Source organism: Mycobacterium simulans, assembly GCF_900232995.1.
Lineage (GTDB): Bacteria > Actinomycetota > Actinomycetes > Mycobacteriales > Mycobacteriaceae > Mycobacterium > Mycobacterium simulans.
Window position 1 is genome coordinate 345,013 of the sequence record NZ_OCVX01000007.1, and the last position, 115,343, is coordinate 460,355.

The window sequence follows — 115,343 nt, forward strand, 5'->3', positions numbered from 1 at the left end:
GAGTGACCGATCACCGCGCCCGGCCGCACCCCGTAAGACTTCATCGTCGCCGCCAGCGCCACCTGCATGGCAAACACGGTCGGCTGCACCCGATCAATGCCCGTCACCACCTCCGGTGCCGACATCGTCTCAGTCACCGAGAATCCCGACTCCGCGGCGATCAACGGCTCCATCTCAGCGATCGTCGCAGCGAACACCGGTTCATTGGCCAGCAAATCGGCACCCATCGCCGCCCACTGCGAACCCTGACCGGAAAACACCCACACCGGGCCCCGATCATCCTGCCCGACCGCCGCCACAAACGGGACCTCACCACCGGCGACCCCACGCAACGCCCCGGACAGCTCTTCTGGGCTGCCGCCAATGACCGCCGTCCGCACCGTCCGGTGCGTGCGCCGCCGTGCCAGCGTGTAGGCCAAATCCGGGATTTCGATCGAGTCCGCGCGCTCGCTCACCCAGTCAGCCAGCCGCGCAGCGGTTTGCTGCAGCCCCTCGGCCGAGGTGGACGATAGCGCAAACAGGAGCGGACCGGTCGTTACGGATTGGGCCGCCTCGCGATGCTGCGCAGCGTCCTCGGGAGCTTGTTCAAGAACGGCGTGGGCGTTCGTCCCCGACATTCCGTACGACGACACCGCCGCCCGCCGGGGCGCGTCACGCCCATCACCTGGCCACGGTGTGTTGTCCTGTGGCACAAAGAGTTTGGTCTCAATCTCGGCGATTTTGTCGGGCAGCTTGGTGAAGTGAATGTTCTTGGGAACCTCACCATGCTGCAGCGCAAGGACCGCCTTCATCAGGGCGAGTGTGCCGGAGGCCGACTGGGTGTGTCCGAAATTGGTCTTCAGTGAGGCCAGCGCGCAGGCACGGTCGATGCCGTATACCTCGGCCACGCTGGCGTATTCGATGGGATCGCCGATAGGAGTCCCAGTGCCATGCGCCTCCACCATGCCGACGGTGGCCGGGTCCACGCCAGCCGCGGCCAACGCGGCCCGATAGGCCGCGACCTGTGCGGGCCCGGACGGTGTCGCGATGTTGACTGTTCGGCCATCTTGGTTAGATGCCGTGCCGCGTATGACAGCCAGAATCCGGTCACCATCCCGCTGCGCATCCGCCAACCGCTTGAGCAACAAAACGACGCAAGCCTCGCCGACGACGAACCCATCCGCCGCGACGTCGAAGGCATGACAATGTCCGGTCGGAGACCCCATACCGAGTGCCGATCCCGAGACGAACCTCCGCGGATCGAGAGTCAACGAGACGCCACCCGCTAGCGCAAGCTCGCATTCGCTCTCATGCAGGCTCCGGCAGGCTGAATGCACAGCGACCAGGCCGGACGAGCATGCGGTATCGACGGTCATTGCCGGACCACGCAGTCCCAAGGCGTAGGAAATCCGCCCGGAGGCGAAGCTGTAATTGTTGCCCGTGAATCCGTACGGTCCATCCAGCGCGTTGGCGTCGGCCGTTTGCAACGTGTAGTCGCCGCTTGTCATTCCCACGAAGACGGCGGTCTGCGAGTCGGCCAGCGTGGCTGGGCTGCTACCGGCGTGCTCTATGGCTTCCCAGGCGGTTTCCAGCAGCAAGCGGTGCTGCGGATCGAGCGCTGTCGCCTCCTGCTCGCTGATTCCGAAGAAATCGGAATCAAAGCCCGCAACGTCGTCAAGGAACGCGCCCCACTTGGATACCGACCGACCGGGCACGCCGGGCTCGGGGTCGTAGTACTCGTCCGCGTTCCAGCGGTCGGGCGGAACCTCGGTCACCAGATCGTCGCCACGCAGCAACGCCTCCCACAACAGGTCAGGTGAGTCGATGCCCCCCGGCAGCCGGCACGCCATGCCAATGACGGCAACTGGCGTAACGCGTGTCCTATCCACGGTCCTTCTCGTCTCCTTACCCGCGTTTCAAGCTCTTGTCGGTGGCCCATCGTCGAATCGCGGCCCAGGCTGAGACAACCGCAGCACCGGACGCACCCACCGACCCCCACACTTCACGCCAATCAAATAGTTCACTGGCGTGATCAGCAGCGTAGCCGGTTGTCCTCACGCGCGTGGAAAAATCGTGCGTACGTACAAAAAAACTTCCTGCCGTTGGCGTCAATTTCGGGGCGGTTTCCCGACATTATTGACTCGCCCGTCAATCGCAAAGTCCCAGCGTATGACGCACGCGGGGGGATGCGGAGGGTGGTTTCGACGGGTGCTGCTCGCCTTGCGGTCCGACGTCGCCTTCCGTGCCTTGCCGTCACGAAGTGGTGGTGGGCGACGGCTACTATCAGTCCGGCTTTGGTAGCCAGCCGGGCCCTGAACCACGCCAAGTACCACCGAAATTGCTCAGCTGTGGAATACGGATTGCCGAAGTGTGGAAAGCAGCCCGAACTCCGATGTTCAGGCTATGTCTTTCGGCGCTGGAAAATGGCGGAATCCAAGATGTTACGAGCGGATTTTACATCCCGTAATCAAGGTCTCTGCCGCTGAAGCTGTGCGGCATTGCGGCCAACTGCGGTCTCGTTGCGTTGGTCGATCAGGCCGTCGGCGACTTGGACGTATACCGATCTCATCTCTTCGAGGTACCGTGCCACCGATTCATGAGCGATCGGATTGTTCGGGAAGGACGCGGTGACGGTGGTCTCGTGCTGAAACTTGTTGACCCACATACATACCCGCGCTCCGATCCGGCCGTCGCTGAAGACCTTGGCGTTCATTCGCCTCAGATTCGTTGCGATGACAGCAGAAAGCGGAGGCACACCGGCATCGAGGAATGACAGCATCGGAAAGCCGCCTCGAGGTGTCTTGTTGAGCCAAGGCGCCAGTTCCAGTACGCGCTCGAAGGGCACGCCGGCTAGGTGGGTGCTCGCATCGAACGAGCTTTGAGCGCGACGGGCGGTCTCGGCGAAGGATGTGCCGACTTCGACGGTGAACGGTATGTGGCCGATGAACCAACCGGTCGTCATCAGTTCCGCCGTAGTACTGCGGGTGCTGGTAGGAGTAACCGCGTTGTAGGTGTCCGATCCCGTCAGTTCGTATTCGGTGAACGCAGCGGCCGCGAAAACGCCACCGCTGAACCGGGCACCCGCGCTTGTGCAGGCCGCTTCGAATCGTGCTGTTTGGGGCCCGTCCATCAGCTGCAGCGAGAGCAATTCACCCCTAGTGACCAGCGCTGGGTCACCCAGCGGCAAGGGGAAGCTGGGCAGGGAGCCCTCGTTGCTTTCGAAGAATTCGATCCACTGGCGTATCTCCGGTGATTCCAACGTCAACGCGGAGGTGTATGCACGCTCACGTAGGCAGTAATCGTCGTAGCTGCCGACGCTCGGTAGTGGGATCGGGCCGTCGCCGTCCATCAGGGCGTCGTACATCCCTTGGATCTCCCAGAACACGGCACAGATAAACGTCGCGTCGACGTGGAGGTGATCAACGCTGATGCAGAACGTGAAGTGGTCGTCACGCTGAATAATCGCGAACCTGAAGCAATCCCAATCCAGCGGACTCGGCGTGGTCAGTATGTAGTCTTGCCATTGCTTGGCCGTCATCTCCCCATGCTCAGCCGGAATCAATTCGATATCAGTGGGATCGCTGATCGTATGCCTGACGATGCGCCCAGCGTCGGTGAATTCAAACCAACTTCGGTAGGTGTCATGTCGTCTGAGGTGTGAATTGAGGACGTACGTCATCGCACGGGTATCGCATTGGCCGCGGAAATCCAAGGCGGCGACCACGAGTCGCGACATCTCGCAGCCACGCGCAGCTTGATCTCGATAGCCACGCAGGTGACGGGCTTGGATATAGCTTGGTGGCACATCACTTATCGGGGCTTGGCGTGCGGCCGCAAGTGAGGCCGGCGAGGCATGCCAACACCAAACCGAACCGGGGGCAGGAACCCAATTGTCGACGGTCTCTAGACCCAGATGGCCCAAGACAACCAACATCGCTCCTTCGGTTCAGCCCTGACCCCCAGGTTATTTCATGTCGGCTGTTGAGCCTTACATTGTCGCCGCGGCGTTTCGAGTTGGCGCGAGCGCTTCGCACAGATGATCCGCCAAGCCACGCACCGTGGTGATATCGGTCGATTGGATGCGTATGCCGGTTTCGGTTTCGATGCGGGTTCGCAGTTCCAGGTTGCCCAGCGAATCGAGGCCGTACTGGGACAGTGGACGGTCGGGATCGACCGTGCGGCGCAAGATCAGGCTCACTTGCTCGGAGATCAGGTGTCTGAAACGGGTTGGCCACTCGTCGAGTGCGAGCTCGCAGAGTTCGGCGCGGAACTTGCTGTTACTGGATCGCTTTGCGGCGGTGGACTGGAATGCTTCGGCGAAGCGGCTCCGTTGTGCCAGGGCAGTCAACCAAGGCGATCCCACGATCGGTGCGTAACCGCTGTAAACGCGAGTGTGGCGCAGCAGCGCTTCGAACGCGCGGGCACCCTCGTCGGGAGTGATCATCGCGGTATCGCCGCTTTCGGCCAGGCTTGCGCCACGGCCGATCTCGGCCCACGCGCCCCAAGCGATCGCGGTCGCGGGAAGGCCTTGGGCTCGCCGCCAGTGGGTGAAAGCGTCCAGCCAGCTGTTGGCCGCGGCATAGGCCCCCTGGCCGGGCGAACCCAACAGGGCTGCCGCCGAGGAGAACGAGCAGAACCAGTCGAGCGGCGCAGATGCGGTGGCCTGATGTAGATTCCACGCGCCATGAACCTTGGGTGCCCACACGTGCTCGATCAACTCGGCGGTGATGTTGGTCAGGGTGGCGTCCTCGACGACGGCAGCGCCATGCAGTACACCGCGCAACGGAAGCCCAGTCGCCGTCGCCGTGGCGACCAACCGCTGCGCAGTTTCCGCGAGCGCGATGTCGCCGCACTCCACCACGACGTCAGACCCGGTCGCTCGGATGAGTTCGATTGTCTCCATTGCCTTTTGGCTCGGTGTCGCGCGAGAGTTAAGCACGATACGCCCGGCGCCCGCGGCCGCCATCGCTTCGGTGAGGAACAACCCAAGGCCGCCTAGGCCGCCGGTGATGATGTAGGCGCCGTTGGGGCGGAAGACGCGAGCCTGCTCAGGAGGTATTACGACGCTGCTATTGCCGTCACGCGGTATGTCGAGGATGAGCTTGCCGGTATGTTCGGCCGCGCTCATCACCCGGATCGCCGTAGCTGCCTCGGCGAGCGGGTAGTGCGTGCTCTCGGGCATGGGCAGCACGCCGTCGGCGGTCAACCGGTACACCGTGCTCAACAGTTCCCGCACCTCGGTGGGGTGGGTGATCGACATCAACCACAGGTCAAGAGCGAAAAGCGTGAGGTTTCGGCGGAACGGGAACAGGCCCAGCCGGGTGTCGCCGTAGATGTCGCGCTTGCCAATCTCGATGAACCTTCCGCCGAAGGTGAGCAGGTCCACCCCGGCGCGTTGTGCCGCCCCGGTGAGCGAGTTGAGCACAATGTCAACGCCTTTGCCGTCGGTGTCGCGCCGGATCTGCTCGGCGAACTCGATGCTGCGCGAGTCATAGACGTGCTCAATCCCCATGTTGCGCAGTAGCTTCCGACGCTGCGGGCTGCCGGCGGTGGCGAAAATCTCGGCTCCCGCGGCTCGCGCGATCGCGATCGCCGCCCGGCCGACTCCGCCGGTTCCGGAGTGGATCAACACCTTGTCGCCGGCCTTGATCCGAGCCAGGTCGTGCAGGCCATACCAGGCGGTTGCCGCTGCGGTGGTCACCGCGGCGGCTTGGGCGTCGGTGAGGCCCGCCGGAATCTTCGCGGCCAGGTTCGCGTCGCAGATGACAAACGTTGCCCAGCATCCGTGAGCTGAGAGACCGCCAACGCGGTCGCCGACCTTCAGTGCCGTGACGTCGGGTCCGACCGCGGTCACCACACCGGCGAAATCGGTACCCAACCCAGGCTGTGGTCCAAAGCTGGTGCGGTACCTTCCGAATACGCCGAGAACATCGGCGAAATTGATGCTGGAGGCGGTGACTGCGACCTCGATCTGTCCGGGACCCGGCGAAACACGCTCGAATGCAACGAGTTCCATTGTTTCCAGATCCCCACGCGTGCGGATTTGCGTTCGCATCCCGTCGCGGTCATGGCTGACGAGGGTGGTGGGGCGTTCGTCGGGGCGCAGGGGAGCCGGGCACAGGCGGGCGGTGTACCACTGGTCGTCGCGCCAGGCGGTCTCGTCTTCGTCGGAGCAGGCCAGCAGTTGGCGTCCCACCTGCCCGGCGTTGGTCTGGTCGTCAATGTCGATGTGGGTGGGACGCAGCTGAGGATGCTCGGCGCCGATCACCCGCAGCAAACCACGCAATCCGGCTTGCTCGAGGTTGGCGCGGTCGTCCGGCAATACGGTCGCGGCATCTCTGGTGACGACATGCAGGCGCGGCGCGTTGCCCGGGATGTCCGAAAGCTCGTATGCGATACCCGCCAGACGCCGGATGTAATCACTGCGGAGGACGTTTCCGTTCTGGGGGCCGTTCTTGGGCCCCGCCAGGACGACCACACCGGTCGAGCCGTGGAAACCTGTCGGGTCGGCGTGCGGAGGCCAGCACATGCTTTCGCATTCCGCGCCGAGCAGCCGCAACGCGTCGGCCAATTCGGTCGCCAACCGATCGTCGGTGGCGGCGTCGATGTCGATCACCAGCCACCTGCCGGTTGCCTGCGCTGCGGTCTCGGGGAGTTCTCGGCGCTGCCATTCGATGGTCAAGAGCCGTTCGCCCAGCAGGCGATCTTGGTCGGCACTATCGGTGAGGCCCGTGCCCATCAGCAGCCCGCGCACCACGAGCAGCACGGTTCCGTGCTCGTCCATGACGTCGATGTCGGCCTCGACGTTCGTGGTGCAAGCGGTCACCGTGGTCAGGCAGTAGCGGGCGTTGCGCGTCGACGCGCAGGTGCGCAACTGGCGCACACCCAAAGGCAGCAACAGGCCGCCGCTACCCAATTCCTGAATCGCGGGATGGGCCGCAACCGACTGAAAACACGCATCCAGCAGGGCGGGGTGCACGTTGAATCCGGCTTGCTGGGTTCGCACCGAAGTCGGCAAGGCGATCTCGGCCAGTACCGCGTCGATCGTCCCTTCCGATATATAGGCCGCGGCCAGACCGGTGAAAGCGGGACCGAACTGGACACCGCGTGCGTCAAACCACTCACGCAGTTCGTCGCCGTCGATGCGATGCGGATGGGCCGTCAATAGAGTCTTGATATCCCTGATATCGCGCGTTGTGGGCTGGTCGTCATCGTCAGTGGCACACAGGATCGCGGTGGCCCGACGCACCCTGTCGCCCTGCTGGAGCGTCTCGACCTCGAATGTCGCAGCACCGGGCGTCTGCATCGACGCGACGACACCCACGGGGGTCTCCTCGTCCAGCAGCAGCATCTCCTCGAAACGAATGTCGCGGACTTCGGACTTCTCGCCAAGCACGGTGCGGGCCGCGGCCAACGCCATCTCGCAATAGGCGGCCCCCGGAAGTGCGGCCACATTATGTATCCGATGGTCACCCAGCCACGGAAGTGCGCCGGTGCCGAGCTCGGCCTTCCAGGCATGCCGCTCCGGCTCCTCCAATAGTTGTACGTGCGAGCCCAAAAGCGGGTGCACCACAACGATATTGGGAGTGTTGGCGCCTGCCTTGCGCCCGGCACCCTCTGGCTCCAACAGCAGGCGGCGGTTTGTCCACATCGGCAGCGGAGCGTCCACCAGGTGCCCGACGGAATGGCTCACCGAGAAATCCACTGCGGCGCCCACGCTGTACAGGTCGGCCACTAGCCCGCGCAGGCCGTACGGCAGCGGCTGCTGTCGTCGCATTCCGGCCAGGGCTGCCACCGGGATGTCGAGGCTCGCGGCGGTCTGCTCGACGGCGCGGGTCAGCAGCGGGTGCGGCGACAGTTCCCCGAATACCCGGTAGCCGTCCTCGAGCGCCGCACGCACCGCAGCGGCGAACCGCACCGCGTGACGCAAGTTGTCCACCCAATATCGGGCATCGCACACCGGCCGTTCGCGCGGGTCGAACAGGGTCGCCGAGTAGTACGGCAGCTCCGGTGTCAGCGGGGTGACCTCGGCTAGCACTTGGGACAGCTCATCGAGAATCGGTTCGACCTGCGGGGTGTGGGATGCCACGTCGACGGCGACCTCGCGGGCCATCACGTCGCGCGCTTCCCACGCCGCGACAGGGTCGCGAACGGTCGGGGGGGCCCCGCCGATCACGGTGGATTGCGGCGAGGCTACGACCGCGATGACGACGTCCTTGGAGCCGCGACTTGCCAACTCCTCGCGCACCTCTTGAGCGGGCAGCTCCACCGCCGCCATGGCGCCGATGCCCGCGATGTGGGTGCACAGACGGGAGCGGCGACAAATAACACGCACCCCGTCTTCCAGCGAAAGTGCGCCGGCCACAACGGCGGCCGCCACCTCACCGAGCGAATGGCCGATGACGGCGCCCGGCTGGACGCCGTGGGACTTCATGGTGGCGGCCAACGCCACCTGCATGGCGAACAAAGTTGGCTGCACCCAATCGATCCCGGTGACCGTCTGCGGTGCGGTCATTGCCTCGGTGACCGAGAAACCGGATTCCTGAGCGATCAGCGGCTCGGCGGCGGCCACGGACGCGGCAAACACCGGTTCGTTGGCCAGCAGGTCCGCGCCCATGGATGCCCACTGTGAACCCTGCCCGGAGAAGACCCACACCGGCCCGCGGTCGTCCTGGCCGACCGCGGGCCGGTACGCAGTGTCGCCGTCGGCGACCTCGCGCAAGCGCTCGACCAGCTCGGTGTGGCCGGCCGCAAGCCCCGCCGTGCGCCCGGGCCGGTGCCCCCGCCGACGTGCCAGTGTGTAGCTCAGATCCGACGGCCGCACAGGGTCGGTGTGGGTACGCTCGTCGATCCAGTCCGCCAGCCGACGGGAAGTCTGGCGCAGTGCCTCGGCCGAGCTGGCCGACAGCACAAACAGTTGCGGGGCGGCGGGCCCGGAAGGGGCCGCTCCGTTGTGCGGTCTTGTGGGTTCGGTGGCCTGCTCGAGAATGACGTGCACGTTGCTGCCAGACATGCCATACGACGACACGGCCGCTCGTCGTGGTTGGTGGCCGGCCGTCGGCCCTAGTATTGGCCGTACCTTTGGCCACGGCGTAATCTCCTGCGGCACAAAGAGTCCGGTGTCGATTCGGGCGAGTTCATCAGGCAGCCTGGTGTGGTGCACCATCGGCGGCACCAAACCATGCTGCAGCGACAAGATCGCTTTGATGATCCCCACGGCGCCGGCAGCGGCCTCGGTGTGCCCCAGATTGCTCTTCGCCGATCCGAGGGCACATGGACCGTTGTTGCCGTACACCTGCGCCAGGCTGGCGAATTCGATGGGGTCACCGACGGGGGTACCGGTGCCGTGCGCCTCAACCAAGCCGACGGTGTCGGCGTCCACACCGGCGGCCAGCAACGCCGCGCGATAAGCCTCGATCTGTGCATCCCGCGACGGTGTCGAAATGGTATCGGTGCGACCGTCCTGGTTGGTGGCGCTGCCGCGCAGCACCGCAAGGACCCGGTCACCGTCGCGCAGCGCATCGGGGAGCCGCTTGAGCATCAGGATGGCGCAGCCTTCGGAACGGACGAACCCGTCGGCGGCGGCGTCGAACGTGCGACAGCGCCCGGTGGGCGACAGCATCCCCTGCGCGGAGGCCGAGCTGAACACATGCGGTTCCAGCATGACCAGGCAGCCACCCGCTAAGGCAAGGTTGCTCTCGCGCTCGTGCAAACTGCGGCAAGCCACATGCACCGCAAGCAAACTCGATGAACACGCCGTGTCCACGGTCATCGCCGGACCGCGTAGCCCCATCGAGTACGACACCCGCCCGGACGCCATGCTGAAGGCGGTTCCGGTGAATGCATATGCGTCCGCCATGGCGCCCGCGTCGCCGGTAACAAACGCGTAGTCATCGTGGCACATGCCCACGAACACGCCGGTCAGCGAGCCGCTCAACGATTTCGGATCCAGGCCTGCGTGCTCAACCGCCTCCCATGAGGTCTGCATAAGCAAGCGGTGCTGGGGATCGATCGCGGTTGCTTCTCGCTCGCTGATGCCGAAGAAGTCGGGATCAAATCCGGCTACATCGTCGAGGAAGCCGCCCCAGCGCGACACCGACCGGCCGGGCGCACCCTGCTCGGGGTCGTAGTACTCGTCGGCGTCCCAGCGGTCGGTGGGAATCTCTGCGATCAAGTCATCGCCGGCCAGTAGTGCGTCCCACAGCCTGTCGGGGGAATCAATGCCCTTGGGAAGGCGGCATGCCATGCCGATGACAGCGACCGGGGTGACACGTGTGTGATCCACCGTCCTCCACCTCTATTTCACTAGGTTTGGAGGCCATCCTCCCTGTTCAGGACCGCCGGACCAGGGATCAACGCGCCGACGTTTTCTCCGTCGACGTCGCCAGACGCGACGTGGTAGGCGAACCGGAGCCACGCCGACGGCGAAACCGGTAGTGTTGCTGCACGTGGTCGGCTCTTCCATTCCTACTGTGCTGCGCGAGCGCGCCAGCCTGAACCCCAACGATGCGGCAATCACCTACATCGATTACGAGCAAGATTGGGACGGTGTTGCACAGACCCTGACGTGGTCACAGTTGTATCGGCGGATGCTCAACGTTGCCGAGCAGATCAGAGGTTGCGGGTCGACCGGTGATCGCGCGGTGATACTCGCACCGCAGGGTTTTGAATACATCATTGGATTTCTCGGCGCGTTGCAGGCCGGATTTACCGCAGTTCCACTGACGGTTCCCTACGGCGGTGCCCACGATGAGCGGACGATTTCGGTCCTGAGTGACACCTCGCCTGCGGTCCTGCTGACCACGTCGGCCGTCGTCGACAATGTCACTCCGCATGCGCAGCCGCAGCCGGGACGAAACGCACCATCGATCATTGAGCTGGATTTACTGGACCTGGATTCTCGGCCCCCGTCGGGCGCCTCTCGTGCCGTCAAGGACGCGCCGGAAATCCAGTATTTGCAATACACTTCGGGCTCCACTCGGGCACCGGCCGGGGTGGGAATCGCGAACAAAAATGTGTTCGCCAATTTCGCGCAGATGATCGCCGACTTCTTTGCGGCCGAGGGGGGTGTTGTCCCATCGGACATGACCGTGGTGTCTTGGTTGCCGCTGTACCACGACATGGGTCTGCTGTTGGGAGCCATCATGCCGATCCTGATCGGTTCACCCACCGTGCTAACGAGTCCCGTGGGTTTCCTGCAGCGGCCAGCGCGATGGATAGAACTGATGGCCGGCAACAGTTGCACGGTTTCCGGCGGGCCGAATTTCGCCTTTGAATTGGCGGTGCGCAAGACTTCGGACGAAGACATGGCCGGGCTTGATCTCGGGCACGTGCACAGCATCCTCGACGGCAGCGAGCGAGTACAGCCCGCAACCCTCAAGCGCTTCGCTGAACGCTTTGCGCCCTTCAACTTCAATGCCAAAGCGCTGCGGCCCGCATATGGCATGGCGGAAGCAACCGTGTACTTGGCGACCCGTACCGCGAGCGAACCACCCAAGATCGGTTACTTCGAATCCGAGAAACTGCCTGCCGGTCAAGCGATTTCGTGCCCAACCGGTAGCGGCACTCCGCTGGTCAGCTACGGCACCCCGGAGTCAGTGCTCGTGCGCATCGTCGATCCCGACACGAGTATCGAGTGTGCAGCTGGAACGGTCGGCGAGATCTGGGTCCACGGAGACAACATCGCGTCCGGCTATTGGCAGAAACCTGAAGAGACCAAGCGCACATTCGGCGCAAAGATTGCCACGCCTTCAGAGGGCACACCCGAAGGTCCCTGGCTGAGAACCGGAGATTCGGGCTTCTTCTCCGACGGAGAGATGTACATCATCGGTCGCATCAAGGATCTCTTGATTATCTACGGGCGCAACCATTCTCCCGATGACATTGAGGCGACGATCCAGGAAATCACGGCTGGTCGCTGCGCTGCGATAGGGGTTCCGGATGGTAGCGCTGAGAAGCTCGTTGCGATCGTCGAAGTTAAGAAGCGGGGCGAGTCCGACGAGGAGGCGAAGGACAGGCTTCGCCTGATCAAGCAAGATGTGAACGCGGCGATATATAAGTCGCACGGACTGAGCGTGGCCGATCTTGTTCTGGTATCGCCGGGGTCGATTCCGATCACCACGAGCGGCAAGATCAGGCGAGCACAGTGCGTCGAGCTGTACCGGCAACGCGAGTTCAGCCGCTTGGACGCTTAACGCTATGTCGGACGGCGCGGTGGCCCGGGCATTAGTGCTGCAGGCCCCGCGCAACCTGGTTATCCGGGAGTACGCGCTTCCCGACATCGGTGCGGACGACGCACTGGTGCGGGTCGAGGCCTGCGGGCTGTGCGGGACCGATCACGAGCAGTACACCGGCGAGCTTTCTGGCGGGTTTGCGTTCGTACCCGGCCACGAGACGGTCGGGACGATTGAGGTGATCGGACCGCAGGCGGCGGCGAGATGGGGTGTGTCTGCGGGCGATCGGGTAGCCGTCGAGGTTTTCCAGTCCTGTCGCCAATGCGCAAACTGTCTTTCCGGCGAGTATCGCCGCTGCGTACGTCACGGCCTGGCCGACATGTACGGCTTCATTCCGGTCGACCGTGCGCCGGGGCTGTGGGGCGGGTACGCCGAATACCAGTACCTGGCGCCAGATTCAATGGTGTTGCCGGTTGCCGGCGACCTCAGCCCCGAAGTGGCTACCCTGTTCAACCCGCTGGGCGCCGGAATACGTTGGGGTGTAACGGTTCCCGGCACCAAACCGGGAGACGTCGTGGCGGTGCTTGGCCCGGGTATCCGGGGGCTGTGTGCCGCCGCGGCGGCAAAGGAGGCGGGCGCCGGGTTCGTGTTGGTAACCGGGGTGGGCCCCCGTGACGGCGAGCGGTTGGCGCTGGCTTCCCAGTTCGGTGCCGACCTGGCCGTCGACGTTGCCGTTGCGGATCCGGTCGCCGCGCTGACACAGCACACCGGTGGGCTTGCTGACGTCGTGCTCGATGTCACCGCGAAGGCGCCGTCTGCGTTCGCGCAGGCGGTCGCGCTGGCCCGTCCTGCTGGGACGGTCGTTGTCGCCGGCACCCGAGGTTTCGGCAGCGGCGCGCCCGGATTCTCACCCGACGTGGTCGTGGTCAAGGAGCTGCGCGTGATGGGCGCCCTCGGCGTCGACGCCACCGCATACCGGGCCGCGCTTGATCTGTTGGTGCCCGGTCGTTCCCCCTTCGACAGTCTGCCCCGCCGCTGCGCGCGCCTCGAAGATGCTGAGGACCTGCTGGCTACCATGGCCGGAGAACGCGACGGCCTTCCCCCAGTACACGGAGTGCTTACACCATGACCTCACCCATGAAGTCAACCCGGGTACCTCTGTTGCCGGTCGACGAGGCCAAGGCCGCTGCCGATGAAGCCGGCGTGCCCGATTACATGGCCGAGCTCAGCATCTTCCAGGCATTGCTGAACCACCCGCGTCTGGCGCGGACCTTCAACGACCTGCTCGCCACCATGCTGTGGCACGGTGCCCTGCAGCCGCGGCTGCGCGAATTGGTGATCATGCGCATCGGCTGGCTCACCGCGTGCGACTACGAGTGGACCCAGCATTGGCGCGTCGCATCCGGGCTTGGCGTGTCAGCCGACGACCTGCTCGGCGTGCGGGATTGGCAGGACTACGACGGCTTCGGGGCGACCGAGCGCGCCGTGCTGGCAGCCACCGACGATGTTGTGCGCGACGGCGCGGTGAGTGCCGAGAGCTGGGCAGCTTGTGAGCGTGAATTGCAGGGCGATACAACGGTTCTCATCGAACTCGTGACGGCGATTGGCTCGTGGCGGATGGTCGCTTCGATCCTGCAAAGCCTGAAAGTCCCGTTGGAAGAAGGGGTGTCCAGCTGGCCGCCCGACGGCGTGTCGCCCAGCTGATCTCGCCGAGCGTGCAGCCAAAGCGAGATTTCGCGAGATCTTTCGCGCTGAGTGCACGTTGGGCGAAGGCGAAAAGCGTTGCGGTTCAGACGATCCGGTAGGTCTGCACGGCGTGGGCAACGACGTTGCCCTCGGGATCGGTCGCGGTGATCTCGGTGAAGATGAGTTCCTTGCGCCGCCGGGCAGTGCGGGCATGACACAGCAGGTCGCTGCGTTTCGCCGCGCCGGTGTACTGGATGCTCATCGCCACCGTCGAGGCGCGTACGCCCTTGTCGAAGTCGTGGTTCGACCATGCGGCTGCAGCACCGGCGGTGTCCATCACCGACGCGATCACCCCGCCATGAAAGTAGGTGCCGTCATTGGTGAGGTCTTCTCGGAACGGAAGCCGGATCGTCACGTCGTCGGGTTCGTATTGTTCGAACACGACACCGAGCCCGCCGATGAACGGCGTGCTCCGCATCAGGTCGCGCACCGCCTGGCGACGCTCGTGCTGCTGCTCGGTGGTCAATGGCTGGGCCATAGCGGGTAGGCTACCGTATTCGATTGACATATCAATCAATAGCTTTTAGCGTCGGCGAAATGCGAACAAGAGTCGCCGACATGCTCGGTGTGGAGTTCCCGATCTGCGCTTTCAGCCACTGCCGAGATGTCGTGGCTGCGGTGACCAACGCCGGCGGTTTCGGGGTGCTGGGTGCCGTCGCCCACAGTCCTAAGCGGCTGGACAGCGAGCTGACCTGGATCGAGGAGCAAACCGGCGGCAAGCCGTATGGAGTCGACCTGCTGTTGCCGCCCCGCTACGTTGGCGCCGAGCAAGGAGGGATCGACTCGGCGCAAGCCCGCACCCTGCTGCCGGAAGAGCATCGCGCCTTCGTCGAGGACCTGCTGGCCCGGTACGGGATCAATCAACCTGCCGAGCGGGAGCGCGCACCGTTATCCGGTGGCGGGCTGAACATCTCACCCAAGGGCTACGAGCCGCTGCTGGAAGTGGCCTTTGCCCACGACATCCGCTTGATCGCCAGCGCGCTAGGTCCGCCGCCGAGCGATCTTGTCCAGCGGGCTCACGACCACAACGTGCTGGTGGCCGCCCTGGCCGGCACCACGCATCACGCCCGGCGGCACGCTGCCGCTGGTGTGGACCTCATCGTCGCGCAGGGCACCGAAGCCGGGGGACACACCGGCGAGGTGGCGACCATGGTTCTGGTTCCCGAAGTAGTGGATGCGGTTTCGCCGACGCCCGTATTGGCCGCGGGCGGGATTGCCCGCGGCCGCCAGATCGCCGCGGCGCTAGCCCTGGGCGCCGAGGGCGTGTGGTGCGGTTCGGTGTGGTTAACGACCGAAGAAGCCGAGACGCCTCCGGTGGTTAAGGACAAATTCCTGGCGGCGAGCTCTTCGGACACGGTGCGGTCGCGATCGATGACGGGCAAGCCCGCGCGGATGCTGCGCACGGCCTGGACCGACGAGTGGGACCGGCCCGACACTCCCAACCCGCTTGGCATGCCGTTGCAGAACGCGCTGATCAACGAGCCACAGCTGCGTATCAACCAGGCGGCTGGCCAGCCGGGCGCCAAGGCTCGTGAGCTTGCGACCTACTTCGTCGGCCAGGTCGTCGGTTCGCTCAACCGGGTGCGGCCGACGCGTTCGGTGGTGCTCGAAATGGTCGAGGAGTTCATCGACACCATCGGACAGCTCGAGACCCTTGTCGATAGGTGATGCGAAATGAGCCGCACCAGCACCAGGCGGCGTCGCGCGATCAGCGACGAGGAGAAGTCCAAACGGCGCGAGGAGATCATGGCGGCGGCCAAAAAGGTGTTTGCCGGCAAGGGTTTTCACGCCACCACCATCGCCGACATCGCCAAGCAGGCGGGCCTGGCATACGGGTTGGTCTACTGGTACTTCGATTCCAAGGACGATTTGTTCCATGCGTTGATGGCCTCGGAGGAAGAGGCCTTGCGTACGCATCTCAGCGCGACGTTGTCGTCATTCACCGGCGAAGCAGCGGCGCCGCGGACCTCCTTTCACGCGCCCTTAAAAGCCGGCGTGCAGGCAACCTTCGAGTTCTTCGAAGCCGACAAGGCAACCGTCAAACTGCTGTTCCGTGACGCTTATGCGTTGGGCGATCGATTCGAAAAGCACCTCGGCGGGATTTACGAGCGATTCATCGATGACATCGAAACCTTCATCGTCGCCGCTCAGGAGCGTGGCGAGGTGGTGTCGGCGCCACCTCGAATGATCGCGTACACGGTGGCGGCACTGGTCGGCCAACTGGCACATCGGCGGCTTAGCACCGACGACGACGTCACCGCAGCTCAGGTCGCGGATTTCGTCGTTTCACTGGTTCTTGACGGGCTGCGCCCGCGCCCCGCTGGTAGCTGAGACCACGCGGCCATAAGGCCAGCTCAGCGGGTATAAACCTGGCCAATAGCTGTCAGCCCGCATCGTGGAAGCGTAAAGATTCGAACATGCGGCCCCGATGATGTTGACCGAGCCGGATGGGTCGTGCATCATCGTCGGGTAAGCACCTCGTTAGGTGAGGCGGCTACACGAACATAGGCCACTGACCCCGAACGTCGAAAGACGCCCCGGGTCAGGACAGCTCCTCCCGGCTTAAGGGTTGAGCCCAGGTGGCTTCCGGTTACCGGACACGTCGTGTGGTGCCAAAGCTCTGACGAGTGGGGTGCGGATTTCCGACAGTGGTCGGTTTTTCCTTCCCCCTTTGGTGCACCTGGATCGTGCGGTACCCGCACGCGTCGTGACCGTGAGGAGGTGAGGGACGAATGAGTTCCAGTGATAGTCCGGACCGATATCCGGGCTGTGTTTCGTCCCGATCCGGCCTCTGGCGCGACGTTGTCGACTGAGTCGTCAAACCCAGACATCACGCGCCTCTAGAGCGGAATCGCTACGGGACGGGACCAGGTCAGTTCAGGTCAGTGTCCACATGTTCCAAGTTTGATTTCCGTCCAGGAGGCGATCATGACCGCAGCTCTGTACGACGAAGTAGTAACCGTAGCGCCCGCGCCACAGCTGCACGTGGTGCGCGACGTCCCGACTCAGGCCCCCGCGCCCAAGAAGACGGCCCGGCAGATCGACACCCGGCCTTTCGGCGCCGGCGGCGACCCACTGGTCGACGGGGCCGCTCGCTTGCTGAGTGTTCCGCTGCGGCACGTGTACGCCGCGTTGTGGCGTGTCGGGCTTCTCGAGATCCAAGCCTGAGTCCGATGGCTAGTGAGCAATCTGGGCTCCAAGGGGCTACCCGGCCGCAGGCCTAGCCCGCGACCAGGTAACCCCTTGGAGCCGTCGACGCCGCCACGTGGATTTGTGGCGCTTAAGTAGAATCGGCCTATCGGCATCGATCCGGCTATCACCGGGGAGCCTTCGGAAGAACAGCCAGCCTGGCCTAGTAGAGCCGAACGGGTGGGCCCGTCACAGCCCCAAAGTTGAGCGGTCACGCACGAGCGTGGCAAGCGGGGTGGTACCGCGGCGGTTGTGCACCAGCGCATCGTCGTCCCCGGGCCTGACCTGGCACAGGGAGACGACGCACCTTGACCGAGAACGCTGACCCCAAGGCGTATCCGAAGCTGACCGGTGGTTCACCCGACTTTCCGGCGCTTGAGCTCGGGGTCCTCGATTACTGGACCCGCGACGACACCTTCCGCGCCAGCATCGCTCGCCGCGACGGCGCGCCGGAGTACGTGTTTTATGACGGCCCACCGTTCGCCAACGGTTTGCCGCACTACGGGCACCTGCTGACCGGCTATGTCAAGGACATCGTGCCGCGGTACCGCACCATGTGCGGCTACAAAGTCGAGCGCCGCTTCGGTTGGGACACCCACGGGCTGCCGGCCGAGCTCGAAGTCGAGCGCGAGCTGGGGATCACCGACAAATCCCAGATCGACGCCATGGGCATTGCCGCCTTCAACGATGCCTGCCGCGCATCCGTATTGCGCTATACCGACGAATGGCAGGCGTATGTAACTCGGCAAGCTCGCTGGGTCGACTTCGACAACGATTACAAGACGCTCGACATCAGCTACATGGAGTCGGTGCTGTGGGCGTTCAAGCAACTGTGGGACAAGGGCTTGGCATATGAGGGCTACCGGGTACTGCCGTACTGCTGGCGCGACGAAACCCCGCTGTCCAATCACGAATTGCGAATGGACGACGACATCTACCAAAGCCGCCAAGACCCCGCGATCACCGTCGGACTCAAGGTTGCCGGCGGCGAATTGGACGGTGCCTACCTGCTGGTGTGGACGACGACGCCGTGGACCCTGCCGTCAAACCTTGCGGTGGCTGTCCATCCGGACGTGACCTACGTGCAGGTCAGGGCCGGCGATCGGCGTTTCGTGCTGGCCGCGGCGCGGCTGGCCGCCTACGCACGCGAACTCGGTGAGGAGCCCGAGCTGCTGGGCACGTACCGGGGTGCCGACCTGCTGGGCACTCGGTACTTGCCGCCGTTTTCGTTTTTTATGGACTCGCCCAACGCTTTTCGGGTGCTTTCGGCCGACTTCGTTACCACCGAGGACGGTACCGGGATGGTGCACATGGCACCGGCTTACGGTGAGGACGATATGGCGACCACCGACCCGGTCGGCATTGTGCCGGTCACTCCGGTCGATTCCAAGGGCCGCTTTGACGCCACGGTTCCGGAATACCGGGGCCAGCACGTCTTTGACGCCAACCCGCAGATCATCCGCGATCTGAAGAACCAGAGCGGTCCGGCGGCCGCCAACGGCGCGGTGCTACTCCGCCACGAAACCTATGAGCACCCCTACCCGCACTGCTGGCGTTGCCGAAACCCATTGATCTACCGGGCGGTGTCGTCCTGGTTCGTCAGGGTGACAGACTTCCGGGATCGCATGGTGGAGCTGAACCAGCAGATCACGTGGTATCCCGAACACGTCAAGGACGGCCAGTTCGGCAAGTGGCTGCAGGGTGCTCGCGATTGGTCGATCTCGCGAAACCGCTACTGGGGCACGCCGATTCCGGTGTGGAAGTCGGACGACCCGGCGTATCCGCGGATCGACGTTTATGGCAGCCTCGATGAGCTGGAACGCGACTTCGGTGTACGGCCGACCAACCTGCACCGGCCCTACATCGACGAGCTGACCCGTCCCAACCCCGACGATCCCAGCGGCCGTAGCACGATGCGGCGTATTCCCGATGTGCTCGACGTGTGGTTCGACTCGGGTTCCATGCCGTATGCCCAGGTGCACTACCCATTCGAGAGCGAGGACTGGTTCCAGGGGCATTATCCCGGTGACTTCATCGTGGAGTACATCGGGCAGACCCGCGGCTGGTTCTACACGCTGCATGTGCTGGCCACCGCGCTGTTCGATCGTCCGGCATTCAAAACCTGCGTGGCTCACGGGATTGTGCTGGGCTCCGACGGCCAGAAGATGAGCAAGTCACTGCGCAACTATCCGGACGTGAACGAGGTGTTCGACCGTGATGGCTCCGATGCCATGCGGTGGTTCCTGATGGCCTCGCCGATCCTGCGCGGCGGCAATCTGATCGTCACCGAACAGGGCATCCGCGAGGGCGTCCGGCAAGTCTTGCTGCCGTTGTGGAACGCCTACAGCTTCCTGGCGTTGTACGCACCGAGAGTCGGTACCTGGCGTACGGACTCGTCGCATGTCCTGGACCGCTACATCCTGGCCAAGCTGGCCGGGCTGCGCGACGATCTGACCCATTCGATGGAGGTCTGCGATATCTCCGGGGCGTGCGAACAACTGCGCCAGTTCGCCGAGGCGTTGACGAATTGGTATGTGCGACGGTCACGTTCACGGTTCTGGGAGGAAGATGTCGATGCGATCGACACCCTGCATACCGTGTTGGAGGTGACCGCGAGGCTGGCTGCACCATTGCTTCCGCTGACCACTGAAATGATCTGGCGTGGTCTCACCGGACAGCGTTCGGTTCATCTGACAGACTGGCCGCAGACCGACGAGCTGCCCACTGATGCCGAGTTGGTGGCCGCAATGGACCAGGTCCGTGAGGTGTGCTCCGCCGCATCCTCGCTGCGCAAGGCCAAGAAGCTGCGGGTACGTCTGCCATTGCCGAAACTCACTGTGGCAGTGGAAGATCCGCAACGATTGAAGCCATTCACCGACCTGATCGGCGACGAACTCAACGTCAAGCAGGTCGAACTGACCGACGCGATCGACGCCTACGGTCGGTTCGAGCTCACCGTCAACGCCCGGGTGGCAGGGCCGCGTCTCGGTAAGGATGTGCAGGCGGCGATCAAGGCGGTCAAGGCCGGCGAAGGCATCGTTAACCCGGATGACACCTTGACGGCGGGTCCGGTGGTGCTGCAGCCCGATGAGTACAGCTCCCGGCTGGTAGCCGCCGACCCCGAGTTCACCGCGGCCCTACCGGGCGGCACCGGCCTCGTCGTCCTGGACGGCACGGTGACTCCAGAATTGGAGGCCGAAGGCTGGGCCAAGGACCGCATCCGCGAACTACAGGAGTTGCGCAAGTCGACCGGTCTGGATGTTTCCGACCGCGTCAGTGTGGTGATCTCGGTGCCCGCCGAACGCGAAGCCTGGGCGCGCACTCACCGCGATCTCATCGCCGGCGAAATCCTAGCCACCAGTTTCGAATTCGGGGAGCCGGCCGACGCTGTCGAGCTCGGCGACGGGGTTCGGGTGGCGATCGCTAAGGCTTGACCACGCGCCAGCGCTGCCTGCCTGCACCGACTTTGACGTGAGAAATAGCATCGGCAGTTGTGGAGTCCCGTTGGGTGCTGCACCTGGACATGGATGCGTTTTTCGCCTCTGTCGAACAACTCACCCGGCCCACCCTGCGTGGGCGGCCGGTCCTGGTCGGCGGGTTGGGTGGCCGCGGCGTGGTGGCCGGTGCCAGCTACGAAGCGCGGGTGTTCGGTGCCCGATCGGCCATGCCGATGCATCAGGCCCGCCGCCTGATCGGCGTGACGGCAGTGGTCCTGCCACCGCGCGGGGTTGTGTACGGGGTGGCCAGCCGCCGGGTCTTCGATACCGTGCGCGCCATGGTGCCCGTCGTCGAGCAGCTGTCCTACGACGAGGCATTCGGCGAACCTCCCCAACTTGCCGGAGCGTCGGCCGAGGACGTCGAGGTGTTCTGCGAAGGCTTGCGACGACGGGTGCGGGAGGAGACGGGCCTGGTCGCCTCGGTCGGCGCGGGCTCGGGTAAGCAGATCGCCAAGATCGCGTCGGGCCTTGCCAAGCCCGACGGCATTCGGATCGTGCGGCGCGCCGAAGAAGAATTGCTGCTCAGCGGGCTGCCGGTGCGACGGCTGTGGGGTATTGGTCCGGTCGCCGAAGAAAAGCTGCACCGACTGGGCATCGAGACGATCGGGCAGCTGGCCGCGCTGACCGACGCCGAGGCGGCCAACATCCTGGGCGCGACGGTCGGACCCGCGCTGCACCGGCTGGCCCGCGGCATCGACGATCGTCCCGTGGCGGAGGGTGGCAGAGCCAAGCAGATCAGCGCCGAGTCCACCTTCGCGGTCGATCTGACCAGCCTGGATCAGCTGCACGAAGCGATCGACCCGATAGCCGAGCACGCCCACCAGCGCCTGCTGCGCGACGGTCGCGGTGCGCGAACCGTCACCGTCAAGCTGAAGAAGTCCGACATGAGCACGCTGACCCGCTCCGCCACGCTGCCCTACGCCACGACCGAGGCCGGTGCGCTGATTGCGGTGGCCCGACGGCTGCTGCTCGATCCTCGCCAGATCGGGCCCATTCGCCTTCTCGGCGTTGGGTTTTCGGGTCTGAGCGACGTGCGCCAGGAGTCGTTGTTCCCGGACCTGGACACGTTGCCGGAGACGTCGGAGGAAGCCCATCAGGATTTCGACACTCTGCGAGCCGCGCTGCTAACCGGCTCGGACACCGCGGCGTGGCGGGTCGGCGACGACGTGGCGCATCGCGAATTCGGGCACGGCTGGGTGCAGGGGGCCGGCCACGGCGTGGTCACCATCCGGTTCGAGACTCGCGGTTCGGGCCCTGGCCCGGCCCGAACATTCCCCATCGACACCCTCGACATCACCAGCGCTAACCCGGTCGACAGCCTGGACTGGGCGGACTATGTCGGTGAACTGCGAGTTGAGGAGTCGAGCTCAGCCCCAGCGGTCGATGACCTCGGCGACCGGTAGCTGGGCCGCCAGCGCCGCCATCAGCAGGACCCGGGCTTGCGGCGGGGCTAGCCGTGGCACCATCACCGCGCCGGCTTCCACCAGGTCATGCCCGGGACCGTAACTCGCACCGACCCGCCCACCGGGGACTCGGGTGGACACCGCGACCGTGACCCCGTCGCGGCAATGCCGGCGCACGCCGTCGACCACCGCGGCCCCGGCATTGCCGGAGCCCAGTGCTTCCAGCACCACGGCTCGCGCGCCCGCTGCTATGCAGGCGTCTAGCGCAACCGCGTCACTTCCCAGGTATGCGGCGACAATGTCGACTCGCGGCGCCACGGCGGCGCTGACGTCGCCAAGGTACGGCCGGGTCTTGGTGCGCGTCAGTCGCACGCCAGCGTCGACGGTTCCCACCAGCTTGCCGACGAAGCCGCTCAGATCGTCGGTAGCGACCTTCCGCATGCCCAACGGCTGCACCCCCCGGCCCGCGAAAGAGACCAGCACACCGAGGTCGCGGGCGTCCGGGCTGGCCGCCACCGCCAGTGCGTCGCGCAGATTGGCCGGACCGTCGGCATCGGGTGCGTCGGCGCTGCGCATGGCGCCGGTCAGCACCACCGGGACATTGCCCGCATAGGTGAGGTCGAGCCACAGCGCGCTCTCTTCCATGGTGTCCGTGCCGTGCAGGACGACCACGCCTTCGGCGTCATCATCGATGGCAGCCCACATCGCTGCACGGATCCGATCCCAGTCGGCGGGTGTCAGCTGTGAGCTGTCGAGTGCCATCAAATCGATCACGTCGACATCGAAGCTCGATGTCAGTTGCGCACCGCTGTGGGTGGGCCGGCGCACCCCGTCGGCGCCGGTGCTCGTCGATATCGTTCCTCCGGTGGTGATGACGGTGAGCCGGCCCATGAGGGGATCATCTCGCATGTGTGGCACGCCTATCCGCGTGCGGGGACCATATTGCCTCTGGGGGATGATGGGGGAGTGCCTGACGAACCAACAGGATCGGCTGATCCACTGACCTCGGCGGAGGGGACCGGGGATGCCGGGGAACCCGAAGCGCCCGCGCCGCCCCGGCGGCTCCGTTTGCTGTTGTCGGTCGCGGCGGTCGTGCTGGTACTCGACATTGTGACGAAGGTGCTTGCCGTCAAACTGCTGCCCCCGGGACAGCCGGTGTCGATCATCGGCGACACGGTGACCTGGACTTTGGTGCGCAATTCGGGGGCCGCATTCTCGATGGCGACCGGCTACACCTGGGTGTTGACATTGATTGCGACGGGTGTGGTCGTGGGCATTTTCTGGATGGGGCGACGGCTGGTGTCGCCTTGGTGGGCGCTGGGCCTGGGGATGATCCTCGGCGGCGCGATGGGCAACCTGGTGGACCGCTTCTTCCGCGCGCCCGGGCCGCTGCGAGGTCATGTCGTGGATTTCTTGTCGGTCGGCTGGTGGCCGGTGTTCAACGTCGCCGATCCATCGGTGGTTGGCGGCGCGATCCTGCTGGTCGTTTTGTCGATTTTCGGCTTTGACTTCGACAGCGTGGGTCGGCGAAAAGCCGAAAGGGCCACTCTAGGCCGGCATAAGGCCGACCAGCGCTGATGACCCACCGCTCGATGCCCGTCCCGGAGGGATTGGCGGGCATGCGTGTTGACGCCGGGCTGGCCCGCATGCTGGGCCTATCCCGGACCGCGGCGGCGGCGCTCGCCGAGGGGGGCGGCGTCGAACTGGACGGGGTGCAGGCGGGAAAGTCCGATCGCCTGACACCGGGTGCCTGGCTGCAGGTGCGGTTACCCGAGGCGCCGCCACCGCTGGAGAACACGCCCGTCGACATCGAGGGCATGACGATCCTGTATTCCGACGACGACATCGTCGCGGTCGACAAACCGGCTGCAGTGGCGGCGCATGCGTCGGTGGGCTGGACCGGGCCCACGGTGCTCGGCGGTCTCGCCGCGGCCGGTTACCGGATCACCACATCTGGTGTGTACGAGCGGCAGGGCATCGTGCATCGCCTGGACGTCGGCACCTCCGGGGTGATGGTGGTGGCACTTTCCGAGCGCGCCTACACGGTGCTCAAGCGGGCCTTCAAGCAGCGCTCGGTCGACAAGCGTTATCACGCGCTGGTGCAAGGACATCCGGATCCATCCAGCGGCACCATCGACGCGCCGATTGGCCGGCACCCCGGCGGTGAATGGAAGTTCGCGGTCACCAAGAACGGTCGGCACAGTCTCACCCACTACGACACCCTGGAAGCCTTCGTCGCCGCCAGTCTGCTCGACGTGCATCTGGAAACCGGTCGCACCCACCAGATCCGGGTGCATTTCGCCGCGCTGCACCATCCATGCTGCGGCGACCTGGTGTACGGAGCCGACCCGAAGCTTGCGAAAAGGCTTGGGCTGGAACGGCAATGGCTGCACGCGCGGTCGCTGGCGTTCGCTCATCCGGCCGACGGCCGGCGGATGGAAATCGTCAGCCCGTACCCGCCCGATCTGCAACACGCGTTGGACGTGTTACGAGACGAGGGGTGACGCCTGTTCGGTGGCTGAATCGACCCCCGGTCTGGTTTGCGCACCGTCGCCGGTCCGGGGTCCCGGCCAGCACCTCCGCCTCGGTTGAACCCTCAGGATGTTTGGCAGACGAACTTGGCGCCTTGGGATACGCCACTGAAGTCAAGCCGCACCTCACCCTGGTGCTCCCAGTACTCAATGCCTTGGCGGCCGTAGCGGGCGCCACTGCCTGAGAGTTGGACGAACAAGATGTACTGCTCGCCTTTCCAGTTCACCACCGCCGCCTTCGGGTCGAACTGGTTGTAGAACTGCGCGGTTAATGGGCCGCGGTCGGCTGGGCACCGGTAGGTGATGACCGGGGGAGCCACGGTGGCGGGATCGGCGATGGCCAACTGGACCAGCCGGGTCTGGTATGCCTCCAGCACGCAGGTGGGCATGTCGACGTTCTGCGCGCACTGGTCACGGGTTGCTGCCCAGCTGTTTTGGCTTGCCGTCAGTGCGGCTTTGTCCGCTCCTGCGCGGTCGAGCGCCTGCTGGTAGATGGTCTGGAGTCGGTGGTCGAGCTCGACCAGTTTCGGGTCGGTGCACACCAACTCCTGGGCCGCATTTGCTGGTTTGGCGCAGTCGAGCGTCGACCCCGCCGCGGGTGCAGCTGCCGATGAAGCAGTCGTACCGGGAGGCGAACTGGGCGCCGGGGGCGTCGCTTTCGAGCTGCAGGCGCTCAGAATCAGGGTAGTCAGGACGGCTGCGATCAGTCTCATATGTGCTGACTACCGGCTGTTGGGTGGATGCGGGGCGCGACACGCCCACGCTCGCTCAAATTCGCCCGCGCTCAGACCTCAGCGCTGGTCGCTTAATCCCGAAGCGACGTCCGTGGCCAGCGGCGCGACGAGAGCTTCATGTTTGTGCCGGTGAAGAAGCTGGACGATTGATCGTCGCCGACCACACGAACTGATCGGCTCGCGCGTGCGCCAAGCGTGACAGTAATCCCATCGCGAATCCCATCGTGTCCGGGAATCATCGCCCCGGTGCACCTCCACTAGGGCGTGATCGATCTTGGATTACCTTACGTGACAAGACGATTGCTCGTTTACCATTCGCACTTCGACCGTCGGCGCCGCCCCTCTGCATCGGGTTGTTGGCGGATGCCCTAGGTTGGCCACATGACCTGTGTCACAACCCCCGCCATCAGGAGCAAGAATCGATGAATCTTGGTGACCTGACGAACCTCGTCGAAAAGCCGTTTGCTGCAGTGTCCAACATCATCAACACCCCCAATTCGGCTGGGCGATATCGACCGTTCTACTTCAGGAACCTGCTCGATGTGGTGCAGGGCCGTAAGCTTAGCGACGCCGTCGAGGGCAAGATCACCCTCATCACTGGGGGGTCGTCGGGCATCGGAGAAGCGGCGGCGAAGAAGATCGCCGAAGCGGGCGGCACAGTGGTGCTGGTCGCCCGAACCCTGGAAAACCTGGAGAAGGTCGCTGACGATATTCGCGACAATGGCGGGGCCGCCCACGTGTACTCGTGCGACCTGTCCGATATGGACGCCATCGCCGCGATGGCCGACAAGGTGCTTGCCGATCACGGCGGTGTCGACATCTTGATCAACAACGCGGGGCGGTCAATTCGGCGGTCGTTGGAGCTGTCCTACGAACGGATCCACGACTACCAGCGGACGATGCAGCTGAACTACCTCGGCGCGGTCCAGCTCATCCTCAAGTTCATCCCGGGAATGCGGGAACGCGGCTTTGGGCAGATCATCAATGTCTCCTCAGTCGGTGTGCAGACGCGCGCACCGCGTTTCGGTGCTTACATTGCCAGCAAGGCGGCGCTGGACAGCCTGTGCGACGCGCTGCAAGCCGAGACGATCAACGAGGACGTCCGATTCACTACCGTGCACATGGCGCTGGTCCGTACCCCGATGATCAGTCCGACGACGATGTATGAAAAGTTCCCCGCGCTGACGCCGGTGCAGGCGGCTGGAGTGATCACCGATGCGATCGTGCACCGGCCCCGGCGGGCCAGCTCGCCGTTCGGACAGTTGGCTGCGGTGGCCGACGCCGTCAACCCCGCGGTGATGGACCGGGTACGCAACCGCGCATTCGGAATGTTCAAAGATTCTGCCGCTGCTCAGGGCGGCCAATCCGCAACGGACACAACAGATCTCGACAAACGAAGCGAAACGTTTGTGCGGGCGACCCGAGGGATACATTGGTGACGTCATGAGTCTTCCGAAGCCAGGCAAAGAGACCACCGTCGTCATTACCGGCGCCTCCTCCGGCATCGGTGTCGAACTTGCTCGCGGCTTGTCGGGCCGCGGTTTCCCCCTGATGCTGGTCGCCCGGCGCCGGGAACGCCTCGACGAGCTGGCCGATCAGTTACGCGAGGAACACAACGTTGAGGTCGAGGTCTTGCCGCTGGATCTGGCCGACACTCAATCTCGGGCCCAGCTCGCCGATCGCTTGCGTAGCGATCCGATCGGAGGTCTGTGCAACAGCGCGGGCTTCGGGACTAGCGGGCGGTTCTACGAGTTGGCGCCCGAACGCGAACGTGAGCAAGTCACGCTCAATGCGCTGGCGTTGATGGAGCTGACGCGTGCGGCCCTGCCCGGGATGGTTGAGCGGGGCGCGGGCGCGGTGCTCAACATCGCATCGATCGCCGGTTTCCAGCCGATTCCTTACATGGCGGTGTATTCAGCCAGCAAGGCATTTGTGCTGACGTTTTCCGAGGCCGTTCACGAAGAGCTGCACGGAACAGGGGTCTCAGTCACCGCCCTGTGCCCGGGCCCGGTGCCCACCGAGTGGGCTGAGATCGCCAGTGCCGAGCGGTTCAGCATCCCGATTGCCCAAGTCTCCCCGCATGACGTCGCGGAAGCCGCGATCGCTGGGATGCTTGCGGGCAAACGCAGTGTGGTGCCCGGGGTGGTGCCCAAGGTCGTGAGCACCAGCGGCAGATACATACCGCGCAGTCTGCTATTGCCCGGGATTCGCATCGGCAACAAACTGCGTGGCGGCCCCGGTCGCTGACGGGGAGCGGCGGAGCCGGCTCGTATCAATCTCGTATCAATATCGACGCCACGGGTGGTCGGCCAGCATCGTGGTGACCATCTGAACGACCTCAGCATTCGCGCTGTCGTCGTGTTGGCGTAGTTGCTCGGTTGCCGTCGCAATCCGCTGTAGCAGTGCGCCGTAGGCGTTGGCAGCGGTGCTGGCGTAACTGTCGGCGGCGTCGATCTGCCACTGCACGGTGTAGTGCGAGGACAGGTTGTGCAATTCCTCGGCGAGATCGGCAGCCTGCACCTGCACCGTACGCACCAGGCTGCGCACGAGTTCGGTATCGATCGGACGCCGCGATTCGACATCGTCACCGGCGCCTTCAATGAGGCCCGCTTCGAGCACGTAATCAATCTGGCGCACCACAGAAACCGCATGCTCGATGCGCCCCGTATGGGCACTCACGCCCAGCGGTGGGACGGGAATGGTCAATAGTTGCGATGATGCGTCTGCTATCTCGGCTGCCGCTGCCGCACGGATCTGTTCGACCTGGGCTTCGGCGGCTTGGTGTGCGGCCGCAATCTCAGCATCGGCGCGCCCGCGGGCCGCGGCAACCTCGGCCGCGGCATCGGCACGGACCCGTTCGAGTTCGCCGCGTACCTGTTCCAGGGTTTGCTGCGCGGTCGCTCGTTCGGCGGCTCGTTCGGCGATCCGCTGTTCGGCGCGCGCCTCGGCGGCGCTAACTCGTTCACCAGCCGCGGCAACCTCGGCCGCAGAGTCAGCACGGACCCGTTCGAGATCGCCGCGCAGCTGTTCGAAGACTTGTCGCGCGGTCGCTCGTTCGGCCGTGCGTTCTTCCGTCCGCTGCCGGGCTCGCGCCTCGGCGGCTTTGAATTGTTCACCAACAGCGGCGACCTCGGCCGCAGCATCGGCACGGACCCGTTCGAGTTCGGTGCGCATTTGTTCGATGGCCTGCTGCGCGGCCGCCCGCTCGGCGGACCGTTCCGCGTCCTTGCGGGCGGCCTGCTCCTGTATCTGGCGAACGCGCTCACGCGCTGCCGTGGCGTCGCGCGCCGATTGTTCGGCTTCAGCCCGCGCCAGCGACGCAGCCGCTTCAGCGTCCTTCTTATCCTGCTGGGCCTGGCGTGCGTGGCCCTCGGCGATGACCCGCAAGTGGTCGGCCTCGACCACGCGCATCACTGCCGACGGGCGCTTCCGCGCCGGCCCCAAGCGGTTGCGGTGTTCGACGAGATCGCGTTCAGTCATCGCCACCACCGCGAGCAACTCCGCGGGTGGCGTGTTTCCGAAGCGCTCAGCGGCCGCGACGGCAACCTCTGCGGCACGTTTGGTGAGTGCGGCCCACGCCGCGGGGTCGAGGTCCTCGATGTGTTGCCGTGTGGTTGTCACCCGCGCCAACGCCTTCCGGTATCGGCGGAGCCGGCGTTGTGTGGTTCATTGGCCGCGGATGGCGCGGCAGAAGCGGGCGCCTCCTGCTGCGATCGGTCGTCCATCTTTGCGGCGTGCCAACCGGCCGCGGCAAGGTCGGCAAGCGAACCGGCTTGCTGTGCCAGGACCAACGAAAGCTGGTTGAGGTACACCGTCACGGACTTGGCCAGCGTTTCGTCGCCGAGCTGTTCGGCGTCGCGTAGCAGCCCTTGCAGCAGTTCCAAGGCCAGTTCCGGACCGAGTCCAAGGGTGGCATTCTCGCTGGCAGCGGGTTCCATCCCTGCGGTCTCCACCACCCACACCAGCCGCTGCCAGCATCGTTGCACTGCCGCGGCGCGTTGCTCGTCTTCGCGAATTTCCTGATGGTGGCGTTCTTGTTGTTCGAGCTGCATCTGGTGCCGCTTCGATGCCCGGCGCGCGGCGAACATCGCGACGAGGGCAAGCATTACGGCCGCGGCCAGGGCTGCGGCGCCGCCGAAACCTGCTGACGTTAAGAACTCGCGTGCGGGCGGTAAGGACGGCATGTTTCGGGGAAGTGGAAGTCCCTCCGCAACAAGACCTGGGTGTTGCACGCTCATGGCTCGGACCGTACCTGGGGAAGTGTTCGTTGAAAAAGCGGGGCTAGGCTGGGCGGATGGCTTCTGTCGACATGACCACCGATATGCCGATGGCCCCGGAGGAAATGTGGGACCACGTTTCGGATCTGTCGACACTGGGCGATTGGCTTGTGATCCACGAGGGGTGGCGAGGCGAGCTGCCTGACGAGTTGACCGAAGGCACTCAGATCGTGGGTGTGGCACGCTCCAAAGGCTTACGTAACAGAGTGACGTGGACGATCACGAAGTGGGACCCGCCGCACGAGGTCGCGATGTCGGGAGCCGGGAAAGGCGGAGCAAAGTATGGCGTCACCCTCACGGTAACGCCCAGCAAAGACGGGTCGACGCTCGGTCTGCGCGTCGAGCTGGGCGGGCGTGCGTTGTTCGGTCCGGTGGGTTCCGCGGCGGCGCGCGCCGTCAAGGGAGACGTAGAAAAGTCGCTGCGACGGTTCGTTGAGCTGTACGGGTAGCGGGCTCAAAGACACACTTTGCGACACGCCCGAAACACGTCAGTGCTCGGTCATAGACTGGCGTCCCTATGAACCAGTCCTCCTTCGTGCACCTGCACAACCACACCGAGTATTCGATGCTGGACGGTGCCGCGAAGATCACGCCCATGCTCGCCGAGGTGGAGCGGTTGGGGATGCCCGCGATCGGGATGACCGACCACGGAAACATGTTCGGCGCCAGCGAGTTTTACAACTCGGTGAGCAAGGCCGGGATCAAGCCGATTATCGGCGTCGAGGCGTACATCGCGCCCGGCTCTCGCTTTGACACCCGGCGCATTTCCTGGGGTGACCCCAGTCAGAAGGCCGACGACGTCTCGGGTAGCGGCTCCTACACCCACCTGACAATGATGGCCGAGAACGCTACCGGCCTGCGCAATCTGTTCAAGCTGTCCTCGCTGGCTTCCTTCGAGGGCCAGCTGAGTAAGTGGTCGCGCATGGATGCCGAGCTCATCGCCGAACACGCCGAGGGCATCATCATCACCACCGGCTGCCCCTCCGGGGAGGTGCAGACCCGCCTGCGCCTGGGGCAGGATCGTGAGGCGCTGGAGGCGGCCGCCAAGTGGCGCGAGATCGTCGGGCCCGACAACTACTTCCTGGAACTAATGGACCACGGGCTGACGATCGAACGCCGGGTTCGTGAGGGCCTGCTCGAGATCGGCAGAAAGCTCGATATTCCGCCTCTTGCCACCAATGACTGCCACTACGTGACCCGCGACGCCGCCCACAACCATGAGGCTTTGTTGTGCGTGCAGACCGGCAAGACGCTGTCGGATCCCAACCGGTTCAAGTTCGACGGCGACGGTTATTACCTGAAGTCGGCCGCCGAAATGCGCCAGCTCTGGGACGACGAGGTGCCCGGCGCGTGCGACTCGACGTTGCTGATCGCCGAACGCGTGCAGTCCTATGCAGATGTATGGACACCGCGCGACCGAATGCCCGTCTTTCCGGTGCCAGAGGGACACGACCAGGCGTCCTGGCTACGCCACGAGGTGGACGCCGGCCTGAACCGCCGATTTGCCGCGGGTCCGCCGGAAAACTACATCACGCGCGCGGCCTACGAGATCGACGTCATCTGCGCCAAGGGATTTCCGTCGTACTTCCTGATCGTTGCCGACCTGATCAGTTACGCGCGCTCGGTGGGCATTCGGGTCGGCCCCGGCCGCGGCTCGGCCGCGGGCTCGCTGGTCGCCTACGCCCTGGGCATCACCGACATCGACCCGATTCCGCATGGTCTGCTGTTCGAGCGGTTCCTCAACCCCGAGCGCACCTCGATGCCCGACATCGACATCGACTTCGACGACCGTCGCCGCGGCGAGATGGTGCGCTACGCCGCTGATAAGTGGGGTCAGGACCGCGTCGCCCAGGTCATTACCTTCGGCACCATTAAAACCAAAGCGGCGCTGAAGGATTCGGCGCGCATCCACTACGGCCAGCCCGGCTTCGCGATCGCCGACCGGATCACCAAGGCGCTGCCGCCGCCGATCATGGCCAAAGACATTCCGCTCGCCGGGATCACCGACCCCAGCCACGAGCGGTACAAGGAAGCCGCCGAGGTGCGCAGCCTCATCGAAACCGACCCGGATGTGCGCACCATCTACCAGACCGCGCGCGGCCTCGAAGGTCTGATCCGCAATGCGGGCGTGCACGCCTGCGCGGTGATCATGAGCAGTGAGCCGCTGACCGAGGCCATCCCACTGTGGAAGCGGCCGCAGGACGGCGCCATCATCACCGGCTGGGACTACCCATCGTGCGAGGCCATCGGCCTGCTGAAGATGGACTTCCTGGGGCTGCGCAACCTGACGATCATCGGCGACGCCATCGAAAACATCAAGGCCAACAAGGGAGTTGACCTCGACCTGGAATCGGTGCCGCTCGACGACAAGCCCACCTACGAGCTCTTGGGCCGCGGCGACACCCTCGGCGTGTTCCAGCTCGACGGCGGGCCGATGCGCGACCTGCTGCGTCGCATGCAACCGACCGGCTTCGAAGACGTCGTCGCCGTCATCGCGTTGTACCGGCCCGGCCCGATGGGCATGAACGCCCACAACGACTACGCCGACCGCAAGAACAACCGGCAGGCCATCAAACCGATTCACCCCGAACTCGAAGAACCACTGCGTGAAATCCTCGCCGAGACCTACGGCCTCATCGTCTATCAAGAGCAGATCATGCGCATCGCGCAGAAGGTCGCCAGCTACTCGCTTGCCCGAGCCGACATTCTGCGCAAGGCCATGGGCAAAAAGAAGCGCGAGGTTCTGGAGAAAGAGTTTGAGGGTTTCTCCGACGGGATGAAGGCGAACGGATTCTCGGCTGGCGCGATAAAGGCACTGTGGGACACCATCCTGCCGTTCGCCGACTACGCATTCAACAAGTCACACGCCGCCGGCTACGGCATGGTCTCCTACTGGACCGCCTACCTGAAGGCCAACTATCCCGCCGAATACATGGCCGGATTGTTGACCTCGGTGGGTGACGACAAGGACAAGGCCGCCGTCTATCTGGCCGACTGCCGCAAGCTCGGCATTACGGTGTTGCCGCCGGACGTCAACGAGTCCGGCCTGAACTTCGCGTCGGTGGGCGACGACATTCGCTACGGGTTGGGCGCAGTACGCAACGTCGGCGCCAACGTGGTCGGTTCGTTGATCAAGACTCGCAATGACAAGGGCAAGTTCACCGACTTCTCGGACTACCTGAACAAGATCGACATCTCGGCATGCAACAAGAAGGTCACCGAGTCGCTGATAAAGGCGGGCGCGTTCGATTCGCTGGGACATGCTCGCAAGGGCCTTTTCCTGGTGCACACCGACGCGGTGGACTCCGTGCTGGGCACCAAGAAGGCCGAGGCGATGGGGCAGTTCGATCTGTTTGGCGGCAGCGACGCCGGCGCCGACGCGGTATTCACCATCAAGGTGCCCGACGACGAGTGGGAAGATAAGCACAAGCTGGCCCTGGAGCGGGAGATGCTGGGCCTGTACGTGTCGGGGCATCCGCTCAACGGCGTGGCTCACCTGCTTTCCGCCCAGGTCGACACGGCGATCCCAGCGATCTTGGACGGCGATGTGCCCAACGAGGCCCAGGTCCGGGTGGGCGGCATTCTGGCCGCCGTGAACCGGCGTGTCAACAAGAACGGAATGCCCTGGGCGTCAGCACAATTGGAGGATCTCACCGGCGGCATTGAAGTGATGTTCTTCCCGCACACCTACTCCACCTACGGCGCCGACATCGCCGACGATGCGGTGGTGCTGCTCAACGCCAAGGTGGCGGTGCGCGACGACCGCGTCGCGTTGATCGCCAATGAACTTGTGGTGCCCGACTTTTCCAACGCGCAAGCGGATCGACCGCTGGCCGTCAGCCTGCCCACCCGACAATGCACGTTCGACAAGGTGAGTGCACTCAAGCAGGTGCTGGCGCGCCACCCCGGCACGTCCCAGGTGCATCTGCGCCTCATCAGCGGGGACCGGATCACCACCCTGGAACTGGATCAGTCGTTGCGGGTGACGCCGTCGCCGGCACTCATGGGGGACCTTAAGGAGCTGCTCGGTCCGGGGTGCTTGGGCGGCTAAAGCGGGCTCTTGACTTTGCTTTGTACGCTTAGCTAATGAGACACGTGTCGTCGCTGCTGGTCGTTCTGCTGTTCAGTGCCCTGATTCCCGCCGTGGCCCATGCCGACCCTGACCCGGACCCTCATATGCCGGACCCCAATACGAACTTTTGTCCCGGTGGCGGCAGCGGGAATGCTCCGCTGCTCGGCGCGGGACGTTGCGACGGGATCAAGTACCCGGACGGAAGTTACTGGCATACCGACGTCATGCAGATGGGCCCCTATCCGATGCCCTATTACATGCACGATGACATCACTACCGGTCTGCACTGCGTAATCGACGACGGATCGCCGGATCCGGCGCCCGCGCCACCCGGCGGGTGCGACGGCGCGGTGAAATAACCTAGCCGACAGCCGCAGCGCCGGTCGTCGCGAGGGTGCGTCATTGCACGGGATGTGCCGAGGGTGCGTCATTGCACGGGATGTGCGGCGTGCCGCTGTACAGACACGCGCGCTCGGTGGCCTGAACACCGACGTACTCGGCGTCGCGTCGCCGGCGATGCCAAGGGTGCGGGCTTCCGGCGCCCCATGACGCGGACGTACGCTCACCGATGTGATGCGGGCAGTGCTGATTCGGGGCTAAGGAGAACCGAAATGACCACAACCGGGCGTCCGACCACCATGTGCGAGGCATTCCAGCGCACCGCGGCGATCGATCCGGACGCCGTGGCGCTGCGGACGCCGGGCGCCACGCAGACGCTGACCTGGCGCGAGTACGCGGCGCAGGTGCGGCAGGTCGCCGCCGGCCTAGTGGGTCTTGGCGTACGGCGCGGCGACACCGTGTCGCTGATGATGGCAAACCGGATCGAGTTCTATCCGCTCGAGGTAGGTGCCCAACACGTTGGCGCAACCTCGTTTTCGGTGTACGCGACCCTGCCCGCCGAGCAGCTGACCTATCTGTTCGACAATGCCGGCACCAAGGTGGTGATGTGCGAAGAACAATACGTCGACCGCGTGCGCGCCAGCGGCGCCTCCATCGAACACATCATCTGCATTGACGGGACGCCAACGGGCACACTCTCGGTCGACGACCTGTACGCCGCCGGCAGCGCGGATTTCGACTTCGAGTCGACTTGGCGCGCCGTAGAGCCCGACGACATAGTCACTTTGATTTACACCTCCGGGACGACGGGAAACCCGAAGGGCGTGGAAATGACCCATACGAACATCCTGTTTGAGGGTCACGCCATCGACGAGGTGCTCGGAATCCAGTTCGGTGACCGGATTACGTCCTTCTTGCCGACGGCCCACATCGCCGACCGGATGACGGGCCTGTATCTGCAGGAAATGTTCGGCACCCAGGTCACGGCGGTGTCTGACGGACGCGCAATCGCGGCCGCGCTGCCCGACGTGCGGCCGACGGTGTGGGGAGCGGTGCCTCGGGTTTGGGAAAAGCTCAAGGCCGGAATCGAATTCACGGTCAGCCACGAGACCGACCAGATGAAGCGGCAGGCGATGCAGTGGGCGCTGTCGGTGGCGGCCAAGCGTGCCGACGCCCTGCTGGCCGGCGAATCGTTGTCGGATGACGTTGCCGCCGAATGGGCTAAGGCCGACGAGTTGGTGTTGTCCAAGCTGCGCGAGCGGCTCGGCTTCGGCGAGCTTCGGTGGGCCATCTCGGGAGCGGCGCCGATCCCCAGGGAGACCTTGGCGTTCTTCGCGGGCGTCGGTATCCCTATCGCCGAGATCTGGGGGATGTCCGAGCTCAGTTGCGTGGCCACCGCAAGCCATCCCCGCGACGCGCGTCTGGGCGCCGTCGGCAAACTGCTGCCCGGATTGGAAGGCAAGATCGCCGACGATGGCGAGTTTCTGGTGCGCGGTCCGCTGGTGATGAACGGTTACCGGCGGGAACCGGAGAAGACCGCCGAGGCGATCGACGCCGACGGCTGGCTGCATACCGGTGACATCTTCGACATCGACGCTGATGGTTACCTACGAGTGGTGGATCGCAAGAAGGAGTTGATCATCAATGCGGCCGGCAAGAACATGTCCCCGGCCAACATCGAGAACACCATCTTGGCCGCGTGCCCGATGGTCGGCGTCATGCTCGCAATTGGAGATGGGCGACCGTACAACACCGCACTCATGGTGTTCGACGCCGACTCGGTGGGCCCGTACGCGGTCAGACACGGATTGGAGGAATCGCCCGCGGCCCTGGCAACCGACCCCGAGGTGATCGCGCAGATTGCCGCCGGGGTGGCCGCGGGCAACGCGAAACTGTCTCGGGTGGAACAAATCAAGCGGTTCCGCGTACTACCCACCCTGTGGGAGCCCGGCGGTGACGAGATAACGCTGACGATGAAGCTCAAGCGCCGACCGATCGTCACCAAATATGCCGCGGAGATTGAAGAGCTCTACGCGTCCGAGCCGGGACCGCAGATCCACGAACCCGACGCCGCACGGGCGCAACGGGTGTGACGGGGGACCTGCGGTGACTGCGCGTGAGGTCGGCCGGATAGGAGTGCGAAAGTTATTGCAGCGCACCGGCATTATTGACGAGTCGACGACACCCTTGGCGACCGACCCTGACGAGGTGGCCGAGCTGTTGAACGCCCGATGGTTTGGCGACCGGCTGGATGCGCTGGCCGATGAGCTGGGCCGTGACCCGCACAGCGTGCGTTCGGAGGCCGCGGGATATCTGCGCGAGGTGGCAGCCTCTCTGGACGAGCGAGCGGTGCACGCGTGGCGTGGCTTCAGCCGGTGGCTGATGCGAGCCTATGACGTGCTGGTCGACGAGGACCAGATCGCGGAGCTGCGCAAGCTGGATCGCAAGGCGACGTTGGCCTTTGCCTTTTCGCATAGGTCCTACCTCGACGGCCTGTTGCTGCCGGAGGTGATCCAGGCCAACCGCCTCTCGGCGGCGCTGACGTTCGGCGGGGCCAACCTGAACTTCTTCCCGATGGGCGGCTTTGCCAAGCGCACCGGGACGATCTTCATCCGGCGGCAGACCAAGGACATTCCGGTCTACCGGTTCGTGCTCCGGGCCTACACCGCGCAGCTGGTACAGAACCACGTCAATCTCACCTGGTCGATCGAGGGGGGACGGACCCGAACCGGCAAGCTGCGGCCCCCGGTATTCGGCATCCTGCGCTATATCACCGACGCGGTCGACGAAATCGACGGTCCCGAAGTATATTTGGTGCCGACCTCCATCGTGTACGACCAGCTGCACGAGGTGGAGGCGATGACCACCGAGGCCTACGGTGCGGTGAAGCGACCCGAAGACCTTCGGTTTTTGATCCGGCTATCGCGCCAGCAAGGTGAACGGCTGGGCCGTGCCTATCTCGATTTCGGTGACCCGTTGCCGCTACGCAAGCGCCTTGAGGAAATGCGCGCCGACCCATCGGGCATCGGCACCGAAATCGAACGCATCGCGTTGGACGTGGAGCATCGGATCAACCGCGCCACGCCGGTCACGCCCACGGCGGTGGTGAGTCTGGCACTGCTGGGAGCGGACCGATCGTTGTCCATCAGCGAGGTGCTGGCCACGGTGCAACCGTTGGCGAGCTATATCGCCGCGCGGAACTGGAAAGTCGCCGGAGCCGCCGACCTAACGAATCGTTCGACGATCCGGTGGACGTTGCACCAGATGGTTGCGTCGGGGGTAGTAAGCGTCTACGACGCCGGGACCGAAGCGGTGTGGGGTGTCGGCGCCGATCGGCATTTGGTAGCGGCGTTTTACCGCAACACCGCCATCCACATCCTGGTCGATCGCGCCATTGCCGAGCTTGCGTTACTTGCGGCCACAGAGGCATCAGCGGACGGCAGCGTTGCCCCGGCGACCGTGCGCGACGAGGCGCTGCGTCTTCGCGAGTTGCTGAAATTTGAGTTCTTGTTCTCCGCACGTGCGCAGTTCGAGAAAGACCTCGCCGACGAAGTACGCCTGATCGGGCCGGTCGCGGACCCCACCAAGGCCGTCAGTGCGGCTGACGTAGGGCGGCTGTTGGAATCGGCGGATCTGCTGCTCGCGCATCTGGTGTTGCGTCCGTTCCTCGACGCCTATCACATCGTCGCCGACCGGCTGGCCGCCCTCGAGGACGAAGCGCTGGACGAGGATGTGTTCCTGGCTGAATGTCTAGAGGTGGGCAAGCAGTGGGAGCTGCAGCGCAGAATCGCCAACGCCGAATCGAGGTCGATGGAACTGTTCAAGACCGCGCTGCGGCTCGCCCGGCATCGCGAGCTGGTCTCGGATGTTCAGGGTGCTGATCATGGGCACATTGCCAAACGTCGACGAGAATTCGCGGACGAGATCGCGACGGCGATAAGGCGCGTCAACGCGATCGCGGAATTGGCCAGGAGGCGATGATCGGCACGGCGCACGCCGTCAGCGGCGAACGGTAGACGCGCAGTCATGGCGGGCATACGCTGAATGTGATCTCGGTCACTCGCTGAACACCGAGGAGGCGGGACGATGAATGTGGCCACGACGCATTTCCTGAAGCAAAAGGCGCCCTGCGGGCACATGGCAGATGGCGATCATCATGTCGAGGGTGACGATGACGGCCTCTCATACGACGACTTCAATTTCTCCTGCGGCTGCCGCGAGATCCGGCATGTGTACCACGACGGATCTACCCACATACGAACGATTCGACACGACGGCAAAATATTGCGGGACGAGCACTCCGGCGAACACGAGTCGTTCGAGGTGTAAGCCACGGCGATGACCGCGACACACAACATAGTGGTGATCGGTGGCGGTGGCGCGGGCCTGCGCGCCGCAATAGCGATAGCCGAAGCGAATCCGCGCCTGGACGTGGCGATTGTCTCCAAGGTGTACCCGATGCGCAGCCACACCGTCTCGGCAGAGGGCGGCGCGGCTGCCGTGGCAGGCGAGGACGACAGCCTGGACGAACACGCGCACGACACCATATCCGGTAGTGACTGGTTATGCGACCAGGATGCGGTCGAGGTGTTCGTCGCCGAGGCGCAGCGGGAGTTGTTCCAGCTCGAGCATTGGGGCTGTCCGTGGAGTCGTAGGCCGGACGGGCGCATTGCCGTTCGCGCATTCGGCGGGATGAAGAAGCAACGCACCTGGTTCGCCGCCGACAAGACCGGATTTCACCTCCTACACACGCTGTTTCAGCGTCTCCTGGCATACGGGGACATCGTGCGTTACGACGAGTGGTTCGCGACGACCTTGCTCGTCGACGAGGGCAGGGTTTGTGGTGTTGTCGCAATCGAGCTCGCGACCGGACGTATCGAGACAATCCTCGCCGACGCGGTAATCGTATGTACCGGTGGAGCTGGGCGGGTGTTTCCTTTCACCACCAACGCGAACATCAAGACCGGTGATGGAATGGCCCTCGCCTACCGGGCGGGCGCGCCGTTGAAGGACATGGAGTTCGTCCAGTATCACCCCACCGGACTGCCGTTCACCGGAATCTTGATCACGGAGGCCGCTCGAGCGGAAGGCGGCTGGCTGCTCAACAAAGACGGCTACCGCTACCTGCAGGATTACGACCTCGGCAAGCCCACACCCGAGCCGAAGCTGCGCAGCATGGAGCTCGGCCCCCGGGACCGGGTGTCTCAGGCGTTCGTCCACGAGCACGAAAAGGGTCGGACGGTCGACACCCCGTACGGGCCCATCGTCTACCTCGACCTCCGCCACCTCGGCGCCGACCTGATCGACGAAAAGTTGCCGTTCATCCGTGAGCTGTGCCGCGACTACCAGCACATCGACCCGGTTACCGAACTGATCCCCGTGCAACCCGTGGTGCACTACATGATGGGTGGCATTCACACGGATATCGACGGCGCCACAACACTTCCCGGGCTATATGCCGCGGGCGAGACAGCATGCGTCAGCATCAATGGTGCCAACCGGTTAGGGTCGAACTCGCTGCCGGAGTGCCTGGTGTTCGGCGCCCGAGCAGGTCGCGCCGCTGCGGAGTATGTGACTGAATTCGGAAAGAAGGCCCTTGGCGCCTCGCCCGCGGTGCAGGCTCAGGCACGCACGGAGGCGCTACGGCTGGAGCGTGAGCTCAGTCGCCATGCCGACGGGGACGACCGAATCGCCGACATTCGGGCGGAGATGCGGGCCACATTGGAAACCGCCGCCGGAATCTATCGAGATGGACCCACCCTCACCAAGGCGGTCGATCAGATCCGGGTGCTACAAGAACGATTCGCGAAGGTAGGCATCGACGATCACAGCCACACGTTCAATACCGAGCTGATGGCGCTGCTCGAGTTGTCGGGGATGCTTGACGTTGCACAGACGATCATCGAATCTGCCTTGCGCCGAGAGGAATCGCGCGGCGCACACCAGCGAACCGACTTCCCCGAGCGCGACGACGAACATTTCTTGGCGCACACATTGGTTCATCGAGAACCCGACGGAACCGCGCGAGTCGACTACCTTCCGGTCACGATCACGCGCTGGCCTCCGGGCGAACGGGTATATGGGAGGTAGCGATGGCCGAACGAATTGTCATGGAGGTCTCCAGGTATCGACCGGAGATCGAATCCGCGCCTGTTCTAGAGGTTTACGAAGTTCCCTTCGACCGCGAGTGGGCCGTCCTGGACGGTCTGAACTACATCAAGGATCACCTCGACGGAACGCTGACCTTCCGCTGGTCGTGCCGGATGGGGATCTGTGGCAGCTCGGGTATGACGATCAATGGTGACCCGAAATTGGCGTGCGCGACGTTCCTCGTTGATTACCTGCCAGGACCGGTACGAGTGGAGCCGATGCGAAACTTCCCGGTGATCCGCGATCTCGTCGTCGACATCGATGACTTCATGGCCAAGCTGCCGAGGGTCAAGCCCTGGATCATCCGGGATGATGAGCTGTCCCCCGAGGAGGGCGAATACCTGCAGACCACAGCGGAATTGGACGAATTCAAACAGTTCAGCATGTGCATCAACTGCATGTTGTGCTACTCGGCATGCCCGGTGTACGCGCTCGACCCGGACTTCCTCGGTCCGGCGGCGATCGCTTTGGGTCAGCGCTACAACCTGGATTCACGCGACAAAGGTGCCGCCGATCGCAGTGACGTCCTCGCCGCGGCGGATGGCGCTTGGGCGTGCACCCTGGTGGGCGAATGCTCGACGGCTTGTCCAAAGGGAGTCGATCCGGCAGGCGCGATACAGCGCTACAAGTTAACCGCAGCAAAGGATTCGGTGAAGAGACTGCTGCTACCCAAGGGCGCGCGATGACAAGCGTTTCTCGTGAGCCGGTTGGCGCGTACCGTCAGCCCGTCGCCAGATTCTGGTGGGTGAAGCGACGGTCTTACCTCTTGTTCATGCTTCGCGAGATCAGTTGCGTTTTCGTTGCGTGGTTTGTTGTGTATCTGTTGCTACTGGTGAATGCGGTTGGCGCCGGTCGGGATTCATACCTTCGCTTCCTGGACTGGAGCGCTAATCCACTTGTGGTTTCGCTGAACGTCGTCGCACTGATTTTCCTTCTGCTGCACGCTGTTACCTGGTTCGGTCTGGCGCCGCGTGCGATTGTTCTGCACATCCGGGGAAACCGCGTTCCCGCTCCCGCGATTCTCGCGGGCCATTACGCGGCATGGCTCGCCGTGTCGGCGGTCGTCGCTTGGCTGGTCATGTCGTGAGCACAGCTGCGCACCATCGCGGGCCCCATCGAAGGTCGGCAGAGCCCTTCCTGTGGCTGCTGTTCAGCTCCGGGGGCATGGCCGCCGCGCTCGTTGTGCCCGTCCTATTGTTTCTGTTCGGATTAGCGTTTCCGCTCGGGTGGCTCGGGGCGCCGGACCATACGCACCTGCTGGCGATAGTGCGGAATCCGCTGACGAAACTTGTTCTTCTCGGCGTTAGCACGTTGGCGCTGTTCCATGGGGCACACCGCTTCCGGTTCGTGCTCGAGCACGGGTTGCAATTAGGCCGGTTCGATCGTGTAATTGCGCCGTGTTGCTACGGCACAGCCGTGTTGGGATCTGCGGCGGCGGGTTGGGTACTGCTCACCGCATGAGGCGGTTAGTGGTGCCGTTGCGCCAGCGTCTTGAGCACCAGCCCGACGACGACGGCTACCCCGGCGCCGGTCAGCACCGACGGTGCAGTGCTGGTGGTCAGCACCGCGACCAGCAACGCCGTTACGAACCCCGCAATCACGGCGAACAGCTTGTGCCGCGGCCACGGAACACCCGCGATCAGCACGTCCGCGCTGTTCGGAGCGCCGAACATACGTAACCGTTCACGGGTGGTCATAGCTTGAGAGACTAATAGCCACTCTGATCTTTGGGTAATCGAAACATCGATTACGGCAGGGCTAATAGCCGCTGGTGGCGGTCGCGCTGGGCCTAGGGTTGATGGCATGCCTCTTTCAGGTGAATATGCACCCAGCCCGCTCGACTGGTCCCGTGAGCAAGCCGACAAGTACATGGAATCCGGCGGAACCGACGGCACGGATCTGCAGGGCAAGCCCGTCATTCTGCTCACCACCGTCGGAGCCAAGACCGGCAAACTCCGCAAGACGCCGCTGATGCGAATCGAGCACAACGGCGAGTACGCGATCGTCGCTTCGCTCGGCGGCGCTCCCAAGAACCCGGTGTGGTACTACAACGTGGTGAAGAACCCTCGGGTCGAGTTGCAGGACGGAACCGTCACCGGCGATTACCAGGCCCGCGAGGTGTTCGACGACGAGAAGGCCACGTGGTGGGCGCGGGCGGTCGAGGTCTGGCCGGACTACGCGGAATACCAGAAGAGGACCGACCGCCAGATTCCGGTGTTCGTGCTGACCCCGGTGAGCTGACCTGTCCGTTGGGTGACATGGCACCATTGATCGGTGTCCGCTGAACTGAGCCAGAGCCCCCAAGGCCCGATGACTCTACCGCTGTGCGCGGCGGACATTGACAGTGCCGCGAAGCGGATCGCCCCGGTTGTCACGCCCACCCCATTGCAGCTGAGCGATCGGTTGTCGGCGATCACCGGTGGCAACGTCTACCTCAAACGCGAAGATCTGCAGACGGTGCGCTCCTACAAGCTGCGTGGGGCCTACAACCTGCTGGTGCAGCTGTCGGATGAGGAGCTGGCGAACGGCGTGGTGTGCTCGTCCGCCGGAAATCACGCGCAGGGTTTCGCGTACGCGTGCCGATCACTGGGTGTGTACGGGCGTGTCTATGTGCCAGCCAAGACGCCCAAACAAAAGCGCGACCGGATTCGCTACCACGGCGGGGAGTTCATCGAACTGATCGTGGGCGGTTCCACCTATGATCTCGCTGCCGAGGCGGCACTCGCTGATGTGCACCGGACCGGCGCCACGTTGATACCGCCGTACGACGACCTGCGCACCATGGCTGGCCAGGGCACCATTGCCGTCGAAATCCTCGACGCGCTCGGCGGCGAGCCCGATCTGGTGGTGGTCCCCGTCGGTGGCGGCGGCTGTATCGCCGGCATCACCACATACTTGGCCGAGCGGACCAGCAACACTGCCGTGCTGGGTATCGAACCTGCTGGTGCTGCCGCGATGATGGCCGCGTTGGCCGCGGGCGAGCCGGTGACGCTGGACCATGTCGACCAGTTCGTCGACGGCGCAGCGGTGAACCGGGCGGGAACGCTGACGTATGCGGCCCTGGCCGCCGCCGGCGACATGGTGTCGATCACCGCTATTGACGAGGGTGCGGTGTGCACCGCGATGCTCGACCTCTACCAGAACGAGGGCATCATCGCCGAACCGGCGGGCGCGCTGTCGGTCGCCGGCCTGTTGGAAGCCGACGTCGAGCCGGGGTCCACGGTGGTTTGCCTGATCTCGGGTGGCAATAACGACGTGTCCCGCTACGGGGAGGTGCTCGAGCGCTCGCTGGTCCACCTGGGCCTTAAGCACTACTTCCTGGTGGACTTCCCCCAGGAGCCCGGAGCATTGCGCCGATTCCTCGACGAAGTGCTCGGTCCCAATGACGACATCACCTTGTTCGAATACGTCAAGCGCAACAACCGGGAGACCGGTGAGGCGCTGGTGGGCATCGAGCTGGGGTCGGCCGCGGATCTGGATGGCCTGTTGACCCGGATGCGGGCGACCGAGCTTCACATCGAGCCCCTCGAGCCCGGTTCCCCGGCCTATCGCTATCTGCTGTAGCCCAAAATGCTCACAAGCCGACGCTCGACGGCTAGGCAAGGTATGCCGGCAGCGGGGTAGCGGCGTCGAGATCGTTGGCGGGCTGCGGACTTCCGGGCGTCAGGCGCAGTGGTATCACGCCCGCCCAATGTGGCAATGCGCTGTCTTCCGGGTCGTCGACCGGGCCGCCGCTGCGCACCTTGGCAGACACCTCGACGAGGTCCAGCGCTAGCACCGCCGTTGCGGCGAGCTCACGCGCGTTCGGGGATCTGCAGTCGGCGGCGCGCCCGGATCGGATGTGGTCGAGCAGGGCGCCGAGCGCTCGTCGCTTCTCGGCGGGATCTTCGACCAAGCGCGCGGTGCCCAACACGACGACGGAGCGGTAGTTCAGCGAATGGTGCATCGCCGCCCTGGCCAGCACCAGCCCGTCGACGAGGGTGGCCGTCAGGCAGACCGACAGTCCCGAAAGCTTGGCGGCGAGCATGGGGCCGCCGCCGGTCGAGCCGTGGATATATAGGACTTCACCGAGGCGGGCGTGCGTTGTCGGCAGGACCACCGGCCTGCCGGCGTTGACGTAGCCGAGGTGACAAATCAGCGCCTCGTCGAGGATGCGATGCACCGTCTTGCGGTCATAGTGCGCGCGTTCACGGTAGCGGGTCGGCGTAGTCCGTGTCGTCGGGCGATATGCAGTATCCAATTTGGTTGCCTTGCATATTGTACTAGTACATAATTTTAACTGTGCCAGTACAATACAGGATCTCGGGAAATGGCGCGGAGTCGATAGCGGGCAGCATCGAGGAGGCCATCTCTGCGGGCCGGTTGGCGCCTGGCGACACCCTTCCGCCGATCCGCGAAGTCGCAGCGCAAGTCGGCGTGAATGTCAATACCGTTGCCGCCGCTTACCGCCTGCTCCGTGATCGCGGGGCCGTCGAAACTGCGGGACGGCGCGGGACTCGCGTGCGCGATCGGCCCGCGACCACGCCCCGATCCCTGCTCGGCCTTGGCGTCCCCGCCGGTGCGCGCGATCTGTCGACTGGTAACCCCAACCCTGCGCTGCTACCCATCGCCAGCGTGAGATTGCCTGCCGGTTCCCAAACGCCCGTGCTGTACGGCGAGTCGGCGATGTCGGCCGAGCTTGCCGAGTTCGCCCGCGCAACCCTGACCGCCGACGGCGTCGGGGCAGATCACCTCACGGTGACCAGCGGTGCACTCGATGGCATCGAGCGGGTGCTCACCGCATACCTGCGTCCGGGTGACCGGGTAGCCGTCGAGGATCCGGGCTGGGCAAATTTGTTAGATCTTCTTGCGGCACTGGGGCTTTCGGCCGAGCCGGTTCGGGTCGACGACGATGGGCCATTGATTCTGGAGATGGCCCGGGCGCTGCGCCGCGGTGTGCGGGCGGTTGTCGTCACCAGTCGTGCGCAGAACCCGACCGGGGCAGCGTTATCCGCGGATCGCGCCGGCGCACTGCGCAGCCTGTTGGCGGGCCGGTCCGGCGACCTGCTGGTCGTCGAGGACGACCACTGCGCCGGCATCGCCGGCACGCCACTGCACTCGTTGGCCGGGTCCACCCGCCGGTGGGCTTTCGTACGGTCGGCGTCGAAGGCCTACGGCCCTGACCTGCGGCTCGCCGTACTGGCTGGAGATCGCCGCACCATTGAGCGGGTGCACGGACGGCTGCGGCTTGGGCCGGGCTGGGTGAGTGGGCTGCTGCAGGACCTCGCTGTCGGCTTGTGGTCCGACGACGCGGCGACGCGCCTTGTCCTCGAGGCCGAGGAGCGCTATGCCAGCAACCGCTCGCAGTTATGTGCGGCGCTCGCCGATCGTGGCGTCGCCGCCCATGGTCGGTCCGGGCTCAACGTCTGGATCCCGGTTACCGACGAGGCGGTCGCCATTACTCGGCTGCTTAACGCCGGCTGGGCCGCGGCCCCGGGAACGCGGTTCCGGATCAGCACACCACCTGGAATGCGTATCACCATCGCCGATCTGGCTAGCGACGAGATCGATCCGCTCGCCGACGCCGTTGTTGAGGCCGTGCACGGCACCGGCCGCCGCAGCGTGTAAGTCAGCGGCGCGAGCAGACGCAAAATCGCCCAGAACTGCGGCGTGTTGCGCGATTTTGCGTCTGCTCGCGCACTATATGCAGCGCAGGATTGCGAACGAATGCGCGGGTAGCTCGGTAGCTTTGGCGCCGATGCACGGCGGCTCCCAGGCCAGCACCAGCGAACCGCTGACCGGCACACTGGTAGCCCGAGCGCCGAGATTGCAGGCAATCGCAAGTTGGTTGCGGCGCACCACTATCCAGTGTTGGTCTTCGTCGTAGTCGACAACGAGGTGATCTAGCCAGGGGTCTGCCAGGTCGGGCGCGCTGTGCCGCAGCGCAATCAGAGTGCGATAGAGCTGGAGCAACCGGGCGTGCTCGCCGGTGCCGGCCTCATCCCAGTCCAGCTTGGAGCGCGCAAAGGTCTGCGGGTCTTGTGGGTCGGGTATCTCGTCGGCGTCCCAGCCGTGTTCGGCGAATTCCGCTTTTCGTCCCTCGGCGGTAGCCAGGGCTAGCTCGGGTTCCGGATGCGAGCTAAAGAACTGAAACGGGGTCGATGCACCCCATTCCTCGCCCATGAAAAGCATTGCGGTGTAAGGCGAGCTGAGAACCAACGCGGCTTTGATAGCTAGCTGACCGGCGGTGAGGGTTTGCGACGGGCGGTCCCCGAGTGCGCGGTTGCCGACCTGGTCGTGGGTGCAGGCGTAGGCCAGTAGCCGGGTGGCCGGAATCTCTGAGGTGTCCAGGGGACGCCCATGGCGCCGGCGCCGGAACGACGAGTACGTGCCGGCGTGGAAAAAGCCGTGACGCAACGTGTGAGCCAGGGTCGCCAGTGACCCAAAGTCCGCGTAATAGCCCTGGCGCTCGCCGGAGACGGCGGTGTGGATGGCGTGATGGATATCGTCGTCCCATTGCGCCGTAACACCATAGCCGCCTGCGTCGCGTGGGGTGATCAGCCTCGGATCGTTGAGGTCACTTTCGGCGATTAGCGCCAATGGGCGTCCCAATCGCCTCGATAACCAATCGGTCTCGGTCGCGAGTTCTTCGAGGATATGCACGGCCGTGGTGTCCACCAGGGCGTGCACGGCGTCCAGCCGCAGACCGTCGGCGTGAAAGTCGCGCATCCAGCGCAGCGCGCACCCAATGATGTAATGCCGGACCTCGTCGGAGTCGGCGTCGGCGATATTGATGCCTTCCCCCCAGGGGTTGCGTCCCGACGAGAGGTAGGGCCCGAACCGGGGCAGGTAATTGCCCGACGGACCCAGATGATTGAATACCGCGTCGATCAGCACGCCCAAACCACGCGCGTGGCACGCATCGACGAACCGGACCAGGCCGTCGGGGCCGCCATAGGGCTCGTGCACGCTGTACCACAGCACGCCGTCGTACCCCCAGCCGTGGGTGCCCGAGAAGGAGTTGACCGGCATCAGTTCGACGAAGTCGATCCCGAGATCGACCAGGTGGTCCAGCTTTTCGATGGCAGAGTCGAATGTGCCGGCCGCAGTGAAGGTACCGATGTGCAGCTCGTAGATCACCGCGCCTTCGACGGACCGGCCCTCCCAGTGGTCGTCGGTCCAGCTGGCGCGGGAGGCGTCCCACAGCTGCGAACGTGCGTGCACTCCGTCGGGTTGGCGCGCCGATCGAGGATCCGGCAGGACGGTGGAATCGTCGTCGAGCAAATAGCCGTACCGGGCATCCGGCGCGGCGTCCACGGTCGTGTGCCACCAGCCGTCGTCCGTGCTGGTCATCACGCGCACGACGCCGTCGACGTCGAGGCGCACCAGCTCCGGTTTGGGTGCCCAGACCCGGAATTCAGCCACGATCGCGCTCCAGCAACACGACGGGCAGGTCGGCGAACAACTCGGCGGCCGACGTCGGACCGCTTGCCACGGCGCCGCTTAGCCGGTCGGTCCAGGAGCCGTCGGGTAGCGGCACGACCGTATTACCCCAGCCCGTTTCGGCCAGGCGCACCGTCCAACGAGTCACCGCGACCAGAACGTCGTCACCACGACGGAACGCTACGACATGATCACTGGCCTGACCGCTAGCGAGCACGGGACGGTACTGACCGTGCTGGAAGCAGTCCGGACGGGCGCGCCGCAGCCGAAGTGCCGCGGAGACGACCCGAATTTTCGGATGCCGCAACTCCTTCAGCGCGGCTCGGCGAGCGGCGTAGTCGACCTCGCGGCGGTTGTCCGGGTCGACGAGGCTGTCGTCCCAGAGTTCGGTGCCCTGGTAGACGTCGGGGGTCCCGGGCACGGGCAGCGCCAGGAGCTTCTGGCCCAGCGCATCACTAGCCGCATGTGAGTTGAGTTGTGCGACAAGTTCGGTCAGCGCGCCGGCCACCGGCCCGTCGAGCACGGTATCCAGCCAACCATGTACCGCGTCTTCGAAAGCTGCGTCCGGGACGTGCCACGAGGTGTGCCAGGCCGCCTCACGAATGGCTTTTTCGGCGTAGGCATGCAGGCGCTCACGAAGCTGGTCAGTGACCTCGCCGCTCACCGGCCAGACTCCGAAGATGTTCTGCCACAAGAACAGTCCGGTAGCAGGATCGGGGGAGGGCGCATGTACTTCCCAACGCGCGACGAACTCCGTCCACAGCGACGGCACCTGCGATAGCACGCCGATGCGGGCGCGTACGTCCTCACTGCGTTTGGTGTCGTGAGTGGACAGCGTCGTCATCGCTTGCGGCCACAACCGGGCGCGGGTAGCGGCGCGGTGATGAAACTCCGCGGCACCGACACCAAACCGGTGCGGTTCGCCACCCACCTCGTTGAGTGACACCAATCGGGGATCGCGATAGAACAAACAGTCCTCGACAGCCTTGGCGGTCACGGCGCCGCACAGTTGTTGCAGGCGCGCAACCGGCACACCGCCGTGAGCCAGCGCCGCAGCGATCACCTGCAGCCCTGGCCCCAATCCCGGTGCTGCCGCTTGGGTTTCAGCCAGCGCGGTGGGCAGGATCGCGGACAGGCCAGGGTAATCGGTGCGGTAGACCTCGATGTGGCTGAGCAGCGCGGCTACCGCGTCGGACAGCAACGGGTCATCCGCACCGGCCGCTGCCACGATGCACCGCCGCAGTCGGCGCAATTCACTGGCCAAAGTGTCGGTGGCCGCGTGGATCTTGAGGTCGGCCAACATGGCTGGCATAGCGCGATAGACCAGACCCGCGGATTCGACCAGCTCAGTCAGCGCCGCTTCCCCGCTGGGATCCACGAAGACTCCACCAACCGCACGCATTACCTCGTAACCAGTGGTGCCGGCCACCGGCAGCGTCGGCTCCAGCGCCTCATCGACGGCCAGGATCTTTTCGATCACGATCCAGGCGTTCGGCCCCACCAGTTCCCGCAGCCACGCCAAATACCCTGACGGGTCAGACAACCCATCGGGGTGGTCGATCCGCACCCCGTCCACGAGGTCCTTGGTGAACCAGCGGGCGATTTCGGCGTGGGCGGTGTCGAACACCACGCGATCTTCCTGGCGCAGTGCGGCCAGCGAGCTGATCGAGAAGAAACGGCGATAGCCGCACAGTCCACGCCGCCAGCCGACCAGCCGGTAGTGCTGGCGGTCATGAACCTCCGAGCCGGTGCCTGTACCGGTTTCGGGTGCGATCGGCAAGGCCAGGTCGCCCAGCCGCAGCAGATCACCATCGACCGTCAGGTCCGCGACATCCTCGTCAGAACCTAAGAGCGGCAGGATGATCCGGCCGTCGGCCAGGTCCCAGTCGATGTCGAAGAACGTGGCATAGGGCGACGACCGCCCATGCCGCAAGACGTCCCACCACCACGCGTTCTGCTCGGGTTTCTCAATCCCGACGTGGTTGGGCACGATGTCGACGATTAGCCCCATGCCGCGGGCCCGGGCCGCCCTGGATAGCTGGGCCAGACCGTCGGGACCGCCAAGCTCGGCCGACACCGTGGTCGGGTCGGTGACGTCATACCCGTGGGTTGATCCGCTGGCCGCGGTCAGGATGGGGGACAGATACAAATGTGACACCCCGAGCTCGTCAAGGTAGTCCAGCAGGTTCTCGGCGTCGGCGAAGGTGAATCCGAATCCGCTCGATGCACCGCGCAGTTGCAGCCGGTAGGTCGATAGAACCGGAAAAACCATGTGTTACAAGGTCTTACGTAATATGAGAACGGAGCGTGCCGGCAGTGCAATCTCCTCCCCGTCCTTGACGACCCGTTCTGCGGCACCGGTGGGGCTGGTGGTGTCCAATTCCACGGTCCATTCCTTGGCATAGTCATCGTGAGGCATAACGAAGTTGACCTCATGATCGTGGGCGTTGAAGCACAACAGGAATGAGTCGTCGACGACGCGTTCGCCGCGTCGGTCGGGTTCGGGCAGGGCTTGACCGTTGAGAAACACCGCAATGCTCTTGCCGAAGTCGTTGTCCCAGTCCTGTGCTGTCATCTCCTGGCCGGCCGGTGTCAGCCAAGCGATGTCGCGGACTTCGGCACCGCTGCGGATCGGTTGCCCCTTGAGGAACCGGCGGCGCCGAAACACCGGATGCTCCTTGCGCAAAGCCGTCACCTTGGCGGTAAAGGCCAGTTGATCCGCGTTCTTCTCGACCAGAGACCAGTCCATCCAAGACAGCGGGGAGTCCTGGCAGTAGACGTTGTTGTTGCCCTGCTGGGTGCGTCCGATCTCGTCGCCATGCAAGATCATCGGGGTGCCCTGGCTGACCATCAGGGTGGCCATGATGTTGCGCATCTGCTGGGCGCGCAACGCCACGATGTCCGGGTCGTCGGTCGGGCCTTCGACACCGCAGTTCCAGGATCGGTTGTGGCTCTCGCCGTCCCTGTTGTCCTCGCCGTTGGCCTCGTTGTGTTTCTCGTTGTAGGAGACCAGGTCGTTGAGCGTGAAGCCGTCGTGTGCGGTGACGAAATTGATGCTGGCGCCGGGACGGCGTCCGGTCGCCTCATAGAGGTCCGACGACCCGGTCAGCCGGGAAGCGAACTCGCCCAGGGTTGCGGGTTCGCCTCGCCAGTAATCGCGCACGGTGTCGCGATACTTGCCGTTCCATTCGGTCCACAAACCTGGAAAGTTGCCGACCTGATAGCCGCCCTCGCCGACATCCCATGGCTCGGCGATCAACTTCACCTGGCTGACCACGGGATCCTGTTGCACCAGGTCGAAGAATGCCGACAGCCGGTTGACGTCGTAGAACTCGCGGGCGAGCGTGGCCGCCAGGTCAAAACGGAACCCGTCGACGTGCATCTCGAGCACCCAGTAGCGCAGCGAGTCCATGATCAGCTGCAGGGTGTGCGGGTGTCGGACGTTGAGGCTGTTGCCGGTGCCGGTGAAATCCTTGTAGTGGCGCAGGTCGCCGTCGACGAGTCGGTAATAGGCGGCGTTGTCGATGCCGCGGAAGTTGATGGTGGGCCCGAGGTGATTGCCTTCGGCGGTGTGGTTGTAGACGACGTCGAGAATTACCTCGATGCCCGCCTCATGAAAGGTACGGACCATCGCCTTGAACTCGGCAACGGCGCCGCCCGGCTTACGGGTCGCCGCGTACTGGTAGTGCGGGGCCAGGAAGCCGAATGTGTTGTAGCCCCAGTAATTCCGCAGACCTAGATCCAGCAGCCGGTGGTCGTGCAGGAATTGGTGGACCGGCATCAGCTCGATGGCAGTGACGTTCAGCGACTTGAGATGATCGATGATCACGGGGTGGGCCAGCCCCGCATAGGTGCCGCGCAATTCCTGTGGGATGCCAGGATGCGTCTGGGTCATGCCTTTGACGTGTGCCTCGTAAATGATGGTCTCGTGGTACGGAGTGCCGGGCGCGCGGTCGGATGCCCAGTCGAAGAACGGGTTGATCACGACGCTGGTCATGGTATGGCCCAACGAGTCGACCATCGGGGGAGTGCCGGTTTCGGACGGGTTCTCGGCCGCGACCGCCATATCGTAGGAGAACAGTGCCTGCCCGAACTTGAAGTCACCGACGAAAGACTTTCCGTACGGATCGAGCAACAGCTTGCTCGGATCGCACCGATGACCCGCGTCCGGATCGAACGGTCCGTGCACGCGAAATCCGTAGCGCTGCCCTGGCGTAACGGCCGGTAGGTAGCAATGCCAGATGTACCCGTCGACTTCGTCGAGATTGATCCGGGTTTCGGTACCGTCGCGGGCGATCAAACACAGCTCGACCTTCTCGGCGACTTCGGAGAACAGCGAAAAGTTAGTGCCTGCGCCGTCATAGGTTGCCCCGAGAGGAAACGGCGTCCCCGGCCATACCGTCGCCAGCGAGGGGGCGGTATCGGCGCTGTCGAATGGTTCCTCGGTCCCACTTTCGGTCCCAGCCATCACTCGACCTTATCCGCGTCCGGCGCGGTGGTGTGTCACCACCAGCCGGTGCTCGCCGCGATCTGCCGGCCGAGCTCAGGGGCTAGGGTCCGCATGTAGGTAGGGGTCAGGTGGTGAGCATCGCGGTAGATCAGGACGTTTCCTTCGACCGCCCGACAGATGTTTGGTCGGCAGATCGCGTCGGACATGTCCAGCGGCTTGAGGAGCGGGAACTGCGCGACGAAATCCAGGGTCGTGTTGTGTTCGGACAGCACGTCGGACCGCTTTATCCCGCACGAGTCCGCGTTGCCGCGCTTGGCCAGACAATCAGCGGGGTTGAACGGTTGGCCGTCTTTGACCAACCATGGGGTATCACGAATGCCGAGGATGGGAATGTTGTTGTCGGACAACGTTTGCCAGATCCCAATGTAGGTTGCCGGCATCACGTCGCCCGACTTGATGTTCCATGGTCGGGTGGATGTGGTGAACACGTAGTCGGGACGGTCGGTGACCAACTTGGCCATCGTCGTTTCCACCCATTCGCGGCACTGCGGATACGGGGCGTTGTTGCCCATGATCAGTGGGACTTGCTCGGTGGACAACGCGCAGCCCATCTTGAGATATGTCACCACTTTGAAGTGGTGTATACGACCGAGCAGGTCTAGCGCGGTCAGCCAGTGTTCGGCGTGCGATCCGCCGGCGAGTGCGATGGTGCGGGTGGCATCCGTATCGCCGTACGTGCAGTTCACTACCGCCGGGTTGAAGAAATCACTGATGCAGCCGTCCCTGGTGGACGCGGGGAGGTCTTCCTTGACTTCCAGCACGGTGGGCCGCATCCGCAGCTTGGGCACTCGCACGTGGTCGGTCAGGGCGCGCGCGCCGGGATAATCCAGGGCGCTGAGTCCACTCAGTTCTTTGCCGGAAGCACGCGCGACGATCACGTGCTCATGCCAGGTGAACGAGGTCGCGGTCAGGGTGACGCCCAGCAGCACCACTATCGAGCCCAGCGTGATGGTCGGGCGGCGCAACCGTAACCGCCAGGGAATCGCTGTGTTCGTCGCGGTTGATTCGGCGGCGGATGCGCGGTACCGCAACGGGTCCTCGACGTAGCGCATCGTCAGGTAAGCCAGCAACCCGGACACCAGCAGTACTGCCGTGCCCTCGACAAAGTTGGCGCGGCGGTGGCCGGTGTAGGAGAGCCAGAAAATGAGCAGTGGCCAGTGCCACAGGTACAGGGAATATGCCATCCCGCCCAGCGTCACCAGTGGGCCGATGCCCAGCAGTCGATTGGGTAGCGGCATCCGATCGCTGGTATTGGGGCGGCTTTGCAGGTTGGCCCCGGCCAGGATCATCAGCATCGTGGCTCCGACAGGTACCAGCGCCCATGGGCCGGGGAACTCTTTGACACCGTCGATCAGCGCGCCACACGACAGGATCGCCGCCAGCGCGACGGTGGCGACGATGCTGCGCACCCACATCGGCCAGCGGACGTAGGGCACCAGCGCGCCAACGAGCGCTCCGAGCAATAACTCCCACGCTCGCGCAAAGCTGTTGTAATACGCGGCGGCCTGGTCGGCCTGATGGGCGATGATCGCATAGCCGAACGAGGCAACCGTCAGTGCGCCCAGCAGTACCACAAACATGGCCCGTAGGTAGGGGACCCGCGAGCCCCGAAAAAGGCCCCTAAACAGGCCCCTAAAAAGGCTACGGAAGAGGTATGCGCAGCCGGCAACGAGGAGCAGGAAGGCAAGGTAGAACTGGCCCTGCACGGACATGGACCAGATGTGTTGCAACGGGCTGACGGCCTCGCTGGCGCGCAGGTAGTCCGACGCCGAGTTTGCGAGTTCCCAGTTTTGGTAGTAGCCCAGGCTCGCCAGGCTCTGGTCGGCGAACGTCTCCCACCGGGTTTGCGGTTGCACTAGGACGGTGAGCAGCGCGCACCCGGCGAGGACGACGACCAGAGCCGGAATCAGCCGTCGGACCAGCCGGACCACCTCGGTTACCGGTGAGAGTGACGCGTTGAGTGCAGCGCGGAGGATCTTGCCGCCAAAAAAGAAACCGGACAGCGCCAAGAAGACGTCCACCCCGCCCGAGACTCGCCCGAACCAGACGTGGAACACGGCCACCAGCGCGATCGCAATGCCGCGCAAGCCGTCGAGGTCGTAGCGGTAGAAACCGGTCGTTCGGACTGGCTCATGGGCTGGTGCCGTGGTGGCGACCGGTGCGGGAGGCGGCGACAGGCTGATCATGGTTGACAGCCAATTTACCCAACCCGCCACCCGCTTTCCTCCGCTGAGCAGCAGGGGAAGCGGGTGGCGGGTGGTTGAGGTTAGGGAATTATCGTGTGGGCGCGACGAGAGTCGGCTGCAATGGCGCCTGTTGCGTTGGCACCTGCTGCGTCGGCACCTGCTGCGTTGGCACCTGCTGCGCGGGTGGCAATTGTCCAGGCATCGTCTGCAACGGCGCCTGCCGTACCGGCGCCGTCTGTGCCGGCGCCGGTTGGCCGGGTACGGTCTGCGCCGGCGCTGGCAGTCCCGGCACGGTCTGCGCGGGTGCCGTTTGCCCTGGCGCCGTCTGCGCCGGGGTCAGTTGGCCGGGTACGGTCTGCGCGGGCGCAGGGACTCCGGGCGCGGTCTGCGCCGGCGCTGGCAGCCCTGGCGCGGTCTGTGCTGGTGCTGGCAGCCCTGGCACGGTCTGTGCTGGTGCCGGTTGAGTCCCGAGAATCCGGACCAGGTAGGGCGCCATGTTGCTGTTACGCACCGGCGAGACCTGGACGACGTCGCCCACCTCCACCATCTGCCCATTTCCGAGGTACATCGCAACACTCTGGGTGCCCTCGGGGCCGTAGAAGATCAGGTCGCCCTTGCGGGCTTGCTGCGGCAGTACCCTCTGACCGACCTTGTACATCTGGCCGGACGAACGCGGCAGCTTGAGCCCGGCGCCGGCATAGGCGTATTGGATCAGGCCGGAGGCGTCAAACCCGACTGTGTTGATACCCGTGCCGGTGCCACGGGTGGGGCCGGTGACACCGCCGCCGGCCCAGGAGAACGGCACGCCGCGTTGCGAAAGGGCGCGCGCGATCACCGCATCGGTGGCTTGCTGGTAGTCCATCGGCCTAGCGGCGGGGTCTGCGGCCGCGATGCCGGGGGCGGCCACCACCGGGGCAACCGCGATCGCCATACCGACCGCGAAAGCGTAGATGCGTTTCATGGGGTTCCAACCTCCTCGGCCCACTTGGTGGGCCCTCTTAGGATCCTGTGTGCTTCGGCGCGATGACCGCCGCGTCGGGCCTAGCGCCGCTGCATGACGCTTGGGAATGTGAACCAGCCAATTAGCCTCTGTATTCACACCCGTCACTACAGACACTTTGACAACAGAAGTTGCCGGTCGCCAGATCCACGGAGGAACCTTTGTCGGAACGTGACCGGACGGTGACTGGCACGCCCAATCTTGTATGGGCAGTTGTGATTTGGGTCTCACGGGCGTTGCCGCCGCGTGATCAGTCAGACACCGCCGTCAGTGCCAGTAACGCTCACTGAAGCCGGTCATTGCGTAGCCGAGCACCGAAGTGAGGGTGATGACGCCGATCGCGATGAACGGCCAGAACGACATGTACCAGCCCTTCAACATGGACACGAACGGGCCGATTATGGCTGCCGATATGGCCGCGCCGATGCCACCCCACATCACCGGGTAGATGTAGTAATTGAGGCCGTATGGCACCGGTGGGCAATCCTCAGCCAGGCACACGTTTTCGGTGAAGCCGAAGAGTCGCGTTGGCCAGCTGGTCATCGATACCAAGATGAGCAAGACCCCCAAGATCGCGGCGGTGCAGACCACGTCCCAAGGTGCGATCCGCAGCTTGAGTACTTGTGGCGCCCGATCGCCGGAGTCGTCGGTTACCGGCGGGGATTCGGCGCCCGGGCTGTCATCGTGCTGATTCGGCGAAGCCATGGCGTCTAATGCTCCCCGATACTTGGCGTTTGTGCGACCCGCGCCGTATGCATGGCGCCGCTCGTGCGGCGCGGCCTGCATTAGGGTCGGTCCCCATGTTGCGTCCTGGAACTTTCGGTCCGGGTTTGACGCCCGAGCAGATCAGCGCGATCGACGCCGCCCATCTGTGGCACCCCTACAGCACTATCGGCAGGGAAGCCGTCCAACCCGTGGTCGCGGTCGCGGCTCGCGGCTCTTGGCTGACGCTGATGCGCGACGGCACGCCGATCGAGGTGCTCGACGCGATGAGCTCTTGGTGGACGGCGATCCACGGGCACGGCCACCCCGACCTGGACGCGGCGCTGGCCAACCAGCTGCGCACGATGAACCATGTCATGTTCGGCGGCCTGACCCACGAGCCGGCAGCCCGGCTGGCCAAGCTGCTGGTGGAGATCACCCCGGCGGGTCTGGAGACGGTGTTCTTTAGCGACTCGGGTTCGGTGTCGGTGGAGGTCGCGGTGAAGATGGCGCTGCAGTACTGGCGCAGCCGCGGCCGGCCTGGCAAGCATCGGCTGATGACCTGGCGGGGCGGCTATCACGGCGACACCTTCACGCCGATGAGTATTTGCGACCCCGACGGCGGCATGCATTCGCTGTGGACCGACATCTTGGCGCGGCAGGTGTTCGCGCCACAGGTGCCACGGGACTACGAACCTGGCTACAGCGCCGGGTTCGAAAAGCAACTCGCGCAGCACACAGCCGAGCTGGCCGCGGTCGTCGTGGAGCCGGTCGTGCAGGGCGCGGGCGGGATGCGTTTCCACGATCCGCGCTATCTGGCCGACCTGCGCGATATGTGCCGTCGCCACGAGGTGTTGCTCATCTTCGACGAGATCGCGACCGGCTTCGGCCGTACCGGGGAGCTGTTTGCCGCCGGCCATGCCGGGGTGAGCCCGGACATCATGTGTGTCGGCAAGGCGCTGACCGGCGGATACCTCAGCCTGGCCGCAACCTTGTGCACAACGGAGATCGCACACACCATCAGCGCCGGCGAGGCCGGTGCGCTCATGCACGGCCCCACTTTCATGGCCAACCCGCTGGCCTGCGCGGTATCGGTGGCCAGCGTCGAGCTGCTACTTGGCCAGGACTGGCGGTCGCGGATCGCCGAGATCGCCGCCGGTCTGACCGCCGGCCTGGAGGCCGCGCGTGCGTTGCCCGGCGTCAGCGATGTGCGGGTGTGTGGCGCCATTGGCGTGATCGAGTGCGATCGGCCCGTTGATCTGGCTGTTGCCACGCACGAGGCGCTGGACCGCGGCGTGTGGCTACGCCCGTTCCGCAACCTGATCTACGCGATGCCGCCGTACATCTGCCCGCCCGCCGAAATCGCGCAGATCACCTCGGCGATGGTCGAGGTCGCGCGACTCGTAGGCTGATCCTCCATGAAAGCCTCCACGCAGGCTCCGATCGATAATTCACCGCTGGCCTGGTTGGAGGCCGTGGAGCGGCAGCGCCGCGAGGCCGGGCTGCGTCGCTCCCTGCGGCCGCGTACCGCCGTCCCCACCGAGCTGGATCTGGCTTCCAACGATTACCTTGGTCTGTCGCAACACCCCGACGTGATCGATGGTGGTGTCCAGGCGCTGCGTGTGTGGGGCGCCGGTGCGACGGGCTCTCGCCTGGTCACTGGCGATACCGAGCTGCACCAGGAATTCGAGTCCGAACTCGCCGATTACGTCGGCGCCGCGGCGGGCTTGGTGTTCTCCTCGGGATACACCGCCAACTTGGGAGCGGTCGTCGGCCTGTCCGGCCCAGGGTCTCTGCTGGTGTCCGACGCGTATTCGCACGCGTCACTGGTGGATGCCTGTCGACTGTCACGGGCCCGGGTGGTGGTGACGCCGCACCGCGACGTCGACGCGGTGGACGCGGCGCTGGGTTCGCGTGACGAGGAGCGCGCCGTCGTCGTCACCGACTCGGTTTTCAGCGCCGACGGCGCACTGGCGCCGATTCGCGAGTTGCTAGATGTGTGCCGTCGCCATCGTGCGCTGCTCATCGTCGACGAGGCGCACGGCCTTGGTGTGCGTGGTGGCGGGCGCGGGCTGCTGCACGAGGCCGGGTTGGCGGGTTCGCCGAATGTGGTGATGACCACGACGCTGTCCAAGGCGCTGGGCAGTCAGGGTGGGGCAGTGCTCGGGCCGTCCGAGGTGCGGGCGCATCTGATCGACGCGGCCCGGCCGTTCATTTTCGATACCGGCTTGGCGCCCGCGGCGGTGGGTGCGGCACTGGCTGCGCTGCGCACCCTGAAGGCCGAGCCATGGCGGCCGGCAGCGGTGCTGCAGCATGCCGGCGAACTGGCCCGGATCTGCGGGGTACCCCAGCCACCACAGTCGGCGGTGGTGTCGGTGATCCTGGGTGATCCGGAGGTCGCGCTGGCGGCCGCGACTGCCTGCCTGGATGCCGGTGTGAAGGTGGGGTGCTTCCGGCCCCCGACGGTGCCCGTCGGGACGTCGCGGCTGCGGCTTACCGCGCGCGCCTCGCTGAATGCCGCCGAACTCGAACTCGCGCGACGAGTCCTCACCGACGCTCTTTCGCGCCGTTGACCGTCCTGGTTGTCACCGGGACCGGCACGGGTGTCGGCAAGACTGTCGCCGTTGCGGCGCTGGCATCTCACATGCGCCAGGCCGGCTTCGATGTGGCGGTATGCAAGCCGGTTCAGACGGGTACCGCCACCGGAGATGATGACCTCGCCGAGGTCGGCAGACTGTCTGGGGTGACCGAGCTCGTCGGGTTGGCGCGATATTCGCAGCCCATGGCGCCAACCGCCGCGGCAGAGCAGGAAGCGATGGCGTTGCCCACCCGCGACCAAGTCCTGAGGCTCATCCGTGACCTGGACCGTCCGAAACGGTTGACCCTCGTCGAGGGCGCCGGCGGACTACTGGTCGAGCTCTGCGACTCCGGCGCTACCTTGCGGGATCTTGCCGTCGACTTGGATGCCGCTGCCCTGGTCGTGGTCTCTGCCGAGCTGGGCACCCTCAACCATACCGCGCTAACACTGGAAGCACTTGCTGCACAAGGTGTTTCGTGCGCAGGACTGGTGATTGGCAGCTGGCCGGAGCGACCCGCCTTGGTGCAGGCCAAGAATCGGTCCGCGCTGGCCCGGCTGGCTGAGGTGCGAGCCGCGCTGCCGGCCGGCGCCGCATCGTTGGACCCGGCGGACTTCGCGGCCATGAGCGCGGCGGTGTTCGACCGCGACTGGGTGAACAGGTTGGTCGGGTGATGGTGCATTCGATCGAGCTGGTCTTCGACCTCGATACCGAGGCGGCGATCCGTCGCACCTGGGCGGACCTCGCCGCCGCCGGAATCCCCAGCCAGGCGCCGGCCAGTCGCCCCCACGTCACCCTGGCAGTTGCCGAACGGGTGGCCCCGGAGGTCGACGAGCTGCTGAGTCCGATCGCAGCCTGGTTGCCGCTGCGCTGCGTTATCGGTGCACCGGTGTTGTTCGGCCGGGCCAACGTTGTGTTCGCGCGGCTCGTGGTGCCGACGAGCGATCTGTTGACCTTGCATGCTGAGGTGCACCGACTGTGCCTGCCGCATTTGGTGCCGGCGCCGATGTCGAACAGTCTGCCCGGTCAGTGGACCGGACATGTCACGCTGGCACGCCGGGTCGGTGGCACTCAATTGGGGCGGGCGCTGCGCATTGGGGGTCGGCCATCGCAGATCAACGGCCACTTCGCCGGCTTGCGCCGTTGGGGCGGCACCAAGCGCACCGAGTATCCGATCAGCTAATTTAGCCGCCGAACAGCAGATACAAGCCGGTGAAGGTATAGCCGACCATGACCAGCATCATGGTGAGCTGCCCGGTGAGCTGATGGCCGTCGGGTAGGAGCCGCAGCGCCTTGTCGTGAGCCGCGATCACGGCCACGATGTGCCCGGTGACCACGCACGCAACCTTGATCGTCGCCAGCACCGGCGGGTGCATCGACAACACATAGGCGACGTGCCATCCGCGACTCAGCGGATCGGTCAGGGCTATGATCGTCTGCTGGCCGCGCTCCACGAGATACGACAAGTAGTGGGCGAATATGTAGCCCACCACGATCGGGATCAGCGAGTGCGCCATCCGGCCCGGCAAGGCGCGGCGCTGTTCGGGGTTGACACCGCCCGTAGCGCGTGCCGCAAGCGAAAAGGTCACGGCGACAACGGAAATGAAGATGATCAGCCCGATTGTTCGCAGCGCCGACGACGTCACCGTCTCGGGCACACCGTGGGCGGTACGCGCCACCCGGTCTGAGAAATTGCGCCACGTCAGTGACGCCGAATAGCTGTCGAAAGCCGTGGACCCGAGCAATACCGCCAGCATGACGACAACGCCCGGACGTACCGGCAGCGACGGCAGATGGTCAAAAGGATTGCCAATAACGATTTTTCCGGTTGTCGGATTTCGCCAGAACGGCGACAGGCGGGATATCGCCATGCTGTACACGCCGAACGGGTCCGCCCGAGCCAGCCACCGCTGGCCGCACAACCAGGCCCCGCCCAGCAACACCACCGCATAGATCAGCAGCCATGTTCGCACCGCCGGCAGTGACGCCGAGTCCGGACTGGCCAGCTCCAGCCAGACGAACGCGAACAGGCCCAGCGCGGCGGGGCGGTACCCCCACTTTTCCGGATACGTGAACCGCGGCTTCCGGTGCCGTCGTGGTAGCAGCAGATACACCGTGCGCATCGGTGACAGCACTCGCCAGACCGGGCCGAACAGCAGCGAGAGTGCCACCAATCCAACCCACAGCAGTACATAAAAGGCCCCGAGCAAACCGTTGGCTTGCGTTTGCGGACCCCACACACCGGCCAGCAGCACCCAGACCGCGAATGCCAACGCCAGCCCGGCGGCGGTCAACCGCGTGACGCGGGAATCGACCAGCGTCGCCAGGGCCGTCGGTAGCGCGTGTCCGGGCTTGGCAGGATCAAACCGTGGCTGCCGCCACGCGAAGGCAACGACCGCGAACGTGAACGTCAATGCCCACGCCGCTCCGACCATCGCATACGCATAGGGAACGGGAAGGTCGGTCGATCCGCCGAGGCCATGCGCAAGCACCGCCGCGGAGTGATCGCTGGTCACGGCTGCACTTGAATTGTGGTGATCGTGCGCTTGAGGTGATGCAGCTCGACGTCGACAGTGCCCGGTACGTCGACGCTGAACTGAAAATTCTGATTCGGTGCGGCCGCGACCGCGAACTTGTGATCGGGTACCGAATGCACGTGCAGCTCATCGGTGGCGTCGCTAGTGACCCGTAGCGTGATCTGGTCGCCAACCTTGGCCTGCATTCGGGCGTTCGCTGGCTGGACCTGCCCCGCAGCGATGGTGACGTCGATTACCAGGCCCTGCCCGGACGGCTTCGGCGGTGAACTACCACACGCCACCAGTCCCACTAACCATGCAGCGAGCAGAACGCGACGAAGCCTCATCGACTTACCAGGGGACGCTTGTCCTCCTCTGCCGGTTGGGGCGTGGATTCACCATTAATTCGGCCAGCTCCCCACGCGATGGACCCGATCACCATCAGGGTCAGGATCAACACCACCACCGAGCCGGCGTTGAACAACCAGACCGGACTGTCTTGGTCGCGTTCGCGCTGCAGGATGGTGATCTCCTGGACGAACGGACGGGTGATGGAGGCCAGGGCGGGAACCTCGGCGGCAGGAATGGCCTCATCGGCTGGCTCATAGATCGGCACCGCGGTCAATGTAACGCCGTCCTGGATTCGAAGCAGCGTCTTCCACGATCCCCAGACCGGAACCGGCGCAGTGGAGCGGTAGTGCCCCGGGCCGACTCGCTCGAGTCGATCGATCACCAGCCCCCGGTGATTCTCCATCCGCCCCTGCCACGACAGAATCGACAGCCATTCCGGATTGTCGCTCACGAAATTCGGCGGATTGAGCTGTATGTCAGCGGAAACCATGCGTTGTCCTGGCGGGCTGGGCAGGTCGGTCAAGGTTATGGTCGCCGTGTTCTGCTTCGGGACGACAATGTGCAATCCATTGGCCACCGCGCCGCCGATGACCAATACCGTCGCCGCGACCACGGAGATGCCGATCGCGCGGCTCGGTAGACGTTGTCCGGTCAGCACCATTCCCATCAGCGCCCCGCACACGCCCGTCAGCACCGCCACCGGCACCGCCATCGCCAGGGCTTCGCCCCACATGTTTACCGGCCACGGGTAGTGGTAGACCTCGCCGATCCACAGCGACTCCAGCCAAAGCCCCACGGTACCGACGCCCAGACCGGCAATGGCACCAAAAGCGATGGGGCGCCTAAGCAATGGCGTCAGCGCTAGCAACTCGACCACCACCGCGGGGCCCAGATACAGCGGGAACCAGTTCGTCGGAGCTCCCAAGATCGGCCCCACCAGCAACGCAACAAGGCCGCGCAGCCCAATCGCAAAGAGCGCAGCCAGGATTGCCGCGCCGCGCCCCATGGTGATGCGGGCCACCACCAGCCCCAGCGCCGCGACGCCTGCGATCATCATCGGCTGCAAAACCAGCCGGAACTGCTCGACACCAAAGTCGTATTCGATCTGGTAGACCGACAGGCCGATCAGCAACCCGCCGCAGGACAGGTAGCGCAGGAATACCACGAACGGACGCTCGGGGGCTTCCTGCGGCAGTGCCCGCCCGCCTTCGTATTCCAGCATCAGCACCGAAAACAGCGAAAATCCCGCGCCGCTGATCATCATCAAATGTGTTGGGCCCCAAAGGGTGACGTCTTGTCCGAAGAGGCGATGCCAGATGTCGTCGAGCGGAAATCCGATCAACGCGTAAAGTCCGCAGCCAGCCATCAGCACACCGCCGACGGGTGCGTGCCAATTGCTGGTAATGCGCACCGGGGCGGGTCCCGGCTTGTCGAACGGCAGCACGATCGCCAACATGCCCGCGACAAATATCCCGAACAGACCGATGATGATGAAGTAGTGCGCCGGATTGGCCAGCGGCCCGGGATCGCGGCCGTTGCCGATGTGCCAGCTCACATCCCAGATAAAGCCGAACAGCGCGCCAATGATCGACGTGGTGAACAGCAGCACGGGCAGCGCGACCCAGTTAGGGCGGTGGAATTTTTCGCCCATCCGGTCGGCGATCCGCTGCAGCCAGCTGATGCGATGGCTGCGGTGCGCATGACCCACCCACAGCATCACCAGGGTTATGACCAACGCGGCGATCGACAGCCCGATCACCTGGTTCAGGCCCGCACCGCGCGCCGGCGCCTCAGCGATAAGCATGCGTCCCATCGACTCCATCGTGTCCTCCCAACTGCGCCGACGACCGCTTCTTACTTCGAGGTAAGTTCGCGATCCAGTTGGTAGTGCCCCGATTCAGGGCCCGTCAATCACGCGTGTCGTCTGAAGTGTTGGTTCGTTGATTGGAGTCGTCCGACGTGCCGTCGCCCGCGTTTCGGCGGTCTCGGATCGCGGCGTACAAGACCACTCCGACGAGGATCACCGCGGGCAAGAAGGCCGGTATCGCGAGCAACAACCCGTGGTGCGCCAGGTACGCGACGTGCGCTGTGGTCATGGTGTGTGTATACCCGGCCGTAGCCGGAACGCCGTCCAACCTCAGGCTGCGATGGCCCCACCAGCCGGCCTCCGGCGAGTTAGCCGGACTGACCGTTCTGGCCAGCGCTGCCTGACGCTGAATTCGCTGGTCGTTCGCCTGAAGGCGGTGCAAAGGCGGCCATGCGAAAGTGCGGACTAGCCAGTGTGCGCCAGGTACCGACGCGTAGCCCGCTACCCTAGCCTCAACACCGTTCGGCTCGGCCGCGATCAGACCGCGGTAAATCTGCCGAAAAGCAAGAACCTAGGGGAGTACTTGATGACACAGGCGGCTGCTGGACCGATTGTCGACGCCGACCGGGATGCCGTGAACGCCTCAGACATCCTCGCGGTCGCGCGTCATCAGGTCCTGGAGCTCGGTGAGGGATTGACCAAGGACCAGGTGCTGCAAGTGCTGCAGCTACCCGATGAGCGGCTCGAGGAACTGCTGACACTGGCCCACGAGGTGCGGATGCGCTGGTGCGGTCCCGAGGTCGAGGTCGAGGGCATCATCAGCCTGAAAACCGGCGGCTGTCCGGAGGACTGCCATTTCTGCTCCCAATCGGGGCTCTTCGCCTCGCCGGTGCGCAGCGCCTGGCTGGATATTCCCAGCCTGGTCGAGGCGGCCAAACAGACGGCCAAGTCCGGCGCCACCGAGTTCTGCATCGTGGCCGCGGTACGCGGACCAGACGAGCGGTTGTTGGCCCAGGTCGCCGCTGGCATTGAGGCGATCCGCAACGAAGTCGAAATCAACATCGCCTGCTCGTTGGGGATGCTGAGCGTCGAGCAAGTTCAGCGGCTCTCAGCGATGGGTGTGCATCGCTACAACCACAATCTCGAGACCGCGCGTTCGTTCTTCACCAACGTCGTAACGACGCACACCTGGGAAGAGCGCTGGCAAACGTTGTCGATGGTCCGCGACGCCGGCATGGAGGTGTGCTGCGGCGGCATTCTCGGCATGGGTGAGACGCTGGAACAACGGGCGGAATTCGCTGCTGAGCTGTCCGAACTCGGACCCGACGAGGTCCCGTTGAACTTCCTCAACCCGCGCCCCGGTACCCCGTTCGGCGACCTGGAGGTGATGCCGGCCACCGAAGCGCTCAAGTCGGTGGCCGCGTTCCGGCTGGCACTGCCCCGCACCATGCTGCGCTTCGCCGGTGGCCGCGAGATCACGCTGGGCGACCTCGGCGCCAAGCAAGGCATCCTGGGCGGCATCAATGCCGTGATCGTCGGGAATTACCTCACTACACTCGGCCGCCCGGCCGAAGCCGATTTGGAACTGCTCGACGACTTGCAGATGCCGATCAAGGCGCTCAACGCCAGCTTGTAAAGCAGGACATCATGGCTGGAAACCTGGGCGCTCCCGTCGCCGCCGGCGTCTACAACGTCTACACGGGGGAATTGGCGGGTACGGTCACGCCGACCGCGGCCCAGTTAGGCCTGGAGCCCCCTCGGTTCTGCGCCCAGTGCGGACGTCGGATGGTCGTGCAGGTTCGTCCCGACGGCTGGTGGGCCCGCTGCTCGCGGCACGGACAGGTGGATTCGGCCGACCTGGAGGCACGACGATGACCGAACAAGCAGGCCTCGCGGCGTCCCCAGGGCTTCCAGACTGTCCCGGGCCCTCGGGATTTGAGCCTTTCCAGCGGGAGTCTTCCGGCGCGCTGTCCACTTCGCGAACGCGTGCGGTCACCGCGGTGGTGCTGAGTCTGTCGGCGACCGGCGTTCTGGCAGGTGCACTGTGGGCGTGGATCGCACCTTCGATCCACGCGGTCGTGGCGATCTCTCGAGCGGGCGAGCGAGTCCACGAGTACCTGGGTAGCGAATCGCAAAACTTCTTCGTCGCGCCATTCCTGATGTTGGGCTTACTGGGTGTGATGGCGGTGGTGGCAGCGGTACTGGTGTGGCAGTGGCGCGAACACCGTGGGCCTGGGATGGCCGTCGCGCTTGCGATCGGATCGGTGGCTGCGGCCGCGGTCGCGGCGGTGGTTGGGGCGCTGTTGGTCCGGCTGCACTACGGCGCGCTGAATTTCGACACCGTGACGCTGGCAGGCGGCGACCACTCGTTGACGTACGTCAGGCAGGCGCCGCCGGTGTTCTTTGCGCTCCAGCCGCTGCAGGTGGCGGCCACTCTTATGGCACCGGCCGCGGTGACGTCGCTGGTATACGCCTTGCTTGCGGCTGGCAGCGCGCGCGATGACCTGGGCGCGTATCCAGCCGCGGAGTCGGAAGCCTCGGTGTCGAAACCGGCGTCAGAGCGGACGCCGGCCGATCCTCATGCCCGTGATGACCTTGGCGGCGATGACCGCTAGTCGCGCCATCCCGGCGTAGGTCATCGGATTGAACATGGTCGGCCACTTGGTCCGGATGAGATGGTCGGTCAGCGGCCGACCGGCGAACCGGTCAGTGAGCCAGCGAAGTGTCATCGGCGCAGACAGCGGATGCAGGCACATGTGCTCGCTGAACGCGTCGCGGTGGTAGGTGACGTCGGCGCCGCCGGCTGAGTAGGCGTCGGCGAGCACGTCGATGTCATCGACGTCAATGAGGTAGTCGTGCACGGCCTGCACGATCAAGACCGGCGGTGGGGGCCCCGCGGCGCCAAGTTTGGTGGTCTCGAAGACGTGCGCAACCGCCGGCGTGGACAGGATGTCCTCGAGCGGCTCGTCGAGGTAGTCGCCGAGGTCCTTGTTGACCGTGCGAATGACGGCGGTCAAGGTCGTCATCGTCTCCAGGTCGCGAAGCAGTGCCTGCCCTTCGTCGTTGGCGTGTTCCTCGATCATCTTGCCTAGGTCGGGATAGCTATGTGCCAGCGCGGCCACCACCAAGGCCGGCAAACCGGATAGAAGAGTGCCGTTCAGCCGGCGGAAGGTGTGGCCCAGGTCGCCGACGGGTGACCCCAATACCGCGCCGACAATGTCAAGCTCAGGCGCGTATTCACCGCACATTTCGGCGGCCCAGGCGCTAGCTAGTCCGCCGCCTGAGTAGCCCCACAGCCCAATCGGTGCCGATGGCGATAACGCGAGTCGTTCTGAGCTCAGGGCGGCCCGGATCCCGTCAAGGATCCGGTAGCCAGGTTCATACGGTGCCCCCCAGAGCCCCTTGATTCCTTCGTGGTCAGGGATCGAAACCGCCCAGCCCTCCGCAAGCGCGGCACTGACCAACAGAAGTTCCAGTTGGGTCAATGAGCCGAGGGCCTTCGCCCGCCGGCGCAACGCATAGGACGGAAAACAGCGGGACGATATCGCGTCGATCGCGCATTGATAAGACAGCAGCGGGTAGGTCTCGCCTGGAGCGACTTCGGCCGGCAGGAGGACGGTGGTCACGGTCGCCTCGGGGTCGCCGTTCATGTCCGTCGTCCGGTACAGCAGCTGGGTCGCGGTGATGGACTGCGGGATCAGGCCCAGAAAGGCTACTTCGACGTCACGCGAGCGCAGCACGGTTCCGGGCGCGGCGTGCTGGAAGCCGGCAGGTGGTTCGTAGAAAGGGTCGTCGCACGGCAGTAGCGGGCGCACCTTGCGCTGCAATTCCTCGTGTGGCGGCCGGCCGATCCATTCCGGGCGGGTCGCGCCTGCCAAATTGCCGAGCTCCACCATTGAGGCTCCCTTCATGGCCACTGGGATTTTCGCGCTTCGGCAGTGCTAACCAAACAAGGTGGCGGCGCAGTTGGCCCTGTGACAGTCCAATGCTGACACTCGAATGCCAGCATCTCTTACTCGTTTCTTATACAGCCTTATCTGACTCTTATACAACTTAGCGGCATTGCCTGGGAAATCGGTGTGAGGCACAGCGTGCGGCGCGTCACATCTAGTCGTAAACCCCACGGCAACGAAATCCGAGGATCGCGAAACAAAGGTTTCGCGACCAGAATCACAATTGCCCCGGAGGCCGAAGTGCGGCGAACTCGTCGGTAACCCTGAGCTGCGAATCGGTGAACCGATACAGCGCTGCCGGGCGACCGCCGCTACGTCCGGACTGTGCGATAGTGCCGGTCTGTGTGATGACTTTGCGACGAACCAGGACTCGCTGCAGATTGGTAGCGTCGACCTGGTATCCGAGCGCCGCGCCGTAAATATCGCGGAGCGCCGAGAGTGCGAATTCTTTTGGCGCTAAAGCGAATCCGATGTTGGTGTAGGACATCTTGGCGACCAGCCTGGTACGGGCGTGCGCCACCATGGGGCCGTGGTCGAACGCCATCATTGGTAGGGAATTCACTGGGTGCCAGCGGGTGTCCGGCGGCAGTTCCGGGGTGGCGGGGGAGGGCACCAGCCCCAGGAAGGTCGATGCGATCATCCGGGTACCGGGTAACCGGTTGGGATCGGAGAACACCGCAAGCTGTTCCAGGTGGGCCAGTTCGCGTAGATCAACTTTTTCGGCCAGTTGGCGCCGAACCGATGTGATCAGGTCCTCATCGTTACGCAGGCGTCCGCCTGGAAGCGACCAGGCGCCTTTTTGTGGATCGCGCGCACGTTCCCACAGCAGGACGTTCAGCTGCGGTTTTTCCCTGGTTAACCCTTGATCAAGCCCTGTCGAAAACCTGCGAACTTGGAACACAACTGCCAGGACTTCGTGCGCGGTGTTACCATGGGACATGTTTTCGATTGTAAGTCGAAAACCTCCCCGGTGCGAAAGGAGCCGCCGTGACGGTCTTGACCCGCATGGACATGCTCGCCCCAGAAGTGACCGCCATGACTGCCCGTATCACCGATTCCCCAACTGGCTACGTCGGGATCGATGGTGACGAAGAATGGGCCGCCGAAGTTCGTCGCCTGGCGCGATTGCGTGGGGCGACCCTGCTGGCGCACAACTACCAGCTGCCGGCGATCCAAGATGTCGCCGACCATGTGGGGGATTCGCTGGCGTTATCGCGGATCGCGGCCGAGGCGCCCGAGGACACCATCGTGTTCTGCGGAGTGCACTTCATGGCGGAGACCGCCAAGATCCTTAGCCCGGACAAGACCGTGCTCATTCCGGATCAACGGGCCGGCTGCTCGTTGGCCGACTCGATCACCCCCGACGAATTGCGTGCCTGGAAGGACGAGCATCCCGGCGCCGTCGTCGTCTCCTACGTCAACACCACGGCGGCCGTCAAGGCCCTCACCGACATCTGTTGCACCTCGTCAAACGCGGTCGAGGTGGTTGCGTCGATTGACCCGGACCGCCACGTGTTGTTCTGCCCGGACCAGTTCCTCGGCGCGCATGTGCGCCGCGTGACCGGCCGCACTAACCTGCATGTGTGGGCGGGCGAGTGCCACGTGCACGCCGGGATCAACGGTGACGAGCTCACCGACCAAGCCCGCACGAACCCCGATGCCGAACTTTTCGTTCACCCCGAGTGTGGCTGCGCCACCTCCGCGCTCTACCTCGCCGGCGAAGGCGCCTTCCCGCCCGAGCGAGTGAAGATCTTGTCCACCGGCGGCATGCTTGACGCCGCGCACCAGACGCGCGCCCGCAAGGTTCTGGTCGCCACTGAGGTCGGCATGTTGCACCAGCTGCGCCGGGCCGCACCCGACGTTGACTTCCAAGCGGTCAACGATCGCGCGTCGTGCAAGTACATGAAGATGATCACCCCCGCGGCCCTGTTGCGCTGCCTGGTGGACGGCGCGGACGAAGTCCACGTCGACCCGGACATCGCGGCCGCGGGACGGCGCAGCGTGCAGCGAATGATCGAAATCGGACAGCCCGGCGGTGGCGAATGACGGCCGGCCCCGCGTGGCGGGCTACGGCCGACGTCGTCGTGATCGGCACGGGCGTCGCCGGATTGGCCGCCGCGCTGGCCGCCTACCGTGCCGGCCGCAAGGTCGTCGTACTGAGCAAGGCGGCCAAGACCCGGGCGGTGACCGCGACCCATTACGCACAAGGCGGCATCGCGGTGGTGTTGCCTCACAACGATGATTCGGTCGAAGCCCATGTCGCCGACACCCTGGCCGCGGGCGCGGGCTTGTGTGATCCGGACGCGGTGTATTCGATCGTCGCCGACGGATACCGCGCAGTTACCGAATTGGTCTGCGATGGAGCGCGCTTCGATGAATCGGCCCCGGGCCGTTGGGATTTGACGCGCGAGGGCGGGCATTCGCGGCGACGCATCCTGCACGCCGGTGGCGATGCCACCGGCGCCGAGGTCCAGCGGGCGCTCGACCATGCCGCCGACATGCTCGACATCCGCACCAGCCACGTGGCCCTGCGAGTGCTCCATGACGGCGTGGCGGTGACCGGGGTAATGGTGGGCAATCGGGACGGCTGCGGCATTATCAGCGCCCCGTCGGTGATCCTGGCCACGGGAGGACTCGGACACCTCTACGGCGCGACCACCAACCCCGAAGGCTCTACCGGCGACGGCATCGCATTGGCGCTGTGGGCCGGGGTCGCGGTCAGCGATCTGGAGTTCATCCAATTCCACCCAACGATGCTCTACTCAGCCGGTGCCGGCGGCCGGACCGGCCGTAGGCGGCCGCTGATTACTGAAGCCATCCGCGGTGAGGGCGCGGTATTGGTTGACGGGCAAGGCAATTCGATTACGGCCGGCGTCCATCCGATGGGCGACCTGGCGCCGCGCGACATCGTCGCAGGTGCCATCGACGCCCATTTGAAGGCCTCCGGCGATCCGTGCGTCTACCTTGACGCGCGGGGCATCGCGGGCTTCGAATCACGGTTCCCGACCGTCACCGCCGCATGCCGGGCCGCGGGCATCGATCCCGTACGGCAACCCATTCCGGTCGTCCCGGGCGCGCATTACAGCTGCGGAGGCGTCGCCACCGACGTATATGGCCAGACCGAGCTGCTCGGGTTGTTCGCAGCGGGTGAGGTGGCCCGCACCGGAATGCACGGCGCTAACCGACTGGCGTCCAATAGCCTTCTGGAAGGTTTGGTGGTCGGCGGCCGTGCCGGAAAGGCTGCGGCTGCCCATGCGGCGGCGGCGCGGCCTTCGCGGGCGATCTCGCCGGCACCATGGCCCGAGCCGATCACCCACACGGCGCCGGAGCGCGGTGACCTGCAACGCGCGATGAGTCGGGACGGCTCGGTGGTGCGAGACGCGGAGGGTCTGCACCGGCTGTCGGAAACGCTGAGCGCCGGGCCGGTTCGCACGCTGGCGGGCCGCCGCGATTTCGAAGACGTGGCGCTAGCGCTGGCGGCGCGCACGGTGACCGCCGCCGCGTTGGCCCGCAACGAAAGCCGGGGATGTCACCACCGGGCGGAATATCGGTGTGTCATGCCCGAGCAGGCACGCAGCAGCGTGGTCCGGCTGGCCGACGATCCAAACACGGTCGGTGTGGAGACATTGGCGGCGGTGAGTTGACGGTGCTGTCCGAATGGGAGCGGGCTGCAGTTCAAGACACCATTCGGCGCGGTCTCAACGAGGACCTGTGCTACGGGCCGGACGTCACCACGATCTCGACGGTGCCCGCTGGCATGAAAGCCACCGCAGCGATGGTGACCCGGGAGCCTGGCGTGATCGCCGGAGTGGATATCGCGTTGTTGGTGCTCGACGAGGTGCTTGGTAGCGACGGCTACCAGGTGGTCGATCGGGTTAAGGACGGGGCCCGGTTGCAGCCGGGCGAATCGCTGTTGACGGTACGTGCCGAAACGCGCGGCCTGTTGACCGCCGAGCGGACGACGCTGAACCTGGTTTGCCACCTGTCCGGAATTGCCACGGCGACAGCCGCGTGGGTCGACGCGGTGCGCGGTACCAAAGCCAAAATCCGTGACACCCGCAAGACCCTGCCCGGCCTGCGCGCGCTGCAGAAGTATGCGGTGCGCGTCGGCGGGGGCGTCAATCACCGGCTGGGGCTGGGCGACGCCGCCTTGATCAAGGACAACCATGTTGCCGCTGCGGGATCGGTAGTCGACGCGTTACGGGCCGTGCGTGCCGCTGCGCCCGATCTGTCGTGCGAGGTCGAGGTGGACTCGCTGGAGCAGTTGGACGCTGTGCTGACCGAAAAGCCGGAGCTAGTCCTTCTGGATAACTTCCCGGTGTGGCAGACGCAGACGGCGGTACAGCGGCGCGATGCGTGCGCGCCCGCCGTTTTGTTGGAGTCATCCGGTGGGCTCAGCCTCGAGACCGCGGCGACGTACGCCAGCACCGGTGTGGATTTCCTCGCTGTGGGTGCGCTGACCCACTCGGTGCGCGTCCTCGATATTGGCTTGGATATGTAGCCCCCGGACGACTGACTTCAAGTGCGCTCTGATCGCCCGTCAGCGGGCGGCTCGGCCGACGGGGCGGCCCTTCGGTTTGCCCGCACCTTGATCCTTGGCCAGCGCTTACCCGGCGATCGCTGGATGGCGTATTCCCAATCCAAGCCCTGCCACAGCTGCCAACCGCGCCAGCGGGCGAGCAGACACAGCGCAGCGCCGATGCCGGTCCCCACGACCGTGCCTGCGGGTGCGTGCCCGCTATAGGTGAAGAACACAACCACCAGGCTGGCAGCGACAGCGCAGGTGGCATAGAGGGTGTTACCGCCGAAGATCTGTGGAATTCGTCGGACCGTCAGGTCCCGCAACGCTCCACCGCCGACCGCGGTTATGGTGCCCAACAGCACTGCCGCCAGCCAGCCCAGGCCGACTTCCAACGTCTTCTGTGCGCCCGCTGCGGCCCAACAACCCAGCGCCAGGGCATCCACCACCGGAAATGTCAGTCTCCAGACGCGGTCGTGCACCGGCGCGAGGAAGGCGACGACCGCTCCAGCGACCGCGGTTACCACGTACAAATAGTCGGTGAGCGCGATTGGCGCTCCGTGTTGCAGCAGGGTGTCCCGGATAAGTCCACCGCCGAGGCCGGACAGGATTGCCAGCGCGACAAACCCGACGGGATCCATCCGCAGTTCGCGCGCCACGATTCCGCCGAGCACTGCATTGCCAAACACCCCGGCGAGATCGATCACCCGAAGAAATTCACCAACCGTGCCAGTCACGGCACAACGGTAGCCACGACTGTGCGTTTAGGGCGTTGATCGTGAATAGCGGGCGGAATTTCGGCCACATCTCCACTCGGACGTCACGCTCGATGCCCTGGGCACACACTCAAGCCGCTCAGGCGATATCGGCGACGAACACCCCCATCCGGCGCAGCTGCGCGCGGGCCATAAATGGCAACCCTTCACCGTCGGCGCCGGCGGGCAGAATTCGCGCGTTGGTGACGTGCACCGTACGGCGGGTGAATTGCACGTCTGCTTCGCCTGCGGCCAGCACGTTCTTGACCCAGTCGGTCTTGCCGTGGCCCAGTGCGATCGCCAGCACATTGCCTTTGCGGTAAGCGGTCACGATGGTCTGATACGGTTTGCCGGATTTGCGGCCGCGATGGGTGATGGTTGCCGTTCCAGGCAGGTAGCGCGCGATCGGCTTCAACGCTGGGTTGATGTATTTGATCTGAATGCGCTCGAACCATGGCGGGAACAACATCGGAACCCCAGGGGCGTTGTTGGGGTGATCCTTTGCGGACATGGGAGCCACACTACCGGTCGGATATCGACTTGAGCTGCTCTGGGACAATGGTCCACGTGAACACACCCCCTGCGGTACTGGCCCGCATCGACTTGCGGCGCGCGGATTTGACGCCTGCCCGGTTGCGGGCCGCTCTACCGCGCGGTGGCGCCGACGTGGAGAGCGTGTTGCCGAAGGTGCGGCCCATCGTGCAGGCTGTCGCTGAGCGAGGCGCCGAAGCGGCATTGGAATTCGGCGCGTCATTCGACGGCGTGCGGCCCGCAGCGGTCCGGGTGCCCGACGCCGCTCTGGACGCGGCGATGGCCGAGCTGGACCGCGACGTACGCGATGCGCTGCAGGTGATGATCGAACGAACCCGCGCGGTGCACGCGGATCAGCGCCGCACCGATGTAACCACGACGCTGGGTCCCGGCGCGACGGTCACCGAGCGCTGGGTTCCTGTCGAGCGGGTGGGCCTATACGTGCCCGGGGGCAACGCGGTGTCCCCGTCCAGCGTGGTGATGAATGTGGTGCCGGCACAGGCCGCCGGTGTGGGCTCGCTGGTGGTCGCGAGCCCGCCACAGGCGCGGTACCCGGGTCAGTTTCATGGACTGCCGCATCCGACGATCCTGGCCGCGGCCCGGCTACTCGGGGTCGACGAGGTTTGGGCCGTCGGCGGTGCGCAGGCGGTGGCGTTGCTGGCTTACGGCGACACCGATACCGATGGTTCTGAACTCGCGCCGGTCGACATGATCCCCGGCCCCGGCAATATCTACGTCACCGCCGCCAAGCGGTTGTGCCGCTCCCAGGTCGGCATCGACGCCGAAGCCGGGCCAACCGAGATCGCCACCCTCGCCGACCACACCGCCGATCCAGCGCATGTGGCGGCCGACCTGATCAGTCAGGCCGAACACGACGAGATGGCCGCCAGCGTGCTGGTCACCCACAGCCCGGACCTTGCCGACGCCACGGACACGGAACTGTCCGCCCAGCTGCAGACCACCGTGCACCGGGAAAGGGTGACGGCCGCGCTGTCGGGGCGCCAGTCGGCCATCATCCTGGTCGACGACCTGGATGCCGGGGTCAAGGTGGTGAACGCTTATGCCGCTGAGCATTTGGAGATTCAGACGGCCGACGCTGCGCAGGTCGCCGGTCGGATACGTTCGGCCGGCGCCATTTTCGTCGGTCCATGGTCGCCGGTCAGTCTCGGCGACTACTGTGCCGGTTCCAACCACGTGTTGCCGACCGCGGGCTGCGCCCGGCATTCCAGCGGCCTGTCTGTGCAGACCTTCCTGCGCGGCATCCACGTCGTCGACTACACCGAGGCGGCGCTCAAAGACCTCTCCGGCCACGTGATCACGCTTGCCAAGGCCGAGGACCTGCCGGCCCACGGTGAGGCGGTACGGCGGAGGTTCGAGCGATGACCGCACGCCGACCCACATTGGACGATCTGCCGCTGCGCGAGGACTTGCGCGGCAAATCGCCATATGGCGCACCCCAATTGCCGGTACCGGTGCGGCTCAACACCAATGAGAACCCCCACCCGCCTACCCAGGCATTGGTCGACGACGTCGTGCGGTCGGTGCGGGAGGCCGCCGCGGATCTGCACCGCTACCCCGACCGAGACGCGGTGGCGCTGCGCACCGACCTGGCCAGTTACCTCACGGCGCAAACCGGCACCCAGCTTGGCGTCGAAAATGTTTGGGCTGCAAACGGTTCCAACGAGATTCTGCAACAGCTCTTGCAGGCGTTCGGCGGACCTGGGCGGATCGCGATCGGCTTCGTCCCGTCCTACTCGATGCATCCGATCATCGCCGATGGAACCCACACCGAGTGGCTCGAAACGGTTCGGGCCGACGACTTCAGTCTCGACGTCGATGCCGCCGTCGCCGCCGTGGTCGACCGCCAGCCTGATGTGGTGTTCATCGCCAGCCCCAATAACCCGTCCGGGCAAAGTGTTTCGCTACCAGACCTGCGTAGGCTGCTTGAGGTGGCGTCGGGCATCCTGATTGTCGATGAGGCCTACGGTGAATTCTCGTCCCGACCCAGTGCGGTGGCATTGATCGAGGAATATCCGACCAGGCTTATCGTCACGCGCACCATGAGCAAGGCGTTCGCCTTCGCCGGCGGCAGGCTCGGATACTTGATTGCTACGCCGGCTTTGGTTGAGGCGATGTTATTGGTGCGGCTGCCGTATCACCTGTCGTCGGTCACCCAAGCTGCTGCCCGGGCTGCGCTGCGGCACGCCGACGACACACTGGGCAGCGTTGCCACGCTGATCGCCGAACGCGAACGGGTGACAACGGCGTTGACCGACATGGGGTTTCAGGTCATACCCAGCGACGCCAACTTTGTGCTGTTCGGGCAATTCGTCGCCGCGCCGGCCGCCTGGCAGCACTATCTGGACAGCGGAGTACTGATCCGCGACGTCGGGATCGCCGGCTACCTGCGCAGCACCATCGGATTGGCCGACGAGAACGATGCTTTCCTGCGCGCGAGCGCCCGGATCGCCGCCACCGACTTGGCCCCAGCCACCCCCGTAGGAGCACCGTGACAACGCTTGCGACCCGCCGCGCGCGCATAGAACGCCGCACCAAGGAATCCGACATCGTGATCGAGCTCGACCTGGACGGCACCGGACAGGTTGATGTGGACACCGGTGTCCCGTTCTACGACCACATGCTGACCGCGTTGGGCAGCCACGCCAGCTTCGACCTGATCGTGCGAACGAAGGGCGATGTTGAGATCGAAGCGCACCACACCGTGGAGGACACCGCGATCGCGCTAGGCCAGGCGCTCGGCCAGGCCCTGGGCGACAAGAAGGGCATCCGCCGGTTTGGCGACGCCTTCATCCCGATGGACGAGACACTGGCACATGCCGCTGTCGACGTCTCCGGCCGTCCCTATTGTGTGCACACGGGGGAGCCGGATCACCTGCAGCACACCACCATTGCGGGAAGCGCGGTGCCTTATCACACGGTCATTAACCGGCACGTGTTCGAATCGCTGGCCATGAACGCGCGTATCGCGCTGCACGTGCGCGTCCTATACGGACGCGACCCGCACCACATCACCGAAGCGCAATACAAGGCCGTCGCCCGCGCGTTACGTCAGGCTGTCGAGCCCGACCCGCGCGTTTCGGGAGTGCCATCCACCAAAGGCGTCCTGTGAAATCGGTGGTGGTCATGGACTACGGTTCGGGCAATTTGCGGTCGGCGCAACGTGCGTTGGAGCGCGTCGGCGCCTCCGTCGATGTGACCGCGGACGGTGACGCTGCATTGGCCGCCGACGGACTCGTAGTGCCCGGCGTCGGTGCGTTTGATGCTTGCATGACGGGGTTGCGGAAAATCGGTGGTGACCGAATCATCGCCGAGCGGATAGCCGATGGACGCCCGGTATTGGGGGTCTGCGTCGGCATGCAGATCTTGTTTGCTCGCGGCGTTGAGTTCGGGGCGGAGACAACAGGGTGCGGACAATGGCCCGGTGCCGTCACTCGGTTGGACGCGCCGGTGATCCCGCACATGGGCTGGAACGTCGTGCAAGCCGCACCAGGCAGTGCGCTCTTCAAAGGTTTGGATGCCGACGCCCGGTTCTATTTCGTGCACTCCTACGCCGCCCAGCGATGGGAGGGGTCTGCCGGAGCCCTGCTGACGTGGGCCACGCACCAGGTGCCGTTCCTGGCTGCGGTTGAGGACGGGCCGCTGGCCGCCACCCAATTCCACCCGGAGAAGAGCGGGGACGGTGGCGCGGCGATTTTGAGCAACTGGGTCGAGGGGCTTTAGAAAATGCAAGCGATGCCGTTGATTTTGTTACCCGCTGTCGACGTGGTCGAGGGTCGCGCCGTGCGGCTGGTGCAAGGGAAGGCCGGCAGTGAAACCGAGTACGGCTCAGCGCTTGACGCCGCTCTGGGCTGGCAGCGCGATGGAGCCGACTGGATCCACCTCGTCGACCTGGATGCCGCCTTCGGCCGCGGCTCCAACCGGGAACTCCTGGCCGAAGTGGTGGGCAAGCTTGACGTGCAGGTCGAGCTGTCCGGCGGTATCCGTGACGATGATTCCTTGACCGCTGCGCTGGCCACTGGCTGCGCACGGGTCAATCTGGGTACGGCTGCGTTGGAGAACCCGCAGTGGTGCGCGCGGGTGATCGCCGAGCATGGTGACAAGGTCGCCGTCGGTCTGGACGTCCAAATCGTCGATGGCGAGCACAGATTGCGTGGTCGCGGCTGGGAGACCGACGGCGGCGACTTGTGGGATGTGCTGGAACGCCTTGACGGTGAAGGATGTTCGCGGTTCGTGGTCACCGATGTCACTAAGGACGGCACGCTGGGCGGTCCCAATCTCGAGCTACTGGCCGGGGTCGCGGATCGCACCGACGCCCCGGTGATCGCGTCGGGTGGTGTGTCCAGCCTCGACGACCTGCGCGCCTTGAACAACCTAGCCACTCTCACCGGCCGGGGGATCGAGGGCGCGATCGTAGGCAAGGCCCTTTATGCGGGGCGCTTCACCCTCCCGCAGGCGCTGGCCGCGGTCCAGGAGTAGGCCTGCGATGGATCTGGACGCGCTGGTGGTCGAGGCGTCGGCAATTCTCGATGCCGCCGCCGAGCCGTTTCTCGCCGGCCATCGTGCCGATTCAGCGGTCCCCAAGAAGGGCAACGACTTCGCCACCGAGGTCGACCTTGCGATCGAGCGTCAGGTGGTCGCCGCGCTGGTCGAAGCGACCGGAATCGACGTACACGGCGAGGAATTCGGCGGCCCGTCCCTCGATTTGCCGTGGGTCTGGGTGTTGGACCCCATCGACGGCACGATCAACTACGCTGCCGGATCGCCAATGGCCGCGATCCTGTTGGGCTTGCTGCACAATGGCGAGCCGGTGGCGGGCCTGCCCTGGTTGCCGTTCACCGACGAGCGATACACCGCCGTAACCGGCGGCCCGCTGATGAAAAACGGTGTAGCGCAGCCCTCGCTGGCTCCGGCCGAGCTGTCCGACACGCTCGTCGCCGCCGGATCCTTGAGCGCGGACTCACGGGGCCGGTTCCCGGGGCGCTATCGGGCGGCGGTGCTGGAGAATCTCAGCCGTGTGTCGTCGCGGTTGCGTATGCACGGTTCCACCGGCATCGATCTCGCCTATGTCGCCGACGGAATTCTCGGTGGCGCAATAAGTTTCGGCAGTCACGTGTGGGACCACGCCGCCGGCGTCGCGCTGGTGCGGGCCGCAGGCGGCGTGGTCACCAACCTGGCCGGCGAACCGTGGACTACGGCGTCGCGGTCCGCTCTTGCGGCCGCCCCTGGCGTGCACGCCGAGATTATCGAGATCCTGCGCAGCACAGGCGAACCGGAGGACTACTGAGATGTCCCCAGGTAATGGTCTCGCGGTACGAGTGATCCCGTGCCTGGATGTTGACGATGGTCGGGTGGTCAAAGGAGTCAATTTCGAGAACCTCCGCGATGCCGGAGATCCCGTAGAGCTTGCCGCCGTCTATGACGCCGAGGGTGCCGACGAACTGACGTTTCTCGACGTGACCGCGTCGTCCTCGGGCAGGGCCACCATGCTGGAGGTGGTGCGCCGCACCGCCGAACAGGTGTTCATTCCGTTGACGGTTGGCGGCGGGGTGCGCACCGTGACCGACGTCGACATGTTGCTGCGCGCGGGGGCCGACAAGGTCTCGATCAACACCGCCGCTATCGCCCGTCCCGAGTTGCTGGCCGAGATGGCAAGGCAGTTCGGGTCGCAATGCATTGTGCTGTCCGTCGATGCGCGCACGGTTCCCGCCGGCTCCGCACCGACACCGTCGGGCTGGGAGGTCACCACCCACGGTGGCCGTAGGGGCACCGGTATCGACGCGGTCGAATGGGCGGCCCACGGTGCCGCGCTTGGAGTGGGGGAGATCCTGCTGAACTCGATGGATGCCGACGGCACCAAAGCCGGTTTCGACTTGGCGATGCTGCGCGCGGTACGCGCCGCGGTCACCGTTCCGGTCATCGCCAGCGGCGGAGCCGGCGCAGTAGAGCACTTTGCACCCGCGGTTGCGGCGGGAGCCGACGCGGTATTGGCGGCCAGCGTCTTTCACTTCCGGGAGCTGACGATCGGACAGGTGAAGGCCGCGATGGCGGCAGAAGGGATCACCGTGCGATGACGCTTGATCGGGCTATCGCCGCGCGCCTCAAGCGCAACGCCGAAGGGTTGGTTACCGCCGTCGTTCAGGAGCGTGGCAGCGGCGATGTGCTGATGGTCGCATGGATGGACGACGACGCATTGGCTCGCACGCTCGAAACCCGCGAGGCTACCTATTTTTCGCGCTCGCGTGGCCAACAGTGGATCAAAGGCGCGACATCGGGCCACACCCAGCACGTCCACTCCGTGCGATTGGACTGTGATGGGGACACGGTGCTTTTGACCGTCGACCAGGTTGGCGGAGCCTGCCACACCGGTGACCACAGTTGCTTCGACGCCGCCGTGCTACTCGAACCCGAGGATTGACTACCGCGGAGCAACATCCAATCCGTTGGCCGCGGCCAGTGCAGGGCGGCTCCATTCGCGTTTGACGACGGCGGGTTCGATGCGGTCGCGCCGAATAGTCTCGATGTCGACGGCCCTGCCGGCGGTGACCGCGGCCGGCACCCGGAATGAGAAGACCCGTGTGTCGGTGGCGATAGCGAGGATGGCATCGGAATCGGCAAAACCGTTGGCGCGCATGATGTTCTCGGCCCACCTGGCAGGTTTCAGGCCGCCGAAATTCGTAACGTACACCACCCAGAGCCGGATCCCGCGCTCGTCATAGAGCTTTCTGAGGGCCCGGTCGATGATGTTGCGCTCGCCCGCGGTCAAGACTCCCGAGTGATCGGTGAGTTGGCTGGACAGCCGGAGCGTTGGCGTAGGGGCAGCACTACTGCTGGGTGGTTCCGTTGACTGGGGCAGGCCACTGCCGGCCCGCTCGCTCGGGTGGCCGAGCAGTAGCTGGGCCCCAAGGACGATCGCTACCGCGACCAGCACGACGGCCGTGAGTGCCACAATCACTGATGCGGGTGCGCGCCGGTGCCAGCGCGCTTTGGGCGATGTGGTTGGCGACGGTGCGATTCGTTGCGTAGGGCGGTCGACGAATGTTGTGTCGTCTTGCTCGTCGTCGGCGTCGTCGGCGTCGTTGGCGGGTTGGGAGGCGGGCTGGGCGCCGAGCGCGGCAGCGAAATCCGTGCACGTCGGGTATCGGTCGTCCGGACTCTTGGCGAGCGCTCGGGCAATGACGGCGTCGAGGTGGGCCAATTCCGGGCGTCGCTGGCTGATCAGCGGTGGTGGCGTGGACAAATGCTGGGTGATGACCACGGCTGGGTCGGAATGCTGAAACGGGGCAGACCCAGCCAGTAGATGAAACGCGGTGCAGCCGAGCGCGTATTGGTCGGCTCGCCCATCGAGGTCGGCACCCTGCAGTTGCTCGGGTGCACAGTAGGCGGTGGTCCCCATCAGCATGTTGGTTGCGGTCAGTCCACTGATCTCACCCAGCTGGCGGGCGATGCCGAAATCGGCGAGGAGTATCCGTCGTCGCGGATTGGGTTTACCCAGCAGGATGTTGGCGGGTTTGACGTCACGATGGAGCAGTCCGCGCGAATGCGCGTAGTCGAGCGCGTCGGCGATAGCCGCAACGATGTCGACGACGTCGGCTCGTGGCATTCCGGACGGGTACTGGCTGCGCAGCAATCCGGCCGCGTCGGTCCCCTCGACATAGTCCATCGAGATCCACAATTGCTCTTCGTACTCGCCGCGGTCGTGGATGCCGACGATGTGCTCGTTGTACAAGCTCGCCGCAAGGTCGGCTTCCCTATTGAAGCGTTGGCGAAATTCGGGGTCGGCAGTGAACTCACCCGGCAAAATTTTTAGGGCATCGCGCCGGGGCAACCGCGGATGCTGAGCTAGATACACCTCACCCATGCCGCCACCGCCCAATCGCTCCACGATGGTGTATCCGGCGAACACCTGCCCTTCCATCAGGCCTGCCCCGGGGTCATCGCTTCGTGACATGTGAGCATGCTACTGAGGCGAGCAAACGCTGATCGTGCCGAGGGCGATGGAAGCGCTGGTACAATTGAGCCCTGATGTGCTGATAGGCGTAATCGGTTGTGGTCCAGCGTGATTCGTAAGCGCTGGGCCAATTCGGCGGTGTTTTCTTAAGTTTGGCGTGTATTGCATCGCTTCCGAATCATGCTGCACCACAACACTTTTGCTTGCACCAACGTCGGCTTCGAATTGATTCGAGAGGAAGCATCGAGTGTTTTGCCACTGGACCTGCCTTACGTCGCGTCCACGGCGGGGCGCCCGGTCGGCTGGTGACTTTGGTGAGAATGGCGGTCGACGGTGAAGCGAATGTCATGGACCTTGGTGGTGCCGCTGCTGGCCCTGCTCGCGCTGGCGCTGACCTGGGGCAAGGAGATTGGGCCGGCGGTTGGTCTGATCGAGGCCGTGCTGCTCGCCGGCGCTGTTCTGGCCGCCGTCCACCATGCCGAGGTGGTCGCGCTCCGGGTTGGAGAGCCATTCGGGTCGCTGGTGTTGGCCGTCGCAGTTACCGTCATCGAGGTTGCCCTGATCGTCACGCTCATGGCGTCCGGCGGGCACGAAGCGTCGACGCTTGCGCGAGACACCGTGTTCGCCGCCGTCATGATCACCAGCAACGGGATTGTCGGGTTGTCGTTGTTGCTTGGTTCCCTGCGTTACGGCGTCACGTTGTTTAATCCCCATGGCAGTGGCGCCGCGTTGGCCACCGTCACCACGTTGGCGACGCTGAGCCTGGTGCTGCCCACGTTCACCACCAGTCAGCCAGGCCCGACGTTTTCACCGGGTCAGCTCGTCTTCGCCGCGGTCGCATCACTGGGTCTGTATTTGTTATTTGTCTTCACGCAAACCGTCCGGCATCGCGACTATTTCCTGCCGGTTGCCCAGCAGGGCTCGACCGAAGATGACAGCCATGCGGAGCCGCCGAGCATCCAGGTGGCACTGGCGAGCCAAGGTTTGCTGCTGGTCGCGTTGGTTGCGGTGGTGGGTCTGGCGAAGGTGGAGTCGCCAATCATCGAGCGGGCGGTGTCAGCGGTTGGATTTCCACAGTCGTTTGTCGGCGTGGTGATCGCCACGCTGGTGCTACTCCCGGAGACACTCGCTGCGGCGCGCGCCGCGCGCCAAGGCCGTGTCCAGATCAGCCTCAACTTGGCTTACGGCTCCGCGCTGGCCAGCATTGGGTTGACCATCCCGACCATCGCGTTCGTGTCGCTGTGGCTCAGCGGTCCGCTGCTGCTCGGTCTCGGTTCGACCCAGTTGGTGCTGCTGGCGCTGACGGTGGTGGTCAGCGTGCTGACTGTCGTGCCAGGCCGCGCCACCCGCCTGCAGGGTGAGCTGCATTTGGTGTTGCTGGCCGCGTACATGTTTCTCGCGGTTATTCCGTAGCTTCTCGCCCTCAGGAGCTAGGCGGAAGGTCGTGCGCGCAGCGTCGCTAACGCCTTGTCGGCGTGCGTGTCCATGCTGAATTCGCTGGAGATCACGTCGAGCACCTTGCGGTCGGTGTCGATGACAAACGTGGTGCGTTTGACCGGTATCAGTTTGCCCAGCAGACCCCGTTTGACACCGAACTGCGTGGCGACCATGCCTTCGGTGTCCGAGAGCAGCGGGTAGTCGAAACGCTCCTTGTCGGCGAACTTTGCCTGCTTTTGGACGGGATCGGCGCTGATCCCGACCCGGCTGGCTCCGACTGCGGCAAATTCTTGCGCCAAGTCGCGGAAATGGCAGGCTTCTTTGGTGCAACCGGGGGTCATCGCCGCCGGGTAAAAAAACAGAACCACCGGCCCGTCGGAAAGCAGGCCGCTGAGTTTGCGTGGCGTGCCGGTCTGATCCGGAAGCTCAAAGTCGGCCACGGTGTCACCAGTCTTCATGGCCATCAGGCTACGCGTGCTGCAGCCGAGCGTAACCGCACGGCGAAATCGCGGGTTGAAAGTCGCCGTGGCGTTACATTCGCGGGTGGGCCGGCGCTGATCAGCGCGTCTGGGAGGATAGTTCGGTGCACGCCAACCTCGCAGCCACGACCACGCGGGAAGATTTTCGCGTGCTTGCGGCCGAGCACCGGGTAGTTCCGGTGATTCGCAAGGTCTTGGCCGACAGCGAGACTCCGCTGTCGGCCTACCGCAAGCTCGCCGCCAACCGCCCGGGGACTTTTCTGCTTGAGTCGGCCGAGACCGGCCGCTCGTGGTCGCGGTGGTCATTTATAGGCGCGGGAGCCCCCACCGCGTTAACGCTGTGCGACGGACAAGCGGTGTGGTTGGGTGCGGTGCCGCAGGACGCTCCCACCGGCGGTGACCCGCTGGACGCTCTGCACGCAACCTTGGAATTGCTGGCTACCGCACCGATCCCGGGCCTGCCTCCACTGTCGGGCGGGATGGTCGGCTTCTTCGCCTACGACATGGTGCGGCGGCTCGAACGTTTGCCCGAACTGGCCGTCGATGACCTTCACCTGCCGGACATGCTGCTGTTGCTGGCCACCGATATTGCCGCGGTAGACCATCACGAGGGCACCATCACCCTCATCGCCAATGCCGTGAACTGGAACGGCACCGACGAGCGGGTCGACTGGGCCTACGACGACGCGATCGCGCGGCTGGACGTGATGACGGCAGCGCTCGGCCAGCCGTTGCCGTCGGCCGTCGCGACGTTCAGCAAGCCCGAACCACAGCACCGCGCGCAGCGCACGGTCGAGGAATACGGCAAGATCGTCGATTACCTGGTGGAGCAGATCGCAGCGGGCGAAGCCTTCCAGGTGGTGCCGTCGCAGCGCTTCGAGATGGACACCGACGTCGATCCCATCGACGTGTATCGAGTGCTGCGGATGACCAACCCAAGTCCATACATGTATCTGCTTCAAGTGCCGAATAGTGATGGTGCCGTTGACTTTTCAATTGTGGGATCCAGTCCGGAGGCACTGGTCACCGTCCAAGACGGTCGGGCGACGACGCATCCGATCGCCGGAACCCGGTGGCGGGGGCAAAGCGACGATGAAGATCAGCTACTGGAAAAGGAGCTGCTGGCGGACGACAAGGAACTTGCCGAGCACCTGATGCTGGTCGACCTCGGCCGCAACGACCTCGGCCGCGTCTGCACGCCGGGAACGGTCCGCGTCGAGAACTACAGCCATATCGAACGCTATAGCCACGTAATGCACCTGGTGTCCACGGTGACCGGATTGCTCAGTGAGGGCCGCACCGCACTGGACGCGGTGACCGCGTGCTTTCCGGCAGGCACGCTGTCGGGCGCGCCGAAGGTCCGGGCCATGGAGCTGATCGAAGAGGTCGAGAAGACGCGCCGGGGTCTGTACGGCGGCGTGGTTGGTTACCTCGACTTCGCAGGCAACGCCGACTTCGCCATCGCCATCCGCACCGCGCTGATGCGTGACGGTACGGCCTATGTCCAGGCCGGCGGTGGAGTAGTGGCCGACTCCAACGGGCCCTACGAATACAACGAGGCACGAAACAAGGCGCGCGCGGTGCTGAATGCAATCGCCGCCGCCGAGACGCTGGCCGCTCCCGATGCGAGCAGCAGTGGGTCGTAGTACCAGCAGCGTTCGGTCCGACCGCAGTCGGCTGACGATCGGGATAGCGCAGTTGCTGCTGGTGGTTGCCGCCGGGGCGTTGTGGACGGCCTCGCGGCTGCCGTGGGTTGTGATCAGATCGTTCGACGGACTGGGGCCGCCGAAGGCGGTGACGTTGTCAGGCGCAACATGGTCGACCGCGCTGTTGCCGTTGGCGATGCTGATGCTGGCCGCCGCCGTCGCTGCGCTCGCGGTGCGCGGCTGGCCACTGCGGGCCTTGGCGGCGCTGCTGGCGGCTGCGAGCTTTGCGGTCGGGTATCTCGGCATCAGTCTGTGGGCGATCCCGGATGTGGCGGCGCGCGCGGCCGACCTTGCGCATGTCCCGGTGGTGACGCTGGTCGGCAGTGAGCGGCACTACTGGGGTGGGGTGGCCGCGGTAGCGGCAGCGGTGTGCACCCTGACCGCGGCCGTCTTGTTGATGCGCTTGGCGTCGATTTCGGGGGCGGCTCGTGAGGGCACTGCGAAATATGCATCGCCGGCGGCACGCCGATCGGTGGCTCGTCGCAACGAGGCAGCGACGGGCACCGAAGATGCCGTATCGGACATGTCGGAACGGATGATTTGGGATGCTCTTGACGAGGGTCACGACCCGACTGACGGGCCGCGCAGGTCGGACACCGAGGGTCGGTGACGGACCGCGCGCTTACGGTCGCTACCCTTCATGGACGTCGTCGAAATCGACGTGCCGAGCGTCGGTCACGGTGGGAAGGGAAACAGCAGGCATGAGTCCGGCAAACGTGCTCGACTCCATCCTCGAGGGAGTCCGGGCCGACGTTGCCGCGCGCGAAGCTGTCGTGAGCCTGCCGGAGATCAAGGCCGCCGCCGCCGCGGCGGCACCACCCTTGGACGTGATGGCCGCGCTTCGTGAGCCCGGCATCGGTGTCATCGCCGAAGTCAAGCGCGCCAGCCCATCGGCCGGTTCGCTGGCGCCCATCGCCGATCCGGCAAAGCTGGCCCAGGCCTACGAGGATGGCGGCGCTCGGATCATCAGTGTGCTGACCGAGGAGCGACGTTTTCAGGGCTCGCTCGACGATCTGGACGCGGTGCGGGCCGCGGTCTCTATTCCGGTATTGCGCAAAGACTTTGTGGTGCAGCCATATCAGATCCATGAGGCTCGTGCGCACGGCGCTGACATGCTGTTGCTCATCGTTGCGGCGTTGGACCAGTCGGCGTTGGTGTCGATGTTGGACCGCACCGAATCACTCGGCATGACCGCGCTCGTCGAGGTGCACACCGAAGAAGAAGCTGACCGAGCATTGAAGGCCGGGGCCAACGTAATCGGCGTCAACGCCCGCGATCTCACGACACTCGAGGTCGACCGGGATTGTTTCGCCCGAATCGCTCCCGGACTGCCCAGCAACGTGATCAGGATCGCCGAATCCGGTGTGCGTGGCACCGGCGATCTGTTGGCGTACGCCGGTGCTGGCGCTGATGCCGTGCTGGTCGGTGAAGGTCTTGTCAAAAGTGGTGACCCGCGCGCGGCGGTTGCCGATCTGGTTACCGCGGGCACGCATCCGTCCTGTCCAAAACCGGCTCGCTAGCCCTCGATAGGCCACCGATGAGCCGCGTGTGCATTGAGCATTGGTGATGGCAGATCTATCCGGCCCGGATCTTCCGCGCACGAGTGCTGCCATCGCCGAACGGACCCGCCACGATCCTGATTCGGGCGGGCATTTCGGCGGCCCCACTGGTTGGGGTGGCCGCTACGTTCCCGAGGCCCTGATGGCGGTGATCGAGGAGGTCACCTTCTCCTACGAGAAGGAACGCGTCGATCAGGAATTTCTGGACACGCTCGACAAGTTGCAGACACACTATGCGGGCCGGCCGTCGCCGCTGTACGAGACAACTCGGCTCGGCGAGCATGCCGGCTCGGCGCGCATCTTCCTCAAGCGAGAAGACCTGAACCACACCGGATCTCACAAGATCAACAACGTGCTCGGTCAGGCACTGCTGGCTCGCCGGATGGGTAAGACCCGGGTGATCGCCGAGACCGGCGCAGGCCAACACGGGGTCGCCACCGCCACCGCGTGTGCGCTGCTCGGCCTGGACTGCGTGATCTATATGGGTGCGGTCGACACCGCGCGCCAGGCGCTGAACGTGGCGCGGATGCGACTGCTCGGTGCCGAGGTCGTCTCGGTTGAGACCGGCTCGCAAACGCTCAAAGACGCCATCAATGAGGCGTTCCGGGATTGGGTCACCAATGCCGAGAACACGTACTACTGCTTCGGCACTGCCGCGGGACCGCATCCTTTCCCGACGATGGTTCGCGATTTCCAGCGGATCATCGGCATGGAGACGCGGGTGCAGATCCGGCAACAGGCGGGCAGGTTGCCCGACGCAGTCGTGGCTTGCGTCGGTGGCGGATCCAACGCGATCGGAATCTTTCACGCGTTCCTCGACGATCCCGGGGTGCGGCTGGTCGGATTCGAGGCGGCCGGCGACGGGGTCGAAACCGGCCGCCACGCGGCGACATTCACCGGTGGTTCGCCCGGGGCGTTTCAAGGTTCATTCTCGTACCTGCTACAGGACGAAGACGGCCAGACCATCGAATCCCATTCGATCTCAGCGGGTTTGGATTATCCGGGCGTGGGCCCCGAACACGCCTGGCTCAAAGAGACCGGGCGCGTCGACTACCAGCCGATCACCGACTCCGAGGCGATGGAAGCATTTGGCCTGCTGTGTCGTGCCGAGGGCATCATCCCGGCTATCGAGTCCGCACACGCGGTGGCGGGTGCACTCAAGCTGGGTGTGGAATTGGGGAAGGGCGCCGTCATTGTGGTGAACCTGTCGGGTCGCGGTGACAAGGATGTCGAGACGGCCGCCAAATGGTTTGGCCTGCTGGACTGATGATGACCGTGGAACAAAGCGAAGCGAGCAAGCTGGCACCGGTTTTTGATTCGTGCCGGGCGGACAACCGTGCCGCGCTGATTGGCTATCTGCCTACTGGTTATCCGGACGTGCGCACGTCCGTGGACGCGATGACTGCATTGGTCGAATCCGGTTGCGACATAGTCGAAGTCGGTATTCCATACTCTGATCCGGGTATGGACGGTCCCACCATTCAGCGGGCCACAGAGGCGGCGCTGAGCGGGGGAGTGCGAGTGCGGGATACGCTGGCCGCGGTCGAGGCGATCAGTTTGGCCGGTGGTCGCGCGGTAGTGATGACGTACTGGAATCCGGTGCTGCGCTATGGAATTGATGCGTTCGCGCGGGATTTGGTATCGGCTGGCGGACACGGCTTGATTACCCCTGACCTCATTCCTGACGAAGCGCAACAATGGTTGGCGGCCGCCGAGGAGCATCGATTGGATCGCATCTTTCTGGTGGCGCCGTCGTCGACGCCCGAACGTTTGGCAACCACCGTCGAGGCGTCGCGCGGATTCGTCTACGCTGCGTCGACGATGGGGGTTACCGGGGCACGTGATGCGGTTTCGCAGGCCGCACCCGAGTTGGTGGCCAGGGTGAAGGCAGTATCTGATATAGCCGTTGGCGTAGGCCTGGGTGTGCGGTCGGGAGACCAGGCCGCGCAGATCGGTAGCTATGCCGACGGCGTCATCGTTGGTTCCGCGTTGGTATCGGCGTTGGGCGACGGTTTACCTAGGTTGAGCGCACTGACCGAGGAGCTTGCTGCGGGCGTGCGCCGGAGGGTGTCTTTATGACGACGACTTGGCTCGCGTATTTCCCCAGCCCGCCACGGGGGGTCTGGCACCTCGGGCCGCTGCCCATTCGCGCCTACGCGTTTTTCATCATCACCGGCATCGTGGTTGCTCTGCTGATCGGTGATCGACGTTTTGCGGCCCGCGGCGGCGAGCGGGGAGTGACCTATGACATTGCGTTGTGGGCGGTACCGTTCGGTTTGATCGGTGGCAGGCTCTATCACCTGGCCACCGATTGGCCGACCTATTTCGGCCAGGGCGGCGCCGGGTTTGGCGCCGCGCTGCGAATCTGGGACGGGGGCTTGGGCATCTGGGGCGCGGTGGCCCTCGGCGTGGTCGGAGCGTGGATCGCCTGCCGACGGCGCGACATCCCGCTACCGGCGTTTCTGGATGCGATGGCGCCCGGGATCGTGTTGGCGCAGGCCATCGGCCGGCTGGGAAACTACTTCAACCAGGAGCTTTACGGCCGGGAGACCACGCTGCCGTGGGGTCTGGAAATCTTCTACCGGCGGGATCCCGCGGGATTCGTCGACGTTCATTCGCTAGACGGCGTCTCCACGGGGCAAGTCGCGCTCGTCGTGCAGCCGACATTCCTTTACGAATTGCTTTGGAATGTCCTGGTATTCGCCGCATTCCTCTACCCCGACCGCCGCTTCACGATCGGTCACGGCAGGCTGTTCGGGCTCTACGTGGCCCTCTACTGCGTCGGCCGATTCTGCGTCGAGCTGCTGCGTGACGACACCGCAACACACATCGCCGGCATCCGGATCAACTCGTTCACATCGACTTTCGTGTTCATCGGCGCCGTGGTCTATGTCATCTTGGCGCCGAAGGGCCGCGAGGACCCGGCAAACGTGCGTGGTCGTGTTGGTGTTGCCGTCGAATCGGCGGAGCCCGAGCCGACGCCAGAACTCGCAGATGTTGCGACGGCTTCCGCCGCAACCGCCGCGGCGCCCGTTATCCCGGGCGAAGACGGCGAATCAGTCGATTCGGCTGAGACCGTGCAAGCGGCCGAAGTGGCCGAGGCCGAAACCGCCAAGGCTGAAGTTGCGGATTCTGAAGAGTCGGAGGCCGAAGAGCCCGAAGAAGAGCCGGAAGTTGCGGAGCCTGAAGCCGAGCCGGAGGCCGAGGAGCCTGGGGCCGAAGCGGAGCCGGAAGTTGCGGAGTCTGAAGCTGAGTCGGAGGCCGAGGAGCCTGGGGCCGAAGCGGAGCCGGAAGTTGCGGAGCCTGAAGCCGAGCCGGAGGCCGAGGAGCCTGGGGCCGAAGCGGAGCCGGAAGTTGCGGAGCCTGAAGCCGAGCCGGAGGCCGAGGAGCCTGGGGCCGAAGCGGAGCCGGAAGTTGCGGAGTCTGAAGCCGAGCCGGAGGTCGAAGAGCCCGAAGAAGCGCCTCAAGCCGATGCGTCCGACGTCGTGGCAGATGACGTAGCCAGCGAATCCGACACCGAATCGGAGGACCGGGGAGAACAGTCCGAACCCGAGGCTGCCCAGGAAGCGGTGGAAGCGGTGGAAGCGGCGGAAGCGGCGGAAGCGCAAGATACGGATGTCGTCGAGGAAGTTGAGCTAGAGACCGAGGCAGATACCGAGCAGGCTGCGGCAGCCCCTGACGACAATGAGCCGACCTCGAGCGCGCCCGCGGAGGAGCCCGCCGACTCAACGCGACAGGGTTGGCGCGCCCGGCTGAGGAACTTCAGGCGGCGGTCGGGCAGGTAGCGGCTCCGGCGGCTGCCCGAGAAATCTGGCATGCTGAAACCCGTGACTGACCAGCCGTGGGGGAACGCTGCAGATTCTAGCTCGTCATCTCCGCCGCCGTTTCCGCCGCAGTATCCGTCATATCCGCAATATTCGGCGCCCGGCTCTTACTTCGACCCGTCGGCACCGTTTGGTCGTCATCCCGTCAGCGGCCAACCGTATTCGGACAAATCCAAGACCATCGCCGGCCTCTTGCAGCTGCTCGGTCTGATCGGCATCGTCGGCATCGGCCGCATCTACATCGGGCACACCGGACTGGGCATCGCGCAATTGCTCGTGGGATGGCTAACGTGCGGAGTGGGCGCCGTCATCTGGGGCATCATCGACGCGCTTCTGATACTGACCGACCGAGTGAGCGACCCTTGGGGCCGCCCGTTGCGCGATGGAACCTAAGCGGGCTTCCCAGACGTCGGGGGATTGTGGCCGCGACGGCCGTCGTCGCGCTCGGTACGCCGCCGTTGGGTCGGCCGCGCTGTTTGCTGGCGGGCTCGGCTACGTCGGCCTCGTGGACCCCCACGACACGAGTTCGATTTATCCGCATTGTCCATTCAGGTTGCTCACCGGCTGGAACTGCCCCGCCTGCGGTGGCCTGCGGATGATGCACGACCTGCTGCATGGCGACCTAGTGGCCAGTCTCAACGACAATGTCTTCTTGCTCGTCGGCATCCCCCTGCTGGCCGGCTGGGTTTTGCTGCGCCGCTACCGCGGCCAATCCGCGCTGCCGATGCCCGCAATCATCACGGTCGTGGTGACGATGATCGCCTGGACGGTGCTGCGTAACCTCCCCGGATTCCCGTTGGTACCGACCGTTCTGAGTGAGTTCCGCCGAGGCTGTTGGCGGCAAAAGCTGCGCCTTGGTCGATCATCGCCCCGTCATCTGCGTACGCGTTGTGCGCGGCGAAATTCATGCCTTGAGAGCACACTGGGTCCTCGGCGGCGCACACCTTGATGGTCTTCGCCTGATACATCGGACCAATAGCGACTGGAGGCTGGCCAAGGAATTCCATCGCCCGGACATTGGGCATTCCGAAGAGAACGACCGAGGAAACATGGTCGGCCACATCGGGCGCGAGCGGTTTGGGTACGGTCGCGGGATCAACCCCGTCCGGAACGGCAGCGGAAGTGACGAAGCCCATGACGGCTGCACCCTGCGAGTAGCCGCCGAGCACCATCTGCGTCTTGGGACAACTGCCGGCCATGGAAACCACATGGGCGCCAGCGTCTCTAATACCGTCGACGCCGGTGGCCCACTCCTCACTGGCTGGGTAGTTGACCGGATAGACCCCCAACGACTTTGCGCCAACGCGTGGACGAAGGGAGTCGATGAATGCCTGCCCGGTCGGGCCAACGCCAGGAGGCTCACCGGTGCCACGGGCAAACACCACCTCCACATCGGGGCACGGCTCGGCGGACGCGGATGGGATAGCGAAGACAGGAAGAACGGCGGCGCTGAGGCCCCACGCTGCGGCTGAGGCGGGGCCAACGAACGGAACAAGCTGACGTGCGATCATGTCGCACTATGTAACCATGCAAGCGGTGGCCCAAACCAGGAGATTTTGAATGTCTACTGTGGTTTGCGTCGCTTTTGGCTTCCGGCATCGTGGAGCCGAGTACGTCTTCGTGCCGCCGCGTTCCGGATGCGTTCGCGGCGCGAGCTTTTCGGGATCTTGGGTGCGCGTGCACGCCAACGCTCGATGCGCCGGTACCGGCGAGGCGCGCCGCAGGCAGATAACCAAGACTATGCTTTGTCGTCGTGACTAGACGCGGAAAGATCGTCTGCACTCTCGGGCCGGCCACCCAAAAGGACGACCTGGTCAGGGCGCTCGTCGAAGCCGGAATGGACGTCGCCCGAATGAACTTCAGCCACGGCAACTATGAGGATCATAAGGCCGCCTACGAGCGCGTCCGCGCAGCCTCGGACGCCACCGGGCGCGCGGTCGGTGTGCTCGCCGATCTGCAGGGCCCGAAAATCAGGCTGGGGCGCTTCGCCACCGGGCCTACGTATTGGGCCGACGGCGAAACGGTTCGGATCACCGTCAGCGACTGTCCAGGCAGCCACGACAGGGTGTCCACCACCTATAAAAGGTTGGCTAGCGATGCGGTCGCCGGTGACCGAGTTCTCGTCGACGACGGCAAGATCGGATTGGTGGTCGACGCCGTCGACGGCGACGACGTGTTGTGCACCGTCGTCGAAGGCGGCCCGGTCAGCGACAACAAGGGCATCTCGTTGCCCGGGATGAACGTCACCGCCCCCGCCTTATCGGAAAAGGACATCGAGGACCTCACATTCGCGGTGAACCTCGGCGTCGACATGGTGGCGCTTTCGTTCGTGCGCTCGCCGTCGGATGTCGAGCTCGTCCACGAGGTGATGGATCGGATCGGGCGGCGGGTACCGGTAATCGCCAAGCTGGAGAAGCCGGAAGCCATCGACAACCTCGAGGCCATCGTGCTGGCGTTTGACGCCGTTATGGTGGCCCGCGGCGACCTGGGTGTTGAGTTGCCGCTGGAAGAGGTGCCGCTGGTGCAGAAGCGGGCTATCCAGATGGCCCGGGAAAACGCCAAGCCCGTCATCGTGGCAACCCAGATGCTCGACTCGATGATCGAAAATTCGCGGCCGACCCGAGCCGAAGCCTCCGATGTCGCCAACGCCGTGCTCGATGGCGCCGACGCGCTGATGTTGTCGGGAGAAACCTCGGTAGGGAAATACCCGCTGTTGGCGGTCAAGACTATGTCGCGGATCGTGTGCGCGGTTGAGGAGAATTCGACGGCTGCTCCGCCGTTGACACATGTGCCGCGCACCAAACGGGGCGTGATCTCCTACGCCGCGCGCGACATCGGCGAACGGCTCGACGCCAAGGCTTTGGTCGCGTTCACTCAATCCGGCGATACCGTGCGGCGCCTGGCCCGCCTGCATACCCCGCTACCGCTGCTCGCCTTTACCGATCTGCCTGAGGTACGCAGTCAGCTGGCCATGACCTGGGGCACGGAAACCTTCATCGTCCCGCACATGAATACCACCGACGGCATGATCCGCCAGGTCGACAAGTCGCTGCTCGAACTCGGCCGCTACAAGCGCGGTGACCTAGTGGTCATCGTCGCCGGTGCCCCACCGGGGACAGTAGGCTCGACCAACCTGATCCATGTGCACCGAATCGGCGAGGACGACGTCTAGACGGGCCGCCACCTCTCCTGCGCCTTGTTTTGCACGCGGGTTACATCCATTAGCGCCGGCACCAATCGGCATAGGTCAGTGCTGGAAACGCCACACGGCCAGCGTCATCGAGACCGCCCCGGTTACAACCGAATCGGTCGTATCAGCGATGTCCTGACAGCACCGTGACTGGGAAAGTCGCCGGTCTCTTAGTCATCCGATGGTCGTGGATGAATGAAAACCCCTTTCGCTGACACCGTCACGCCCGAGCCGTCACTCAGCTCGCTGGCCGCGAAAGTCTTTACTCCTTCCGTTCTTTCAATCCATGCTTCGGCTCGCAGAGGGTGCCGCAGGGGCGTAGGCCGGTGATACCGCAGGGTCAGGCTGCCGGTGTATGCGGGCCGACCCGGCTGGTGAGCGGTAGCCCCGAGCACGTGGTCGAGCATCATGGCGCTGACGCCGCCGTGCACATGCCCGGGTGGGCCTTCGTAAGCGGCGCCGAGGGTGAATTCCGCCCACACCGATCCGTCGCTTTCGTGGTGGACCACCAACGGGGGAGCTGACGGGTTACGGGTTCCGATCACCACGTTTCCCGACGCCGGTCCCTGCCCATCATCGATGATGCGCTCGCCGAACGTTCCCGGCATCAGCTCCGCACTGAGTTGGCTTGTGACGTTGTCGATCTCAGCCGCCGCAGACGCGATGACATCGTGCCCCACCTCGGTGCGTATTGTCGCGTCGATCAAGCGTCGGACTGATGCCGCCAGCGACTCGTATATCGGCGACGAATCAGGCATTGCTGCAATCGAATCCATCATATCCGCCACGATAGAACAGCAAGCGGTCTCGGCCTGGGCTGCCGCACATCGCGAGGACGGCCTCGACGGTCGCCAGGGTGCCATCGTGGACGGGAGCGCCGTTGGCGCATGGCGCCAACCCATTGGCCCGGAACCCGGTGTCGCGCACGGCCGGCCAGCTCGACGATGTCCGCGCTGGATAGCACGAAAGGTATGGAGGATCCGGTGATATCGACGCCACGGACTGGTAGGCGACACCCCCTGGACGCGCAGAAATGCCCGAGCACTCGCGCATCGATGCGGCGCTGGGCATTGGGACTCGGTGATTCGTGGGAGGTCATTAAGTAACAGCGTGCAAATGTGCGGCGATGGCTGCAACGCGATGTCCCGGCCAGCGGTCGTAGCACGTGGGGTTGTGACTTGTGTTGCTAGTCTGGCGAAGTGGACCCCGAAGCGGACCCGGCCAGCGAGAAGTCGGTGAAGTCGGCCCTTGCCGCCACCAGTTGGGCGTTGCTGGGCATGATGTCCTACGAAGAGGAAGTCTCGGGCTACGACCTCAAGAAATGGATCGACTGGAGTGTCGACCTTTACTACTGGAGCCCGTCCTATAGCCAGATCTACACGGAGCTGAAGAAGTTGGAGGGCCTGGGTCTGGTCACGTCGCGGGTGGAGCGTGACGAGGGCACCCGCAGCCGTCGGCTCTACAAGATCACCCCGGCCGGCATGGCCGCGGTCACCGAGTGGACCAATAATGCGCCGGTGGACCCGCCGGTGCTCAAGCACAGCGTGCTGCTGCGGGTGACGTTCGGACATCTCAGCAACCCGACGCGGCTCAAGGAACTGCTGCAAGAGCATGTGGCATACGCGGAAGCCCGGCACCGCAAAGCGGTCGAGGACGCCGAGGGGGCCGAGGCCCAGCCCGCCTGGGCGTACTCGGTAATTGCGCTACGCTGGGCCGCCAAGTACTACGCCGCCGAGCGCGAGTTCGCTCTGGAACTGATGAAGGAAATCGACGAGGCCGACGCCATCATCCAGAAGGCCGCCAAGAGCGGGTTCGGCAAACCGCGCCCCAAGCCGGGCTACTGGCGTGAGGTCGAGAAGCAGGTCGAAGCCAAGCGCGCGGTCGACTAAGCTAGCCGGCGCTTGCCATGGCACTGGCCGCCTCCCCGGCCGCCCCCAGGGCAGCAATGTAGCCGTAGACGAGTCCCTGAGCGATTGTTGCGCCCGCGCCCGGGTACGTCGCGCCGAATGCATTCGCGGCGGTGTTACCAACGGCATAGAGCCCGGCGATCGCGCTGCCGTCCTCGCGCAGTACCCGCGCCCGCTCGTCAGCTTTGATGCCACCGCAGGTCCCCAGGTCGCTGAGCACCAACTTCACGGCGTAGAACGGCCCTTTTATCAATGGACGCAGGTTGGGATTCGGCTTTATCGTGGGGTCGCCGTAGTAGCGGTCGTAGGCGCTGCGGCCGCGGCCGAAATCGGGATCGGTTCCGGTAGAGGCATTTTGATTGAAACGAGTCATGGTCCGGCTGAACTCCGCTACCGGGACACCGATTCGTTCGCCTAGCGCGGACAGGCTGTCAGCCCGCACCGCAATGCCCGCGTCGTACCAAGGCTGCGGGATCTTCATCCGCGGAAATAGTTCGGCGGCAAAGACATAGCTGTTGCGGTAGTGCTGATCGAAGATGATCCACATTGTTGCGACGGGAGAGCCGGACCGCTCCAGCTTGAGTAGCCGCTGACCGAACGACATGTAGTCCGAGGACTCGTTGGCGAACCGGTGACCATTCTGGTCGACGATCAAACAGCCGGGCAGTGAGCGTTCGGCCAGCATCACCGCGGGTGCCTTGCCTGGCAACGGCGCGACGGCCGGAAACCACCACGCCTGGTCCATCAAATCAAGGCCGGCGCCGAGTTCCTGCGCCACGCGTATCCCGTCCCCGGTATTGGTCTCGGCGCCCAGGCTTAGGTTGGCGCCCAACGATTCGGACTGGAATTTCCAGCGCAAGTCCATGTTGTGGTCGAATCCACCTGTGGCCAGTACGACCCCGTGGCGGGCAGTGACCGTCACCGTGCACCCGTCGTGCTCCACGATCGCGCCCCGCACGCGGTTTTTGTCGCCGGTGAGGCGCAGCAGAGTGGTATCGGTCCACACCGGGATACCGGCCCGTAGCACACCCGCGAATATTCCGGCCGTCAAACCTTGACCACCCGCCGCGTAGCGCCGGCCCAGCAGCAGGCCTCCGACACCCTGGGTCAGGCGCTTGGCGACTGTCGGAATTCCTTTGCGCGGAACCCGACTCATCAGATTCATCCAGCGGTAGTCGGCGCCAGTCGTGGGTACCGGGATGCCGGCTTCCATGACGCCCGGTCGTAGCCGGGAGCGGTATTCGCCAAGAACGGAGGTGTTGAACGGGCGACACTCGCAGGTGCGGCCGGCCGCACTCCCACCAGGCTCCTCCGGATGGTAGTCGGAATAGTCGCGGGCCCAGAACAACCGCAGCGGAGTCGCCCGGCGCAGCATGTCGACCGTCGCGGGCAGGTGCGTCAGAAATCCGACTGATCGTTCGCGGGGCGCTGTTCCGGCAACCACTGAGTCCAGATAAGTGGCCGCCCTGGCGGCAGTGTCGCCGGCACCGGCCTCTTGCAGAACCGGGCCTGCGGGCAGCCAGAGCGCACCGCCGGACCGAGCGGTCGACCCACCCACATATGACGACTTCTCCACGATCAACACCGACAGCCCCAACTCGTGGGCGGCCAGCGCAGCTGCCATCCCGGTGCCGGAGCCGACCACGAGCAGGTCGACACAGGTGTCGGTGACAGTAAGGCCAGCGGGGATCGTCGCGCTTTGCGATGTCACGTTGGGAACGTTAGGGCGGTGATGCACGAGGGCGGAAGACTCATCCTGATCAGTGGAACAAGTCACCTCCACCGGGCGGACCGAGGGTTGAATGTCGGTATGGAGTCGCAATCCGACGCCCGCCAAGTTCGGTTTATTGAAGCACAGACAGCGCCGACGCGATTCGCCCGCGGCTGGCACTGCCTCGGCCTAATCAGAGATTTCGATGACGGCAACCCGCACGCGGTCAATGCTTTCGGGCAGAAGCTTGTCGTCTTCCGCGGCGGTGACGGCACGATCAACGTCCTCGACAGCTACTGTCGCCATATGGGCGGTGACCTCTCGAACGGTGAGGTCAAGGGCGACGCAATCGCTTGCCCTTTCCACGACTGGCGTTGGGGTGGCGACGGTCGGTGCAAACAGGTGCCTTACGCCAAGCGCACGCCCCGGCTGGCCCGCACCGTCACGTGGACCACCCTGGAGCAAGACGGGATGTTGTTCGTGTGGAACGACCCCGAACACAACCAGCCTGTCCCCGAAGTCACCATCCCGCGCATCGAAGGCGCCACCAGTGACGACTGGACCGACTGGCACTGGTACACCACCGTCGTGAACACCAACTGCCGCGAAATCATCGACAACGTTGTCGACATGGCGCACTTCTATTACATCCACGGCTCGCTGCCCACGCATTTCAAGAACATCTTCGAAGGGCATGTGGCGACGCAGTACATGAACAGTGCTGGCCGTCCCGATCTTGGCGGCACCGAAGGTGCACGGATGCTCGGCACTACATCGGTGGCGTCCTACTGGGGCCCCTCCTTCATGATCGATGACCTGACATATCACTACGAGCACGCCGACCATCACACCGTACTCATCAATTGCCACTATCCGATTGATGCGAATTCCTTTGTGCTGCAGTACGGCATCATCGTCAAGAAATCGGCAGACCTGCCCGACGACCTGGCCATGGAGACTGCGATCGCTCTCGGTGACTTCGTCAAACTCGGCTTCGAACAGGATGTCGCGATCTGGCGCAACAAGGCGCGCATCGACAACCCGCTACTAGTGGAGGAGGACGGCCCGGTCTATCAGCTGCGTCGCTGGTATCAACAGTTCTATGTCGACGTCGCCGATGTGCAGCCAGACATGGTGGACCGCTTCGAGTTTGAGCTCGACACCACACGGCCCTATGCAGCGTGGCTGAAAGAAGTCGAGGCGAACATCGCCGCAGGGGCGGGCTCAGTGCCATGAGGCTGGATTTGTCGGTCAGGACCGACAACCGCCTCGACGATATGCCGATGATGCCGGTCGCATGCCGCAATTGCGGCGCGCAGGTGCTAGCTCGCAAAAGCAGCTGGAATCAGACCAGTGTGCAGTGGAACGCCGAGGCGTCCGCGCTGTGCGCCGAACGTCGCGAAGCCGACCGGATCGCCGGTCACCACCGTGGATTGTTTCTGGCATGTTCGGCCTTGCGGGCGTCCATCGAAGCCGCCGTCGCGGCCGGGGAACTGGCGATCGTCGATGGCCGCCCAGAGCCGGCGTAGTCCGGTAGGTCAGGCGTGTGCGCCTCCGTCGATACGGATCTCGGTGCCGGTGATGAACGCACCGTCGTCGGACGCGACCATCGCGATGACCGCAGCGACAGCGCTTGTGTCGCCGAGGAATTCGCTGGTTTTGCCGTGGATGAGCGGTGTCTGCTTGGCCCACAGGCCGATGTCGTAGCCCTCGGGCATCTTGTCCAAAGTGGTGTTGGCCAGTGGGGTCGACACACCGCCGGGCTGGATGTTGACGGCTCGCAGACCCTGCTTACCGTACTCCAGGGCCAGCGAGTGCGTGAAGCTGAGGATCCCACCCTTACTCGCCGCATAGGCCGCCATGTACGGGTGGGCGAAGCTGGCCGACGTTGACGTGAAGTTGACCACTACACCGCGACCGCACCGATCACGTCGTCCTCTACCGAGATGTCGAGCACGGCCGTGGTCAGCCGCTTGGCGGTGCCGGCCTCTTCGGCAGCGGCCGTGGTGGCCGCCAGCCCGACTGTAGAGATGTCGTAGGCCACGATGGTGGCGCCCTCGTCGAGTAGCCGGGCGACGGTGGCTTGGCCGATGCCTGAGCCGGCGCCCGTGACGATGGCGCGTCGATCAGCGAAACGCCGCATTGCACAATCCTTTTCGCTCACGCCAGCTGAAACGCGCTGAGCTGCGCCTCCTCGGGGTATACCGAGGGTCCGCCCAGATCGTAGGCGGCGTTGAGCGCGCTGATGAACGCCGGATCGTGTAGCGGTTCGCTGGGTATGTCGAGTTTGATGCCCCTGGTGTTGACATCGTCGACCATGATGTCGATGGCCTTTTCGATGGTCAGATCGTGGGAGCCCTCCATGTTCATCTTCAGTTCGTCGAAGTCGGAGAACACCTCGGCTGACCAGTGCACCAGAAACCGCAGGTCGTCGGTGTGATGGCGGGCTATCACGTCCTCACCGTTCTTCAGCAGCCAGTGCTCGCGATCCTCGGGATCGCCGGTGAACATCGTGTCGAATGCCAAGTCGGCCGGAATCTGTTGGTCCAGTGGTCCGTTCGCCTCGCCGCGGTGCACCATCATCTCGTTCTGCACGACTACGCCGCGGTTGTTGATCGGCGGCAGCACCCGTTTTGGCGTCTTGAGCGGACCGTCGGGCCAGTAGGTAAAGCCGCTGCCGGCGTCGAGTGAGAACCAGGTGATGACCTGTGCCATCTTGATCAGGTAGTCGTTGAACAAACCCGACTTGCCCATCACGCTGCACAGCCACGTCGGCGCGTTCTCGTGCCGCACGCCGCGGAAGCTGGGCGAATCCAGGTGTCCAGGATCGCGGTTAGCGCACGGCCCGTTGATGTTGAACAGCATCAGCTGCGGCTTGGCGTACTCCGCGCTCCAATAGCTCTTGGCCATCTGCAAGAACCGCGCGTTGTAGAAACAGTCATGCAGCTGCGGATAGAGCACCGCGCCGTAATTGGCCAGGTAGCCGCGGAATGTCGGGGTGAGGAACAGGTCCAGTGACGGGGTGAATCCTTCGGGGAACAGGCCGCTCATGGTGGCGATCAGTTCGTCGGCAGAGGCGAAGTGTTGGGCGATGATCAGCTTCCAGGGGCCTTCGGTGCGCACGACGTCAAGCAGACGCTCACGCTGATCATCGGTATAGACATTGTCGATTTCTCGCGGCGGTGCGACCGGCCGCAGCACATCGGAAAGCTCCATCCGCCGCTCGTCGGTGAGCATCAGCTGTCTCCTTTATCAGGTTCTGTATCTCCGCAGACGAATGTGATTGTGCGCAGCGTCACCGCGCGGCGGTTGCTTGCTGTCCGGTCATCGGGACGTCAAAACAGCAGCGGATTGGCGAACTTGGCCCGCATCAATCCTCCGATCTCAGCGATGGCGAGCCGACCGCGCGCGGTCGCGTCGGATCGCATGAGGAAGCCGTGGTACACCCCCGGACAGCGGGTGATGGTGGTTTGCACGCCGGCATGCCGTAGCCGCTCGGCGTAGCGTTCGCCCCAGTCGCGGATCGGGTCACAGCCCGCGGTCACCACGATTGCCGGTGGTAATCCGGTCAGGTCGGAGGCATAGGCGGGAACCAAGTAAGGGATGGTGGGTCCGCCTGTTTCGCCGTCGGCGAGCGCGTGCATGTAGTCGATGTCGTCGCGGCTGAGCAACGGTGCATTGGCGAGTGCGACGATGGACGGAGCGGTCATATCGCGATCCAGACCTGGATACAGCAGCACCTGCGTCGAGATCGCCGGACCACCCCGATCGCGGGCGGCCAGGGCAACCGCCGCGGCCAGCGAACCGCCGGCGCTGTCGCCGACCACCGCAAGGCGGTCGGCGTCCACCCCGAGGTTGTTCGCGTTGCGCGACACCCACTTGGTCGCGGCGTAGGCGTCGTCGAACTGTGCGGGCGGTGACGACTCCGGGGCCAACCGGTAGTCGACGGCCACCAGTGTGGCTTGGCAGGCTGCGGCCAAGGCACGCGCCAGCGGCTCGAACGAGTGGTTGGACCCCATGATCAACCCGCCGCCGTGAAAGTACACCAGCACCGGCTGTGCGGATTCGCTTATGGGGCAGTAGATCCGCACCCCCAGCGGCCCATCCGTCCCGGCAATGACGGCGTCGCTAATCGCGGCCATTGGCGGCATGTCGTCGGGCGGGGGTGCGGACTCGATCGCGGCGCGCAACGCGGCCAGGCCACGTTGGCGCATCGGCGGGACGTCGCCGAACGAAGCGATCCGCGCAGCGGCATCTGGGTCAAGCGTGGGTTCCGACGACGGCGTCATTGCTGAGCGGGGTCGAAACGGCTGCGGCGCAGTATTGGAGGTCGTTGCGATGCAAGCACATTCGCCCGTTCGGTCATCGCCGAACTCACCTGCTCCGGCTGGGTCAGCAGGTAAAAGCGGCCCTCGGTGGCCTGATCGAAAATCATCTCGGCAGCCGCCAGCGGATCCATTGCCGCCGCCTTGATGTCGAGCATGGCCGAGCGCTGCGCATCGGCGGCAGCAGCGTCCGTGGCAACGGAATTGTCGACGCCGCCGGCCGACTCGAAGATGTCGGACACCACCGCTCCGGGCAGCACCGCCTGGATGTGAATGTGGTGGTCATGTCCGGCTAACTGAACATCCAAATGCAGGCACTCGGTCAACGCGAGCACGGCGTGCTTGCTGGCAATGTAGGACGCCTGCAACGGAATCGCCACGACCCCACCGACCGACGAGAGATTCCACACCCAGGCGTGCTCGTCGGTGGCCATCATCTTGGGCAGAAAGGCCCGCACGCCATAGAAGACTCCACTGACGTTGATGTCGACGACGCGCCGCCAGTTGGCCACGGGCGTGTCCCACAGATAGCCGAACTGTTCGACCCCGGCGTTGTTTACCAACAGCCGCACCGAACCGACATCGCGGTAGGTCTTGTCGGCGAGCCCTTGAACGGCGTCGGGATCGCGCACGTCGCACACGACGTCGACCGCCGCGCCGCCGGCTGCGTGGAGTTCGTCGCGAAGTGCCGTGACGGCGCCGGCGTTGACATCGGCCAGCACCACCGTCATGCCCAGTCGACTCGCGTATCGCGCCAGCCCCGCACCAATGCCCGCGCCCGCCCCCGTGATGACGGCGACGCCGCCACAGAATGTTTCGCGTGCGCTCACGAACCCGCGGCGCTGTCGGCAGTGAGCTCGGACAGCAGGACCGAGTTGGTGGTGTCGAGAACGACGTCCATCTTGGCAAACTCCAGCCCGCTCGCGCCGCGGCGCACGCCGAGCTCGGCCACGCCGCTGGACACGGCGAACGGCACGAAGTTGGCGACCTGGTTGACCAAGATGTAGCAACGTACGTGTGTGACGTCGCCGTCGGTGCCCGTGCGGTGCACGTTGGTGGCGTGGTGGCGCAACGGATAGGGGCTCTGCTTGCGATGCTCCGTCAGCCATTCCACGACGCCGTCACGGCCATGCAGTTCGGGTGACATCAGTTCCTCGAATGGGCTGGCGCCTGAGTCACTGCGGCTGATGTAGTGCAGATCTTCCGCGAAGCTGGCCGCCAACTCGTCGTAGTGTGCCTCGTCGTAGTGGTACCAGAAGGCGGCGATGAACTCCTGCAGTTCTTGCAGGCTGATGTCGTTGCTCATGCCTGGGAGTCAACCCCGGTGTGGCGCCGGTTACACCGGCTCTGTCCGGTCAGTGGAATGCTATCTCTGCTGTTATCCCTTCAGTGACTGGTGAATTCGAGGCTGAACTGCTCACGCAGTGTGCGTTTGAGCAGTTTGCCGCTGGGGTTCTTCGGCAGTGCATCGACGAAGAAAACGTGCTTGGGCGCCTTGAACCCGGCCAGATGCGCCCTGCAGTGCACCAGGACGTCGTCCTCGGTCAGGCTGACGCCGTCACGCACGACCACCGCAGCCGCCACAGCCTCCACCCAAACCGGGTGCGCCAGGCCGAATACGGCGACTTCCTCGATTCCGCTGTGCCGGTACAGAACTTCTTCGACCTCCCGGCTGGCGACGTTCTCGCCGCCGGTCTTGATCATGTCCTTCTTGCGATCCACTACATACAGCAGACCGTGCGTGTCGTAGTAACCGAGGTCTCCGGAATGAAACCACCCGTGGCGGAACGCTTCGGCAGTCGTCGCCGGGTCGTCAAGGTAGCCCAGCATCAAATGTGGGCTGCGGTGCGCGATTTCGCCGATGATGCCCGGCGCGACGGGTTTGTCCCGATCGTCGAGGATCGCGGTCTCCACGTTGGCCACCGGGTGCCCCGCTGAGCCGGCATGCTTGTCCTGCTCCTCGGGCCCCAGCGCCGATGCCAGTGGCGCCATTTCGGTCTGGCCGTAGAAGTTCCACAATCGCAGATTCGGTAGCCGATCCCGGATTTCGGTCAGGACCTCGATCGGCATCGCCGAGGCGCCGTAATACCCCTTGCGCAGGCTCGACAGATTGACGTTGTCGAAGGCCGGTGAACGCAGCAACGCGATCCACACGGTTGGGGGAGTGAAGTAGTTTGTGACGGCGTAGCGCTCGATGGTGTGCAGGACCAACTCGGGGTCCGGCCGGGGCAGAATAATGCTGGTGGCGCCGAGGTAGATGGCAGTGGCCAGGAAATTGTCCAACTGCGCGCAGTGGTAGAGCGGCAGGGAGTGGATCTCGATGTCGTCGTGCGACATTCCGCCGGCCATGATGGTGCTGATGTAGTTCCACATCAGGCTGCGGCTACTGTGCATGACCCCCTTGGGGCGCGACTCGGTTCCGCTGGTGTACATCACTCGCAGCAGCTGGTCGTCGTCGACGTGCGGGCGCGGGGCCGTGGTGGTGGTGGTCAGCCACCGCGCGAAGTCCTCCCAGCCGGGCGGTGCGACATCCCCGGGTGGCGCCAGCGCGACCTTCGTCGAAACCGCACCACCCAGATCCATGGCTTGCTCGGCGGTCGGCGTCAATGTGGCTTCGACGATGAACCCGCTGACCTGACTGTGGCCCAGGATGTAGGAGATTTCCTTGGCGGCGAGCATGAAGTTGATCGGAACCAAGACCACCGCGGCGCGCGCCGTCGCGAAGGCCAGCACCGCGTACTGCCAGCAGTTGTGCGACAGCAGTGCAATGCGGTCACCGGGCCGAAACCCGTTGTCGTGCAATGCGGCCGCGGCCCGGTCTACCAGATGCTCGAACTCGGCGAAGGTCAGGACGACGTCGTGGTCGATGATCGCGGTCTTGTCGGGCTGTCGACGCGCCGAGCGGCGGGGAATGTCTCCGAGCGTGTGACTTCGAGCCTGGGCGACCACCGCGTCGAAATCGTCAAGCTGTGTCATGCTGCACCCGTTGCATGTACGTCACGGTAGGCGCGACGACCCGATATCGGCTTGGGGGTGTCCCGCTGAGTAGACAAGCGCCAGCACGCGGCGGCCGAGGGCCACGATACTCGTTTGTCATGAGCAGTGGCGCATCCGTGACGACTGACACCACCGGACGCGCGAACGTGGATCCCGACCAACTCCGGATCAACCTACGTCAGGCAGACCCCGGAATCCTGGTGGCTGTACTGGCACAGCTGACCGGCGACCCCTTAGTGGTCGACCGCTTTGCCCCGAAGATCAGCTACCTGCCCGACCCGCCCGAGCAGGCCGGAGTCACCGATCCCGAGACGCTGGCGGCACTGGCCGACGCGGTGGTTGCGGCGCTGCAGTCGCCTCGGCCCGCCACCGCCCTACCCGCAGACGACACCGATCTGTTCGCGCGAATCGCGCCCGTAGCACTCGGGGGCGCTGTCGGCACGGAGTACCTGGGGCTGCTGCTGGAACAGGGCGGATTCCAGCCGTCGCAACCTGTGCTGCCGCGCACGGCCAAGCTGCCCGCCGGCTTCCGGGTCGCGATCATCGGGGCGGGTATCGCCGGGCTGACCGTCGCGCTGGAGATGGCCGCCGCCGGGATCGACTTCCAGATATTCGACCGAAACGACGAGGTCGGCGGCACCTGGTACACCACCACCTATCCTGGTATCGGCGTAGACACCCCGTCGGCGTACTACTCGCTGTCGCGCGACATCAACGGCGATTGGTCGAGCTATTACCCGCAGGGCAGGGAGTACCAGCGCTACCTTGTGTCGGTGGCGGACAAGAACGCTCTGCGCAAGCACACCCGGTTCGGCACTGAGGTCGAAGCGCTGTGGTGGCACGACCAGCGTAACCAGTGGCAGATTCACGCGACGGGACCCGACGGCACCCACGACGTCAGCTACGCCAACGTCGTCATCCCGGCCGTCGGTTATCTCAATCGGCCACGCTGGCCCGCGCTGCCCGGGGCGGGAACGTTCTCGGGAGTCGAAATCCATTCGGCGCAATGGGATCCCGATTTGGATCTGACAGGGAAGCGGGTCGCCGTCATTGGGGCGGGCTGCACCGCGGTCCAGATCGTCGACGCATGTGTGAACCAGGTGGCGCATATGACGGTGTTCCAGCGCCAGCCGCACTGGGTGGCGCCGCGGCGGCGCCTGTCCGACGATGTTCCCGACTACCAGCGATGGCTGGGCACTCATCTGCCGTACTACGCCAATTGGGTTCGGCTCAAATCGTTTTGGGGCACAGCGGACAACAACTATCCGGTCATCCTGCATGACCCCCAGTGGGCGGCGGAGCACTTGTCGATCTCGCCTGCGAACGACGTGCTGTTGCAGATGTGCCTGGACTACATCAATCGAGTCTTCGGTGCCGGCAGTGAACTGGCTCGCAAGGTCACGCCGGACTTCGCGCCCTACGGTAAGCGGATCATCCGCGATCCCGGGGGGTACTACGCGGCGTTGGCGCGCGACCACGTCGACGTCGAGGCCAGCGAGCCGGCCAAGATCAACCGGGCCGGAATCGTGACGGCCGACGGTCGTCAGATCGACCTCGACCTCATCATCTACGCCACCGGCTACCACCTGGATTTCCTATCCACCGTGGATATTCGGGGTCGCGACGGCAAGAAGCTGGCCGACGAGTGGGGCGACATCCCACGTGCCTACCGGGGTGGAACGGTTCCCGGGTTCCCGAACCTGTTCATCTCGTCGGCGCCCAACTACAGCCCAGGACACGGTGCCGGCCACAACTTCGGTGTCGAAGTGATGGTGCACTACCTCATGGAATGCCTGCAGCTGATGGCGCTGCGCGAGGCATCCGTCATGGAAGTGACGCAGCGCGCCTACGATAACTACGTCGCCGACATCGACGCGACCATGGCCGGCACCGTGTGGTGCCACACCCCGTCGGCCCATACGTATTACCGGTCCGGCGGGGGACGCATCGTCACCGCGTTCCCTTACCGCCTGGTCGAGATGTGGCATGCGCACCGAACGCCGATCACGGCCGACTTCGAGCTGCGATGAGTCAGTTACTTTCCGGCAAAACGGCTTTGGTCACGGGCAGCAGCCGCGGAATCGGCCGGGCGATTGCGCAGCGGCTGGCCGCCGAGGGCGCCACCGTAGTCGTTACCGCCCGCTCGCGGACACCGTCCTCCTCGACGCGGGCCGGTGCGGCGTCCGTCCTGCCCGGCACGATCGGCGAGACGATTGAACTCATCGAGGCCGCGGGTGGACAGGCAGTCGGCCTCGCGGCCGATCTGGAGGATGCCGAGCAGCGCGACGGGCTGGTGGACGAGGTGCTCGACCGCACCGGCCGTATCGATATCCTGGTCAACAACGCCGGCTTCGCGGACTACTCGCTGGTCGAGAACATGAGCCTAGAGGGATTCGATCGCACACTCGAGCATTATCTGCGTATCCCCTTCGTCTTGACGAAAGCCGCTGTGCCGCATATGCGCAAACAAGGCGCAGGCTGGATCGTCAACATCGGTTCTGTCACCGGGGTGGCCCCGGTACGGCCGTACCGCGAGTACAACAAGACCGCAGGTGACGTGATCTATGCGTCGACGAAGGCCGCGCTGCACCGCTTCACCCAGGGCGTGGCGGCCGAGCTGCTCGACGCCAACATCGCGGTCAACTGTGTCGGACCGTCGACGGCGGTACGTACACCCGGTGCGGCGCAACTGATTCCGGACACCTTTCCCACCGAACCAGTGGAATACCTGGCCGCGACGGTGCTGGCGATGTGCCACCTTCCCGCCGCCGAACGTACCGGGCTGGTCGCGTTCAGCCTGCACTATCCGTGGTCACAGCGGTTGCCGGTACACACCCTGGACGGCACGCAGCTACTGCCGCCGCTCAAGCCGCCTGACACGGCCAACCCGAACATCCTGCGCGCCGGTCTATAACCTGGCGCGAGCAGACACAGAATCGCATGGATTAACCGCCGATGATGCGCTTCTATGTCTGATCGCGAGGAGAGGGTGCGGTTTGAGGATCAGCTCAGGACAGGATCGTCCATTGTGCAGAAGCTGTGGCAGACGCGGTCGCGGATGATCACATCGGGGGTCTCCGGGTCGAACCAACGGTCCACCACGGCCCAGTGGATCGGGTGCATTACGTAGGGCCCCATCAGCCCCTCGACGTCAGAGAACTCCTGCTCGAACACATGGCTCCACGCGTTGTCGCCGACGGCCTCGGTCACTCGGCTCAGCTGCCAAGCGCGGATCGTAGCGACATAACGCGGCATTAGCGACAATTCCCGCTCGAAGCATGCGACGGTGGCGGCGTCGGTCTCGGGCAGTACCCGAAACAGCAGCGCCCGATACACCGTGCCCGAGGCAGCGTTACAGCGGACCGGCTCACCCGGATAGCTCGCGCCGTTGACCCGGGTCACCGCGGAGTTGTCGAGGACTGCGGTGAATATTGCTGCCGCACAGTGCCAGTGATCTGCTGAGGCAAAGCGCAGGTGTATCAGAATGTCACCGCCGTTTCGCGATCCGGGCAACGTCGGTTTGACCACCCAGCGCAGCGCGCCGACTGCGGAAGCAGCAGCACGCAACTCACCAAGGACCCGGTCGCGATCGCCTTCGGCAACGTCGAGTAACCGTGTCACGCTATACATCGCAGAGACCCTCGACGTCGTGGGCCGCCGCCGCGACAGACCGGGACCGCTCCGCGACCAATTCGTCTATCCGCGACCACCATTGGCCCAGGGCGGCATCGGGCCTGCCCTTCCAGGTCATCTCCCACCAGGCCTGCGCGCTGGGCAGCATCCAGGTCATGGTGATCGTGTTGACCTCGTCGTCGAACCAGATCGGTGGACTGACGAGAACATCGCGCAGGGTCATGCCGCGCTCGCGTGCTCCCGGCGCGTACTCGGCGAGATAGGTGTCGACGAATCTTCTGGCGCAGCCGGGGCGGGTGACTACACGGTCGATGACGAAGAGCTCACCGTTAACCATGTGCCCAAGGCTAGGCGCCGAAGTGGATGTCGGGCCCGGGCAATCCCGGCCACTGGGAGTCGCGGTTGACATGCCCCGAGGGGTGGGGTGACGGTGGGGAAGTGAGGCCGCCTTACCGTAGCAGCAGATCGGCTAGCGCCGCGGACGCCGCCTTACGTGCACGGTGCGCGAGGTCGAGTATCGGCATGGTCATGAAGCCGTGGATGCCCCCTTCGTAGGGCAGCAGTACGGTCGACACACCGGCCGCCTCGAGCGCCGCGTCGAAGGCCAATCCCTCGTCGCGCAGCGGATCATGCCCCGCGATCACCACGACTGCGGGTGGCATTGCACGCAAGTCGGCGCGCAGGGGCGAGGCGTACGGGTGCAGCCGGTCGTCGGCCGCGGGTACATAGCAGTCCCAGTACCATTGCAGCGCGGGCTTGGGGTTGTAGTAGCCCTGACCGTACAGTCGATAAGACGCGGTATCGAAGTCGGCGGCGATCATCGGGTACAGCAGCAACTGACCGGCCAGTGCGGGCCCGCCGCGGTCACGGGCCATCAATGCAGTACCCGCCGCGAGGTTGCCGCCCGCGCTGTCCCCGCCGACGGCGAGGCGCCGCGTGTCGCCGCCGAGGGCGGCGGCGTGGTCGGACGCCCAGCACGCCACCGCGTAGACGTCTTCGGCGGCGGCCGGCCAGGAATTCTCCGGCGCCAATCTGTAGGCTACCGAAACAACCACGGCTGGAACGAGATTCGCGAGGTTGCGGCACAGGCCATCGTGGCTGTCCAGGTTGCAGAAAACGAATCCACCACCATGCGCGTAGACCAGGATCGGCAGTGGCCCCGCGGCGTCGGGCCGGTACACGCGCACCGGAACGGGGACTTCAGCGCCGGCGATGGTGCGGTCGGTGACTATTCCGACGGATTCGGACCGGGCCGCAGGCACCAACCTGGACTGGATCAGCGCCCTGGCTTCGGCGCCGGTCATCTCGTGGACGGGCGGAAATCCGCTGTCCAATTGTTGGATCAGCCCGGCGATCTGCGGATCGAGGCTCACCTGTCAAGACCGACTCAGCGTGAGCGCAGGCGGCGGCTCTGCTGATACCGCTGCTGGTTCATTTGATTGATGCTTCGCACCAAATAGACCAGCCAGCATGGTATTTCAGACCTGCGCTGGATCCGATATCACGCGTATTCCAGAACGGCTCCGGAATGAGCGTTGCGTCGCGCGCCCGGTCCGGGGCGCAGCGGGCGGATCTGCTGCAGTGTCGGGGCGACCCGCCGTGGGCCGACCTCGATATTGCGCCAAATGCCCATCGCGGTCATTCGGACCGGGGCGGCGAGCCGCTGGTCAAACATCATCCGGTTCATCGGCCCGCAGACCGACAACGCGGCGACGGCCTCGCCCGGGTCACCGACAGGCGCGGCGACGCAACCGAATCCGGGTACGGACTCTTCACGGTCGAAGGCCACACCGTGGGCGCGGACCTTGGCCAGTTCGGCGGTGAGCTGGGCCGGGGTACTGATCGAGTATTTGGTCTTGCGTGCGGTCAGGTCTATCGGGTCGTGGTCGTCGTTGTAGGCCAGAATCGCCTTGCCGACTGCGGCGCAATGCGCGCGCTGGCGGCCGCCGACCCGGGTGGGGATCGCGGCGATCATGCGGTCACCGACCTTGTCGAGGTACACGACGTCGGATCCGTCCAGGACCGCGAGGTGTACGACGAGTCCCGTCGTGCGGTGCAATTCGCCGAGCATCGACCTAGCGGCTCGCACGAGCCGGTCCTGGTGCACGGCCAGCGAACCCAGCTCAACCAACCGCATGCCGAGTTCGTAGTCGCGACCGCTGCGGCGCAACCAGCGCAGCTGCACCAGGCGCTCGAGCATCCGGTGCGCGGACGACCGGGGGAGTCCGGTGCGGCGCACTATCTGGGCTAGCGTGAGTCGTCCTGGTCCGTCAAAAGCATCCAGAACCAGTGAGATGCGGTCGATCACGGCGCTGGGGGTGGTTGGTTCGGCGGTGGCGACGGCGGTCATTGACAGCGGTCCTCCCAAACTCGGGTCGTGCGATGTTCCTAATAGGAATATGACTGTTTGTAGCATATTCTGTGGCTGTTGTCACACACCAAGAGAAAAACGACGTAGGGCACACCTGAAAACGGGTGCGCCAAACGTCGATTTGCGGAATTAACGCAGGCCAGCCTGATTTACCCGCGGCCTGACAACCTTCCGGCCGACGGCCGTAGCAGCTGCCGTCCCGGAGCGAGATGCCGCCGGCGTAGCCCCACGCGGGCTCACCGTCGACATGCAGGACTTCCGCATCCACCGAGGTGCGCAGCCCACTCAGGGTGAAGCCGCCGGTGCTCTCCCGCACGTCGATAGCGGCGATCGGGGAACCGATCGGCCGCAAGCACTGCGCCGGGCAGCAGTCAACGATCCAGTGCTCGTCGGCATCGGGGCCCATGGCGACGTTGAGGTACGCCGCCCATGGTCCCTTGCGCTGATCGATGTCGCCGGGACGGGTGTGTTACGTCGTAGTTGAGTATCACGGCCGCATCGCCGCGGGCAGATCGGTGACCCACTGGTGGCCCCAGTAGCTGTCAGCGGTGATTTCCTCTGCGGTGTAATAAGTTTCGTCGACCCGAATACCGCCGGTGCCGAATTCGATGTCCCAGTCACCGGGGGCCCGGACGTAGAACGACACCATCTTGTCGTTGGTGTGGCGCCCCAGGTTGGACGACAGCTGGAAGCCGTCGGCGTTCACCCGGTCCAGTGCCTGACCTACCGCGTCCAGCTTGTCGACCTCCACCATGACATGGACGAGGCCAGGGGCGCGCAGATGCGCGGCCGGGCAGATCGCCAGGCTGTGGTGGCGCTCGTTGATGCCGAGAAAACGCACCCGTACCGGCGCGAACTCTGGCGGCACCGGTACCCGGAAGGCGCCGCGGGAACGGAAGCCGAGTACCTCGGTATAGAAGCCGAATAGTCCGTTGGGATCCGTGGCCGGGACCACGACATGACCCAATCCCTGGTCGCCCGTTACGAATTTCGCCCCGAACGGGGTGATCACCGGGCTGTGGTCGAGCACCGCGCCGTGGAACACCTCGAGCGTGGTTCCGGTCGGGTCATCGAAGCTGATCACCTCCTCTACGCGCCGGGTGTCAGCCTCGTGCAGAGACAGCTGCTTGAACGGCACCCCGGCGCCGTCCAGCGTCGTCTTGACCCGCTCCAGGGCTGTGTGGTCGCGCACCTCCCAGCCGACGGCCAGCACCCGGTCCGTCTCGCCGGGCACGACGATGATCCGGGCCGCGCGTTCGTCCATCCGCAGATACAGCGCGGACTGATCGGGGCCCTTACCCTCGGCGAAACCCAGCACACCGAAGGCGAAATGCCGCCAGCGGTCGATGTCGTTGGTGGAAACGGTGATGTAGCCGAGGCATTTCAGGTCGCTCATGGGTACTCCTAGATCATCGCGCGCAGCGGACCCTGTGGATCGATGCCGAGCGAGCTCAGCGACGACGCGTGAAACACCGTGCCCGGGACATGGATGGCGTGCATTTGGCCGACGTGCACATCGCGCCAATACCGTTGCAGCGGTTTGTCCATCCGCGCCGCATTGCCGCCCGAGCGGGCGAAGATCTCGTCGACCGCTGACACGGCGCGCCAAACCGCACGAATCTGCGTGCGGCGGCCGGCCGCACGGTCGTCGAATGAAACCTCCTTACCGGCTGCGACCATGTCGTAAATGCGGTCGGTGTTGGCCAACAGTTCCTGGCGGGCCGCGTTGATGTCGGCGGCGGCTTCGCCGATGGCATACATCACGTACGGGTCGTCCTTGATCGCGGTTCCGGTGGCGCCGACGCGCTCCCGCTGGTAGTCCAGGTGCGCGGCCAGCGCTCCCTCGGCGATACCGATTGTGGCCGAGGAGATACCCAGGGGGAACATGGTCGACCACGGCATCAGGTACAGCGGCTCGGTCATGCCGGCTTCGCGCTGAGCGGTCCCGTCCATCACCTTCGTAGCGTCCATCGTCCGGTATGCCGGGACGAATGCGTCCTCGACGATGATGTCTTTTGAGCCGGTTCCGCGCAGCCCCACGACATCCCACGAGTCATCGACGATCTGGTAGTCCTTGCGGGGCAGGATCATGTGCAGCATCTGTGGCGGCATCAGGGGTTTGCCTTCACCGTTCCCGAGCATCGCACCCAGGATGATCCAGTCGCAGTGGTCGGTACCCGAGCTGAACTGCCAGCGTCCGTTGAAGATGTAGCCACCGTCGACGGGCTTGGCAACACCTTGTGGCGCATACGGGGAGGCGACCCAGGTGTCAACGTCGTCGGCCCAGATCTCGTCGGCCACCTTCGGGTCGGCATACGTCAGCTGATACGGGTGCACGCCCACCACCCCGACGATCCAGCCGGCGGCGGGGTCCAGTGCCGCCGTGGCCATCGTCGTCTCGGCGAACTCGCGGGGATGAACCTCAAGCCCGCCATGGCTCTTGGGCTGTAGCAGCCGGATCAGGCCGGCTGTCCGCATCATCTTGACGCTGTCGTCGGTGAGACGGCCAATTCTCTCGGCCTCGGCGCCCTGCTCGCGCAGCTGGTCGGCCATGTCGAACACCCGATCGAGTACCCGATCGCTCATCCTTTTTTTCCTTACGTGTGTGGGCTTGCGTCTGGTGTACCGCAGTCCGCACCCAGTCCTGCCGGCGATCCCGGTGAGCGGGCGGAAATGCGGACCGTGCTTGCCGCTACCGACCCGACCTCCGACGGTGAAATGCCACCAGGCGCCACAGGTAACGCACCAGCTGCGCTGTCGGCACTTGCCGGGGCGAATCGTCGGCACGGAAGTACGCGTCCGTGCCACCATCAACGAAAACTACACTGCCGCAAAGGAAATCGGCCGCATCTGACAACATGAAGACTATCCAGTCCGCGAGCTGTACGGGGTCGCCGAAGCCGCCGACCGGTACCGGGAAGGAGTGCACCGCCTTGGCGGCACGTGGAGTCGCCAACTGCTGCGCCAACAGCGGCGTCATGATCGCTCCGGGGGCGATCGCGTTTAGCCGGATGCCCGCGCCGGCCCATTCCGGTGTTACCGCGGTGCGTCGTACCCATCGTGAGACGGCGATCTTCGACGCGCCGTAGGCCATCGAGGGGGCCACCGAACGGTACAGTCGGACCGCCCGGCCAGCGGCCGCGACGTCGCGATCCAACAATGCCCGCACCGCGCGCTTCGGCACCGCTGGCATTGTCGTTGTGGAGTTACTGCCGACCACAACAACTTTCGCATTTCCGGCAGCCGCGAGTGCCGGTAGCCAGGCCTCCGCCAACTCGACTACGCCAAGAAAATTCACCGCCAGGATCCGTTCCGCGTTAGCCGCGCCGCCGGTCGGGCCGACGCCAGCGGCCAACACCGCTCCGTCCAGGTAGCCAGCACTGGCAGCGGATACCGCGTCGCAGGCGCCTGCGCGACCTTCGGGAGTTGACAGACAGCGACAACATCGGCGTCCTTGATGTCGACGCCGATCACGCGGTGGCCGGCGGCCCTGAGCTTTTCCGCGACGGCGTGTCCCATTCCAGAGGCCGATCCGGTGACGGTATACACGCCCATGAGGTCATTCCCTACGCTTTCGCACTCAGGCCGGCGTCGACGATCAACTGGATGTCGGTGAGGTAGCGGGCTTGGTCGAAGGCCAGGAACACCGCCGCCGCTGGGACGACGTGACCGTGCAGGCTCGACATCACGGCGTTTTGATCAGCGAGAAGCCTTTGTACCCGGCGTCGGCGACTTCGTTGCAGATGTTGAGGTAGACCCCGAATCCGCCGAGGAACAGCATGAACACCCGGGGCTTTCCGGGCACGTTGGCGCCGAGGTACCACGAATCGGCCTTGGTGAACAGGGTCGCATCGGCCCGATGGGCGCACTCGTCGACCCAGTCGTCGACGGCATCCGTGGTGGCCTCAATCGCGGCATAACCATGCTCGTCGAGATAGCCGATGCAATCGGCTATCCAATTCACGTGCGCCTCGGCGTGCAACACCATATTGGCCAGCACCGCGGGAGCGCCCGGGCCACAAACGACGAACAGGTTGGGGAAGCCGTCGACACCCAGACCCAGGTAGGTGCGCGGCCCATCGCGCCAGTTGTCGTGCAGCCGAGCGCGTTTCCGGCCGACGATGGCCACCTTGGCCAGTGCGCCGGTCATCGCGTCGAAACCGGTTGCGAGCACGATCGCGTCGAGGTCGTAATGGGTGTCGGTGGTGCTGATCCCGGTGGCGTCGACAGAGACGATCGGCGTGTTACGCACGCTGACCAGCTTTACATTCGGACGGTTGAACGTCTGGAAGTAGTTGGTGTCGGTGCAGATTCGCTTGGTGCCGATCGGGTGGTCGTTGGGGATCAGCAGATCTGCTACCGCCGGGTCGTCGACGACTGCGCGGACCTTCTCCTCGTAGAACTTGCGGGCCTCTTCGTTGGCAGCCGGATCGATCATTTGGTCGGTGAAGGTCTTGGAGAACAGCACTCCGCCCAGATCCCAGCGCGTCTCGAACGCTTCGCGCCGCTCCTCGGGTGTGGCCTCCATGGTCAGCTTCGGGTGGGGGATGTGGGGTGAGCCGCCCCCGCTGCGCCACGACAAGCGCCGGCGTTCGGCGTAGTTGGCTTTCACCGCGGCGCGGTCCGCGTCGGTGAGCGGCCGGTTGCCAGCGGGCACACTGTAATTCGGGGTGCGCTGGAAAACGTACAGATGTGACGCCTGCTCGGCGATGATCGGAATCGACTGGATGCCTGAGGAGCCCGTCCCGATGACGGCCACCCGCTTGTCGGAGAAGTCCACCGGCTCGTGTGGCCACGCGGCGGTGTGGTACAGGTCGCCTGCGAACGTGTCCAGTCCGGGAAACGGCGGGGTCAATGCCGCCGACAACGGGCCGGTTGCCATCAAGCAGAAGCGGGCGGTGACTCGTTCTCCTGCATCGGTGGTCACCGTCCAGCGCAGATTATGTTCGTCGAGGATCGCGGAGGTCACTCGGGTGTCAAAGGTGATGTCACGGCGCAGATCCAGTCTGTCGGCCACCCAGTTGATGTAGCGCAGGATCTCGTCCTGGGTGGCGTATTTTTCCGACCAGTCCCACTCCTGTTGCAGCTCTTCGGAGAAGGAATAGCAGTAGTCCACGCTTTCGACGTCGCAGCGGGCCCCGGGGTACCGGTTGAAATACCAGGTGCCGCCGACGTCGGGTCCGGCCTCGAATACTCTGACCGTCAACCCATTGGACCGCAACTTGTACAGTGCATAGAGGCCGGCGAAGCCGGCACCGACGACCACGATGTCGATTTTGGGGTCGATTTCCGAGTCCAATGCCTGGTCGACTTCGGA

The 115,343-nt window shown here is 64.8% G+C and carries 97 protein-coding genes, 5 pseudogenes and 1 riboswitch; of the genes and pseudogenes, 58 read left to right on the forward strand and 44 right to left on the reverse strand.

Features of this window, described 5'->3' with window-relative positions; all coding sequences use genetic code 11:
* The 3 genes from MSIMFI_RS23755 to pks2 form a co-directional block, all read right to left on the reverse strand.
* Positions 1-1,829: type I polyketide synthase (locus tag MSIMFI_RS23755; protein ID WP_263597453.1), on the reverse strand; the 1,829-nt coding region annotated here is incomplete at its 3' end.
* 617 nt (positions 1,830-2,446) lie between these two features.
* Positions 2,447-3,913 (reverse strand): condensation domain-containing protein, encoded by a 1,467-nt coding sequence (locus MSIMFI_RS23760; protein ID WP_191499413.1) that lies wholly within the window; start codon positions 3,911-3,913, stop codon positions 2,447-2,449.
* Positions 3,914-3,967: 54 nt separating this feature from the next.
* The gene (gene pks2 / locus MSIMFI_RS23765) at positions 3,968-10,225 is read right to left on the reverse strand and encodes a sulfolipid-1 biosynthesis phthioceranic/hydroxyphthioceranic acid synthase (protein WP_396820585.1); all 6,258 of its coding nucleotides are present in this window, start codon (positions 10,223-10,225) and stop codon (positions 3,968-3,970) included.
* Positions 10,226-10,427: 202 nt separating this feature from the next.
* On the opposite strand from pks2, the gene MSIMFI_RS23770 reads away from it, so the two are divergent.
* The 3 genes from MSIMFI_RS23770 to MSIMFI_RS23780 are packed head-to-tail and all read left to right on the forward strand — an operon-like array spanning position 10,428 to position 13,856.
* The gene (locus MSIMFI_RS23770; RefSeq protein WP_191499415.1) at positions 10,428-12,173 is read left to right on the forward strand and encodes an AMP-binding protein; all 1,746 of its coding nucleotides are present in this window, start codon (positions 10,428-10,430) and stop codon (positions 12,171-12,173) included.
* A gap of 4 nt (positions 12,174-12,177) precedes the next feature.
* A complete protein-coding gene (locus MSIMFI_RS23775) occupies positions 12,178-13,281 on the forward strand; it encodes a zinc-dependent alcohol dehydrogenase (protein ID WP_191499416.1) in 1,104 nt (367 codons plus the stop codon).
* Between the two features lie 8 nt (positions 13,282-13,289).
* Positions 13,290-13,856, forward strand: a complete 567-nt coding sequence (locus MSIMFI_RS23780; RefSeq protein ID WP_191499826.1) for a carboxymuconolactone decarboxylase family protein — start codon at positions 13,290-13,292, stop codon at positions 13,854-13,856.
* Positions 13,857-13,941: 85 nt separating this feature from the next.
* Here MSIMFI_RS23780 and MSIMFI_RS23785 read toward each other — a convergent pair whose 3' ends face one another.
* A complete protein-coding gene (locus MSIMFI_RS23785) occupies positions 13,942-14,376 on the reverse strand; it encodes a PaaI family thioesterase (protein ID WP_191499417.1) in 435 nt (144 codons plus the stop codon).
* Positions 14,377-14,435: 59 nt separating this feature from the next.
* Between MSIMFI_RS23785 and MSIMFI_RS23790 the strand changes: the two genes are divergently transcribed.
* The 5 genes from MSIMFI_RS23790 to MSIMFI_RS23810 all read left to right on the forward strand — a co-directional run bounded on the left by MSIMFI_RS23790 (position 14,436) and on the right by MSIMFI_RS23810 (position 21,987).
* On the forward strand, positions 14,436-15,566 hold the full coding sequence (locus MSIMFI_RS23790) for an NAD(P)H-dependent flavin oxidoreductase (RefSeq protein WP_191499418.1): 1,131 nt from the start codon (positions 14,436-14,438) through the stop codon (positions 15,564-15,566).
* A gap of 6 nt (positions 15,567-15,572) precedes the next feature.
* Positions 15,573-16,229, forward strand: coding sequence for a TetR/AcrR family transcriptional regulator (locus tag MSIMFI_RS23795; RefSeq protein WP_191499419.1), 657 nt, complete (start codon positions 15,573-15,575; stop codon positions 16,227-16,229).
* Between the two features lie 139 nt (positions 16,230-16,368).
* Positions 16,369-16,537: riboswitch (M-box (ykoK) riboswitch) on the forward strand.
* Between the two features lie 289 nt (positions 16,538-16,826).
* The gene (locus MSIMFI_RS23800) at positions 16,827-17,066 is read left to right on the forward strand and encodes an Rv1535 family protein (RefSeq protein WP_186242897.1); all 240 of its coding nucleotides are present in this window, start codon (positions 16,827-16,829) and stop codon (positions 17,064-17,066) included.
* Between the two features lie 329 nt (positions 17,067-17,395).
* Positions 17,396-20,521, forward strand: a complete 3,126-nt coding sequence (ileS, locus tag MSIMFI_RS23805; RefSeq protein ID WP_191499420.1) for an isoleucine--tRNA ligase — start codon at positions 17,396-17,398, stop codon at positions 20,519-20,521.
* A 59-nt stretch (positions 20,522-20,580) separates the two neighbouring features.
* On the forward strand, positions 20,581-21,987 hold the full coding sequence (locus MSIMFI_RS23810; protein ID WP_449870972.1) for a DNA polymerase IV: 1,407 nt from the start codon (positions 20,581-20,583) through the stop codon (positions 21,985-21,987).
* On the opposite strand, the gene MSIMFI_RS23815 is transcribed toward MSIMFI_RS23810, so the two are convergent.
* Entirely contained in the window at positions 21,952-22,911 is a 960-nt protein-coding gene (locus MSIMFI_RS23815; RefSeq protein WP_191499828.1) for an asparaginase, read from the reverse strand. The genes MSIMFI_RS23810 and MSIMFI_RS23815 overlap by 36 nt on opposite strands.
* Before the next feature lie 42 nt (positions 22,912-22,953).
* Here MSIMFI_RS23815 and lspA point away from each other — a divergent pair, with 42 nt between their 5' ends.
* Positions 22,954-23,565, forward strand: coding sequence for a signal peptidase II (gene lspA, locus MSIMFI_RS23820; protein WP_191499829.1), 612 nt, complete (start codon positions 22,954-22,956; stop codon positions 23,563-23,565).
* Entirely contained in the window at positions 23,565-24,491 is a 927-nt protein-coding gene (locus tag MSIMFI_RS23825) for an RluA family pseudouridine synthase (protein ID WP_191499421.1), read from the forward strand. The genes lspA and MSIMFI_RS23825 overlap by 1 nt, the downstream gene beginning before the upstream one ends.
* Before the next feature lie 92 nt (positions 24,492-24,583).
* Here the strand turns inward: MSIMFI_RS23825 and MSIMFI_RS23830 are convergent, their stop codons facing one another.
* Positions 24,584-25,231 carry a lysozyme inhibitor LprI family protein gene (locus MSIMFI_RS23830; RefSeq protein ID WP_191499422.1) on the reverse strand — a complete coding sequence of 216 codons (648 nt, stop codon included), beginning with the start codon at positions 25,229-25,231 and terminating at the stop codon, positions 24,584-24,586.
* Positions 25,232-25,674: 443 nt separating this feature from the next.
* Here MSIMFI_RS23830 and MSIMFI_RS23835 point away from each other — a divergent pair, with 443 nt between their 5' ends.
* Positions 25,675-26,691, forward strand: a complete 1,017-nt coding sequence (locus MSIMFI_RS23835) for an SDR family NAD(P)-dependent oxidoreductase (protein WP_191499423.1) — start codon at positions 25,675-25,677, stop codon at positions 26,689-26,691.
* A gap of 4 nt (positions 26,692-26,695) precedes the next feature.
* Positions 26,696-27,499 carry an SDR family NAD(P)-dependent oxidoreductase gene (locus MSIMFI_RS23840; protein WP_191499424.1) on the forward strand — a complete coding sequence of 268 codons (804 nt, stop codon included), beginning with the start codon at positions 26,696-26,698 and terminating at the stop codon, positions 27,497-27,499.
* Positions 27,500-27,535: 36 nt separating this feature from the next.
* Here the strand turns inward: MSIMFI_RS23840 and MSIMFI_RS23845 are convergent, their stop codons facing one another.
* Positions 27,536-28,873, reverse strand: a complete 1,338-nt coding sequence (locus MSIMFI_RS23845; protein ID WP_191499425.1) for a coiled-coil domain-containing protein — start codon at positions 28,871-28,873, stop codon at positions 27,536-27,538.
* Positions 28,870-29,490: a hypothetical protein gene (locus tag MSIMFI_RS23850; RefSeq protein ID WP_191499426.1), complete on the reverse strand. Its 621-nt coding sequence runs from the start codon at positions 29,488-29,490 to the stop codon at positions 28,870-28,872. The genes MSIMFI_RS23845 and MSIMFI_RS23850 overlap by 4 nt, the downstream gene beginning before the upstream one ends.
* Positions 29,491-29,546: 56 nt before the next feature.
* Between MSIMFI_RS23850 and MSIMFI_RS23855 the strand changes: the two genes are divergently transcribed.
* The 10 genes from MSIMFI_RS23855 (at position 29,547) to frdD (ending at position 41,551) form a co-directional block, all read left to right on the forward strand.
* Positions 29,547-29,978 (forward strand): type II toxin-antitoxin system Rv0910 family toxin, encoded by a 432-nt coding sequence (locus MSIMFI_RS23855; RefSeq protein WP_191499427.1) that lies wholly within the window; start codon positions 29,547-29,549, stop codon positions 29,976-29,978.
* Between the two features lie 68 nt (positions 29,979-30,046).
* Positions 30,047-33,580: a DNA polymerase III subunit alpha gene (dnaE, locus tag MSIMFI_RS23860; RefSeq protein ID WP_191499428.1), complete on the forward strand. Its 3,534-nt coding sequence runs from the start codon at positions 30,047-30,049 to the stop codon at positions 33,578-33,580.
* Between the two features lie 35 nt (positions 33,581-33,615).
* A complete protein-coding gene (locus tag MSIMFI_RS23865) occupies positions 33,616-33,960 on the forward strand; it encodes a hypothetical protein (protein ID WP_186242909.1) in 345 nt (114 codons plus the stop codon).
* Between the two features lie 252 nt (positions 33,961-34,212).
* Positions 34,213-36,033, forward strand: a complete 1,821-nt coding sequence (fadD11, locus tag MSIMFI_RS23870) for a fatty acid--CoA ligase FadD11 (RefSeq protein ID WP_191499429.1) — start codon at positions 34,213-34,215, stop codon at positions 36,031-36,033.
* A 13-nt stretch (positions 36,034-36,046) separates the two neighbouring features.
* On the forward strand, positions 36,047-37,921 hold the full coding sequence (locus MSIMFI_RS23875; RefSeq protein ID WP_191499430.1) for a lysophospholipid acyltransferase: 1,875 nt from the start codon (positions 36,047-36,049) through the stop codon (positions 37,919-37,921).
* A gap of 105 nt (positions 37,922-38,026) precedes the next feature.
* Positions 38,027-38,269 carry a hypothetical protein gene (locus tag MSIMFI_RS23880; protein ID WP_224770405.1) on the forward strand — a complete coding sequence of 81 codons (243 nt, stop codon included), beginning with the start codon at positions 38,027-38,029 and terminating at the stop codon, positions 38,267-38,269.
* Between the two features lie 9 nt (positions 38,270-38,278).
* On the forward strand, positions 38,279-40,030 hold the full coding sequence (frdA, locus tag MSIMFI_RS23885; protein ID WP_191499431.1) for a fumarate reductase (quinol) flavoprotein subunit: 1,752 nt from the start codon (positions 38,279-38,281) through the stop codon (positions 40,028-40,030).
* Positions 40,031-40,032: 2 nt separating this feature from the next.
* Positions 40,033-40,776, forward strand: a complete 744-nt coding sequence (gene sdhB / locus MSIMFI_RS23890; RefSeq protein WP_191499432.1) for a succinate dehydrogenase iron-sulfur subunit — start codon at positions 40,033-40,035, stop codon at positions 40,774-40,776.
* Positions 40,773-41,177, forward strand: a complete 405-nt coding sequence (locus MSIMFI_RS23895; protein ID WP_191499433.1) for a fumarate reductase subunit C — start codon at positions 40,773-40,775, stop codon at positions 41,175-41,177. The genes sdhB and MSIMFI_RS23895 overlap by 4 nt, the downstream gene beginning before the upstream one ends.
* Positions 41,174-41,551 (forward strand): fumarate reductase subunit FrdD, encoded by a 378-nt coding sequence (frdD, locus tag MSIMFI_RS23900; protein WP_224770406.1) that lies wholly within the window; start codon positions 41,174-41,176, stop codon positions 41,549-41,551. The genes MSIMFI_RS23895 and frdD overlap by 4 nt, the downstream gene beginning before the upstream one ends.
* Before the next feature lie 5 nt (positions 41,552-41,556).
* On the opposite strand, the gene MSIMFI_RS23905 is transcribed toward frdD, so the two are convergent.
* On the reverse strand, positions 41,557-41,787 hold the full coding sequence (locus tag MSIMFI_RS23905) for a hypothetical protein (protein WP_191499435.1): 231 nt from the start codon (positions 41,785-41,787) through the stop codon (positions 41,557-41,559).
* Positions 41,788-41,893: 106 nt separating this feature from the next.
* On the opposite strand from MSIMFI_RS23905, the gene MSIMFI_RS23910 reads away from it, so the two are divergent.
* Together MSIMFI_RS23910 and ilvA are read left to right on the forward strand one after the other, a co-directional pair.
* Complete coding sequence (locus MSIMFI_RS23910; protein ID WP_186242917.1) at positions 41,894-42,331, forward strand: nitroreductase family deazaflavin-dependent oxidoreductase; 438 nt, start codon at positions 41,894-41,896, stop codon at positions 42,329-42,331.
* 33 nt (positions 42,332-42,364) lie between these two features.
* Positions 42,365-43,654: a threonine ammonia-lyase gene (gene ilvA / locus MSIMFI_RS23915; RefSeq protein WP_191499436.1), complete on the forward strand. Its 1,290-nt coding sequence runs from the start codon at positions 42,365-42,367 to the stop codon at positions 43,652-43,654.
* A 31-nt stretch (positions 43,655-43,685) separates the two neighbouring features.
* Here ilvA and MSIMFI_RS23920 read toward each other — a convergent pair whose 3' ends face one another.
* The gene (locus MSIMFI_RS23920; protein ID WP_191499437.1) at positions 43,686-44,330 is read right to left on the reverse strand and encodes a pyridoxamine 5'-phosphate oxidase family protein; all 645 of its coding nucleotides are present in this window, start codon (positions 44,328-44,330) and stop codon (positions 43,686-43,688) included.
* Between the two features lie 41 nt (positions 44,331-44,371).
* On the opposite strand from MSIMFI_RS23920, the gene MSIMFI_RS23925 reads away from it, so the two are divergent.
* On the forward strand, positions 44,372-45,697 hold the full coding sequence (locus tag MSIMFI_RS23925) for an aminotransferase class I/II-fold pyridoxal phosphate-dependent enzyme (RefSeq protein ID WP_191499438.1): 1,326 nt from the start codon (positions 44,372-44,374) through the stop codon (positions 45,695-45,697).
* Between the two features lie 72 nt (positions 45,698-45,769).
* Here MSIMFI_RS23925 and treZ read toward each other — a convergent pair whose 3' ends face one another.
* The 6 genes and pseudogenes from treZ to MSIMFI_RS23955 form a co-directional block, all read right to left on the reverse strand.
* The gene (gene treZ / locus MSIMFI_RS23930; RefSeq protein ID WP_191499439.1) at positions 45,770-47,494 is read right to left on the reverse strand and encodes a malto-oligosyltrehalose trehalohydrolase; all 1,725 of its coding nucleotides are present in this window, start codon (positions 47,492-47,494) and stop codon (positions 45,770-45,772) included.
* Positions 47,487-49,784 (reverse strand): malto-oligosyltrehalose synthase, encoded by a 2,298-nt coding sequence (treY, locus tag MSIMFI_RS23935; RefSeq protein WP_191499440.1) that lies wholly within the window; start codon positions 49,782-49,784, stop codon positions 47,487-47,489. Before treY ends, treZ begins: the two co-directional genes overlap by 8 nt.
* A 3-nt stretch (positions 49,785-49,787) precedes the next feature.
* Positions 49,788-51,980: a glycogen debranching protein GlgX gene (gene glgX / locus MSIMFI_RS23940; RefSeq protein ID WP_186242923.1), complete on the reverse strand. Its 2,193-nt coding sequence runs from the start codon at positions 51,978-51,980 to the stop codon at positions 49,788-49,790.
* Positions 51,981-52,015: 35 nt separating this feature from the next.
* Entirely contained in the window at positions 52,016-54,208 is a 2,193-nt protein-coding gene (locus MSIMFI_RS23945; RefSeq protein ID WP_191499441.1) for an acyltransferase family protein, read from the reverse strand.
* Between the two features lie 292 nt (positions 54,209-54,500).
* Positions 54,501-55,169: pseudogene (gene ripD / locus MSIMFI_RS23950) on the reverse strand (NlpC/P60 family peptidoglycan-binding protein RipD); the annotation flags it as partial.
* A 306-nt stretch (positions 55,170-55,475) separates the two neighbouring features.
* The gene (locus tag MSIMFI_RS23955; RefSeq protein WP_186242926.1) at positions 55,476-55,913 is read right to left on the reverse strand and encodes a hypothetical protein; all 438 of its coding nucleotides are present in this window, start codon (positions 55,911-55,913) and stop codon (positions 55,476-55,478) included.
* Between the two features lie 95 nt (positions 55,914-56,008).
* Between MSIMFI_RS23955 and MSIMFI_RS23960 the strand changes: the two genes are divergently transcribed.
* The 4 genes from MSIMFI_RS23960 to MSIMFI_RS23975 are packed head-to-tail and all read left to right on the forward strand — an operon-like array spanning position 56,009 to position 59,669.
* Positions 56,009-57,322 (forward strand): adenosylmethionine--8-amino-7-oxononanoate transaminase, encoded by a 1,314-nt coding sequence (locus tag MSIMFI_RS23960; protein ID WP_191499443.1) that lies wholly within the window; start codon positions 56,009-56,011, stop codon positions 57,320-57,322.
* 6 nt (positions 57,323-57,328) lie between these two features.
* Positions 57,329-58,483 (forward strand): 8-amino-7-oxononanoate synthase, encoded by a 1,155-nt coding sequence (locus tag MSIMFI_RS23965; protein WP_191499444.1) that lies wholly within the window; start codon positions 57,329-57,331, stop codon positions 58,481-58,483.
* Positions 58,480-59,160, forward strand: a complete 681-nt coding sequence (gene bioD / locus MSIMFI_RS23970) for a dethiobiotin synthase (RefSeq protein ID WP_191499445.1) — start codon at positions 58,480-58,482, stop codon at positions 59,158-59,160. Before MSIMFI_RS23965 ends, bioD begins: the two co-directional genes overlap by 4 nt.
* Complete coding sequence (locus MSIMFI_RS23975; RefSeq protein ID WP_191499830.1) at positions 59,160-59,669, forward strand: 2'-5' RNA ligase family protein; 510 nt, start codon at positions 59,160-59,162, stop codon at positions 59,667-59,669. Before bioD ends, MSIMFI_RS23975 begins: the two co-directional genes overlap by 1 nt.
* A 1-nt stretch (position 59,670) precedes the next feature.
* Here MSIMFI_RS23975 and MSIMFI_RS23980 read toward each other — a convergent pair whose 3' ends face one another.
* The 4 genes from MSIMFI_RS23980 to MSIMFI_RS23995 form a co-directional block, all read right to left on the reverse strand.
* Positions 59,671-61,002 carry a hypothetical protein gene (locus MSIMFI_RS23980; RefSeq protein WP_191499446.1) on the reverse strand — a complete coding sequence of 444 codons (1,332 nt, stop codon included), beginning with the start codon at positions 61,000-61,002 and terminating at the stop codon, positions 59,671-59,673.
* Positions 60,999-61,349, reverse strand: coding sequence for a hypothetical protein (locus tag MSIMFI_RS23985; RefSeq protein ID WP_191499447.1), 351 nt, complete (start codon positions 61,347-61,349; stop codon positions 60,999-61,001). Before MSIMFI_RS23985 ends, MSIMFI_RS23980 begins: the two co-directional genes overlap by 4 nt.
* Positions 61,346-63,166: a hypothetical protein gene (locus tag MSIMFI_RS23990; protein WP_191499448.1), complete on the reverse strand. Its 1,821-nt coding sequence runs from the start codon at positions 63,164-63,166 to the stop codon at positions 61,346-61,348. The genes MSIMFI_RS23985 and MSIMFI_RS23990 overlap by 4 nt, the downstream gene beginning before the upstream one ends.
* A gap of 94 nt (positions 63,167-63,260) precedes the next feature.
* Positions 63,261-63,449, reverse strand: a complete 189-nt coding sequence (locus MSIMFI_RS23995; RefSeq protein WP_186242933.1) for a hypothetical protein — start codon at positions 63,447-63,449, stop codon at positions 63,261-63,263.
* 297 nt (positions 63,450-63,746) lie between these two features.
* Between MSIMFI_RS23995 and bioB the strand changes: the two genes are divergently transcribed.
* Genes bioB through MSIMFI_RS24010 form a run of 3 tightly spaced genes read left to right on the forward strand, consistent with a single transcriptional unit; the run spans position 63,747 to position 65,775 of the window.
* Positions 63,747-64,796 (forward strand): biotin synthase BioB, encoded by a 1,050-nt coding sequence (gene bioB / locus MSIMFI_RS24000; RefSeq protein WP_191499449.1) that lies wholly within the window; start codon positions 63,747-63,749, stop codon positions 64,794-64,796.
* 11 nt (positions 64,797-64,807) lie between these two features.
* Positions 64,808-65,035 carry a biotin synthase auxiliary protein BsaP gene (gene bsaP, locus MSIMFI_RS24005; RefSeq protein WP_085251906.1) on the forward strand — a complete coding sequence of 76 codons (228 nt, stop codon included), beginning with the start codon at positions 64,808-64,810 and terminating at the stop codon, positions 65,033-65,035.
* Entirely contained in the window at positions 65,032-65,775 is a 744-nt protein-coding gene (locus MSIMFI_RS24010) for a DUF2567 domain-containing protein (protein WP_191499450.1), read from the forward strand. The genes bsaP and MSIMFI_RS24010 overlap by 4 nt, the downstream gene beginning before the upstream one ends.
* On the opposite strand, the gene MSIMFI_RS24015 is transcribed toward MSIMFI_RS24010, so the two are convergent.
* Positions 65,716-67,056 (reverse strand): lipase family protein, encoded by a 1,341-nt coding sequence (locus MSIMFI_RS24015; RefSeq protein ID WP_191499451.1) that lies wholly within the window; start codon positions 67,054-67,056, stop codon positions 65,716-65,718. The genes MSIMFI_RS24010 and MSIMFI_RS24015 overlap by 60 nt on opposite strands.
* A 274-nt stretch (positions 67,057-67,330) precedes the next feature.
* The gene (locus MSIMFI_RS24020) at positions 67,331-68,053 is read right to left on the reverse strand and encodes an NUDIX hydrolase (RefSeq protein ID WP_186242938.1); all 723 of its coding nucleotides are present in this window, start codon (positions 68,051-68,053) and stop codon (positions 67,331-67,333) included.
* 47 nt (positions 68,054-68,100) lie between these two features.
* Between MSIMFI_RS24020 and nadA the strand changes: the two genes are divergently transcribed.
* The 3 genes from nadA to nadC are packed head-to-tail and all read left to right on the forward strand — an operon-like array spanning position 68,101 to position 71,614.
* Positions 68,101-69,159: a quinolinate synthase NadA gene (nadA, locus tag MSIMFI_RS24025; RefSeq protein WP_396820573.1), complete on the forward strand. Its 1,059-nt coding sequence runs from the start codon at positions 68,101-68,103 to the stop codon at positions 69,157-69,159.
* The gene (locus MSIMFI_RS24030) at positions 69,156-70,757 is read left to right on the forward strand and encodes an L-aspartate oxidase (protein WP_191499452.1); all 1,602 of its coding nucleotides are present in this window, start codon (positions 69,156-69,158) and stop codon (positions 70,755-70,757) included. Before nadA ends, MSIMFI_RS24030 begins: the two co-directional genes overlap by 4 nt.
* Positions 70,758-70,759: 2 nt before the next feature.
* Complete coding sequence (nadC, locus tag MSIMFI_RS24035; RefSeq protein ID WP_396820586.1) at positions 70,760-71,614, forward strand: carboxylating nicotinate-nucleotide diphosphorylase; 855 nt, start codon at positions 70,760-70,762, stop codon at positions 71,612-71,614.
* A gap of 17 nt (positions 71,615-71,631) precedes the next feature.
* Here nadC and MSIMFI_RS24040 read toward each other — a convergent pair whose 3' ends face one another.
* Together MSIMFI_RS24040 and MSIMFI_RS24045 are read right to left on the reverse strand one after the other, a co-directional pair.
* Positions 71,632-72,369, reverse strand: coding sequence for a trimeric intracellular cation channel family protein (locus tag MSIMFI_RS24040; RefSeq protein WP_191499454.1), 738 nt, complete (start codon positions 72,367-72,369; stop codon positions 71,632-71,634).
* Between the two features lie 118 nt (positions 72,370-72,487).
* Positions 72,488-72,898, reverse strand: coding sequence for a nitroreductase family deazaflavin-dependent oxidoreductase (locus MSIMFI_RS24045; RefSeq protein ID WP_186242942.1), 411 nt, complete (start codon positions 72,896-72,898; stop codon positions 72,488-72,490).
* A 47-nt stretch (positions 72,899-72,945) separates the two neighbouring features.
* On the opposite strand from MSIMFI_RS24045, the gene hisD reads away from it, so the two are divergent.
* The 8 genes from hisD to hisI are packed head-to-tail and all read left to right on the forward strand — an operon-like array spanning position 72,946 to position 79,354.
* On the forward strand, positions 72,946-74,301 hold the full coding sequence (gene hisD / locus MSIMFI_RS24050; RefSeq protein WP_191499455.1) for a histidinol dehydrogenase: 1,356 nt from the start codon (positions 72,946-72,948) through the stop codon (positions 74,299-74,301).
* Complete coding sequence (locus tag MSIMFI_RS24055) at positions 74,298-75,431, forward strand: histidinol-phosphate transaminase (RefSeq protein ID WP_191499456.1); 1,134 nt, start codon at positions 74,298-74,300, stop codon at positions 75,429-75,431. Before hisD ends, MSIMFI_RS24055 begins: the two co-directional genes overlap by 4 nt.
* Complete coding sequence (hisB, locus tag MSIMFI_RS24060) at positions 75,428-76,048, forward strand: imidazoleglycerol-phosphate dehydratase HisB (protein ID WP_191499457.1); 621 nt, start codon at positions 75,428-75,430, stop codon at positions 76,046-76,048. The genes MSIMFI_RS24055 and hisB overlap by 4 nt, the downstream gene beginning before the upstream one ends.
* A gap of 14 nt (positions 76,049-76,062) precedes the next feature.
* Complete coding sequence (gene hisH / locus MSIMFI_RS24065; protein WP_191499458.1) at positions 76,063-76,659, forward strand: imidazole glycerol phosphate synthase subunit HisH; 597 nt, start codon at positions 76,063-76,065, stop codon at positions 76,657-76,659.
* Positions 76,660-76,671: 12 nt separating this feature from the next.
* Positions 76,672-77,415: a bifunctional 1-(5-phosphoribosyl)-5-((5-phosphoribosylamino)methylideneamino)imidazole-4-carboxamide isomerase/phosphoribosylanthranilate isomerase PriA gene (priA, locus tag MSIMFI_RS24070; protein ID WP_191499459.1), complete on the forward strand. Its 744-nt coding sequence runs from the start codon at positions 76,672-76,674 to the stop codon at positions 77,413-77,415.
* A 7-nt stretch (positions 77,416-77,422) separates the two neighbouring features.
* Complete coding sequence (locus MSIMFI_RS24075) at positions 77,423-78,223, forward strand: inositol monophosphatase family protein (RefSeq protein ID WP_191499460.1); 801 nt, start codon at positions 77,423-77,425, stop codon at positions 78,221-78,223.
* Position 78,224: 1 nt separating this feature from the next.
* Entirely contained in the window at positions 78,225-79,010 is a 786-nt protein-coding gene (gene hisF, locus MSIMFI_RS24080) for an imidazole glycerol phosphate synthase subunit HisF (RefSeq protein WP_191499461.1), read from the forward strand.
* The gene (gene hisI, locus MSIMFI_RS24085; RefSeq protein WP_186242950.1) at positions 79,007-79,354 is read left to right on the forward strand and encodes a phosphoribosyl-AMP cyclohydrolase; all 348 of its coding nucleotides are present in this window, start codon (positions 79,007-79,009) and stop codon (positions 79,352-79,354) included. Before hisF ends, hisI begins: the two co-directional genes overlap by 4 nt.
* Here hisI and MSIMFI_RS24090 read toward each other — a convergent pair whose 3' ends face one another.
* Complete coding sequence (locus MSIMFI_RS24090) at positions 79,355-80,887, reverse strand: serine/threonine-protein kinase (RefSeq protein WP_191499462.1); 1,533 nt, start codon at positions 80,885-80,887, stop codon at positions 79,355-79,357.
* Positions 80,888-81,229: 342 nt separating this feature from the next.
* On the opposite strand from MSIMFI_RS24090, the gene MSIMFI_RS24095 reads away from it, so the two are divergent.
* Complete coding sequence (locus MSIMFI_RS24095; RefSeq protein WP_191499463.1) at positions 81,230-82,300, forward strand: calcium:proton antiporter; 1,071 nt, start codon at positions 81,230-81,232, stop codon at positions 82,298-82,300.
* A 17-nt stretch (positions 82,301-82,317) separates the two neighbouring features.
* Here MSIMFI_RS24095 and MSIMFI_RS24100 read toward each other — a convergent pair whose 3' ends face one another.
* Positions 82,318-82,782 carry a peroxiredoxin gene (locus tag MSIMFI_RS24100; protein ID WP_191499464.1) on the reverse strand — a complete coding sequence of 155 codons (465 nt, stop codon included), beginning with the start codon at positions 82,780-82,782 and terminating at the stop codon, positions 82,318-82,320.
* A 125-nt stretch (positions 82,783-82,907) separates the two neighbouring features.
* On the opposite strand from MSIMFI_RS24100, the gene MSIMFI_RS24105 reads away from it, so the two are divergent.
* The 8 genes and pseudogenes from MSIMFI_RS24105 to MSIMFI_RS24140 form a co-directional block, all read left to right on the forward strand.
* Positions 82,908-84,449: an anthranilate synthase component I gene (locus MSIMFI_RS24105; protein WP_191499465.1), complete on the forward strand. Its 1,542-nt coding sequence runs from the start codon at positions 82,908-82,910 to the stop codon at positions 84,447-84,449.
* On the forward strand, positions 84,439-85,119 hold the full coding sequence (locus MSIMFI_RS24110; protein ID WP_224770408.1) for a TIGR02234 family membrane protein: 681 nt from the start codon (positions 84,439-84,441) through the stop codon (positions 85,117-85,119). Before MSIMFI_RS24105 ends, MSIMFI_RS24110 begins: the two co-directional genes overlap by 11 nt.
* Before the next feature lie 91 nt (positions 85,120-85,210).
* Entirely contained in the window at positions 85,211-86,029 is an 819-nt protein-coding gene (gene trpC / locus MSIMFI_RS24115) for an indole-3-glycerol phosphate synthase TrpC (RefSeq protein ID WP_191499467.1), read from the forward strand.
* A gap of 46 nt (positions 86,030-86,075) precedes the next feature.
* A complete protein-coding gene (gene trpB / locus MSIMFI_RS24120) occupies positions 86,076-87,335 on the forward strand; it encodes a tryptophan synthase subunit beta (protein WP_191499468.1) in 1,260 nt (419 codons plus the stop codon).
* A complete protein-coding gene (trpA, locus tag MSIMFI_RS24125) occupies positions 87,335-88,147 on the forward strand; it encodes a tryptophan synthase subunit alpha (RefSeq protein WP_191499469.1) in 813 nt (270 codons plus the stop codon). Before trpB ends, trpA begins: the two co-directional genes overlap by 1 nt.
* On the forward strand, positions 88,144-89,853 hold the full coding sequence (locus MSIMFI_RS24130; RefSeq protein WP_191499470.1) for a prolipoprotein diacylglyceryl transferase: 1,710 nt from the start codon (positions 88,144-88,146) through the stop codon (positions 89,851-89,853). The genes trpA and MSIMFI_RS24130 overlap by 4 nt, the downstream gene beginning before the upstream one ends.
* A gap of 30 nt (positions 89,854-89,883) precedes the next feature.
* A complete protein-coding gene (locus tag MSIMFI_RS24135; RefSeq protein ID WP_191499471.1) occupies positions 89,884-90,285 on the forward strand; it encodes an NINE protein in 402 nt (133 codons plus the stop codon).
* A pseudogene (locus tag MSIMFI_RS24140) lies at positions 90,275-90,703 on the forward strand (DUF2752 domain-containing protein); the annotation flags it as partial. The gene MSIMFI_RS24135 and the pseudogene MSIMFI_RS24140, both read left to right, overlap by 11 nt.
* Here the strand turns inward: MSIMFI_RS24140 and MSIMFI_RS24145 are convergent.
* The gene (locus MSIMFI_RS24145; RefSeq protein ID WP_191499472.1) at positions 90,630-91,403 is read right to left on the reverse strand and encodes a cutinase family protein; all 774 of its coding nucleotides are present in this window, start codon (positions 91,401-91,403) and stop codon (positions 90,630-90,632) included. The pseudogene MSIMFI_RS24140 and the gene MSIMFI_RS24145 overlap by 74 nt on opposite strands.
* 242 nt (positions 91,404-91,645) lie before the next feature.
* Here MSIMFI_RS24145 and pyk point away from each other — a divergent pair, with 242 nt between their 5' ends.
* Positions 91,646-93,064: a pyruvate kinase gene (gene pyk / locus MSIMFI_RS24150; RefSeq protein WP_191499473.1), complete on the forward strand. Its 1,419-nt coding sequence runs from the start codon at positions 91,646-91,648 to the stop codon at positions 93,062-93,064.
* A 188-nt stretch (positions 93,065-93,252) separates the two neighbouring features.
* Here pyk and MSIMFI_RS24155 read toward each other — a convergent pair whose 3' ends face one another.
* The gene (locus MSIMFI_RS24155) at positions 93,253-93,840 is read right to left on the reverse strand and encodes a PaaI family thioesterase (RefSeq protein ID WP_224770409.1); all 588 of its coding nucleotides are present in this window, start codon (positions 93,838-93,840) and stop codon (positions 93,253-93,255) included.
* Between the two features lie 441 nt (positions 93,841-94,281).
* Between MSIMFI_RS24155 and MSIMFI_RS24160 the strand changes: the two genes are divergently transcribed.
* Positions 94,282-94,971, forward strand: coding sequence for a PadR family transcriptional regulator (locus tag MSIMFI_RS24160; protein WP_191499475.1), 690 nt, complete (start codon positions 94,282-94,284; stop codon positions 94,969-94,971).
* A 1-nt stretch (position 94,972) separates the two neighbouring features.
* Here MSIMFI_RS24160 and MSIMFI_RS24165 read toward each other — a convergent pair whose 3' ends face one another.
* A complete protein-coding gene (locus MSIMFI_RS24165) occupies positions 94,973-96,700 on the reverse strand; it encodes a 3-ketosteroid-delta-1-dehydrogenase (protein WP_191499476.1) in 1,728 nt (575 codons plus the stop codon).
* 99 nt (positions 96,701-96,799) lie between these two features.
* Here MSIMFI_RS24165 and MSIMFI_RS24170 point away from each other — a divergent pair, with 99 nt between their 5' ends.
* The gene (locus tag MSIMFI_RS24170; RefSeq protein ID WP_191499477.1) at positions 96,800-97,936 is read left to right on the forward strand and encodes a Rieske 2Fe-2S domain-containing protein; all 1,137 of its coding nucleotides are present in this window, start codon (positions 96,800-96,802) and stop codon (positions 97,934-97,936) included.
* Positions 97,933-98,229, forward strand: a complete 297-nt coding sequence (locus tag MSIMFI_RS24175; RefSeq protein ID WP_191499478.1) for a ferredoxin — start codon at positions 97,933-97,935, stop codon at positions 98,227-98,229. Before MSIMFI_RS24170 ends, MSIMFI_RS24175 begins: the two co-directional genes overlap by 4 nt.
* Before the next feature lie 9 nt (positions 98,230-98,238).
* On the opposite strand, the pseudogene MSIMFI_RS24180 reads toward MSIMFI_RS24175, so the two are convergent.
* From MSIMFI_RS24180 to MSIMFI_RS24205, 6 genes and pseudogenes are all read right to left on the reverse strand, one after another.
* Positions 98,239-98,843, reverse strand: a pseudogene (locus MSIMFI_RS24180) (SDR family NAD(P)-dependent oxidoreductase).
* Between the two features lie 17 nt (positions 98,844-98,860).
* Positions 98,861-99,937 (reverse strand): hypothetical protein, encoded by a 1,077-nt coding sequence (locus MSIMFI_RS24185; protein WP_191499479.1) that lies wholly within the window; start codon positions 99,935-99,937, stop codon positions 98,861-98,863.
* A 98-nt stretch (positions 99,938-100,035) separates the two neighbouring features.
* A complete protein-coding gene (locus MSIMFI_RS24190; RefSeq protein ID WP_191499480.1) occupies positions 100,036-100,989 on the reverse strand; it encodes an alpha/beta hydrolase in 954 nt (317 codons plus the stop codon).
* Entirely contained in the window at positions 100,986-101,855 is an 870-nt protein-coding gene (locus MSIMFI_RS24195) for an SDR family NAD(P)-dependent oxidoreductase (RefSeq protein WP_191499481.1), read from the reverse strand. Before MSIMFI_RS24195 ends, MSIMFI_RS24190 begins: the two co-directional genes overlap by 4 nt.
* The gene (locus MSIMFI_RS24200; RefSeq protein ID WP_191499482.1) at positions 101,852-102,331 is read right to left on the reverse strand and encodes a nuclear transport factor 2 family protein; all 480 of its coding nucleotides are present in this window, start codon (positions 102,329-102,331) and stop codon (positions 101,852-101,854) included. Before MSIMFI_RS24200 ends, MSIMFI_RS24195 begins: the two co-directional genes overlap by 4 nt.
* 80 nt (positions 102,332-102,411) lie before the next feature.
* Positions 102,412-104,001, reverse strand: coding sequence for an acyl-CoA synthetase (locus MSIMFI_RS24205; protein ID WP_191499483.1), 1,590 nt, complete (start codon positions 103,999-104,001; stop codon positions 102,412-102,414).
* A 119-nt stretch (positions 104,002-104,120) separates the two neighbouring features.
* Between MSIMFI_RS24205 and MSIMFI_RS24210 the strand changes: the two genes are divergently transcribed.
* Entirely contained in the window at positions 104,121-106,052 is a 1,932-nt protein-coding gene (locus tag MSIMFI_RS24210) for a flavin-containing monooxygenase (protein ID WP_191499484.1), read from the forward strand.
* Positions 106,049-106,936 carry an SDR family NAD(P)-dependent oxidoreductase gene (locus MSIMFI_RS24215; protein ID WP_191499485.1) on the forward strand — a complete coding sequence of 296 codons (888 nt, stop codon included), beginning with the start codon at positions 106,049-106,051 and terminating at the stop codon, positions 106,934-106,936. The genes MSIMFI_RS24210 and MSIMFI_RS24215 overlap by 4 nt, the downstream gene beginning before the upstream one ends.
* A gap of 89 nt (positions 106,937-107,025) precedes the next feature.
* Here MSIMFI_RS24215 and MSIMFI_RS24220 read toward each other — a convergent pair whose 3' ends face one another.
* The 9 genes and pseudogenes from MSIMFI_RS24220 to MSIMFI_RS24265 form a co-directional block, all read right to left on the reverse strand.
* Positions 107,026-107,652: a Dabb family protein gene (locus MSIMFI_RS24220; RefSeq protein WP_191499486.1), complete on the reverse strand. Its 627-nt coding sequence runs from the start codon at positions 107,650-107,652 to the stop codon at positions 107,026-107,028.
* Complete coding sequence (locus MSIMFI_RS24225) at positions 107,645-107,992, reverse strand: hypothetical protein (RefSeq protein WP_191499487.1); 348 nt, start codon at positions 107,990-107,992, stop codon at positions 107,645-107,647. Before MSIMFI_RS24225 ends, MSIMFI_RS24220 begins: the two co-directional genes overlap by 8 nt.
* Before the next feature lie 112 nt (positions 107,993-108,104).
* Positions 108,105-109,028 (reverse strand): alpha/beta hydrolase, encoded by a 924-nt coding sequence (locus tag MSIMFI_RS24230; RefSeq protein ID WP_191499488.1) that lies wholly within the window; start codon positions 109,026-109,028, stop codon positions 108,105-108,107.
* 128 nt (positions 109,029-109,156) lie between these two features.
* Entirely contained in the window at positions 109,157-110,005 is an 849-nt protein-coding gene (locus MSIMFI_RS24235; RefSeq protein ID WP_224770410.1) for an IclR family transcriptional regulator, read from the reverse strand.
* 169 nt (positions 110,006-110,174) lie between these two features.
* Positions 110,175-110,378: pseudogene (locus MSIMFI_RS28535) on the reverse strand (flavoprotein); the annotation flags it as partial.
* A 135-nt stretch (positions 110,379-110,513) separates the two neighbouring features.
* Positions 110,514-111,422 (reverse strand): biphenyl-2,3-diol 1,2-dioxygenase, encoded by a 909-nt coding sequence (bphC, locus tag MSIMFI_RS24245; protein WP_191499490.1) that lies wholly within the window; start codon positions 111,420-111,422, stop codon positions 110,514-110,516.
* Positions 111,423-111,430: 8 nt separating this feature from the next.
* The gene (locus MSIMFI_RS24250; protein ID WP_186242985.1) at positions 111,431-112,612 is read right to left on the reverse strand and encodes an acyl-CoA dehydrogenase family protein; all 1,182 of its coding nucleotides are present in this window, start codon (positions 112,610-112,612) and stop codon (positions 111,431-111,433) included.
* 106 nt (positions 112,613-112,718) lie between these two features.
* Positions 112,719-113,581: pseudogene (locus tag MSIMFI_RS24255) on the reverse strand (SDR family oxidoreductase).
* Positions 113,582-113,711: 130 nt separating this feature from the next.
* On the reverse strand, positions 113,712-115,325 hold the full coding sequence (locus MSIMFI_RS24265; RefSeq protein ID WP_191499832.1) for a flavin-containing monooxygenase: 1,614 nt from the start codon (positions 115,323-115,325) through the stop codon (positions 113,712-113,714).
* Between the last annotated feature and the right edge of the window lie 18 nt (positions 115,326-115,343).

Bases quoted from the DNA above. Each gene is read 5' to 3' on its own strand.
- hisH (WP_191499458.1), top strand. From the start codon at position 76,063: ATGGACTACGGTTCGGGCAATTTGCGGTCGGCGCAACGTGCGTTGGAG.
- MSIMFI_RS24250 (WP_186242985.1), bottom strand. From the start codon at position 112,612: ATGAGCGATCGGGTACTCGATCGGGTGTTCGACATGGCCGACCAGCTG.
- MSIMFI_RS24210 (WP_191499484.1), top strand. From the start codon at position 104,121: ATGAGCAGTGGCGCATCCGTGACGACTGACACCACCGGACGCGCGAAC.
- MSIMFI_RS23790 (WP_191499418.1), top strand. From the start codon at position 14,436: ATGCGAACAAGAGTCGCCGACATGCTCGGTGTGGAGTTCCCGATCTGC.
- hisI (WP_186242950.1), top strand. From the start codon at position 79,007: ATGACGCTTGATCGGGCTATCGCCGCGCGCCTCAAGCGCAACGCCGAA.
- MSIMFI_RS23775 (WP_191499416.1), top strand. From the start codon at position 12,178: ATGTCGGACGGCGCGGTGGCCCGGGCATTAGTGCTGCAGGCCCCGCGC.
- MSIMFI_RS23825 (WP_191499421.1), top strand. From the start codon at position 23,565: ATGACCCACCGCTCGATGCCCGTCCCGGAGGGATTGGCGGGCATGCGT.
- MSIMFI_RS23910 (WP_186242917.1), top strand. From the start codon at position 41,894: ATGCCTCTTTCAGGTGAATATGCACCCAGCCCGCTCGACTGGTCCCGT.
- MSIMFI_RS24090 (WP_191499462.1), bottom strand. From the start codon at position 80,887: ATGTCACGAAGCGATGACCCCGGGGCAGGCCTGATGGAAGGGCAGGTG.
- MSIMFI_RS24095 (WP_191499463.1), top strand. From the start codon at position 81,230: ATGTCATGGACCTTGGTGGTGCCGCTGCTGGCCCTGCTCGCGCTGGCG.
- MSIMFI_RS24225 (WP_191499487.1), bottom strand. From the start codon at position 107,992: ATGGTTAACGGTGAGCTCTTCGTCATCGACCGTGTAGTCACCCGCCCC.
- hisF (WP_191499461.1), top strand. From the start codon at position 78,225: ATGTCCCCAGGTAATGGTCTCGCGGTACGAGTGATCCCGTGCCTGGAT.
- MSIMFI_RS23795 (WP_191499419.1), top strand. From the start codon at position 15,573: ATGAGCCGCACCAGCACCAGGCGGCGTCGCGCGATCAGCGACGAGGAG.
- MSIMFI_RS24015 (WP_191499451.1), bottom strand. From the start codon at position 67,056: ATGGTGGAGCTCGGCAATTTGGCAGGCGCGACCCGCCCGGAATGGATC.
- MSIMFI_RS24020 (WP_186242938.1), bottom strand. From the start codon at position 68,053: ATGTCCCATGGTAACACCGCGCACGAAGTCCTGGCAGTTGTGTTCCAA.
- trpB (WP_191499468.1), top strand. From the start codon at position 86,076: ATGGCAGATCTATCCGGCCCGGATCTTCCGCGCACGAGTGCTGCCATC.
- MSIMFI_RS24185 (WP_191499479.1), bottom strand. From the start codon at position 99,937: ATGCTCACCGACGAGCGGCGGATGGAGCTTTCCGATGTGCTGCGGCCG.
- MSIMFI_RS24130 (WP_191499470.1), top strand. From the start codon at position 88,144: ATGACGACGACTTGGCTCGCGTATTTCCCCAGCCCGCCACGGGGGGTC.
- MSIMFI_RS24055 (WP_191499456.1), top strand. From the start codon at position 74,298: ATGACCGCACGCCGACCCACATTGGACGATCTGCCGCTGCGCGAGGAC.
- glgX (WP_186242923.1), bottom strand. From the start codon at position 51,980: ATGGCTGGGACCGAAAGTGGGACCGAGGAACCATTCGACAGCGCCGAT.
- MSIMFI_RS24010 (WP_191499450.1), top strand. From the start codon at position 65,032: ATGACCGAACAAGCAGGCCTCGCGGCGTCCCCAGGGCTTCCAGACTGT.
- MSIMFI_RS23880 (WP_224770405.1), top strand. From the start codon at position 38,027: ATGAATGTGGCCACGACGCATTTCCTGAAGCAAAAGGCGCCCTGCGGG.
- MSIMFI_RS23840 (WP_191499424.1), top strand. From the start codon at position 26,696: ATGAGTCTTCCGAAGCCAGGCAAAGAGACCACCGTCGTCATTACCGGC.
- MSIMFI_RS24045 (WP_186242942.1), bottom strand. From the start codon at position 72,898: ATGTCCGCAAAGGATCACCCCAACAACGCCCCTGGGGTTCCGATGTTG.
- MSIMFI_RS24220 (WP_191499486.1), bottom strand. From the start codon at position 107,652: ATGTATAGCGTGACACGGTTACTCGACGTTGCCGAAGGCGATCGCGAC.
- MSIMFI_RS23780 (WP_191499826.1), top strand. From the start codon at position 13,290: ATGAAGTCAACCCGGGTACCTCTGTTGCCGGTCGACGAGGCCAAGGCC.
- bphC (WP_191499490.1), bottom strand. From the start codon at position 111,422: ATGAGCGACCTGAAATGCCTCGGCTACATCACCGTTTCCACCAACGAC.
- MSIMFI_RS23985 (WP_191499447.1), bottom strand. From the start codon at position 61,349: ATGAGGCTTCGTCGCGTTCTGCTCGCTGCATGGTTAGTGGGACTGGTG.
- MSIMFI_RS23865 (WP_186242909.1), top strand. From the start codon at position 33,616: ATGAGACACGTGTCGTCGCTGCTGGTCGTTCTGCTGTTCAGTGCCCTG.
- MSIMFI_RS23975 (WP_191499830.1), top strand. From the start codon at position 59,160: ATGGTGCATTCGATCGAGCTGGTCTTCGACCTCGATACCGAGGCGGCG.
- MSIMFI_RS23760 (WP_191499413.1), bottom strand. From the start codon at position 3,913: ATGTTGGTTGTCTTGGGCCATCTGGGTCTAGAGACCGTCGACAATTGG.
- MSIMFI_RS23850 (WP_191499426.1), bottom strand. From the start codon at position 29,490: ATGAGCGTGCAACACCCAGGTCTTGTTGCGGAGGGACTTCCACTTCCC.
- pks2 (WP_396820585.1), bottom strand. From the start codon at position 10,225: ATGGCATGCCGCCTTCCCAAGGGCATTGATTCCCCCGACAGGCTGTGG.
- MSIMFI_RS23835 (WP_191499423.1), top strand. From the start codon at position 25,675: ATGAATCTTGGTGACCTGACGAACCTCGTCGAAAAGCCGTTTGCTGCA.
- MSIMFI_RS24200 (WP_191499482.1), bottom strand. From the start codon at position 102,331: ATGAGCAACGACATCAGCCTGCAAGAACTGCAGGAGTTCATCGCCGCC.
- MSIMFI_RS24175 (WP_191499478.1), top strand. From the start codon at position 97,933: ATGAGGCTGGATTTGTCGGTCAGGACCGACAACCGCCTCGACGATATG.
- trpA (WP_191499469.1), top strand. From the start codon at position 87,335: ATGATGACCGTGGAACAAAGCGAAGCGAGCAAGCTGGCACCGGTTTTT.
- MSIMFI_RS24205 (WP_191499483.1), bottom strand. From the start codon at position 104,001: ATGACACAGCTTGACGATTTCGACGCGGTGGTCGCCCAGGCTCGAAGT.
- MSIMFI_RS24170 (WP_191499477.1), top strand. From the start codon at position 96,800: ATGGAGTCGCAATCCGACGCCCGCCAAGTTCGGTTTATTGAAGCACAG.
- MSIMFI_RS23965 (WP_191499444.1), top strand. From the start codon at position 57,329: ATGAAAGCCTCCACGCAGGCTCCGATCGATAATTCACCGCTGGCCTGG.
- bioB (WP_191499449.1), top strand. From the start codon at position 63,747: ATGACACAGGCGGCTGCTGGACCGATTGTCGACGCCGACCGGGATGCC.
- bsaP (WP_085251906.1), top strand. From the start codon at position 64,808: ATGGCTGGAAACCTGGGCGCTCCCGTCGCCGCCGGCGTCTACAACGTC.
- sdhB (WP_191499432.1), top strand. From the start codon at position 40,033: ATGGCCGAACGAATTGTCATGGAGGTCTCCAGGTATCGACCGGAGATC.
- MSIMFI_RS24215 (WP_191499485.1), top strand. From the start codon at position 106,049: ATGAGTCAGTTACTTTCCGGCAAAACGGCTTTGGTCACGGGCAGCAGC.
- MSIMFI_RS24145 (WP_191499472.1), bottom strand. From the start codon at position 91,403: ATGATCGCACGTCAGCTTGTTCCGTTCGTTGGCCCCGCCTCAGCCGCA.
- MSIMFI_RS23990 (WP_191499448.1), bottom strand. From the start codon at position 63,166: ATGGGACGCATGCTTATCGCTGAGGCGCCGGCGCGCGGTGCGGGCCTG.
- MSIMFI_RS24190 (WP_191499480.1), bottom strand. From the start codon at position 100,989: ATGACGCCGTCGTCGGAACCCACGCTTGACCCAGATGCCGCTGCGCGG.
- MSIMFI_RS23905 (WP_191499435.1), bottom strand. From the start codon at position 41,787: ATGACCACCCGTGAACGGTTACGTATGTTCGGCGCTCCGAACAGCGCG.
- MSIMFI_RS23955 (WP_186242926.1), bottom strand. From the start codon at position 55,913: ATGGCTTCGCCGAATCAGCACGATGACAGCCCGGGCGCCGAATCCCCG.
- fadD11 (WP_191499429.1), top strand. From the start codon at position 34,213: ATGACCACAACCGGGCGTCCGACCACCATGTGCGAGGCATTCCAGCGC.
- frdA (WP_191499431.1), top strand. From the start codon at position 38,279: ATGACCGCGACACACAACATAGTGGTGATCGGTGGCGGTGGCGCGGGC.
- priA (WP_191499459.1), top strand. From the start codon at position 76,672: ATGCCGTTGATTTTGTTACCCGCTGTCGACGTGGTCGAGGGTCGCGCC.
- hisD (WP_191499455.1), top strand. From the start codon at position 72,946: ATGGTCCACGTGAACACACCCCCTGCGGTACTGGCCCGCATCGACTTG.
- MSIMFI_RS24135 (WP_191499471.1), top strand. From the start codon at position 89,884: ATGCTGAAACCCGTGACTGACCAGCCGTGGGGGAACGCTGCAGATTCT.
- MSIMFI_RS24100 (WP_191499464.1), bottom strand. From the start codon at position 82,782: ATGAAGACTGGTGACACCGTGGCCGACTTTGAGCTTCCGGATCAGACC.
- MSIMFI_RS24075 (WP_191499460.1), top strand. From the start codon at position 77,423: ATGGATCTGGACGCGCTGGTGGTCGAGGCGTCGGCAATTCTCGATGCC.
- trpC (WP_191499467.1), top strand. From the start codon at position 85,211: ATGAGTCCGGCAAACGTGCTCGACTCCATCCTCGAGGGAGTCCGGGCC.
- MSIMFI_RS23830 (WP_191499422.1), bottom strand. From the start codon at position 25,231: ATGAGACTGATCGCAGCCGTCCTGACTACCCTGATTCTGAGCGCCTGC.
- MSIMFI_RS23855 (WP_191499427.1), top strand. From the start codon at position 29,547: ATGGCTTCTGTCGACATGACCACCGATATGCCGATGGCCCCGGAGGAA.
- MSIMFI_RS24030 (WP_191499452.1), top strand. From the start codon at position 69,156: ATGACGGCCGGCCCCGCGTGGCGGGCTACGGCCGACGTCGTCGTGATC.
- MSIMFI_RS23800 (WP_186242897.1), top strand. From the start codon at position 16,827: ATGACCGCAGCTCTGTACGACGAAGTAGTAACCGTAGCGCCCGCGCCA.
- MSIMFI_RS24155 (WP_224770409.1), bottom strand. From the start codon at position 93,840: ATGCCTGATTCGTCGCCGATATACGAGTCGCTGGCGGCATCAGTCCGA.
- MSIMFI_RS23785 (WP_191499417.1), bottom strand. From the start codon at position 14,376: ATGGCCCAGCCATTGACCACCGAGCAGCAGCACGAGCGTCGCCAGGCG.
- MSIMFI_RS23960 (WP_191499443.1), top strand. From the start codon at position 56,009: ATGTTGCGTCCTGGAACTTTCGGTCCGGGTTTGACGCCCGAGCAGATC.
- MSIMFI_RS23895 (WP_191499433.1), top strand. From the start codon at position 40,773: ATGACAAGCGTTTCTCGTGAGCCGGTTGGCGCGTACCGTCAGCCCGTC.
- treY (WP_191499440.1), bottom strand. From the start codon at position 49,784: ATGGTTTTTCCGGTTCTATCGACCTACCGGCTGCAACTGCGCGGTGCA.
- MSIMFI_RS23945 (WP_191499441.1), bottom strand. From the start codon at position 54,208: ATGATCAGCCTGTCGCCGCCTCCCGCACCGGTCGCCACCACGGCACCA.
- MSIMFI_RS24235 (WP_224770410.1), bottom strand. From the start codon at position 110,005: ATGACCGCCGTCGCCACCGCCGAACCAACCACCCCCAGCGCCGTGATC.
- MSIMFI_RS23995 (WP_186242933.1), bottom strand. From the start codon at position 63,449: ATGACCACAGCGCACGTCGCGTACCTGGCGCACCACGGGTTGTTGCTC.
- dnaE (WP_191499428.1), top strand. From the start codon at position 30,047: ATGAACCAGTCCTCCTTCGTGCACCTGCACAACCACACCGAGTATTCG.